The organism is Polymorphobacter fuscus, from assembly GCF_011927825.1.
In the GTDB taxonomy this organism is placed as follows: domain Bacteria; phylum Pseudomonadota; class Alphaproteobacteria; order Sphingomonadales; family Sphingomonadaceae; genus Sandarakinorhabdus; species Sandarakinorhabdus fusca.
Genome location: NZ_JAATJI010000001.1, coordinates 2,454,964 through 2,570,306, shown reverse-complemented (window position 1 = coordinate 2,570,306; position 115,343 = coordinate 2,454,964). Strand labels below are relative to the sequence as shown.

Genomic DNA, 115,343 nt, shown 5'->3' with positions numbered 1-115,343 from the left:
CGGCGCGACTTGAAGCCGGCGGCATGGCGCGCGTCGCCGCGACTGCCGTCGCTGCCCAGCTGGGCATCGACGCATCGGTGATCGCCGATCACGCCGCCACCGGCATGATCGGCATCGATGCCGACGGGCTGATGTCGGCGCGCGACGCCGCCATTCTCGGCAGCATCAAGGAACTGGCCGATATCGGCTTTACCGAGCAACTGGGGTTTACCGGCCTGCAGATGCGTTTCTACCTCGACTTCATCGAGTGGGTCACCGCGCAGGAGATGCGCCTGTTTCTGGAACACACGGCTGGCCAGGTCGGCGAGGCGCAGGCGCTCGACATGGCCGAACGCGGTGTTTCCGTCATCAACGACCTGTTGTCGCAATTGCGCACGCGCGCCCTGCTGAGGAAACTCGGCGAGCGGCGCCGTGTCGCCAATGACAATGGTTAAGGGCTAGCCGGGGAGGGCTAGTGCCCCCCGTTGCGGGTCAGCAACGGGGGGCAGACGCTCCTGGGCATCAGAAGCCGACGGAGACCGTCACCGCCGGCCCGCTGATGGGTGCCGCATTGCCGGCAACCCGCCAGCGATAATCGGCGCGCACCGCAACGCCGGCCGGCAGGCGCCCCGTGACCCCGGCGCCGACATCGACCCGGCTGACCGTTACAAAGCCTGTCTGGATGCTGCCCCACACACCCGGCCCGGCGCTCAATCCCACACCGGCCACGCGGCCGACCGGCACCGCGGCACGCGCCTCGCCGCCGGCATAGACATCGCCATTGCCCCGTGCGCCGGCCTCGCCATAGCCATCGACCCTGACCGGCCCCAGCTGCCGTTCCCCACCCACCGCGACGCGGAAATTCCAGTCGCCGCTGGTCTGCCGACCGACGGCGATCAACCGTTCGGCGGCAATGCTCACCCCCGGCAACGGTTGCCAGCGCACCCCCAGCGCCGCCTGCGTCGTCTTGCCGTCGATCAGGTCACGGTCGTCGTGCGCGGCATACACCCGCGCCAGGACTGCCAGCGGCCGCCGCGCCAGCGGGTCGATGCGCCACGCCAAGCTGCCCCCCGACTGGCCGCCGCCCAGCACGGGACTGGCCGCAGCCCCGCCCGGCGTCCCGGCATCGCGAAACAGCACGAACGCGTCGCCCGACCAGCGTCGGCGCAGCTGCTGCCGCGCGCGTGTCCAGTCCGCAGCCTGGGGCGCCCCGCCCCCGGCGTCGGCGGCAGCGATTGCGGCACCGAACAAGGCGTCGGCACCGCGGCGATCGCCGGCGGCGAGCCGGGCATAGGCGCGTGTGGCCAGGTCGAACCCCGGCACCGCCGCGGCCGCCACGGGCGGCAACGGCGCGGCAGGACCGGCGGGCACAGCAAGGCCGCTGGTTGATGCCTGGGGTTGCGGCGCGCCGGCGGCTGCAACGGGCGGCTGCAAGGCGACAGTGCGGGTCGGCCGGAAGGGATCGTGCCCCGGCCTGTGCTGCCGGATGGCCCCGCGATCGGTGACGGTGTTTGCCGCATCGGCCAAAATCCCTTCCGGCAGCGTCGGCGGTGCACCCGTGGCCGCGGACCCTGCCGGCTGTGGGTGCAAGGCCGCCATGGTCGCATCGAAACGTTGCACCAACCCTGGCACGCGCCCCGCGAACCAAAAGACGGTGACGGCCCCCACCACGGCCAGCGCCCGCAGCGGCCGACCCCTGCCGGTCACGCGGCGGACTCTGCCTCCGGATGCGGAAAGCGATGGACGGTCTTGTCCCATTGCGGGGCATCGCCGCTGCGCAGCGCCGCGGCATAGCGCCGGCAGGCCGACCAGGCGGCCGCGGCATTGATGACGTTGCTGACGACGGCGCGCGGCACCGATCGCGCCGCTTCGCGCCAGCCATGGCCATAGGCCGTGCAGGCCGCCCGCATCGCCAACCGCCAGGCCAGCAGGACGATGTTGACCAGCGTCAATGTCATCGCCAGCGGCCCCAGCAGCGGCGGCAGGGCGGCCAGCGCCGGCACCGACGCCACGAGGACCGAATCGAGCAGGATCAGCAGCGTCACGGCATAGGCGACCATCGCCAGCAACGCCGCGACCACCGCCTTGCGGTCGCGCAGCAGCATGTAGCGATCGGCAGCGCCGCGCGGCCAGCCGAGCCGGTCCCACCCCGACAGCGCGATGCCCAGCAGCCAACGGGTTTTCTGCCGGCGTGCCGTTTCGAACGTGGCGGGGAAATGCGCCTCGGTGGCGACCAGGCCGCCGTTCGCCTCACGCACGCGCACCAGCGCGGTGCCGCCGCCAAGCGCCTTGATGCGCAACCCCAGTTCATAATCCTCGGTCAGGCAGGTGGCATCGAACGGGTCGCCGCCGCCCACCTCGGCGATGCGGCCGAGCATGGTGCGTTCGATGGCGCAAGCAACGCCGGCGGACGGCACCGCCGCCCCCAGCGCCTGGCGCACGGCAATGTCCTTCAAATGATTGGCGGCAAATTCATCGAGGTAATGACCCGCCACCCAGGGCGATGTCTTGTCCGGCAGCGGCACCACCGGCAGTTGCACCATCGCCAGGCCAGGAATCAACGCGTTCTGGACGCGCAGTTCCTGGGGGTGAAGAACATCCTCGGCATCGTGCAGCACCACCGCCTTGAAAATGCGCCCGCGCGCGCGCTCGTCCGCCAGCACGGCGCGCCACAGATGGTTGAGGCAGTCCGATTTCGTCGTTGGCCCCGGCCGGCTGCACAGCACCGGCGCGATCCGCGCATCGGGAATCGCCGCCACCGCGGCACGCCCGGCGGGATCATTGGGGTAAAGGCCGACGAAGACCCGGTAATCGGGGTAATCGAGGGTGGCGAGCAGCCGCGCCAGCATGGCCCCGATGACATTCGATTCGTCCCAGGCAGGGATGATGATCGCCATCGGCGCCGGCGCGACCTGGTGGAGCATCTCTGCCGTGGCGCGCGGCGTCGGCGGCTGCATCCGGCGCCACAGCCAGCGGCCAAAATAGACCAGGTCGACGAACAGATCGTCCGCCGCCGAAACGGCGATGATCAGCGCGATGACCAGCACCAGTTCGCCGAGCAGCAGATGCCCCGCCACCAGCGCCGCCAGACCCCATTCACCCCCCGCATCGGCCATGGTTCAGGGCGACGTCCCGCGGTTGGACGCCCCGGCACCCGCGCCTAGCAGACGGGGAGGGCCGCTTGCTCTTGCAGCACGGTGCCGGGGCATCCTCGACCCCGGCCGGCGGCGGCGCGGGGTCATGCGCACCGCCGCCCTGCCGGGCTCGATTTCGAAGCGATTAACACGCAAGACAATAACAAAGGGTAACTGCCGCGCGGTCGCCGGCGCGCCGTGACGCCAGGGTGCCGCCGGGTTGACCGGCTCCGGCCCGGTCGCCGATAGAGAGCCATGACCGACGCCGCGACCAACCCCGCCGAGGGCCAGTATCTCGATCTGATGCGGCGCGTCTGGACCAGCGGCGCCGAACGCGACGACCGGACCGGCACCGGCACCAGGGCGCTGTTCGGCGAAACCATGCGCTTCGACCTGTCCGACGGCAGCATCCCGATCCTGACCACCAAGCGCGTGTTCTGGAAGCCGGCGGCGCGCGAGCTGCTGTGGTTCCTGTCGGGGGACCGCAACATCCGCCGCCTGGTCGAACAGGGTGTCCATATCTGGACGGACTGGCCGCTCGCCAAGTTCAACGCGACCAGCGGCGAAACGCTCGATCGCGATGCCTTCGAAGCGCGCATCGTCGACGATGCCGATTTCGCCGCGCGCTGGGGCGACCTGGGGCCGGTCTATGGCGCCCAATGGCGTCACTGGCCGCGCTATACGGCGACAAACGACGGCCTTTACCAGCGCGATCCAAGTGGAATCGACCAGATTGCAGAGCTTGTCCATGGATTGAGGCACAATCCTTCGAGCAGACGACACATTTTTACCGGCTGGAACGTTGCCGAACTCATCGATATGGCATTGCCTCCATGCCATATGACTTATCAATATTTTATCAGCGACAACAGGCTGTCAAGCATTCTTTACCAGCGCTCGTGCGATCTTGGCCTGGGCTTTGCCTTCAACATTTTCGAAGCGTCGTTGCTGTTGCGGATGCTGGCCCAGCAATGCGATCTCCTGCCCGGCGAAATTATCTGGATGGGCGCCGACTGCCACCTGTATCGCAACCACGCGCACCTCGTCGAAACCCAGCTGGCGCGCACGCCGCGCCCGTTCCCGCGGCTCGACTTCGCCCGGCGACCGGCCGACATCTTCGGCTATGCCATCGAGGATTTCCTCGTCACCGGCTATGATCCGCATCCCGCCATCGCAGCGCCGGTGGCGGTCTGATGGAGCTTGTCCTCGTCGTTGCCCGGGCGCGCAACGGTGTCATCGGCAATGCCGGCGGCATGCCCTGGCATATCCCCGCGGATCTCAAGCATTTCCGCCGACTGACCATCGGCAAGCCCGTCATCATGGGGCGCAAGACCTTCGATTCGATCGGCAAGCGCCTGCCGGGTCGCCACAATATCGTGCTGACGCGTGACCCCGGCTGGTGCGCCGAAGGCGTCACCACCGTCGCCAATCTGGCCGAGGCCGTCGCCGCCGCCGGGCTCGATCCGCGTGCCCGCGCCGACGCCATCATGGTCATCGGCGGCGCGCAAATCTATGCCGAGGCGCTGCCCAGCGCGACGCGGATCGCGCTGACCGAGATCGACGCCGCGCCGGCCGGTGACACCATCCTGCCCCCGTTCGACCCGGCGCGGTGGCGTGAAACCGCGCGCGAAGTCCACCCGGCCGCCGGGGATACGCCGGGCTTTGCCTTTGTGACGCTGACGCGCGCATAACCACGCCGGGGGGACCGACATGCCGATGAATCCGACGCTGAAACGCTGGGTGGTGCCCATCGCCATCATTGCGATCATGGTGCCGCCGGCGTTCTTCATCTTCGCGCCGAAACTGGTCGAGCAGTCGATGAACAAGATCGAGGGCAGCGGCATCTGGCCGGTGTCCGAACACGCCGCGGCACTGCACCGCCAGCTTGCCATCGTCGATCTGCATTCGGACACGCTGATGTGGAAGCGCCCGCTCGACGAGGCCAGCGACCGCGGCCATGTCGACCTGCCGCGGCTGGAGGCCGGCAATGTCGCGCTGCAGGTCTTTTCCAGCGTCACCAAGACCCCCAAGGGCCAGAATTACGAAGCCAACAGCGACAAGACCGACAATATCACGTTGCTTACCATCGCCCAGGCGCAGCCGCCGCGGACATGGACCTCGCTGCTCGAACGCTCGCTTTTCCACGCCGAAAAGCTGCGCGATGCCGAAGCTGCCGCGGGCGGCCGCTTGCGCATCATCCGGTCCCAGGCCGATCTCGACCGGCTGTTCCGGGACCGGGCCGCCGGCCGGCGGGTGACCGGCGCGCTGCTTTCGGTGGAAGGCGCGCAGGACCTAGAAGGCCGATTGTCGAATATCGACACGCTGTACGACGCCGGCTTCCGCATGATCGGGCTGGCGCATTTCTTCGACAACGAACTTGCCGGATCGATGCACGGCGAAGCCAAGTCCGGCCTGACGCCGCTCGGCCGGCAGGCGGTGGCGGCGATGGAGCGCAAGGGCATCATCGTCGACCTGGCGCACAGCAGCCACAAGACCTTCGCCGATGTCATGGCGATCGCCACCCGCCCGGTCGTCGTCAGCCATGGCGGGGTCAAGGCGACCTGCGACACCAACCGCAACCTGACCGACGACGAACTGCGGCTGCTGGCGCGGAACGGCGGCATGATCGGCATCGGTTACTGGGACGCCGCGGTCTGCGCCGCGACGCCGGCGGCGACCGCCAAGGCGATCCGCCATGTCCGCGACCTGGTCGGCATCCAGCACGTCGGGCTGGGTTCGGACTTCGACGGCGCCACCACCACCGGCTTCGACACGGCGCACATCGCCGCCGTCACCAGCGCGCTGGTCGATGCGGGGTTGAGCGACAACGAGATCGCCATGGTGATGGGCGGCAATGCCGCGCGCCTGCTCGGCCGCGGGATGGTGCCGAACGCCGCGCTGGCGTCGCCCGCACCGCAAGGCTAAGGCGCCATCATGGAGCGGATTACAAACGGGGCGATCCTGCCCGAGCGGTTTCGCGGCGGCATCGCGGCGCTGGGCAATTTCGATGGCTTTCACGCCGGCCACCAGGCCGTCGTCGGCGAGGCGCTGGCCCTTGCGCAGGCACGCGGCGTGCCGGCGCTGGTCGCCAGCTTCTCGCCGCACCCGGCGCGGCTGTTCCAGCCCGATCTGCCGCCCTTTGCACTGACGGCGGTGACGCAGCGGATGGACCTGCTCGCCGCCTTCGGCATCGACGCCACGGTGATGATCCCCTTCACCCGCGAGCTGGCGGCCCTGCCCGCCGACACCTTTGTCGAACAATGGCTGGTACGCCGGCTGGGCGTGACCGGCGTCGTCACCGGCAGCGATTTCACCTTCGGCCAGGGCCGCAGCGGCGATGTGGCGCAGCTGGCGACGCTCGGCGATCGGCTCGGCTTTACCGCCAGTGTCGTGTCGCCTGTCACCGACGCCGGCGGGGTCATCTCCTCGACCCGCATCCGCGCCGCCTTGCGTGCCGCCGACCCGGCGGGTGCTGCCGCGCTGCTGACCCGCCCCTATACGCTGCGCGGCACCGTCGAGCATGGCGCCAAGCTGGGCCGCACCCTGGGGTTCCCGACCGCCAACCAGCGGCTGGGCGATTATCAGCGGCCGGCCTATGGCGTCTATGCCGTCATGGTGCGCCTGCCCGGCGGGCAGCGGGTGAAGGGCGTTGCAAATCTGGGCATCCGCCCGATGATCGACCCGCCCGAGGAACTGCTCGAAACCTGGCTGATGGACTGGAGCGGCGATCTCTACGGCAAGGTCATCGAAGTCGAACTCGTCGCCTATCTGCGCCCCGAGATGAAACTCGACGGGCTCGACGCGCTCAAGGCACAGATCGCCGCCGATGCGGAGGCGGCGCGGGCGCTGCTCTGATGCCGCCCGCCGGCGGGGAGGAAAGGCTTCATTCTCCCGTCAATCACGTCTAGACACCGGCTGCCATGACCTTCCCCGATTACCGCGACACCGTCTTCCTGCCGAAGACCGATTTCCCGATGAAAGCCGGCCTGCCCGAAAAGGAGCCGCGCATCCTGGCGCGCTGGCAGGCGGAGGATATCTACGGTCAGCTGCGCGCCGCGCGAAAGGGCCGGCCGACGTTCATGCTTCATGACGGCCCGCCCTATGCCAATGGCGACATCCATATCGGCCATGCGATGCAGAAGACGCTGAAGGACCTCGTCGTCCGCACGCAGAGTCTGCTCGGCAAGGACGCGCCGTTCGTGCCTGGCTGGGATTGCCACGGCCTGCCGATCGAATGGAAGGTCGAGGAGGAATATCGCAAGCACAAGCGCAACAAGGACGAAGTGCCGGTGCGCGAGTTCCGCGCCGAATGCCGCGCCTATGCCCAGAAATGGGTCGATGTGCAGCGCGAACAGTTCAAGCGGCTGGGCATCGCCGGCCAATGGGACAAGCCCTATCTGACGATGGACTTCGCGTCGGAAGCGGTGATCGTGTCGGAACTGCTGAAGTTTGCGACCAGCGGGCAACTGTATCGCGGCGCCAAGCCGGTGATGTGGTCGCCGGTGGAAAAGACCGCGCTGGCGGAGGCCGAGGTCGAATATCATGACGTGGTGTCGACACAGATCGACGTGGCGTTCGAGATTGTGGAGTCGCCGATCGCCGAGTTGGTCGGCGCCCATGCGGTGATCTGGACGACGACGCCTTGGACGATCCCTGTCAATCAGGCGATCGCATACGGTCCCGACGTTGAGTATGTGCTTGTCGAACGAGGGACTGGCTTTTTGGGTTTTGAAGGGGACGAAGCCTTCCCTTATACGGACAAGTTCGATCCGAGCACCGCGAGTGGCTTAACGCCAGAGTTTTGGGATCATTTGAACGCCGCGCAGAAAAAGATCGCTGTTGCTCTCAAAGCAACTGGACTTGATCGGCTTCCCGCAAAAATCTTGGTAGCTCGCGAACTCTTGGAGCAAGTGAACAAGCGCTTGGCCGCTCAAGTCGCTCACATCGATTGGAAGGCCTACGGTCTGCAGGATGTGGTGATAGATTTCACCGATCCTAGAGACCGTGTTTTCAAAGGCTCCGACCTCGCCGGCACCATCGTTCGCCATCCCCTCCACCATCTCGGCGGCTTCTTCGCCACCCCGCGCCCCTTGCTGCCCGGCGATTTCGTCACCACCGACGCCGGCACCGGGCTCGTCCACATGGCACCCGACCATGGCGAGGATGATTTCCTCCTGTGCAAGGCGCACGAGATCGCGCCCGTCTTCGCCGTCACCGCCGACGGCACCTATCGCACCGACCGGCCCGACTGGCTGTGGCTGCAGGGTATGGGCAATGTCATCAGCGACAAGCTCAACAACCCCGAAGGCGCCATCTGCACCGCGCTGCGCGACGCCGGTGCGCTGCTGGCGGCGGCCAAGTACGAGCACAGCTATCCGCACAGCTGGCGGTCGAAGAAGAAGGTCATCTTCCGCTGCACCCCGCAATGGTTCATCCCGATGGACGAGCCCCACGGGAACGTCGACACGCTGCGCGACACCGCCACGGCGGCCATCGCCGCGACTCGCTTCGTTCCTGAAAAGGGCCGCAACCGCCTCGCCTCGATGGTCGCCGGGCGACCCGACTGGGTGATTTCACGCCAGCGTGCCTGGGGCGTGCCGATCACCCTGTTCGTCGACCGTGCCACGGGCCAGTATCTGCAGGACGCCGCCGTCAATGCCCGCATCGTCGCTGCCGTGCGCGAACATGGAGTCGATGCCTGGAACGCGGAGGATGCGCAGGCGTTGCTCGGCAACGACTACAGCCTCGCCGATTACGAGCAGGTCACCGACATTCTCGACGTCTGGTTCGATAGCGGCTGCACCCATGCCTTCGTCCTCGAAAGCGGCGAATGGCCCGAGCTGCGCTGGCCGGCCGACCTTTATCTCGAAGGCAGCGACCAGCATCGCGGCTGGTTCCAGTCGTCGCTGCTCGAAAGCTGCGGTACCCGCGGTCGTGCGCCATACAACGCCGTCCTCACCCATGGCATGACGCTCGACGCCAAGGGCTTCAAGCAATCGAAGTCGCTCGGCAACACCACCGACCCGGCCGTGCTGCTGCGCGACTATGGCGCCGACATCATCCGCCTGTGGACGGCGACCAGCGACACGACCGAGGATCACCGCATCGGCGATGAAATCCTGAAAGGCGTCGCCGACCAGTATCGCAAGATCCGCAACACCTTCCGCTATCTTCTCGGTGCGCTCGACGGCTTCGACGCGGCCGAACGGGTCGCACCCGCCGACATGCCCGAGCTGGAACGCTGGGTGCTGCACCGCCTCGCCGAGATCGATGCCGAGCTGCGCCGCGCGGTCGATGACTATGATTTCAGCGCCTATGTCACGGCACTGTCGACCTTCATCAACAACGACCTGTCGGCGTTCGTCTTCGATATTCGCAAGGATTCGCTCTATTGCGACGCCGCCGGCGACCCGAAGCGCCGCGCCTATCGCAGCCTGCTCGACACGCTGTTCCACGCGCTGACCCGCTGGTTCGCCCCGGTGCTGGTGTTCACCGCCGAGGAGATCTGGGGCACGCGCTTCCCCGCCGGCGGCTCGGTGCATCTGCTCGAATGGCCGGCGATCGACGCCGGCTGGCGCGACACGGCGCTGGCGGAACGCTGGGAGCGGCTGCGCGCACTGCGATCGCTCGCCACCATGGCGATCGAGCCGGCGCGGCGCGACAAGCTGATCGGGTCGAGCCTGGAAGCGCGCCTCGTCATCGGCGCCGGACATGCCGATGCGGCGTTGATCGCCAGCGTCGATTTCGCCGAACTGGCAATCGTCTCCGAAGTCGAGCTGCTCATCGACGCCGAGATCGAAACCGGAATCCGGGTGTCGACCGAAAAGAGCCATGATGCCCGGTGCGAGCGCTGCTGGCGCTATCTGCCCGATGTCGCCGAAGAGTCCGGCCTTTGTGGTCGCTGCGCCGGGGTGGTCGGTGCTTAACCCGCCGCCCGCCAGGGGCGCGCGCACCAGAAGCCTCGGTTTCGGCCTCGCGGCAATCGTCTTCCTTCTCGACCAGCTGAGCAAGGCCTGGATCCTCACCGGCATCCGCCTGCCCGAACGCGGCTATGTCGATGTCCTGCCCTTCTTCCGGCTGACCTATGTCGAGAATATCGGCGTTTCGATGGGGCTGTTCCGCGCCAACAGCGATATCGGCCGCTGGGCGCTGGTCGCCGTCACCGGCATCATCGCCGCCGCCGTCGCGGTCTGGATCACGCGGGAAAAGCAGCGCGCCGATGTGGTGGCGCTCGGCCTTGTCCTGGGCGGCGCGCTCGGCAACATCGTCGATCGCATCCGCTTCGGCTATGTCGTCGATTTCCTGCATTTTTTCTGGGGTGAGCGTAGTTTCTGGGTGTTCAACGTCGCAGATGCCGCCATCACCGCAGGTGTGCTATTGCTGCTCTATCGCGCACTCGTGGCGCCAAAAGGATGAACGACATGCGTAACCTTGTTCTGGTCACCGCCGCCGGCCTGGCGCTCGCCGCCTGCGGCAAGACGGGCCTTGCCTCGCACAATGCCCCCGACGAGCTGGCGATCAGCCGCAACGCGCCGCTGGTCGTGCCGCAGGACTTTGCACTGGCCCCGCCCAAGCCCGGCAGCGCCCGCCCGGTGGGCCAGGACGCGCAGAGCGCCGCGATGGAGGCGCTGTTCGGGCCCGGCGTCAAGCCGCCGCCGAAATCGCCCGCCGAACAGCAGCTGCTCGACCGCGCCGGCGCCGGCAACACCGACCCGGCGATCCGTTCCAATGCCGCCGACCCCAAGACGACGACCGTCAACAAGGGCGCGTTCGTGCGCGAAATCCTCGACGCGGCGCCCGGCAACCGCAACCCGGCGCTGGCGGAAGTCGTCTCCAAGGGCTGACCGCACGTCCATGAGCCTAGCCGACGCGCCTTACCCCCGTTAGATAGAGGCGATGTTTCTCCTCGACCGCCTTTTCAAGAAGATGATCCGTGACGGCGAACTGACCGTCATCGATGCCGCCGGCACCCGCCACGTGTATGGCGTCCCCAACCCCGGCAAGCCAGCGGTAACAGTGCGTTTCACCGACACGGGGGTCGCCAACCGCATCGCGCTCAACCCGGCGCTGGGCGCCGGCGAAGGCTATATGGACGGGCGGCTGGTCATCGAGCAGGGCGATATCCGCCAGCTCGTCGACCTCGTCACCTGGAACCTGCGCTGGCAGCGGGACAACCCGGTGCGCTTTGCGCTGTGGCGCCAGGCGAGCATCGCGGCGAAGATCGACCAGATCAACTTTGCCCGCCGGTCGAAACGCAACGTCGCCCATCATTACGACCTCGATGACCGGCTCTACGACCTGTTTCTCGACCCGCACCGCCAGTACAGCTGCGCCTATTTCGACACCCCCGACATGGGGCTCGACGAAGCGCAGGAAGCCAAGCTGGCGCATATCGCCGCCAAGCTCGACCTGAAGCCCGGCCAGCGCGTTCTCGACATCGGCTGCGGCTGGGGCGGCCTGGCGCGCTATCTCCACAAGGTGTCGGGGGCCGAGGTGCTGGGCGTGACGCTGTCGGAGGAACAGCTGAAATATGCCCGCGCCGAGGCGCAGCGGCAGGGCATGGGCGACAAGGTCAGGTTCGAATTGATCGACTATCGGTCGTTGACCGGCCAGTTCGACCGGATCGTGTCGGTCGGCATGTTCGAACATGTCGGCCTGCCGCATTTCAACCAGTTCTTCCAGACCGTCGAGGCGCTGCTGAAAACCGACGGCGTCGCACTGATCCACACCATCGCCCGCGCCGATGGCCCCGGCGCCACCGACCCCTGGACGGCGAAATACATCTTCCCCGGCGGCTATTCGCCGGCGCTGTCGCAGATCGTCCCGGCCGTCGAAAAGGCCTGGCTGTGGATTACCGACATCGAGGTGCTGCGGCTGCATTATGGCCATACCATCCGGCACTGGTATGACCGGTGCGAGGCCAGGAAGGCGGAGATCGTCGCGATCTATGACGAGCGCTTCTACCGGATGTGGATGTTCTACCTCGCCGCCGCCATGTCGGCGTTCTTCAACGATGGCCATATGAACGTCCAGATCCAGCTGACCAAGCGCCGCGATACGCTGCCGCTGCGCCGCGATTACATCGCCGCCGCCGAAGCCGCGATGCCGCGCTGATGCGCGTGCCGGATGCCGCGCTGGCCGAATTGCGCGACACCGGCTTTGCACGCGTGCCCAGCTTCGTTCCCGGCGACGTGCTGGCGGCAGCGCAGGACGCGCTGTGGACGGTCTTCCCGCGCCCTGCCGATTATTTCGCCGACCCGGCGGCGCACCGCGGCTTCGGCAAGAGCCAGTTTGCCGGCATCCGGCTGTTTCCCTACGCCGACCCGGCGCTCGACGCGCTGCCGGTGCTGCCCGACCTGATCGACGCCGCCGAACGCTTTCTGGGCGGCGCCGACATCGACCTCTACAAGGTCGAACTTTGGGCGAAATATGCCGGCGCCACCGATTATGACCAGCCGCATCATCGCGATTACGGCAACCATACACTGGTCGTCCCCCGCCCCGACCAGCCGCAGTTGACGACGATCATGCTGCTGTCCGATGTCGATGCCGGCTGTGCCCCGACCTGCGCCGTGCCCCTGCAGCACAGCGCCCATCTGCCGATGGTGCCGCAGATCCTCGCCCCCGGTGACCTGGTCGCGCATGAAGTCGCGTTGACCGGCAGCGCCGGCACGCTCATCCTCTACCGCACCGATGTCTTTCACCGCGGCAGCAACTTCACCGACGCCGAGGCCGCGCGCTTCATCCTGATGGCCGATTTCAAGCGGCGCGGCCGGCCCTGGACGGGCAAGATGGCGTGGCCCGACCAGGCCATCCGCCCCGGCTGGGCGACGGCCTTGGCGGCGATGACCGTCCGCCAGCGCGACCTGTTCGGTTTTCCGCCGCCGGGCAGCGATTACTGGACGGCGGAGACCCTCGCCGGCACTGCCGCGCGCTACCCGGACATGGACATGACCCCCTATGCCGAAGCGATCATAGCGGCCTGACAACAAGGCCTTGCTCCCCACAATGGGGCCGCTAAGGTCGCCGTCATGATCTTTCGCACCACGCTCGCCGCGCTTCTTCTCGCCACGGCCCTTGCTGCCCCCGCCATCGCCCAGGACGCCGACAAGCCGGCCCGGCCGGAGCGTAGCGAAAAGCCCGATGACCCCATTCCCGCCCCCAACCGGTCGGTGACGAAACACAGCGGCACGTTTGGCGGCAAGGCGATCAGCTACACCGCCACCGCCGGCGAAACCTATCTGCGCGACAAGGACGGCAAGCCGACCGCGGCGATCTTTTCCACCGCCTATATCAAGGACGGCCCGCGCGATCCAAAGCGCCCCATCACCTTCCTCTACAACGGCGGGCCGGGCTCCGGCTCGGTCTGGCTGCACATGGGCGCCTTCGGTCCCAAGCGCGTCCGCATACCCGATGCCAAGGACGATGGCGCGCCGCCCTATCCGATCACCGACAATCCCGACAGCCTGCTCGATGTCACCGACATCGTCTTTATCGATCCCGTCGGCACCGGCTTTTCGCACGCGCTCGGCAAGACCGACCCCAAGACCTTCTGGGGCGTGACCCAGGATGCCAGGTCGATCAGCGACTTCATCCGGCTGTGGCTGAACGACAATGGCCGCTGGAATTCGCCCAAGTTCATCGGCGGCGAAAGCTATGGCACCACGCGGTCGGCGGCGCTGATCAACGAGCTGGAAGGCCGCTACAACGACGTCGCGGTCAACGGCGTCATCCTCATCTCGACCATTCTGGACTTCGGCGCCGAGGCCGAAACCGAGGGCAACGAGATGCAATATGTCGTCACCCTGCCGTCGATGGCGGCCGTTGCCGCCTATCACAAGCACCTGCCCCAGCAGCCGGCAGCGCTCGAACCCTTTCTCGACGAGGCGCGCAATTTCGCGCGCGGGCCGTACATCACCGCATTGCTGAAGGGCAACCAGCTGCCGGCCGAGGAACGCGCCGCAGTGCGCCGCCAGCTGGCGGGTTTCACCGGGCTGTCGGAGGATTTTCTCGACAAGGCCAATCTGCGCGTCAGCTCCAACCGCTTCTACAAGGAGCTGCTGCGCGACCGCGGCACCAGCGTCGGCCGTCTCGATGCCCGCTACCTCGGTATCGATTACGACCGCGCCGGCGAAGGCCCCGACAACGACCCGAGCTTCTACGGCATCGACGGGTCATACACCGCCGCGATCAACAGCTGGGCGCGCGACGGCCTGGGCTACAAGACCGACCGCCAATATGTGACCATCGGCAGCGTCGGCCCGTGGGACTGGAAGCTGGGCGACGGCCGTGACGGCACCACCTATGTCAACGTCGCGCCCTATCTGTCGAAGGCACTGCGCGAAAACAGCGGCATGAAGATCTTCGTCGGCCAGGGCTATTACGACTTCGCGACGCCCTTCTTCGGCGCCGAACAATCGCTGACTCGCCCGGGCTTTCCCCAAGGCCGCGTCGAATTCCATTATTACGACGCCGGTCACATGATGTACGTCCGCGACGCCGACCTCGCCAAATTGTCGAAGGATGTGCGCGGCTTCATCGAGCGGCAGAAATAGCGGGCGCCGCCGGCATTCCCCTATCGCCATGCGCCCGCTATAGCCGCGCGCAAGCAACCGAAAGCCATCGCCCGTGACCAAGCCCGCTGCCCCCGTCAACCGTGTCGTCCTTGCCTATTCGGGCGGCCTCGACACGTCGGTGATCCTCAAATGGCTGCAGCAGACCTATGGCTGCGAAGTCGTCACCTTCACCGCCGACCTTGGTCAGGGCGAGGAGCTGGAGCCGGCGCGCGCCAAGGCGGTGATGATGGGCGTCAAGCCCGAGCATATCTTCATCGAGGACCTGCGCGAGGAGTTCGTGCGCGACTATGTCTTCCCGATGATGCGAGCCAATGCGCTGTACGAGGGGCTGTACCTGCTCGGTACCTCGATCGCGCGGCCGCTGATCGCCAAGAAGCAGATCGAGATTGCCCGCAAGGTGGGCGCCGATGCCGTCAGCCATGGCGCCACCGGCAAGGGCAATGACCAGGTCCGCTTCGAACTCGGCTATTATGCGCTGGCGCCGGACATCCGCATCATCGCGCCGTGGCGCGAATGGGACCTCAACAGCCGCGAAGCGCTGATCGCCTTTGCCGAAAGCCACCAGATCCCGGTGTCGAAGGACAAGCGCGGCGAAAGCCCGTTTTCGACCGATGCCAACCTGCTGCACACCTCGTCGGAGGGCAAGGTGCTCGAGGATCCGTGGAACGAAGTGCCGGACTATGTCTATTCGCGCACCGATTCCCCCGAAACCGCGCCCGACACGCCGCAATATATCACCATCGACTTCGAAGCCGGGGACCCGGTGGCGGTCGATGGCGAAGCGCTGTCGCCGGCCAGCCTGCTGGCGCGGCTCAACGACCTCGGCAAGACGCATGGCATCGGCCGGCTCGACCTGGTCGAGAACCGTTTCGTCGGCATGAAGTCGCGCGGCATGTACGAGACGCCGGGCGGCACCATTCTCCATCTCGCCCATCGCGGTATCGAGCAGATCACCCTCGACCGCGGCGCCGCGCATCTGAAGGACGAGCTGGCGCCGAAATATGCCCAGCTGCTCTACAACGGCTTCTGGTTCAGCCCCGAACGCGAGATGCTGCAGGCCGCCATCGACCATAGCCAGGCCAAGGTGTCGGGAACCGTCCGCCTGAAGCTCTACAAGGGCAATGTCGGCGTCGTCGGCCGCAAGTCGCCCAACAGCCTTTATTCGGCAGGCATCGTCACCTTCGAGGACGACGCCGGCGCCTATGACCAGCGCGACGCCGCCGGCTTCATCAAGCTCAACGCCCTGCGGCTGCGTCTGCTCGGCCGCCGCGACGGGCTGTAGCAGCGGCGGCGCCGCGCCGCCGCTTCAGAAGTCGACATTGACCGACAGGTAGAGGCGCCGCGGCTCCTGGTTGTTGGCATATTGCTGGGCGTAGACGGTGCGGGTGCCGTCGCGGTACGGCAGATATTCGACGAAGTTGGTGTTGAAGACGTTGTAGATCACGGCGTTGAGCGTGATCGCATCGTTGACCCGGTAATTGCCGCCGATGTGGAGCAGCTGATAGGCGGCGAAGTCGCCCAGCGCGTCCTGCGCCGCACCCGTACCGCGGAAACGGCCGGACTGGACCTGGCCACGCGCCCAGAGCGACAGGTCGCGGCTGGTCTTCCAGCGCAGCTGGGCATTGGCCATGTGGCGCGGCGTGCCGATCAGCGGCAGCCCCTGTTCGGGGCCGGACAGCTGCTCGCTGTCCGTGAACGTATGGTTGGCGGTCAGCGTCAGCGCCGGGGACAGGACGAAGCGCAGCGCCGTTTCGACGCCGCGGGTGCGCGCCTTGTCGATGTTGATCGTCTGTCCGAACAGGTCGACATTGGGGAAATTGCCGACATCGAGGCAGCCAGCGCGGTCGGGGGCGAGGCGGAACGCGCAATTGGGGATGCCAGGGCCGGCGGCGATCTTGTCGTCGAATTCGTTGTTGAACAGCGTGACATTGCCCGACAGGCCGGCTTTGGTATCGAAATAAACGCCGACCTCCGCCGATGTGGTGGTTTCGGGGCGCAGCCCGGGCGTGCCAATCAGCGGGATTGTCCCTTGGCCGCCGAAGCCGGTGATGCCGGGCGTGATCTGGTCGAGCCGCGGCGTCTTGAAGCCCCGCGACACGCCGCCCTTGATGGTGACGGCGTCGGAAACGTTCCAGACGGCATAGCCGCGCGGGCTGACCTTGCCGCCGAAGGTGGTGTGCCGGTCATAGCGGGCGCCGCCGGTCAGGGTGAAGCCTGGCAGCAGCTTCCAGCTCGCTTCGCCGAACACCGCCCATTGGTCGAAGGCATAGTCGATCGGCGCGACGCCATCGGCCATGCGCGCCCACCAATATTGGCCGCCGGCGGTGAAGATGACCGGGCCGGTTTCGGCCACCAACCGCGTATCGGCGATGGTGTTGGTTGCCCGCAAGGCGCGCGGATCGCCGGGGGTGGCGCCGGGCGTGCCGGGCGGAATGGTGCGGCCGAAGGTTTCGGTGGTGTTGCGCGTCAGCGTCGATTCGATGGTGCCGAAGCCCGTGCGCCAGTTGTGCGCCCCGGTAATCTGGTTGCGGACGAAGCGCAGTTCATCGGCATAGCCGCCCTGGACCGTGCCGGTGCCGAGCTGCGATTCGCTGTTGTCATAGCGTTGGTGCGACCGGTCATATTCGACCCACAGGTCGTGGTTCGACGCCGGCGTCAGCGACAGCCGGCCGCCCAGGCTGTAGATATCGGCAGCGACCGGGCTGGGCCCGCGCGTGCTGACCTCGATCGGCGTTCCTGACGAATCGAGGAACGTCAGGTTCGACGCATCGCGGCGCAGATAGCTGCCGCGCACCGACAGCCCGACCAGGTCGCGGACCAGTGGCCCCTGGACGAAGCCATTGGTCGAATAGGTGTTGCCGAAATCGCCATCGCCCTGCAGCGTCGTGTCGACGGTGGCGGTGCCGACCCAATTGTCGCCGACCTTGCGGGTGATGATGTTGATGACACCGCCCATCGCGTCCGAACCATAGAGCGTCGACATCGGGCCGCGCACCACCTCGATCCGCTCGATCGCTGCCAGCGGCGGCAGGAAGCTGGTGGAGGTTTCGCCAAAGCCGTTGGGCGTGACATTGCCGGGGGCGTTCTGGCGCCGGCCATCGAGCAGGACGAGCGTATAGTCGCTCGGCATACCCCGGATCGACACATTGAGCCCGCCGGTCTTGCCGGCGGTGCCGCCGACATCGACGCCTTCGACGTCGGACAGGGCATCGCCCAGATTGTTGAAGCGTTCGGTTTCCAGTTCGGCGCGGCCGATGACGCTGATGCTGGCGGGAGCGTTGACGATCTTCTGTTCGAAGCCCGAGGCGGTGACCACGATGTCGGCGGCCGGGCTGGTCCTGCCGGCACGATCCTGTGCGGCTTGCTGTGCGGCCAGGGGCGTGTGCATCGCCGTCAAGGCCGCGACCGTCAGCGTCAGTTTCGTCGTGTCCGAAAGCATCTCAATTCCGATTTGATAACCGTTCGCAACTGCGTTTTGCGATTGAGACGCATTATGTCAACCAGGTAATGTTCCGTAGCGGACGTTTGTCATCGCGTCGCTGTTTGACCAACGCCGGGCACAAAGGGGCCGCACCCCTGACTTCGGCGTCAGGCCGTGTCTTTCACTTGCGCGGTGGTTGCTGCAGGCACGCCGGCGCTGGCCGGCATCACGCCCCTACCAGGGCAGCGTCTTGCCGGTATAGTCGAGATAATGGTGTCCCGCCGCCGGCCGGCTCTCCAGCACATCGGCGAGCCCGGCGACGCTGGTCGCCACATCGATATCGGCGCCGTCGCCGCCCATGTCGGTCTTCACCCAGCCGGGGTGAAGGCTGAGCACGGCGTGTTCCTTGCCCTCCACCGCCGCAAAGCCGCGGGTCAGCGAATTGAGCGCGGCCTTGGACGCGCTGTAGAGTTCGGCATGGGCGTGGGTGCGCAGTTCCACCGACCCCAGGATCGACGTCATGAACGCCACCGTGCCGCCGGGCGCGACGTGGCCGAGCAGCGTGCGCGCCGTCCGCACCGGGGAGACGGCGTTGGTCATCATCAGCCCGGCCAGCCCAGCCGCGTCGACCGTGTCGGCGGTCGCCTTCGGCCCGGTGACACCGGCGTTGATGAACAGCAGGTCGAACGGCCCCGGCTGGCGTGCTGCCAGCGCCGCGACCGATGCCGGATCGTCGATATCGACCGTCTCCACGGTGATGCCGCCCGCCGACGCCGCGTCGGCGAGCGCTGCGCTCTCGGTGCGCTGCGTCGCCGTGACCTGCCAGCCGCGCTTTGCCAGTTCGGCCGCCAGCCCAAGTCCCAGTCCGCGCGAGGCGCCGATGATGATCGCTGTCTTGCCTGCCATGGTCCCGCTCCTGCTCAACCGATCGAGAAACTCTGCTTGATGCCGTCGACGACGAACTGCGCCGCCAGCGCCGCCAGCACCACGCCGAGCAGCCGCGTCAGCGCGCCTTCGAACTTGACGCCCATCAGCCGCATCAGCGGCCCCGCCAGCAGCAGCGCCGCCAGCGTGATCAGCATCACCGCCAGCAGCGCCGCCATCACCACCAAGGTTTCCTCGGTGCTGCGGCTGCGCGCCGCCAGCAGCATGATCGCCGCCAGCGACCCCGGCCCTGCCAGCATCGGGATCGCCATCGGGAACACCGAGATATCCTCCGATTCGATCGGCTTGGCGGCGGCAGCGGCGGCCGAGATGACTTCCTCGGCGCGGTTCTCGCGGCGCTCGGTGCGCTTTTCGAAGACCATGTCGATGGCGATCAGGAACACCATGATGCCACCAGCGATCTTGAACGCCGGCAGGCTGATGCCCAGCGCGCCCAGGAACGCCTGGCCGCCGAGCGCGAAGGCGACCATGACGCCGGTGGCGATGGCAACCGAGCGATAGGCCATCGACCGCCGGTGGGCGACGTCGGCGCCGTTGGTCAGGCTGGAAAAGATCGGCACGCAGCCGGGCGGATCGAGGACGACGAACAGCGTCACGAACGCCGAAACGAACAGGGCGAACAGCGATTCCATCAGGCGGCACTTGCCCGGGCGCGGGCCGCCTTCAACGTGTTGGCGAGCAGCCCGGCAATCGTCATCGGCCCGACGCCGCCCGGCACCGGGGTGATCCAGCCGGCGCGTGTCCGGGCGCTGTCGAAGTCGACATCGCCGACGAGCCGCGCCTTGCCGTCGGCACCGGTCACCCGGTTGGTGCCGACATCGATGACGCACGCCCCCGGCCGGATCCATTCACCCTTGACCAGCCCCGGAACCCCGACCGCCGCCACGACGATCTCCGCTCCCCCGACATGGGCCGCGAGGTCGCGTGTCCGGCTGTGCGCGATCGTCACGGTTGCGCTTTGTCCCAGCAGCAGCGCCGCCATCGGCTTGCCGACGATGTTCGACCGGCCGATGACCAGCGCTTCCTTGCCCGCGATATCGCCCAGCGCCTCGGTGATCAGCAGCAGGCACCCCGCCGGCGTACACGGCACCAGTGCGTCGAGCCCCGCCGAGAGCCGCCCGACATTGACCGGGTGAAAGCCGTCGACATCCTTGGCCGGGTCGATCGCCGCCAGCACCCGGTCGGTATCGATATGGCGCGGCAGCGGCAGCTGCACCAATATGCCATCGACCGCCGGATCGGCGTTGAGCGCCGCGACCAGCGCCAGCAGCGCCGCCTCGCTGGTGTCCGACGGCAGCACATGTTCGCCCGACACCATGCCGGCCTCGCGTGTCGCGGCGCCCTTCATCCGCACATAGACGGCGCTCGCCGGGTCCTGGCCGACCAGAACCACCGTCAGCCCCGGCGCCCGGCCATGGGCGGCGACGAAGTCGGCGACGCCGGCGGCGACGTCGGTGCGCAGGGCCAGGCCGCGGGCCTTGCCGTCGATGATGATCGCGCTCACGCCGTCGTCTCCAGAAGTTTTGCCTGCGCCCGCCGTGCCAGTTGCACCGGGTCTCCGTCGACTAGGACGCGCTTCAACCGCAGCGTCAGGCCAGCCGTCACCTCGACATGCGATCGCGGCACGCCGAGCCATTTCGCCACCAGTTTTTCGACCGCGTCGTTGGCGTCGCCATCGACCGGCGCCGCTGCCACGCGCAGTTTCAGATGCGGCCGCGTATCGGCGTCATGCCCCAGCCCCTCGATGGCGTCGCGGCCGCCGCGCGGCGTGACGCGGACGGCGATCGACAAGCCGCCGGCCACCGGCGTCCAGGCGTGCGGCAGGCTCAACCCGCTGTCACCGCGTCATGTCGAGGAGGATCGCCGGCAGGCCGCGCTGCACGAGCATGATCAGCAGGATCAGCACCATCGGCGCCAGGTCGATGCCGCCCATGTCGGGCAGGATGCGGCGGATCGGCCGCAGCATCGGGTTGAAGAAGCGATCGAGCCCGGTGACGACGCCGCGCACAAAGCCATTGTGCATGTTGACGACGTTGAAAGCGATCAGCCACGACAGGATCGCCCAGATCACCAGCGCCCAGATCAACCACTGCAGCACCATGGTGATGATGTCGACGACGACGAACAGCGTATTCATGCCTTGTGCCTTTAGGGGGAATGGTGCCGGCCTGTGCCGACGCTCTACATGCGCTGTCGCCGAGGCGCAAACGCTGGCAACGCGCCCAGGTCGATCCCGGCTGTCCGGCGGCTCGGGAGCGTCATGGGATCGTAAAGCCCGTGTCACAAATCCGCGTTAACCATTCCCGCGAACGTAAGGTTCATTTCGGGGGGGGGAACACAACATGCGCAGTCTGTTCATCGCGTCGGTTGCAGCCGCGGCGCTTGCCGCGCCGGCCGGCGCCGCCGTCTCGCTCGCCGGCGTTATCGCCGTTCCGGGGAACGCCACCGACCTCGCCGGCGGCAGCACCGCGAACGACAACCGGCTGAGCTTCGGCTCCGACATGGTCTATCATGCCGGCACCGACACCTTCTATGGCATCAGCGACCGCGGTCCCGGCGGCGGTACCATCGATTTCGCACCGCGGATCGAAGCCTTCAAGGTCAATGTCGACAAGACGACCGGCGCCATCAGCAACTTCGACCTCAAGGCCACCAAGGTCTTCCGCCAGGCCAATGGCAACCCCTATAGCGGCCTGTTCCCCGATCGCCTGCCCGGCGGCAGCAAGGGCGCGCTCGGCAATGCGCTCGATTCCGAAGGCATCGCCCGCCTGTCGAACGGCCAGTTCATCGTCGCCGACGAATATGGCCCGTCGGTCTATCTGACCAGCCGCGACGGCCGGTTCATCCGCGCCTTCGAAACCCCGGCGAACCTCATCCCGCGCCAGCCCAACGGCGATGTGAACTTCGTCGATGGCCGCCCGGTGACGACGGCGGGCCGGCAGGACAATCGCGGTTTCGAAGGCATCACCGTTTCGGGGGATGGCAAAACGGCCTGGGCGATCATGCAGGACCCGTTGCTCGATGATGCCACCGCCGCCGGCGAAGGCCGCCGCAGCCGCAACCTGCGCATCGTCGCATTCGACGTCGCGACCGGCAAGGCGACGGCGCAATATGCCTATCAGCTGGAAACGCTGGCCGCGATCAACGACCGCATTCCCGGCACCGGCGACGATTTCGGCGCCAATTCGCAGGGCCGCAACATCGGCGCTTCGTCGATCACCTGGATCGGCGGCACCAAGTTTCTCGTCATCGAGCGCGACAACCGCGGCGAAGGCCCGGACAATCTGCTCGCCGGCGCGCTGGCCCCGGTCGGCAGCAAGCGCATCTACATGATCGACCTCGCCGGCGCGACCGATGTGTCGAGCGTCAAGTTCGACACCAGCAATTCCAGCCTGCCGGACGGCGTCGTGCCGGTTTCCAAGCTGCTGTTCCTCGATATCGCCAGCGCGCTGACCCTCGCCGGCCAGCCGATCCCCGAAAAGTTCGAAGGCCTTGCCATCGGCCCGCGCATCGACGGCGGTTTCGCGCTGATGCTGGCGACCGACAACGACTTTTCGGTGACGCAGAACGGCAGCAATGTGCAGTTCGACGTCTGTGCCGGCGTCGGCGCGCCGACCCAGGTGGCACTCGGCGCCGCCTGCCCCGATGGCCAGGCGCTGGTGCCGTCGCGGCTGTACAGCTTTGCCGTGACGGGGGCCGATGCCGCCAGCTTCAGCGCTTCGCTGTTCGCGGTGCCGGAACCGTCGAGCTGGGCGATGCTGATCGCCGGCTTCGGCCTGACCGGCGCCGCCATGCGCCGCCGCCGCGCCGCCATCGCCTGACGCAATCGCTGCCGGATCAGCGGCCCGGGCTGGCGGCTGATCCGGCGAGCAGCCCGCCATCGATGTGGAACTCGCTGCCGGTGACATAGGCCGATTCGTCGCTGGCCAAGTATACCGCCATGGCCGCGACTTCGTCCGCCGTGCCGAAGCGCTGCAAGGGGGTGTCGGCGACCAGCGCCGCCATCCGGTCGGCGCGGTCGGGACCATCGCCGAGCATCGCCTCCCACATCGGGGTCAGGATCGCGGCCGGGTGGATGGAATTGCAGCGCACCGCCAGGCCGGTCTGGGCGCACCACAGCGCCACCGATTTGCTGTGGTTGCGCACCGCCGCCTTGGACGCGGCATAGGCCGCGGCGCCGGGGATGCCGACGAGGCCCGACCGCGACGAGATGTTGATGATCGAACCGCTGCCCTGTGGGCGCATCGCCGCGATCGCGGCCCGGCAACCGAGGAAAGTGCCGTCGAGATTGACCGCGTGCACGGCGCGCCAATCGGCAAGGCTGGCATGTTCGGGGTCGTGCGGGCCGGTGCCGCCTTCGAAACCGGTGACGCCGGCGTTGTTGACGAGGATGTCGAGCCGGTCCAGCGCCGCCATCGCCGCTGCCCAGTCCGCTTCCGCGCGGACATCGAGGCGGTGAAAGCGCCCGCCGATCTCGGCGGCGATCGCCGCGCCGGCGGGATCGATATCGGTCACCCAGACCGAGGCGCCTTCCGCCGCAAAGCGCCGCGCGATGGCGGCGCCGATCCCGCGCGCGGCGCCGGTGACGAGAGCGGTCTTGTTGGCGAGCCTGGTCATGCCGTCGGCCATAACCGGGTTTGCCGGCAGGGCAAGGGGCGCTAAAGCCCCAAGCGAACAGGGAGACGGACATGCAGACAATCGGAGTCATCGGCGCCGGCCTGATGGGCAATGGCATTGCCCATGTCGCAGCACTCGCCGGCTATGACGTCATCCTGTCCGATGTCGAACTGGCGCGGGCCGAGGCGGCCAAGGTCACGATCGGCAAGAATCTCGCCCGCGGCGTCGCCAAGGGTGTTGTTACCGAGGCCGATGCCGATGCGGCGCTGGCGCGGATCGGCCTGACCGCCGACAATGCCGATTTCGGCACCGCCGACCTCGTCATCGAAGCCGCGACCGAGAATGAGGCGGTCAAATGCAAGATCTTCGCCGGGCTGGCGCTCAAGCCTTCGGCGCTGCTCGCCACCAACACCTCGTCGATCTCGATCACCCGCCTGGCGGCGGCGAGCGACCGGCCCGACCGCTTCACCGGGCTGCATTTCTTCAACCCGGTGCCGTTGATGACGCTGGTCGAGATCATCCCCGGGCTGCAGACCTCGGATGCCACCCGTGCCGCGATGGCGGATTTCGCGGCGCGCATCGGCAAGACCGCGGTCGTCGCCGCCGACAGCCCGGCGTTCATCGTCAACCGCATCCTGTGCCCGATGCTCAACGAGGCGATCTTCGCGCTGGGCGACGGCGTCGGGTCGGTCACCGATATCGACACCGGGCTGAAACTGGGCGCCAACCACCCGATGGGGCCGCTGACGCTGGCCGATTTCGTCGGGCTCGACACGTTGCTGAGCATCATGAAGGTGATGCAGGAGGCGACGGGCGACCCCAAATATCGGCCGGCGCCGCTGCTGGTCAAATATGTCGAGGCCGGCTGGTATGGGAAGAAGTCCGGCCGCGGCGTTTACGACTATTCGGGGCCGGAGCCGGTGCCGACGCGGTGATCGACCGAGTGATGCGAAACCGGGCCGAAAGTCTCGAAAGTCACACCGAAACGGGGTGTTTCCAACAGGTTTTGGCGCTGCGGTGATCGATTTCCTCGATGATGGCCGGCGGCCGCCAGTTGGCAGGGTTCGACGCTGTTCTGGCAGCGGCCTTGATCGGGAGGCGGGTCCCTACTGGCGATTTCAAAGAGCGTGGCGGCGCCACACATAACCGATATGGTTGCTGTAGGACAGGGCCCATGGAGCTGACATTCACCAAGGGGGCCGGCAAGGTCGACCGGCTCGTCATCGTCACGGCGGCGGGCGCGCAGCCGGTGATCGACTGCCCCAAACAGGGCATCATCCCGCACGACATGGTGCATTTCGCGGTCGAATCGGAGGTGGCGGCCTGCGGCTTTCTCGGCGGCATCGCGGCGGGGGGCGACAGCGGCTATGGCGCCGGGATCGACGACCCGCACCACCGCGCCGTCGAGCGGCTGGTCGAAACCGTCCAGGCCGAAGCCTGGGGCGGTGCGCCGGTCGACGATGCCGACTTCCGGGCGCTGTACCATGTCACCTGCGACGCGCGCGGCGATGCACCGCTCGATGTGCACGCGGCGACGCTGGCGGCGATCCGGGCCCGGCTGACCGATCTGACGGCGCGCTGGGCGGCGGTGCCGGTCGGCGGCAGCCTGGTATTGCGGATGGTGTTGCGGATGGCGTGACGTCGCGGCTTTCGCAGCCGCCGCGCCCCCCCTATAGACGCAGGATGAGCGCTCCCGACAGCCACGCCCCGCACCCCGACATGCTCGCCAAGACGGAGACGCTGATCGAGGCGCTGCCCTATCTGCAGCGCTATGCCGGCAAGATCTTCGTCGTCAAATATGGCGGCCATGCCATGGGCGATGCGGCGCTGGCGCAGGACTTTGCCGAGGATATCGTGCTGTTGAAGGCGGTCGGCATCCTGCCCGTCGTCGTCCATGGCGGCGGGCCGCAGATTGGCGCGATGCTGAAGCGGCTGGGGATCGAAAGCCGTTTCGTCGATGGCCTGCGCATTACCGATGCCGCCACGGCGGAAGTCGCCGAAATGGTCCTGGCCGGGTCGATCAACAAGGAACTCGTCGCCTGGATCGAACGCGCCGGTGGCCGCGCCGCCGGCATTTCGGGCAAGGACGCCGGGCTGGTGCGGGCCAGGAAGGTGGAGCGCACCACCCGCGACCCCGGCAGCGCCATCGAGCAGGTCGTCGACCTGGGCTTTGTCGGCGAGCCCGAAAGCGTCGATCGCACCATCATCGACACGCTGCTGAACGCCGGCATCGTGCCGGTCATCGCGCCGGTCGCGGTCGGCGCCGATGGCCATACCTACAACATCAACGCCGATACCATGGCCGGCGCCATCGCCGGCGCGCTGGGCGCGGCGCGGCTGTTCCTGCTGACCGATGTCAGCGGCGTGCTGTCGAAGGACAAGGCGTTGCTGAGCGACCTGACGCCGACCGATATCGCGGCGCTGACCGCCGATGGCACCATCAGCGGCGGCATGATTCCCAAGCTGGAAACCTGCGTCGCCGCGATCGCGGCCGGGGTCGATGCCGCCGTCATCCTCGATGGCCGCATCGGCCATGTCATGCTGCTGGAGATTTTCACGCGTCGCGGCGTCGGCACGCTCGTCCGCGCCGGTTGACCGGCTCGATTCCGTTTCGGCGGCGTGCTACGAAGGCCGGGACACGCAGAAGGATGCACAGTATGCGCAATACAGCATTGATCATCATGACCGGTGCCCTGATGCTCGCCGGCTGCAACAAGACCGAGCGCGACGCCGAAGCCGCCAAGGCACGCGTCGATGCCGCCGCCGAAACCGCCGCTGACCGCACGGAAGCCGCCGGCGAGCGGATCGCCGACCGCACCGAGGCTGCCGGCGAACGGATCGCCGACGGGGCCGAAGTCGCCGGCGACAAGATCGACGCCGCTGCCGAGCGCACGGGTGACCGGATCGACGCCGCCGCCGACCGCACCGGCACCGCCGCCGAGCGCGCCGCCGAGCGCACCCGGGCGGCGGCGGAACGTGCCGGCGAACGGATCGATGCCGCGGCGTCGACCGCCGGGGCAAAGGCCAGCGCCGCCGCCACCACGCTGGGCGCCAAGGCGCGCGTCGCCGGGGAACGCATCGACGCCAAGGCCGAGGCCGCGGGGGAACGAATCGATCAGAAGGCGACCGACCTGCGCAACCGGGTCGAAGACCGCCGTTAGAAGCGTCTTGCCCCGGCATTCGGCCCGCCACGCCGCGGCAATGGCGCTGCGATGATTTGATTGCCAAATCCGGCGATTTGCGACCATGGTGACCCCATGTGGACGCAAATCCGGCCCTGCTTCCGATGACAGTCATGCCCGAGGCAGGCCATCGGCCGGACGACGGGCAGGCGGCGGCGGCCTGGCTGGCGACCGATACCGACTGCGGCGCGCGGATTGCCGGTCGCGACTGGTCGGCAACGGTGCTGGGTCCGGTGCAGGGCTGGCCCGTCAGCCTGCGCACGGTGCTCGCCGTCGTGCTGCGATCGCCCGTGGCGATGGCGCTGCTGTGGGGCGAGGACGGCATCATGCTGTACAATGATGCCTATGGCGTCATCGCCGGCACGCGGCATCCCGGCGTGCTCGGCGTGCCGGTGCGCCAGGCCTGGCCCGAGCTTTCCGACTTCAACGATCATGTCATGGGCGTCGTGCTGCAGGGCAAGACCTTGTCCTACAAGGGCCAGGTGCTGTCGCTGGTCCGCAACGACGCGCCGGAAGCCGTGGTCTTCGACCTCGATTATTCGCCGGTCCTGGGTGACGATGGCATGCCGGCGGGGGTCATCGCCATCGTGGTCGAAACCACCGATGCGGTCGACGCCCGGCAGCGCCAGCATGCCGCCGAGGCGGCCCTGGTTGCCGAGCGCGACCGTGCCCGCGGCGTGCTGGAGAACATGGCGGAAGGCTTTGTGCTGTTCGATCATGATTTCCGCATCATCGACATCAACACCGAAGGCGTGCGCATCGCGGGGCGCAGCCGCGCCGAGTTGGTGGGGCAGAAGCAGGCCGATGCCTGGCCGGGCCCGGACGATGCGCAGGTGGTCGCGATGTGCGCGCGGGCGATGGCGGAGCGGGTGCCGGTGGCGCTCGAATACCAGCATTTTGCGCCATCGGGCACGACGATCTGGCTCGATCTGCGCGCCTACCCCACCGCCGACGGGCTGGCGCTGTTCTTCAAGGATGTGACGTTGCGGCGCCGCGCGCTCGACGCCGCCGCCGAAGCCGCGGAGCGCATCGAACTGGCGCTCGATGCCGGGGCGATCCTGGGCACCTGGGTGTGGGATGTGCCGGGCGATCGCATGGTTGCCGATGATCGCTTTGCCATGACCTTCGGCCTCGATCCCGCCGAATGCCGCAACGGGCTGCCGCTCGACCTGGTCACCACAACGATCCACCCTGACGACCAGGCGCGTGTCGCCCGGGACATCAGCGCCGCCGTGCTGCAGGGCGGGCGCTATCGGTCGCAATATCGCATCCGGCGCCCCGATGGCGGTTATTGCTGGATCGAGGCCAATGGCCGCGTCGAAACCGGGCCGGACGGCCGCGCGACGCGCTTTCCCGGCGTCCTGATCGACATCGATGCGCGCCGCGCCGCCGAGGCCGAGCGCGACCGTGCCACCGCGGTGCTGGGCACCTTTGCCGAGGCCGTGCCGGGCGTCGTCTTCGCCAAGGACCGCGACGGGCGTTTCATCGTCGGCAACCGCGGCACCACCGCGCTGCTGGGCAAGGCGCCGGCCGATTATCTCGGCCGCACCGACAGGGAGGTGCTCGAGGACAAGGCCCAGGCGGCGGCGATCATGGAAACCGACGAGCGAATCATGCGCAGCGGCGTTTCCGAGCAGCTGGAAGAAAACGTGCGCTTTCCCGACGGCACCGAGGCGATCTGGCTGTCGACCAAGGCGCCGCTGCGCAACGATGCCGGCGACGTCATCGGGCTGGTCGGGTCATCGGTCGACATCACCGACCGCATCGCTGCCAAGCATGCGCTGGAGGACGCGCTGAAGACCAGCGACGTCCTGCTCCACGAGGTCAACCACCGCGTCAAGAACAGCCTGCAGATCGTCACCAGCCTGTTGATGCTGCAGGCCGGCCAGGCCAAGGACCCCGACCTGCGCCAGAGCCTGATGGAAGCCCGCGGCCGCATCGCGGTGATCGCCGGGATGCACCAGCGGCTCTATTCGACCAGCCAGCACGACCGGGTGAACTTTGGCGAATATGTCGTCGACCTGGCGGCCGAGACGCTGACATCGCTGGGCGGCACCGGGCGCATCACCTTCGAGACCGACATCGCCCAGGACGTCGTCGTTGTCCTCAACCATGCGGTGTCGCTGGCGCTGGTGGTGACCGAACTGGTCACCAATGCCATCAAATATGCGTTTCCGGACGGCCTGGCGGGCCGAATTTGCCTGACATTGGAACGCAACGGGGATCATGTCGTTCTAACGGTCGCGGATGACGGCATCGGGCTTCCCGATGGCTTCAACCCGGCGGCACGCGGCAGCCTGGGCATGAAGATCGTCACGGCGTTGATCCGCCAAGTGCGCGGGGTGCTGACGATCGGCGCCGGCGCGGACGGGCGGGGTGCGGTGTTCAGCATCGCCATCCCGGCATCGGAGATTGTTTAGGAGCAGGATGGTGACGATTGGCAGGACGGAAGCACAGGCCCGACGATGATGCGCGTATTGATTGTCGAGGACGAAGCGCTGGTCGCGATGGAAATCGAAGGCATGCTGGAAATCGCCGGCCATGACGCGACCGGCATGGCGGACGACCTCGAATCGGCAGTGGCGGCGGCTGAAGCCGACCGTCCCGACCTCGCGTTGGTCGATATCAACCTGGCGCGCGGGTGCAGCGGGCTCGACGTCGCTGCGGCGCTGAAGGCGCGCGGCGTGCCGGTGATGTTCGCGACCGGCAATTGCGCCAGCGACAGCGGCCGCGGGCTGGCGATGGGCTGCCTGCACAAGCCGATCACGGACAGCACGCTTGCCGCCGCGATCGCCGCGGCGGCGGCGGTGCTCGGCGGCGGCCGTCCGCAGCGGCTGCCAGCCTCGCTGCACTTCTACGATTGATCGCCGGGGCACAGGCCCGGACGCATCGCCGGATAGAAAAAAGGCCGCCCCTTTCGGGACGGCCTTTTTCGTGTCGGCTGACCGGGGGTCAGTCGCGCGGGCCGGTCAGGAAGTCCGGCAGGCTGCCGCCTTCCGACGGGGCATCCTCGCGCGGCGCACGCTCGGGGCGGGGACCGCGATCGCCTTCGGCGCGCGGGCCGCGGTCGTCACGGCGCGGGCCACGGTCGCCGCCGTCACGGCGCGGACCGCGATCACCGCCATCGCGGCGCGGGCCACGGTCGGAACGCGGGGCGCGGTCGTCGCCACCTTCACGCGGCGGGCGCGTGTCGGCGATTTCGGCACCGGTTTCCTGGTCGACGAGGCGCATCGACAGGCGCACCTTGCCGCGTTCGTCGACGGCGAGGACCTTGACCTTGACCTGCTGGCCTTCGGTCAGTGCGTCCTTGACGTTGGCGACCCGCTCGTTCTTGATTTCGGAGATGTGGACGAGACCGTCCTTGCCCCCCATGAAGTTCACGAACGCGCCGAAATCGACCATCGACACGACCTTGCCGGTGTAGATCTTGCCGACTTCGGCTTCCATGGTGATGCCTTCGATCCACTTGCGGGCGGCGGCGATCTTTTCCGGGTCCGACGAGGCGATCTTGACGGTGCCGTCATCATCGATATCGACCTTGGCGCCGGTCGTCGCGACGATTTCGCGAATGACCTTGCCGCCGGTGCCGATGACGTCACGAATCTTGTCCTTGGGCACCTGCATCGTTTCGATGCGCGGCGCGTGCGACGACATTTCCTCGCGGGTGTGATCGAGGCCCTTGGCCATTTCGCCCAGGATGTGCTCGCGCCCGGCCTTGGCCTGGTGCAGCGCGACCTTCATGATCTCCTCGGTGATGCCGGCGACCTTGATGTCCATCTGGAGGGCGGTGATGCCTTCCGACGTGCCGGCCACCTTGAAGTCCATGTCACCCAGGTGATCTTCGTCACCAAGGATATCGCTGATGACGGCGAAGTCCTTGCCTTCGAGGATCAGGCCCATGGCGATGCCGGCGACGGGGCGCGTCAGCGGCACGCCGGCGTCCATCAGCGCGAGGCTGGCGCCGCAGACGGTCGCCATCGACGACGAGCCGTTCGACTCGGTGATGTCCGACAGGACGCGGATCGTGTAGGGGAAGGCTTCCTTCGTCGGCAGCACGCCGTTGACGGCGCGCCAGGCGAGCTTGCCATGGCCGATGTCGCGGCGGCTGGGGGCGCCGAAGCGACCGACTTCACCGACCGAATAGGGCGGGAAGTTGTAGTGCAGCATGAAGCGTTCGTAGCGCAGGCCATCGAGACCATCGATCATCTGTTCGGCGTCGGCGGTGCCGAGCGTCGTGGTGACGATCGCCTGGGTTTCGCCGCGGGTGAACAGCGCCGAACCATGGGTGCGCGGCAGGAAGCCGACGATGGCTTCGATGGGGCGGACGGTCGTGGTGTTGCGGCCGTCGATGCGGATGCCGTCCTTGAGGATGGCGTTGCGGACGATGGCGCCTTCGACCTTCTTGACCAGCTTCGACGCCTTCAGCGCTTCGGCGGGCGCGGTGCCGGCGAACATTTCCTTGACGGTGGCCTTGGCCTTGCCCAGCGCCGACTGGCGGTCGGCTTTCGCGATGATCTTGTAGGCATCGGCGATCGAATCACCGACGGCGTCCTTGATCTTGGCAAGGGTGCTGGTGCTGTCTTCGATGTGAAGGTCCCAGGGTTCCTTGGCAGCGGCTTCGGCGAGGCGGATGATCGCATCGATCACCGGCTTCGAATGGTTGTGCGCGTGCATGACGGCGCCGAGCATGATCTCTTCCGAAAGCTCCTTGGCTTCGGATTCGACCATCAGGATGGCGTCGCTGGTGCCGGCATAGACCAGTTCGAGCTGGCCTTCCTTGACCTGTGCCTTGGTCGGGTTGAGGATATATTCCCCGTCCTGATAGGCGACGCGGGCGGCGGCGACGGGGCCCATGAACGGCACGCCCGAGAGCGTCAGCGCGGCCGACGCCGCGATCAGCGCGACGATGTCGGCTTCGTTCTCGCTGTCGTAGGACAGGACCTGGGCGATGACGAGGACTTCATTGTAGAAGCCTTCGGGGAACAGCGGGCGCAGCGGGCGATCGATGAGGCGGCTGGTCAGCGTCTCATGCTCGGTGGCGCCGCGTTCGCGCTTGAAGAAGCCGCCGGGGATGCGGCCGGCCGCCGAATATTTTTCCTGGTAATGGACGGTCAGCGGGAAGAAATCCTGGCCTTCCTTGACGCTCTTGGCGGCCGTGACGGCGCAGAGCACAACGGTTTCGCCGTAGGTGGCGAGCACGGCGCCATCGGCCTGGCGGGCGATGTGACCGGTTTCGAGGGTCAGCTTGCGGCCGCCCCATTCGATTTCCTGTTTGTGGATGTTGAACATGTTTCGTCTTTCGTCTCGCGACCCGGCCCTATTGCCGTTCCGCGCCCTGCAGGTCCGCTGAATGCGGGCCGGGGCAGCGACCATCGCTGGCCCCGGATAGACGAACGGCCCCGCAGAAGGGGCCGTCCGGAATTATTTGCCCAGACTACTTACGCAATCCGAGCTTCGTGATGAGATCGGTGTAGCGCGCCTGGTCGATCTTCTTGAGATAGTCGAGCAGCGAGCGGCGCTTGTTGACGAGGACGAGCAGGCCGCGACGGCTGTGATTGTCCTTGGCGTGGGTCTTGAAATGCTCGGTCAGGTTGGAAATGCGCTCCGAAAGGATGGCGACCTGGACTTCGGGCGAACCCGTGTCGTTGGCGGCGCGGGCATTGCCCTTGATGACGTCGGCCTTGCGTTCTGCGGTAATCGACATCGGATACTCCTATGCTGCGAAGCCAAAATGGCTACATGTTGAACCCGCGCAGCACCCGGACCTGATCGTGGTCGATCTCGACAAGCGCCACGGGAACAGAGCCGAGGCAGGCGAGATAGGTGCCGGGTTTGGCGGGGTGCCCCGTCAGCTTGCGCCCCTGTCGGAGTGCCGCCGCCTGATCGGGATCGATAACGAGAGCCGGGATGTCGTCCAGCCCCGCCATCAGTGGCAGGATGACCTGTTCTAGGCTGGCCCCCTGCACCGATTGTTCGAATTTGTCCAGCGATATCGCCTGCGCGATGGCGAACGGGCCGGCCTTCGTGCGGCGCAACATGGTGACATGGCCGACGGTGCCGAGCGCCAGCGCCAGGTCGCGCGCCAGGCTGCGGATATAGGTGCCCTTGCTGACACTGGCGCAAAAGGTCGCGCTGTCGGCGGTGGTGGCAAGCAGCGCCAGGCTGTGGATGGTGACATGGCGCGTCGCCAGTGCGACCGCCTCGCCGGCGCGCGCCAGCGCATAGGCGCGCTTGCCATCGACCTTGAGCGCCGAATAGGTCGGCGGCACCTGGTCGATCGGCCCGGTGAAACGCGGCAGCACGGCGGCAATGGCGGAGGCGTCGGGGCGCACGTCGCTGGTGGCGGTCACCGCGCCTTCGGCATCCTCGGTCGCCGTCGCGACCCCCCATTGCACGGTGAAGTCATAGCCCTTGGTGGCATCGAGCATCCGCCCGGCGAGCTTGGTCGCCTCCCCGATGGCGATCGGCAGCACGCCGGTGGCCAGCGGGTCGAGCGTGCCGCCATGGCCGATCCGGTCCGGCCGGATGCCGGCGCCGCGCAGGATGCGCTTGGCGGCGGCGACGCCCTGCGCCGATGAAAGGCCGAGCGGCTTGTCGAGGATGAGCCAGCCGTTGAGATGGGGGGTGGTGATGGTCAATCCTCGGGTGTCGCCGCAAGCATGTCGGCGATTGCAGCCTTGAGGGCGGGAAATTCGTCGATCACGATGAACCAGATCAATGCCGGATCGACCTGCTCATAGGCGTGCCGCAGCCAATTGCCGATATCGGCAACCCGGCGCCACGGCACCTCGGGGTGGCGAACCGTCAGTGCCGGATCGATATGGCGGCTGGCTTCGGAGATGACTTCGATGCCGCGTTCGACGGCGCTGCGCCGCAGCCAGTCGCTGCGAAAGTCCGCGAGCGACAGGCCGGCAATTGCCGCTTCGATGGCGGCGACTTGCGTTGTGATATCGAGCAACCGCAGACGCACGGCGCGCTTTACCATTTGAAGGTGCGGGCCATCAGAAGACCCGCAGCGCTTCGGCTTCGATCCGCGGGCGCAGATAGGGGTGCAACGACCCCCGTGTCATGACATCGGCCTTGCAGCCGAGCAGGGCCTCGACCGTATCGCGGACCGCCATGACGCCGAACAGGCTGAGCCGCGGATCGGCGGGATCGAAGAAGAGATCGACGTCGCTGGCAGGGCCGGCTTCGTCGCGCGCCGTCGAGCCGAACAGATACAGGGCACCCACCCCGGCAGCGCGGAGCCTGTCGGCATGGGCCAAAAGTCTGGCGGTAGTTTCGCTGCGGCGCATGCGGCCGTTTACCACCAAGACGCGGCGAAAGTCACCTCAGGCGCCCAGCAACAGCGCCGATTCCTCACCCGGCAACAGCGAATAGACCGCCGTGTCGCGGACATGGCCGGTCCAGGTGATCTTGTTCCGGCGCAGCACGCCGTCCTGTTTCGCGCCCAGCTTGCGCACGGCCGCCTGCGAGCGTTCGTTGCGGACATCGATATCGAACACGATGCGGACGATGCCGCAGGCGCGGGCGTGGCCGATCATCAGGCGTTTCAGCCGCAGGTTGAGGCCGCTGCCGCGCACCGCCGGGTGGAGGAAGGTGCCGCCGATGGCGACCGTGCGGTTGGCGGCGTCATGGCCGTACCAGCTGGTGCAGCCGACCAGGGCGTCGCCGTCGAATACCGCATAGACCTGCCGCGCGCCCTGCAGCATCGTGTCGAATTCGGGGTCGAAATGGTCGCCGATCAGCGAATAGGGGTACATCACCCAGATATCGGCATCGGCCGCCGCGACCTGGCGCAGCGCCTCGCGATGCGCCGCGGTCAGCCGTTCGAGCCGCAGGTCGCCGGCGTGCAGCGGCACGTACAGCTCAGTCGTCATCGCCTTCCTCGTCGCGGATGTCCGACAGGCGGCGCGGCTTGGCGTCGGGTTCCAGATCGCGGGCGATCGACGGGCGGCGCAAGATGGCATCGATGCGGGCGCCGGCGTCGAAGCTTTCGTCGGCGCGAAAGCGCAGGTCCGGCGTGTATTTGGTCGCCATCTTGCGCGCGACCTCGCCGCGCAGGAAGCGGGCGTGGCTGGCAAGCGCCTTGACGACGGCCTGGTCGTCGCCGCCGCCCAGCGCCTTGATGAACACCGTCGCATGGCGCAGGTCGGCGGTGACGCGGACCTCGCTGACCGACACGATCGTGCGCTGCAACAGCTCGTCGCGCAATTCGCCGCGGCCGATGATTTCGGCGATGGCGTGGCGGACCTGTTCACCGATCCGTTGCAGGCGGATCGAGCGGCCCTTTTCGTCAGGGGTGGCTTTCATCGGCCCGATGTAGGTCGTGCGTGCGCAAGTTGCAAAGGATCACCCCGACAGCTTGGCGAGCACATCGAACACGCCCTTGACCAGCGACGGGCCATTGTGGACCGGCGGCGGTGCCGGATTGGCCGCTGCCCAGTCGAGCGCATCGACGAGCAGCAGCCGGCCATGGCCGGCCATCACCGCTTCGGTGGCGATCAGCGCCTGGCCAAGGCTGCCGCCGAGCCGCACCGGGCGGACATTGTCCATCGTCGGCCAGCGGCAGTTCTCCGCCGGCGAGGTGACCAGATATTCGCGGCAGGCGAGCGGCCGGACGGGGTGGATCGAACAGCTTTCGTCCTCGAGGAACGGGCACGCGACGCCGGCGCGGAAATAGGCCATGCCAAACGCCAGCCGATCCTCCATCGTCGCCGCGTCGAAGGTGGCGGCGCGATCCCCGATGCCGGCCGCGGCGAGCGCCTGCCGGGCCGCGGCGAAGCGCGCCTGCACCTGGGTGCGCCGCGCATCGGGCATCGCCGCGACATGGGCGGCGACGTCGCGCGCTTCGGATGGCGCGATCGGCACCGCCTGGCGGCAGCAGGCGCCGCAGCCGGCGCGGCACGAGACCGACAGGCCGGCGGCGGCCGCCTGCCCCACGGCGCGATCGACCATCGCGCCGAGAAACCCCTGGAAGATCGGCAGCAGGGGTTCCAGCGTCGTCGGTTCGACCGGCACGGTGACGCGGATCGGGATGTGGTCGTCGCCCAGCTTTATGGTGACATTGCCGGTCGCCGCCGGCGCGCCGGGGACCAGGGTTGCCGACAGGTCCAGCGGTTCGGCAGATGGTTCAGGCGGCATCGGCGCGCCGCCCGGGCAGCTCCGCGATCGTCGTCAGCGCCAGGTCGATGCCGGGATGTTCGGGCACCGGCGCCGGATGGGCGGCGGCCCAGGCCAGCGCATCGACCATCAGCACCGTGCCATGGCCTTCGACTGCCTTGCCGCGCGCCGTCACCGCCGCCGAGGCACGGCCGGCGAGCGGCACGGTGCGGATGCTGGCGTCGCTGGGGTCGGCACAGGCCTGTGGCGGCGAGGTGACGAGATATTCGCGGCACGACAGCGGGCGATCGGGGTGGATGGCGCAGCTTTCGGCCTCAAGGAACGGACAGGCGAGACCCAGCCGGAAATAGCGCCGGCCGTAATCGTCGCGTTCGGTGCGGTCGAGCGCGGCGATGTCGGCGGCGACGGTCGTCAGCCCCGCCGCCGCCAGCGCCGCCCGGGCAGCGGCGAAACGCGCTTCCAGTTGCGTCCGGCGCGGGTCCGGCATGGCGGCGACGAGGGCGGCGATGGCGCGCGCCTCCGCAGCGGCGAGCGGCACCGCCTGGCGGCAGCAGGCACCGCAACCGGCGCGGCACGACAGGCTGCGCCCCGCCGCCGCCTCCCGGGCGATGCCGCGTGTCGTCAGTTCGTCGGTGATGGCGCGAAAGATCGGCAGCAGCGATTCGAACGGCGCCGGGGTGAGCGAGGCGGTGAGCAGCGCCGGCACGCTTTCATCGCCGATTTCGAGGGTGATGGTGCCGGTGATCGGAGCCATGCCATCGCTGTCGGCGGCGCGCAGGGCGAGGACATCGTCTTCCATCGGCACAGCCTAAGGGGCGCGCCTGCCGATGGCTAGGGCCGAAACGATCCCGCCCCTTCCCTGCCGCGGGTTTCGCCTTATGGTGCCGGCGACCACAAGGGGAGACATACGTGCTTTTGACGATAGCGGCGCTGATGGCGCTGGGACAGGCTGCGGGCGAGACCGCGGGGGGCCAGGCGGGGACGCAGCCGAAGATGTGCCAGACCGAGGCGCCCGACCCGGCGATGCCGGCGATCCTGCCGCTGAAGGACCGGGCGGCATTGCAGGACAAGTGGCTGAAGGAACGGCTCGACACGGTGGTGCCGCAGATCATGCGTGCCAACGGCATCGACATGTGGGTGCTGGTGGCGCGCGAATATCTGGAAGACCCGGTGGTGGCGACGATGCTCGACGGGCAGAGTTTCCACGCCCGGCGGCGCACGATCCTGGTGTTCTACGACCCCGGCGCAGGCAAGCCGGTCGAACGGCTGACGGTCAGCCGCTATGGGCTGGGCGGGCTGTTCGCGGCGGCGTGGAAGCCCGAGGAACAGCCCGACCAATGGGCGGCGCTGGGCGAGATCATCAAGGCGCGCAACCCGCAGAAGATCGCGCTCAACGTCTCGCCGATGTCGGCCTTTGCCGACGGGCTGACGGCGAGCCAGCGCGACGGCGTGCTGGGCGCGCTGACGCCGGCGTTGAAGGCGCGGGTGGTGCCGGCGGACCGGCTGGCAATCGGCTGGCTGGAAACGCGGATCCCGGCCGAAATGGCGGTCTATCCCGATATCGTGCGCACCGCCCATGCGATCATCGCCGAAGGCTTTTCGCCCAAGGTTATCACGCCGGGCAAGACCACCACCGACGACGTCATGTGGTGGTATCGCGAACGCATCGCCGGGCTGAAGCTGGCGACCTGGTTCCAGCCGACGGTCAACATCACCCGCCAGGGCGTCAAGGACACGATCGGCGGCGATACGGTGATCCTGCCCGGTGACCTGTTGTGGGTCGATTTCGGCATCAAATATCTGGGGCTGAACACCGATACCCAGCATATGGGCTATGTGCTCAAGCCCGGCGAGACCGACGCGCCGGCGGGGCTGAAGGCCGGGCTGGCCGCGGCCAATGGCGTGCAGGATGCACTGACATCGTCGTTCAAGGTCGGCGCCAGCGGCAACGAGGTGCTGGCGGCGGCGCGCGCCAAGGCGATCGCGGCGGGGCTGACGCCGATCATCTATTCGCACCCCATCGGTTACCATGGCCATGCCGCGGGAACGCCGATCGGCATGTGGGACAACCAGGCGGCGCGGCCCGAAGGCGAAGCGCCGATGGACGCGCCCACGGCCTGGTCGATCGAGCTGGCGGCACGCCACAAGGTGCCCGAATGGGGCGGTCAGGACGTCGGCTTCCGACTGGAGGAAGACGCCTATTTCGATGGCAGGACCGTGCAGTATATCGATGGCCGGCAGACCCGCTTTCACCTGATCCCGCGGGTGGCGGGGACGGGGGCGAAGGGCTGCGAATAACGATCCCGCGCATCCCGGACGATGTCGGGGGGCGGAGTCCCTCGACTTCGCTCGGGATGAGCGGATTTTCAGCGCAATGCCCCTGCGATCGGGCCTCGCCCGGCCGGCGTCAGCCGACCAAGGGTTGCACCACCGGGGCGACCTGGTGCCAGCCTTCGACGATCATCTTGATGGCGACATAGACGATGACGGCCAGGCCGACATAGGCGATCCAGCGGTAGCGTTCGATATATTTGGCGATGAAATTGGCGGCGATGCCCATCATCGCCACCGATACGACCAGCCCGATGATCATCACTTCGGGGTGTTCGCGGGCGGCGCCGGCGACGGCGAGGACATTGTCGAGGCTCATCGACACATCGGCGATGGCGACCGACCAGGCGGCGGCGGCGAAGCTTTTCGCCGGCGGCGGGCCGGTGACGCTTTCGAAATCATCGGCGCCTTCGACGTCGATGATGGCTTTCGACGGGCGCAGGTCGCGGTACATGCGCCACGACACCCAGAGCAGCAGCAGCCCGCCGGCGAGGACGAGGCCGACGATCTGCATCAGCTGCGTCACCAGCAGCGCGAAGACGATGCGCAGCACCAGCGCCGCGGCGATGCCGATGGCGATGACCTTCTTGCGCTCGTGCGGCGGCAGGCCGGCGGCGAGCGAGCCGACGACGATGGCGTTGTCCCCGGCCAGCACGACATCGATCATCACCACCTGCAACAGGATGGCGAGCGCGCCGGGCGCGAAGATATTGGCGAAGTCCATGACCGGCAGTTAAGGCGGCGGCAGCGGTTGCGCCACCCCTAATCGGCCGCCCGCGTCAATCGGCGAGGGTGTGGACGAGATCGTCGAGATAGTCGCGGCCCTGCATCAGCGACTTGATGCGGATGCGTTCGTTGAGGCCGTGCATGCCATTGCCATCGGGATCGATGAACAGCCCCGGCGCGCCATAGGTCGGGATGCCGATCGGCGACAGGAAGATCGCATCCGTTGCCCCGGTCGACATGGTCAGTCCGAAGGGGACGCCAGGGAAATGCTTTGCCGCCAGCGCCTTCATCGGCCCGAGCACCGCCTCGTTGAGCGGCGGCGACACCGCGACGGGGCGGATCGGCGGCGTCAGCGTGATCGCGACCTTGGGGTTGGCGATGGCGGCGGCGAGGTCGGCGCGGGTGGTTTCGGGGTTGGTGCCGGGGAACATCCGGCAGTTGACGTTGGCCGTGGCGCGCTGCGCCAGCGCATTGTTGGCATGGCCGGCATCGACCAGCGTCGTCACGCAGGTGGTGCGCAGCGTCGAATGAAAGCTCGGGTCCTGGCTGACGATGGCGTTGGCGGCGGCATCCTGCGGGTTGGCGAGCAGCGCGGTGATGGCGGTGCCGACCGGCGCCGGGCTGGCCTTGGTCATCAGGGTGAAGAAGGCGCGGGTGGTATCGTTGAACTGCACCGGGAATTCATGGGTGTTGACCGCGACGATGGCGCGCGACAGGTCGGTGATGGCGTTGTCGGGGCGCGGCACGGACGAATGGCCGCCGGGGTTGGTGGTCTGCAGCTGGAAATTCTGGACGGTCTTTTCGCCGACCTGGACGCCGATGCCCATCGGCCTGCCACTGGCATCGTAGCGGCCGCCGCCGCCTTCGTTGATGGCGAATTCGGCCGCGATCAGATCGGGACGGTTCTTGGCCAGCCAGTCGGCGCCGTTGAAGGCGTTGGTGGTTTCCTCCCCGCAGGTCAGCGCCAGCTTGAGCGTGCGCCGGGGCGCCTTGCCCGATTGCTTGTAGCGGATCAGCGTATCGGTCCAGATCGCTGCCTGCGACTTGTCGTCGAAGGTTCCTCGGCCGTAATAATAGCCGTCCTCCTCCACCATGACGAAGGGGTCGCGGGTCCAGTCGGCGCGCTTGGCCTCCACCACATCGAGGTGGCCGAGCAGCAGGATGGGTTTGGCCGCGGTATCGGTGCCCGGCAGTATGGCGACAAGGCCGCCGTCCTTGGGGTGTTCGGGCGTGCTGAACAGGGTGATGTCGGCATCCTTGAAGCCGGCCGCCTTCAGCCGCGTCGCGAGCTGCGCCGCCGCCTTGGTGCAGCTGCCTTCCGACAGGGTGGTGTTGGTTTCCACGAGCTGCTTGTACAGGTCGCGGAACGCCAGCTGGTCGGGGCGTAGCGCCTGGGCCTGCGCGGGGGCGGCGATGACGGGGGCAGCGATGACAGCGGCGAGCAGCAGGGTCTTCAAGGTCATTTGCCGTCCTTGCTGTTGGCATAGGCCTGGATGAGATCGAACAGATAATCACGCTCGGCGAGGACGCCGGCGACCGAGATGCGTTCGTTGAGGCCATGGACGCCATTGCCATCGGGCATGCCGAAGCGCCCGGCCATGCCATAGGTGGCGATGCCGGCGGCGTTGAGATAACGGCCATCGGTGGCGCCGGTGCTCATCGTCGGGATCAGCGGCACGCCGGGGAAGTGCTTTTTCGCCAGCAGGGCGGCGGGGCCATAAACCTGCGCCGACAGAGGCGGCGGCGGCGCGGCCTTTTCCGGGTTTTCGGATTCGTGCGGCGTCACGGTGATCGCCGGGTTGCCGAGGCGTTCGACGATCTGGCCGCGGACCTTTTCGACGCTGTCGCCGGGGAACATCCGGCAGTTGACGTTGGCGGTGGCGCGCTGCGGCAGCGCGTTGCGGGCATGGCCGGCATCGAGCATCGTCGCGACACAGGTGGTGCGCAGCGTCGAATGCCAGCCGGGATCGCGGCTGACGATGGCGTTGGCGGCTTCGTCCTGCGGGTTGGCGAGCAGCGCGCGGATCGCGGTGGCAGTCTCGCCGCCGCTGATCTTGGCCATTTCGGTGAAATAGGCGCGCGTGGTGTCGGACAATTGCACCGGGAAGTCCGACTTGCCGAGCGCCGCCAGGCCGTTGGCGAGGTCGTAGATGGCGTTGTCGGGACGCGGCCGGCTGCTGTGGCCGCCGGGGTTGCGGGTTTCGAGGATGAAATCCTGGTAGACTTTCTCGCCGGCCTGGAAGCCCAGGCTGACCGGTTTGCCCTGCGCGTCGGCCTTGCCGCTGCCGCCTTCGTTGAGGGCGAAATCGGCCTCGATCCAGTCGCGGTGGTTCTCGACGAGCCATTTGGCGCTGTTGAACGGCCCGCCTTCCTCGCCGCAGGTCAGCGCCAGTTTCAGCGTGCGGCGCAGCGGCTTGCCGGCTTTCAGCCGGATCATCGCATCGGTGAAGATCGCGCCGTGCGCCTTGTCGTCCGAAACGCCGCGGCCATAGAACCAGCCGCCTTCCTCGATGAAGGCGAAGGGGTCGCGTTCCCAGTCGGCACGCTTGGCCTCCACCACGTCGAGGTGCGACAGCAGCAGGATGGCGCCGGCCTTCGGGTCGCTGCCGGCGAGGGTGGCGACAAGGCCGCCGTCCTGCGGGCGCGCGTCGGGGCCGGTTTCAGGTCCCTTGAAGACGCGGATATCGGCATCGGCATAGCCGGCGGCCTTCAGCCGCGCCGCCATGCGTTCGGCGGCGCGGGTGCAGCTGCCCGTCGAGACGGTGGTGTTGGTTTCGACCAGCTCCTTGTAGAGCGAGCGGAAGCCGGCTTCGCCGGGATGGTCGGCGGCAGCAGCAGCGGGGGCAGACGTTGCTGCGAGCAGCGCCGCGATCAACAGTGACTTCATTTCACCCCCGCATAGGCTTTGACGAGATCGTGGAGATAGTCGCGCCCGGTCATCAGCCATTTGACCGAGATGCGTTCGTTGAGGCCATGGGCGTTGGTCGACCCGTCGCTGAACATGCCGGGGACGCCATAGGTGGGAACGCCGGCGGCGATGAGGAAACGCCCGTCGGTGGCACCGGTGGTCATGGCGGGGATGATCGGCACGCCGGGGAAGTGCGTCTTCGCCAGCGCCGCCGCCTTGTCATAGACTTCGCCGGCCAGCGGCGGCGGCGCGTTGACCGGGTTGACCGGCGGCACCGCGGTGACGGTCGCGGCCGCGTCGCCGACGGCGGCCTTCAGCTGCGTGCCGACATCGGCGGGCGTATCGCTGGGGAACATCCGGCAGTTGACGTTGGCAAAGGCGCGCTGCGGCAGTGCGTTGATGGCATGGCCGCCTTCGACCTGGGTGGCGACGCAGGTGGTGCGCAGCAGCGCGCGGTAGCGCGGGTCCTTCGAGACGATGGCGTTGGCGGCGGCGTCGGTCGGGTCGGCGACCAGCTTCAGCATCGCGGCGCCCATCGGCCCCGGCGTCATCTTGCCGACTTCGGTGAAGGTGGCGCGGGTGACATCGTTGAAGCGGATCGGGAATTCATAGGCGCCGATGCGATTCAGCGCGGTCGACAGCGCATAGATGGCATTGTCGGGGCGCGGCACCGACGAATGGCCGCCCGGGTTGGTCGCTTCGACGCGGAAATTCTGGGTGACCTTTTCGCCGGCCTGGAAGCTCAGGGCCAATGGCGTGCCGTCGGGCTTGAGCGCGCCGCCGCCGCCTTCGTTGAGCGCGAAGCTGGCCTTGATCCAGTCGGGGTGCTTGTCGATCAACCAGCGGACATTGTTGATGCGCGCGCCCGATTCCTCGCCGCACGACAGCAGCAGCTTGACGGTGCGCTGCGGCCGCGCGCCGGCCTGTTTGAGGCGGACGAGGCTGTCCACCCAGATCGCGGCCTGTGCCTTGTCGTCGGCGCTGCCGCGGGCATAGAAATAGCCGCCGTCCTCCACCAGCGTGAACGGGTCGCGGGTCCAGTCCTCGCGTTTGGCATCGACGACGTCGAGATGGGCGAGGAGCATGACCGCACCCTGCGCAGGGTCGCTGCCGGGCAGCGTGGCGATGAGGCCGCCATCGAGCGGCAGGCCTTCGGGGGAAAAGACGTTGAGGTCGGCATCGGCAAAGCCCGCCGCCTTCAGCCGTGCCGCCATGCGCCTGGCCGCAAGGGTGCAATCACCCGTGGCATGGCTGGTGTCGGTTTCGACGAGTTCCTTGTAGATCGCGCGAAACGCCGCTTCGCCGGGATGGTCGGCGGCGTGCGCCGCCACCGGCAGCACCAGGGCCGACGCCAATATGGCCGCCGTCAATCGAACGCGCATGCAATCATCCCCCCCGCAGTCACACCGCGCATGTGGCGGCAAATGACCGGGGGAGGCAAGGCCGGAATGCGGCCAGATGGACATATTGTCGGGCCGGGGCGCCGGCGGGATGACGCAGCGGCGCCGGCGGCGCCGGCGGTGGCCCGGCGCGATGTCAGACCTTGCAGCCCTTGGCGCGCGCGGTGCCCTTCAGATAGGCGCGGCGCACCGATCCGGCATAGATTGCGGCCTGGGCATATTTCTGCCGGGCTTCGGCGCCGGTCAGGCGGCGGATGACGCCGGAGAAGGGGATGATGCCGCCGGCGGCCGATTCGCCGAGGCTGAGCGCTACTTCGGCAGGCGTCTTGTCGTCCTTCTGGGTCTGCGGCGAATCGACATCGGGGCCGAGCACCGCCGTCATCCGGTTGATCGCGGTCTTGAACTGGGCGCAGCTGCGGATGCCCTTGAGCGAATAGGGCTCCTGCATGATCGCCTCGATCTCGGGCGCCACCTTGGCCTTGATGATGTTGAGGTCCTTCAGCGGCCTGGTGCCGATATTTTCCATCGTGTCGCCGACCTTGTCGAGATCGCTCTTTTCGTCGGTATTGGTCTGGGCGCCGGCCTTGACGGTGTTCTGCGCGCCGGCCGAAGTGGCGATCGCCAGCACGGCGGCGACGCCGATGAAACGCAATGTCGTCTTCATTCGCAAAACTTTCCTGGCTGCGGGCCGCTACGGCGTGCCGCAAACTAGCGTGCGGCGCCGCAACGCGCCAGCGGCGGCATTGCGCCACCTGCCTGGTGCCCCCTGCGCTGCGCCCCACTTGCTCCGCACGCCGACGCGGCCTATATGGCAGCCATCTCTACATGGGTAACCGCATGGAGGTCGGCCGGGGCAGCCCCGACCGCCGCCAGACGCATTTGTGAAACGGACCGGATTTCTTGCAGCAGCCTGCCGACCTTGCCACGACGCTCAACGCCATCATCGCTCCGGTGGTGGCCGAGCTCGGCTATGACCTGGTCCGCATCCAGCTGACCGGCAAGCCCGGCGACATGACGCTGCAGGTGATGGCGGAAGACCGCGACACCGGCCAGCTGACGCTGGGCCAGTGCGCCGAGATCAGCCGGGCGCTCGACCTGCCGCTGGAGGAAGCCGACCCCATCGACAGCGAATATGCGCTCGAAGTTTCGTCGCCCGGGATCGACCGGCCGCTGACGCGCACCGCCGACTGGGACCGCTGGGCCGGGCATGAAGTGCGGGTCAAGATCGACCCGCCGGTCGATGGCCGGGCGCGCGCGCATGGGGTGATCGGCGCACGAAATGATGATAGGGTGACGCTGACCATCAAGAGTGTCGGCGATATCGTGCTGCCACTGGCGGCGATCACCGCGGCCAAGCTGGTGCTGACGCCGGCGCTGTTGAAGGCGACGCGGCCACTGGACGCCAGCGACGCCGACGAGACGATCGAATTGCCCGACATCGACAGCGATGTCGAAGGCGATTCCGCCAACGACAATGATTCCACCGAGGACTGAGACCATGGCCACTGCCGTCACCGCCAACCGGGCCGAACTGATCGCCATCGCCGATGCCGTGGCGCGCGAGAAGTCGATCGACCGGACCATCGTCATCGAGGCGATGGAAGACGCCATCCAGCGCGCCGCCCGCGCGCGCTATGGTGCCGAGAACGACATTCGCGCCAAGATCGACCCCAAGGGCGGTGAAACCCGGCTGTGGCGCGTCCTCGAAGTCGTCGAGGAGCCCGAGGATTTCTTCAAGCAGGTGTCGCTGAAGGACGCGGTGAAGAAGGACAAGTCGGCCAAGCTCGGCGATTTCATCGTCGATCCGCTGCCGCCGGTCGAATTCGGCCGCATCGCCGCGCAGGCCGCCAAGCAGGTCATCGTCCAGAAGGTCCGCGATGCCGAGCGCGACCGCCAGTTTGACGAGTTCAAGGACCGCGCCGGCGAGATCATCACCGGCCTCGTCAAGCGCGCCGAGTTCGGCCATGTTGTTGTCGATCTGGGCAAGGCCGAGGGCGTCATCCGCCGCGACCAGCAGATCCCGCGCGAAGTGCTCAAGCCCGGTGACCGGGTGCGCGCACTGATCGCCAGCGTCCGCCGCGAGCCGCGCGGGCCGCAGATTTTCCTGTCGCGCTCCGCCGGCGACTTCATGAAAAAGCTGTTTGCGCAGGAAGTGCCGGAAATCTATGACGGCATCATCGAGATCAAGGCCGTTGCCCGCGACCCCGGCAGCCGCGCCAAGATCGGCGTCATCAGCCGCGATTCGAGCATCGACCCGGTCGGCGCCTGCGTCGGCATGAAGGGCAGCCGCGTCCAGGCGGTGGTGCAGGAACTGCAGGGCGAAAAGATCGACATCATCCCCTGGTCGCCCGATGTCGCAACGTTCGTCGTCAACGCGCTGCAGCCCGCCGAAGTCGCCAAGGTGGTGATGGACGAGGAAGACAATCGCATCGATGTGGTGGTGCCCGACGACCAGCTTTCGCTGGCCATCGGCCGCCGCGGCCAGAATGTCCGGCTCGCCTCGCAGCTGACCGGCCGCCAGATCGACATCATGACCGAGGCGGACGAATCGGAGCGCCGCCAGAAGGAATTCACCGAGAAGTCGGCGATGTTCGAAAGCGAGCTCGATGTCGACGAGACGCTGGCGCAGTTGCTGGTCGCCGAAGGCTTTTCGGAGCTGGAGGAGGTCGCCTATGTCGACCTGTCCGAAATCGCCGGCATCGAAGGCTTTGACGAGGACCTGGGCGGCGAATTGCAGAAGCGCGCCATCGAGGCACTGGAACGCCGCGAGGCCGCTGCCCGCGAGGAACGCGTTGCACTGGGCGTCGAGGACGATGTCGCCGCGATCGAGGGGCTGACCGAAGCCATGCTGGTGGCGCTCGGCAAGAAGGGCATCAAGACGCTCGACGACCTGGGCGACCTTGCCACCGACGAACTGGTGTCGAAGGGCAGCGGCGTGCTGAAGGACTTCGGCCTGTCCGACGACGACGGCAACCGCATCATCATGGCGGCGCGCGCGCATTGGTTCGTTGACGAAGAAGCCCCTGCCGCGGAGGACGCACCCGCGGATGGAACACGATGAACATCTGACGTCCGACATCACAGTCGCGGATGCCGCGCCCGACACGGGCGCCGATGGCACCGCTCTGCCCGAGCGCCGCTGCATCCTGACGGGCGCCCACGGGGCCCGTGCGGCGCTGATCCGGCTTGCCGTCGGCCCCGACAGCCAGGTGGCGGCCGATCTCGGTGCCAAGCTGCCGGGGCGCGGCGCCTGGATCGTCGCCGATCGCGCGTTGCTCGAAGCGGCGCTGGCGAAGGGCAAGCTGAAAGGCGCGCTGGCGCGGGCGTTCAAATCGAACAGCCTGAAACTGCCCGACACCCTGCCCGACCAGATCGCCGCCGGGCTGGAACGCCGCGCGCTCGACCGGCTGGGGTTGGAAAACAAGTCCGGCAACCTCATCTGGGGACATGAGCGCGTCGGCGAGGCGATTTTGAAGGGCAAGGTGCGGCTGCTGCTGCACGCGGCGGACGCCAAGCCCGACGGCATGAGCAAGCTGGAAGCGCGGCGGCGCGGCGCCTCTCCCGACACGGTTTCGATCGTGCTGCCGGTGGGGCGCGAGCAATTGTCGATGGCCCTTGGCCGCGAAAATGTAGTACATGCGGCGATCGGTGACAGTGCCAGCGCGGCGCGGGTGATCGAGACGCTGGAACGCTGGGCGGCCTTCAACGGTTCGCCGATGGTCTCCGGCGGCGGGACCGACAGAAACGACGACGAGAGTGACGCGGTTAACTCGGCAGTTGCCGATGTTGCCGGTGAAAGGCATTAGGCGCGACAGAATGAGCGACGACAACAAACCCAAACTCGGCATGCGTGCCCCCCTCGGCCTCAACAAGGCGGTCGAAGTCGGCAAGGTCAAGCAGAGCTTCAGCCATGGCCGCACCAAGCAGGTCGTCGTGGAAGTGAAGCGTGCGCGCGTGCTGCACCGCCCGGGCGATCCGGCACCGGTCGAAACGCCGCCGGCCCCGCCGGTTGCGGCGCCTGTTGCCGCGCCGGCACCGACCCCTGCACCGGCTCCTGCGCCAACCCCCGCGCCGGTTGCCAAGGCGCCCGAGCCCGCACCGGTCGCTGCTGCGCCGGCCCCGACGCCTGCGCCCACGCCGGCCCCGGCTGCTGCCGCGCCGGCCCCTGTCGCTGCGACCCCGGCCGAGCCGGCCCGCGTCGTGCCGCCGCCGGTGATGTTCCGCCCGGTGGAGCGCGCCCCGGCGCCGAAGCCGCCGGAGCCCAAGGTCGAAGCCCCGGCGCCCGCGCCGGCGGCGGTTGCAACGCCCACGCCGGCCCCTGCCCCTTCCCCCGCGCGTCCGGCGCCGGCCGCGGCGCGCCCGGGCGCTGCCCGTCCCGCCCAGCGCGCGCCCGAGCCGCGCCGCCCGGTGCAGGCCGATCTGATGACACGGCAGGAGCGCCAGGCGCTGCTGCTGCGCCAGGCCGAGGAAGACCGGCTGCGCGCCGCCGAGGAAGCGCGCATCCGCGAGGAAGCCGCCAAGGCCGAAGCCGCCGAGGCCGAGCGCCAGCGCCTGGAAGAAAAGCGCCTGGCGCAGGAAGAACTCGCCACCCGGCCCGATCCGGTTGCGACCGAAACACCGATGACGCTCGTCGAACTCGACGAGGAGGAAGAGCGGCTGCGGGTTCGGGCACTGCCCGGCCGCAAGCCCGACCTTGCCGCCAAGCCGGCGCGGCTGCGGCTGGGCGACGACCGTCGCCAGTCGGGCAAGCTGACCGTCACCCGCGCGCTCGATTCGGATGACAGCACCCGCACGCGGAGCCTCGCGGCGCTGCGCCGGGCGCGCGAGAAGGAGCGTGGCCGCCTCGGCTCGCAGGCCAAGCAGGTCCGCGACGTGACGGTGCCCGACCGCATCACCGTGTCCGAACTCGCCAACCGCATGGCCGAGCGCACGTCGAACGTTGTCCGCCTGCTCGCCCGCATGGGCGTGCCATCGGCCGCCGTCGACGAGATCGACCAGGACACGGCCGAGCTGGTGCTGACCGAATTCGGCCACAACATCGTCCGCGTGTCGGAATCCGATGTCGAAATCGGCATGGTCGGCGCAGCGGATGTCGACGATCATCTGGTCGAGCGCCCGCCGGTTGTCACCATCATGGGCCATGTCGACCATGGCAAGACGTCGCTGCTCGATGCCTTGCGCGGCACCAATGTCGTGCGCGGCGAAGCGGGTGGCATTACCCAGCATATCGGCGCCTATCAGATCACCACCAAGTCGAAGAACAAGATCACCTTCCTCGACACGCCGGGCCATGAAGCCTTCACGGCGATGCGGTCGCGCGGTGCGTCGATCACCGACATCGTCGTGCTGGTCGTGGCGTGGGATGACGGCATCATGCCGCAGACCATCGAGGCGATCCAGCACACCAAGGCCGCCGGCGTGCCGATGATCGTCGCCATCAACAAGATGGACAAGGCCGGCGCCAATGCCGAAAAGATCCGCCAGGCGCTGCTGCAATATGACGTGCAGGTCGAATCGATGGGCGGCGAAGTCCAGGATGTCGAAGTGTCGGCGACGGCCAAGACCGGCCTCGACGAGCTGATCGAGAAGATCCTGCTGCAGGCCGAAATCCTGGAGCTGAAGGCCAATCCTGACCGCTCCGCCGAGGGCACCGTCATCGAAGCCCGGCTCGACAAGGGCAAGGGCGCGTTGGCGACCGTGCTGGTGCGGCGCGGCACGCTCAAGACCGGCGACATCTTCGTGATGGGGTCGGAATGGGGCAAGGTGCGTGCGCTGGTCGACGACCAGGGCAAGACGGTGAAGACGGCGCTGCCGTCGACACCCGTCGAAGTCCTCGGCCTGACCGGCGTGCCGCTGGCCGGCGATCCGGTGACCGTGGTTGAAAACGAGGCACGTGCCCGCGAAGTCGCCGAATATCGTGCCGGCGTCATCAACGCCAAGCGCATCGAGCAGGAGCCGGCGAACCTCGAAACGATGTTCTCCGTCCTGCGTGCTGCGAAGGCGCAGACTTACCCGCTGGTCATCAAGGCGGACACCCAGGGGTCGGCGGAAGCCATTGCCGGGGCGGTCAACAAGATTTCGACCGATCTCATCAAGGCCAAGGTGCTGTTGTCGTCGGTCGGCGGCATCACCGAATCCGATGTGACGCTGGCCAAGGCCAGCGGTGCACCGATCATCGGCTTCAACGTCCGTGCCAATGCCAAGGCGCGCGAAATCGCCCAGCGCGACGGCGTGGCGCTGAAATATTACGACGTCATCTACGATTTGATCGACGAAGTGAAAGCGGCGATGGCCGGGCAGCTGGGCCCCGAACTGCTCGAAAATGTCGTCGGGCGGGCGCTGGTTCTCGATGTCTTCCAGGCCGGCAAGACCGGCAAGGCGGCAGGTATCCGCGTCACCGAAGGCTTCATCAAGAAGGCGCTGCGGGCGCGTGTCATGCGCGACGATGTCATCATCTACAATGGCTCGATCGCGACGCTGCGGCGCTTCAAGGAGGATGTCGCCGAGGTCAAGTCGGGCTTCGAATGCGGTATCACCCTCGCCGATTCGTCGGACGTGCGCGCCGGTGACGTGATCGAGACGTTCGAAGTCGAAAGCCGCGAACGGACGCTTTAGCAGGGTTGTTCGTCACTCCCGCGAAGGCGGGGGTCCATTTCCGGGAATTGGAGATGGGCCCCCGCCTTCGCGGGGGTGAAGGTTCAGTTTTGCAGTTCGATCAGGGCCGCCCGCGCCGCCCAGGCCTGTGCCCACAGGTCGGGATTGCCGAGATCATCGGGCCCGATCGCTTCGGGCCAATGCGCCGTTATGACTGCCTCCAGCCGATCGGCGCGGGCGTCGTCGAGCAGGAAGCGCGGATCGACCGTCGCCGGGTCGGCGACGACGCGCAGCCGCAGGCAGGCGGGACCGCCGCCGTTGCGCATCGATTCGCGCACGTGAACATAGTGGACGGCGCGGATCGGCGTGTCGCCGGTGACGAGACGGTCGAGCCAGGCCTTGACCGGGGTGCAGTCGTGCGCCTCCTGCGGCAGGATCAGCGCCATGCTGCCGTCCGGAACGGTCACCAGCTGTGAATTGAACAGATAGGAGCGGATGGCCTCGGCCAGGCTGACGGCGCTGGCCGGCACGGTGATGATCGTCGCGCCGGGCAGCCGGGCGCGGATATCGGCATGAAGGCGGTCGGGGTCGGCGAAGGCCTGTTCATGGGCGAACAGCACATGTTCATTGGCGACGGCGACGACATCATTGTGGAAAGCGCCGGCATCGATGGCGGCGGGCGATTGCGCGGCGAAGATGGTGCGCTCGGGCGCCAGGCCGTGGCGGCGCGCAACGGCCTCGCTGGCGCGGCGGTTCTGGCGGGCGGGGAATGTGCCGCCCTCCTCGCCATAGACGAAGATCTCGACGCCAGTCACGGCGTGCGCGGGGGCGAGGCGCATGTGGTTGGCGGCACCTTCGTCGCCGAAGGTCGCGGGGACGGCGGCATGGACGGCGAAGGCCGGGTGGGCGAAGGCCCGGCGCAGCTGCGCCTCCGTGGCGGCGGCCTCCAGGCTGCGGTGGGTCATCCGCGACAGGTTGGCGGTGGTGATGTGGGTGCGGCCATCGGCGGTGTCGGCGGCGGGCGAGACGGTGCCGGCATTGGCAGTCCACATCGCCGACGCCGAACAGGCCTGGGCGAACAGCCGCGGATCGGCGCGATGGGCAGCGGCGCAGACCTGCGCATCGCTGCCGGCAAAGCCGAGTTGGCGCAGCCAGCCGGCATCGGGGCGATCGAGCGGGAGCAGGAACCCCTGGGTCAAGCCGAGCGACATGGCGAAGCGCATCTTGGCGAGGCCCTGCAGCGCGGCGTCGCGCGGGCGCGAGACGGCACCGGCATTCGATGCGCTGGCGAGGTTGCCGAAACTGAGCGCGGCGTAATTGTGGGTGGGGCCGATGAGGCCGTCGAAGTTGATTTCGACGATCATGCGCCGAGGCCGGTGGTGATCGTCGCGTCGGGCGAGTCGGCTTCCAGGCTGGCGACCGGCCAGGCGGCATAGTCGGCGGCATAATAGGCGCTGGGGCGGTGGTTGCCCGACAGGCCGATGCCGCCGAAGGGGGCGTTGGAAGCAGCGCCATTGGTCGGGCGGTTCCAGTTGACGACGCCGGCGCGCGACGCCGTCCACAAACGGTCGTACAGCGCCGCGTCGCCGCCGATGAGGCCCGCCGACAGGCCGAAGCGCGTCGCATTGGCAGCGGCGATGGCGGCGTCCCAGTCCGCGACGCGGGTGAGCTGCAGGACGGGGCCGAACAGCTCCGCATCGGGCAGGCCGGAAACGCCGGTGACGTCGTAGAGCGCCGGCAGCAGGAAGGGCAGGCCGGGGTCGCGGCGGGTCAGCGGGCGCAGGGTACGGGCGCCGCGCGCGACCAGCGTGTCGGCGCCGGCGACGAGGCCGTCGGCGGCGCGATTGGCGATGACCGGGCCCATGAACGGCTGCGGATCGTCGAACGGCGCACCGACGATGATGCGGTCGAGCAGCGCGGTGACGCGGTCGAGCAGCGGGGCGTGCGCGCCATCACGCACGATCAGCCGGCGGGCGCAGGTGCAGCGTTGCCCGGCGCTGAGATAGGCCGACTGGACGATGAGCGCGGCGGCAGCATCGAGCGCAGCGTCGGCGAGATCCCAGATGATCAGCGGATTGTTGCCGCCCATTTCCAGCGCCAGGATGCGCCCCGGCGTGTCGGCGAACTGGCGCGCCAGCGCGGCACCGACATGCGCCGAGCCGGTGAACAACAGGCCGTCGATATCGGCCGCGGCCAGGTCGCGCCCGGTGTCGCCGCCGCCCTGGACGATATTGAGCACGCCGGCGGGCAGGCCGGCCGCCGCCCAGCAATCGGCCATGAAATCGGCGACCGCGGGCGTCAGTTCCGATGGCTTGAAAACGACCGTGTTGCCGGCCAGCAGCGCCGGGACGATATGGCCGTTGGGCAAATGCGCCGGGAAATTATATGGGCCCAGCACGGCGAGGACGCCGTGCGGCTTGTGGCGCAGCACCTGCCGCACGCCGCCGACCTCGCCGCTGCGCATGCCGGCGCGTTCGGCCTGGGCGGTGATGGAAATATCGACCTTGGCGGCGACCGAGGCGACCTCGGTGCGGGTTTCCCACAGCGGCTTGCCGGTTTCGCTGGCGATCAGCCGGGCAAAGGCGTCGGCGCGGGCGGTGACGATGGCCTGGAAGGCGCGGGCGACGGCGACGCGGTCCGCAAGGCGGCTGGTCGCCCAGCCGGGAAGCGCCTGGCGGGCGGCGGCGACGGCTGCGGCGACATCGCCGGCGGCGCCCTGCCACAGCACGGCGCCGGTGCAGGGATCGGTCGATTCAAATCGCGACATGGCGGACCGCGTCTCCGATGCCGAGGCCAAGGCTGAGGGCTTCGCGCGCCGGCAATGCGACATTGCCTTCGCCTTCGATGGCGCGGTGGCCGATCCAGGCGCGGAATTCGCCCAGCCGGCCGGCGGCGAGCAGCGCCGGGGTGAAGGCATTGCCCTGCGGCGTCGGGCCGGTGGTGCACAGGCGCGTGACACCGGCGCTGCGCGACTCGCGCACCGTGCGCAGCTGGTCGGTGCGCGCCGTCACCGTCGGGCCGCCGTCGAAAATGTCGACATAATTGTCGTAATGAAATCCTTCGGCCTGCAGCATGGCGAGCGCACCGCGGCCGCTGGCATGCGGCTGGCCGATCACCGCGCGCGCCGCATCGGGCAGCAACGCCGTATAGACCGGGTGCTTGGGCATCAGATCGGCGATGAACTGGCTGCCATGGACGGCGTTGAAGGCATCGGCTTCGGGAAAGCTCATGCCGAAGAACTTGGCGCCCAGCGCGTCCCAGAACGGCGAATGGCCGTCGTCATCGAGCACGCCGCGCAGCTCCGCCAGCATGGTGTCGGCGAAGCGCGCCCGATGCTGCGCGACGAACAGGTAGCGCGACCGTGCCAGCAGCTTGCCGAGCCCGCCGGTGCGCAGGTCCGGGTGGAGGAACAGGCCGCCGACTTCGCTGGCGCCATCGTGATCGGTGACGAGGTTGAGGAACGGCAGCGCGAAGGTGCGGCCGAGATGCGCCGAGGTCTGGCTGAGCACGCCGATCTTGTAGCTGTAGAAGGGCCAGCGGGCACCGATCCGGCTGAACACCATGCCGCAGCCGCCGATGCGGCCGGTCAGTGTCTGTTCGAGAAGGAGGATATACAGCTCGTCATCGGGCGCGTCTTCGGCGCGCGCGAAACTGGCGTCGGACAGTGCCAGCCGCGCCGCCAGCGCGTCCGCATCCGCCGGCAGGTTGGTGAAGCCGCCGCCGGTCAGCCGCGCCAGATCGAGCAGCGCCGGCAGGTCGGCGCCGGTGGCGGGGCGGACGCGCCAGCTCATCGCACCCACCCCGACCGGGCGACGCGCATCAGCACCAGCGCCGCCAGCTGGGCGCGTTCGACCAGCGAGTCGGCGCAGAGGAATTCGTCGGCCGAATGGATGGCGCCGCCGCGCGGGCCGAGCGTGTCGACGACCGCGAGGCCGGTGGCGGCGAGGTTGTTGCCGTCGCAGACGCCGCCGGTATCGCGCCAGCCGATGCTGAGCCCGATGGCGGCGCCGCAGTCGCGCACCAGGTCGAACAGCCGCTGCTGGTTGGCATCGAGCGGTTTCGGCGGCCGGGCGGAATGGCCGTGGACGTGGATGGCGACGTCATGCGCGGCGGCGACCGCGGCGGCCAGTGTGTCGACGGAGGCGCGGGCGCGCGCGGCGGCATCGGGCGTGGAAGCGCGCATGTTCCAGCGCAGCACGGCCTTGTCGGGGACGATGTTGTTGGGGCCGCCGCCATCGATGCGCGCCGGGTTGACGGTCAGGTCATCGGCGGTCAGCGCCTTCAGCCGCAGCGCCAGGTCGGCGGCGGCGAGGATAGCGTTGCGGCCGTTTTCAGGCTCGCGCCCGGCATGGGCGGCGCGGCCGGCGACGATGGCGGAAAAATTGCCCGACCCCTTGCGGGCGCCGGCGAGCGTGCCATCGGGCAGCGCCGGTTCGAAGGTCAGCCCGAGATGGCAGCGGCGCGCGGCGGCGACGAGCAGCGGCGTCGAGCCCGGCGACGACACTTCCTCGTCGCTGTTGAGGACGATTTCCCAACCGAGACCGGCGGCGACGTCCGATGCCTCGAACGCCGCCAGCGCGGCGAGCATGACGGCGATGCCGCCCTTCATGTCGGCGACGCCGGGGCCGCCCAGGGTATCGGTATCGCGCCAGCGGCACGCCTGGAACGGGTGATCGGCGCCGAACACCGTGTCCATATGCCCGGTCAGCAACACCCGCACCGGCGCATCGGGGCGTTTGACGACATGGAGGTTGCGGCCATGGGCGATGGCCAGGGTGTCGCCCGCGGCATCGACGGCATCCGCCGGCGCCGGATCGACCAGCCGCGCCGTGCCGCCAAGGGGTGCGACCGCGGCGAGCAGCGCCGTCGCCATCGCCTCGAGCCCGGCCAGATTGCGGCTGCCGCTGTTGATCGCCGCCCAAGCTTCGATCTGCGCGAGCATCGGGCCGCGCGCGCCGGCCAGCGTGCCGAGCGCGGCGCGTTCCGCCGCGGAAAGCGGCTGGGGGTGCAAGGCGACGGCGGACGACATCCGGCCAGCATAGCCCAGCATGCGCGCTGCGGCCACCGATTTTCTGTGATCGAAGAAACATCAACGTCACAATGTGATAACAGAAACGTCATTTCCCGACGCTGCAATGCGTCATCGTGCTTGACCATCGGCACAAGTCCTGCACCTATGCCCGCCATCGATAGGCAGCCGCTGGCCCGGGGCTGGCGCGCGCCAATTGGAGGGGAAAATTCTTGGCGAACTGGCGTATCAAATCGCTCGATTCTATTCTGGCGACGGCGGAAAAAAAGGCTCTCACACGTTCTCTTGGTGCGTTTCAGCTGACGATGCTGGGCATCGGCGGCATCATCGGGACCGGCATTTTCGTGCTGACCGCCGAGGCGGCGCAGGTCGCCGGCCCGGCCATGCTGATCAGCTTCGTGCTCGCGGCCGTCGTCTGCGGCCTTGCCGCGCTCTGCTATGCCGAACTTGCCTCGATGGTCCCGGTTTCGGGATCGGCCTATACCTATAGCTATGCGACCTTCGGCGAGATCCTCGCCTGGGTCGTCGGCTGGGCACTGGTGCTGGAATATGCGGTCGCCGCGAGCGCGGTCGCGGTCGGCTGGTCGGGCTATGCCGTCGGCGTGCTGCAGAATTTTGCCGGGATCGAGCTGCCCCAGGCGCTGGTCAACGGGCCATATGCAGGCGGCCTCATCAACCTTCCGGCGGTGCTGATCGCCGTGGCGGTGACGGCGTTGCTGGTCGTCGGCACCAAGGAAAGCGCCACGGTCAATGCGGTGCTGGTGGTCGTCAAGGTGCTCGCGCTGACGGCGTTCGTCGTGCTTGCGGTGCCGGCGGCGCAGTCCGACAATTTCGTGCCATTCATGCCGCTGGGCGCCGGCAGCGCCGTCGCGGCGGCGTCGATCATCTTCTTCGCCTTTGTCGGCTTCGACGCGGTGTCGACGGCGGCGGAGGAAACCAAGGACCCGCAGCGCAACATCCCGATCGGCCTGATCGCCAGCCTGGTGATCTGCACCGCCTTCTATCTGCTGGTCGGCGTCGGTGTCATCGGCAGCTATGGCGCGCAGCCGATGATCGATGCCGTGACCGGCACTGCCCCCTTCCCCGGATCGCCCGAAATGGCGGCGCTGTGCGCGGCGGCGGAAGGCGCCAAGCCGGTTGTCTGTTCGAACGAGGCACTGGCGCATGTGCTGCGCGAAATCGGCTATCCGGGCATCGGCAACGTCCTCGGGCTTGCCGCCGGTTTTGCCCTGCCTTCGGTCGTGCTGATGATGATGTTCGCCCAGACCCGGGTGTTCTTCGTCATGTCGCGCGACGGCCTGCTGCCCAAGGGCCTTTCGAAGATCCACCCGAAGTTCAAGACGCCGCATATCGTCACCATGGTCACCGGTGCTGCCGTGACCGTCGCTGCGGCGTTCTTCCCGGTCGGCCAGCTGGCGTCGGTTTCCAACGGCGGGACGCTGTGCGCCTTCTTCTTCGTCGCGCTCGCCATCATGGCGCTGCGCCGGTCGAACCCGGATCGCAAGCGCAGCTTCCGCACCCCCGCGGTATGGCTGGTCGCGCCGCTGGCGGCCGCCGGCTGCCTGCTGCTGTTCGGCTTCCTGTCATGGGTGGCGCAGGCGGTGTTCTTCGGCTGGGCGGCGATCGGGCTGGTGTTCTATTTCCTCTATGGCCGCAGCCGTTCGAACGTCGCGATGGGGCTGGACGAGGTCAACGAGCTCGATCCCAACATCCCGCCGCAGGGCGTGCCGCCGCTGCCGGGCATCCACACGCCGGGCGGCAAGGACGCCTGAGGACTGAAGGGCCTTTGGAACGGGTGCAGGGGCCAGCCCCTGCCCGCCGGAGGCCCTTTCAGACCACCGCTTTCGGAAACCCGCTCCACGCTGCGTCATAATCGGGCTGTGCCAGGGCCATGGCGCCATCGGTGACACGATAGGGCCAGCAGCTTTCGAGCATGAAGGCCATGGTGCCGTCGATCTTGTGCGGTGCCAGCACGGCGTCGGTGGCGGCGCGCCAGCTGGCCGCATCGGGGCCATGGGCGTTCATCATGTTGTGGAGCGACAGGCCGCCGGGGGCGAAGCCACCGGCCTTGGCATCATAGGCGCCGGTGATCAGCCCCATGGCTTCCGACATGATGTTGCGGTGGAACCAGGGCGGGCGGAACGTGTCCTCCGCGACCATCCAGCGCGGCGGGAAGATGACGAAATCGGCATTGGCGCGGCCGGGCATGTCGCTGGGGCTGGTCAGCACGGTGAAGATCGACGGATCGGGATGATCGTGGCTGACAGTGCCGATGGTGTTGAAGCGGCGCAGGTCGTATTTCACCGGCGCCAGATTGCCGTGCCAGGCGACGACATCGAAGGGCGAATGCGCCAGCGTCGTCGTCCACAGCCGGCCGCCGAATTTCTGGACGAGCTCGAAGGGTTCGTCACGATCTTCGAACCAGGCAGCGGGGCTTGCGAAATCGCGCGGGTTGGCGAGGCCGTTCGACCCGATGGGGCCGAGATCGGGGAGGCGGAACGGCGCGCCGTGGTTTTCGGCGAGATAGCCGCTGGCGCTGCCATCGGGCAGTATGACGCGAAAGCGCAGCCCGCGCGGAATCAGCGCGATTTCGAGCGGTTCGACCGCCATTTGGCCCATTTCGGTGTCGATCCGGAGCCGGCCCTGCCGGGGGATGACCAGGATTTCGCCGTCGGCGCTGAAATACGCCTGGTTGCCCATGTCCCGGGTGGCGGCATAGGTCGCCAGGCTGACGCCGGTCAGCGCCGCCGGGTCGCCGTTGGACAGCATCGGCACGATCGAGGCGAGGAAGGTCGTCGGCGTTTCGGGCAGCGGGCGCGGATCCCAGCGCAGGCGGTTGGGACCGGGCGGACGCGCGCTGTGGCCGACGGGTTCGGGAAGCGGGGTAAAGGCGCCGTGCAGCGCCGACGGGCGCAGGCGGTAGAGCCAGGCGCGGCGGTTTTCGGCGCGCGCCATGGTGAAGGCGGTGCCGGACAGCTGCTCGGCATAAAGGCCGAATGGCGGCCGCTGCGGCGAATTGCGGCCGATCGGCAGCGCGCCGGGGACGGCTTCGGTGCTGAAATGGTTGCCGAATCCGGTCAGCATGAGGCGGCGCTCGCCCGTGCTGGCAGGCCCGCGCTCATGCCCTGGCCGGGATCACGCCGCGGCGGAGCTGATCGAGTTCGAGCGATTCGAACAGGGCCTTGAAATTGCCCTCGCCGAAGCCGTCGTTGCCCTTGCGCTGGATGATTTCGAAAAAGATCGGGCCGACCATGTTCTCGGTGAAGATCTGCAGCAGGATGCCGCCTCCGGTTTCGGGTGCGCCGTCGATGAGGATGCGGCGCTTGCGCATTTCGGCGACGTCATGGCCATGGCCGGGAAGGCGCTGGTCGATCAGGTCGAAATAGGTTTCGATCGTGTCCTGGAAGCGCACGCCGCGGGCGCGCAGGGCGTCGACGGTGGCGAAGATGTCGTCGGTGGCGAGCGCGATATGCTGGATGCCTTCGCCCTTGTAGGCGCGCAGGAATTCCTCGATCTGGCTGTGTTCGTCCTGGCTTTCGTTGAGCGGGATGCGGATCTTGTCATCCGGCGCCGTCATCGCCTTGGAGAACAGGCCGGTCGACTGGCCTTCGATGTCGAAATAGCGGATTTCGCGGAAGTTGAAGATGCGCTCGTAGAATTCGGCCCAATGCGCCATCCGCCCGCGATTGACGTTGTGGGTGAGGTGATCGAGCGTGTGGAGGCCGACGCTGTTGTCATCCGGCGTCGCGCCGGGGACGGGGCGAAAATCGATGTCGTAGATTTCATGTTCCCCGGCCTTGTCGACAAGGTAGAGGTTCGACCCGCCGATGCCTTCGATGGCGGGAATGTTGAGTTCCATCGGCCCGACCGGGCCATGGACCGGCGTCGCGCCGCGCTTGACGGCTTCGGCAAACGCGGCGCTGGCGTCTTCGACACGGAAGGCCATGGCGTTGGCCGACGGCCCGTGGCTGTTGCGGAATTCGGCGGCCTGGCCCTGTGTTTCCATGTTGAGGAGGAAATTGATCGCGCCCTGCGCATAGCGGCGGACATTCTTCGACCGGTGGGTGCCGACATGGGTGAAACCCATGGCGACGAACAGCGCGGCGAGTGCGTCCGGATCGGGGCTGGTGAACTCCACGAATTCGAAGCCATCAAGGCCAAGATCATTCGGCATCGGCGCGGTCGCCATGGTCAATCACTCCCCGGAAAGAGCCGATAACGTAACAGATGTTACGGTCCGTCGCAAGCCGACCGCAGCTTGGCGAGGGCGGCGCGCAAGACCGCCGCCTCGTCGGCGGACAGCGCCGCGAGCAGCCGCGCTTCCACCTCGAGCGCCTGGGGGGCGACGATGGCGTGGATCCGCCGGCCCTCCGCCGTCGGGCTGAGGCGCAGCGTCCGCCGGTCGGCCGTGTCCCTGGCGCGGTCGAGCAGGCGCCGACTGGTCAGCCCGGCGACGGCGCGGCTGATCGTCATCTTGTCCATGCCCGTCGCGGCCAGCAGTTCGGCCTGGGCCGGGTTGCCGGCGGCGGTGACGGCGGCGAGCACCCGCCATTCGGCCGCCGTCAGCCCGAAGCGCGCTTCATACCCGGTGCCGGTGGCGACGGCGCGCGACACGGCATTGGAGGCGACCGAAAGCTGGTAGGGCAGGAAGTCGGCAAGGTGAAAGCGCGGCATGGCCCGGCGTCAGAGCCTGACGATGGGGGCGGTCAGCAACCGTTCGTGCAGGGCGATATTGTCGGGGTTGGTCGGCGACAGGCGCGCGATCAGTTCCCGGCACCTGGCCTGGTAGGCGGGAAGTTCCTTGTCGTGGCGGTCGAAGGCTTCCAGCAGCACCTTGCCGCCGATATCGGGGGCGAAGTCCGGGTAGTAATAGCCATAGTCCTTCAGGAATTCGGAATTGTGGATGAGCGGATAGCCGCCGTGAAGGACATCGTAATAGACATAGTTGAGGCCGTTTTCCCAATGGTGGGTGACGACCGCGTCGCAATGATGGGCGAGGAAATCGGCGCTGACGAAGCGCGGCTCGACCGTCATGATCCCGGCCTTGACCGACTGCAATGACGACGCGAAGCTGTTGAAATGGCTGTTGTCGATATGCGGCAGCGCGTTCGACACATAGATGGCCTGAAAGGCATCGCGCCGCTCGCGCCACGCCGCTTCGGCGACCAGCATGCCGACATGGCTGGTCTTCATCACGGTGATATTGGGGTCCATCATGCCGACCCGCCATTTGTCGCGGCCGGGGCGATAGCCGAACAGCCCTTCCTTCACCACCGGCCGTGTTTCGAGGAAGGTCGGCGCCCAGATCTGCGGCACTTCCGACACCGGAACGCGATACAGCGTCTGGATCCACGGCCGATAGGTGTGGAGATGCTGCGGCGTCATCCACACCGCATCGAACAGGCCGATGTCGAAATAGCGTTCGGCATCGGGGCGCCGCGGATTGGCGATCATCGCTTCCATCGAGATGACGGCGCCATTGCCGCCGCGATAGGAGATCAGCTTGGTGCCATTTTCGCGCAGGATCGTCATTGTCGGCGCGTCGATCGCCGCGCCGATGGCGATGACATAATCGAGCGTGTCGATCATCGTCGGGGTGCGAACGATGTCGGTGAGCGGCAGGTCAAGGCCTTCGAGCATCTCGGTCGGCTCGCCATCGCCATGGTTGAGCAGCACGACGCGCGCGCAATTGGGCGCCGCCTTGAATATTTCGTAGAGGAAAATGACATTCTGGCGCAGGCCGTTTTCCCACAGCCCGAGCTTGCCATCGGCGCCGACGAAGATGGTGATGCCGATCGTATAGCCGCGCGTGCGGCGGATGCGCGGCTTCACCCGATCAATTCCTTTTTCACCGACACGCAGCCGCCGGCCCCGGCGGGCATCATGTAGAGTTGCAGGCCCGGATTGGCCTCGCTGACCCGCACATTGCGCAGGAACGGGCGTTCGTTCTTGAAGTCGGCGAAGATCCGCGTCTTCACCGCGGCACAGGGTTCGGGCCAGTAGATGACCTGCTGGTACAGCCCGGAGCAGGAGCCCGCCGGGGCGACGATGAGCGTCGTCAACCGGGTTTGCGGCTTGTCGCCATTGGCGCCTTCGGATGTCACCACCGTGGGCCAGCGGTTGGCATCGGGGCCGAGCGGCTGGACGACGAACTGGACATCGCCGCGATCGAACAGGAACGCCGCCGCCTGCGAGACGATGGGCGCGCAGGTGTTGAGATTGATCTGCTTCAGGGCAGCGTTGAGGCGCGCCAGCGGCCCGGGCGGGGTGCGAAACGCGCCGCCGACGCCGCCGGATTGCGCCAAAGCCCCGCCGCTCGCGGCCAGCATCGTGCCGCTCACCGCCAGCGCCACCGCTGCGGTACCGCCGACGAGGCGCCGCCAGAACCAGCGCTTGAGCGGACCTCCCATCATCACCGGCCGGTCATCCCATCACCTTTTCGATCAGTTCGCTGTGGCGCGCCTGGACCGCCGGATTGTCGACCCGGTAGCGCCACAGATAATCGACGGCGTCACTGCGCGCCTGTTTGGCGCGGCCGGCGTGGCGCGACAGGGCATCAACGACGACGCGGCCGCCGTCCTGGCTGTCGAAGGGCGCGTAGAAATAGCCGGCGCCTTCGATCTCGGTCGAATTGTGGATGAACGGATGGCCCGAATAGAGCACGTCCCAGTAGAGATAGTTGAGGTTGTTTTCCCACTGGTGCTCGATCACCGCATCGACATGGGTGCCCAGCACGCTGCTGGTCATGTGGCGGCCCTCGGCAAACACCCGGCCGGCCTTGGCGAGCGTGGTGGCGCCGACAAAATCATCGAAATGCGGATAGCCGATGAGATGCTGCGTGTTGAACAGCAGCACGCGATCGATGAGATGGGGTGCGGCGCGATAGGCTTCCTCGCACGCCAGCAAGGGGACGTGGAAGGTCTTCACCACATTGATATTGGGTTCGAACGTCGCGACGCGATAGCCTTTCGACCGGTCCTGGTCCTGCCAGAAATAGCGCACCTTGGCGGCGCGCACCGCGGCTTCGAGGCAGACGGGTTCCCAGATGTGCGGCACCAGTTCGGTTGCCGGCGTGCGGGTGATAACGCACCAGGCGCGGTTCATGTGCCAGTGTTGCGGCGTGATCCACACCGCATCATAGCCGGAGGCGGAGATGGTTTCGCCATGCGCCACCTTTGAAGCGACGCATTCGAAGTTCATCACAAGGGCATTGCCGGCCATGTAGGAGACGACCCGGCCGCCGCGATCGCGAAAGGCGCGCATGCAATTGTCCTCGGCACGCGAGCCGAGTTCGATGATGATGTCGAGTTCGGCGCCGGCGACCTGCTGGGTCACCGAGACGATGCCGCACCATTCGGCAAGCGGGTGCGGCGTGGAGTTGTCGCTGCAATCGACGAGGACGACCTGGGCGACCTCGGGCAGACGCTGCAACAGCATGACGAGATAGATGATGTTCTGGTTGAGCCCCGAGGACCAGATGATCTGGTCGACCGCCTCGGTTCCGCGCGACACCGTGATGCCAATCTTCAGCCTGGGCACTGAGGGTCCTCACCAATGAGCGCAGATCGACCGGCACACGCCCCGGCCCGGCTGCTAAGCAATCGGCCCGCCCCTGACAAGGGGCGGGCCGATGCCCGGTCATGCGTGGCGCACGATCAGCGCCACTTGTAGCCGACGCCGGCCGAGGCACCGACATTGCCACCATGGGTGGTCACGCCGACCCCGAGACCGAAGACGATGTCTTCGGTCGGGCGCATCTGATATTTGAAGTTGAAGGCCGTATCGCCGCGGAAGAGACCGGCGCTGCCGACCACGCCCATTTCACCGACTTCGAGCGGCAGCTGCACCGATGCGGCACCCAGGGCCATGGCGACACCGCCGTTGGCGCGCTTGATGTCGTCCTGCGCCGTGTTGAACATCGTGCCCAACTGGCTGAGGTTGACCGCGTCGGTCGGGTTGACGCCGGGCGCGACATTGGTGAGGCGGCGTTCGTTGCCGGGGTTGCCGAACGAGACCGTGTTTGGCGCGCTGGCGACCGAGCCGGCACCGATGGCGACGCCGCCGGTGGCACCGGACTGGACGACCGCGCCGTTGCCAAGGGCGACGCCGTTGATCCCGGTGGCATTCGACTGGTAGCCGACGGCGACGCCGCCTGCACCCGGCGCTGCCGACTGGACACCATAAGCGGTTGCATTGACGCCGGCCGATGCGCCGATCCCCAACGAGATGTTGTTGGTGGTGTAGGGACCGGAGAAGCCGATCTGGGCGAAGCGGGTATCGACCGACGACGACAGGGCCGACAGCTGCGCGCCGTTGACCGCATCGGTGCTGGTTGCCGAGACGGTCCCGGCGGCGACATTGACGACACGGCGCTGCTGACCGGCGGCAGTGCCGCCGACTGCAAAGACGTTCGCGATGCCGCCATCCGACGAGTTGGCGCCGACGGCAACCGAGTTGTTGCCGGTCGCCTTGGCGAGCGAACCGATCGCCGTGCCGTTGACGCCCGAGGCCGTGGTGTTGAAGCCGACCGCAATCGCGCCATCGACCGCAGCGATGGCCGTGTCGCCGATGGCGACTGCCGACGCACCCGTTGCCAGTGAGGCGTTGCCGAGAGCGACCGCACCCTGGCCGATGGCCTGGTTGTTGTTGCCGACGGCCACGGCACCCGTGCCGGTGGCGATGTTGGGATCACCGATCGCGACGGCACCGTTGCCGGTGGCGACGTTGCGCGACCCGATCGAAACAGCCTTGCCGCCGGTGGCTACGGCGTTGGTCCCGATGGCCACCGATTCAAGGCCGCTGGCGGACGAGCCCGCGCCGATGCCGATGGCGTTGGCACCCGAGGCACTGGAACCGAAGCCGCCGGCGATGGCGTTGGTGCCGCTCGCCGAGGGCGCCGCCAGGCCCGAGTTGTTGTTCTGGCGGAAGGGACCGTCGGTGCCGGCCTGCAGATTGCCGATGTTGGTCGCATTGGCCACCGTCGAGGACGAGACATTGGCAAGGCTGGTCTGGGTGTTGACCAGCGACGTCGACACGGTGCTGACCGTGGCGCTGGTCTGCGACAGCGAACTCGACAGCTGGCTGACCGAGGTCTGCGTGTTGGACACGCTGGTGTTGGTCACCGACAGCGAAGCGGACAGGTTGCTGACCGACGTCGAGATCGACGCCAGCGACTGCGAGATGCTGAACACCGAGCTCGAGACCGAGAGCAGCGAGCCCGACACGCCGCTGAGCGACGACGACAGGTTGCTGACCGAGGTCGAGACGTTGCTCAATGACGTCGAGACATTGCTGAGCGACGTCGAAACGTTGCTGAGCGACGTCGAGTTGTTCGCAACCGAGGTCTGCGTGTTGCTGAGCGACGTCGAGACGGTGTTGAGCGAGCTCGAGACCAGCAAACCGGTCGAGGTCGTCGTCGAAAGCGCCGACGCGAGGCCGCTGACCGACACCGAGGCGTTGCTGAGCGAGGTCGAAACGTTGCTGAGCGACGTCGAGACGTTGCTGAGCGAGGTCGAGACATTGACCAGCGACGTCGAGTTGGCGAGCACCGATGTCGAGTTGTTGGCGATCGAAAGCTGGGCGGCGACCAGCGACGCCGACACGTTGATGAGCGAGCCGGAGACGAGCAGACCGGTCGACGCCGTCGTCTGCAGGCTGGTGGTCACGCTGGTCAGCGACGTGTTCGTGTTGCTGAGCGCGCTGTTGAGTTCGGTTATCGAACTGGCTGTGCTGACCTGGACGCTCGAAACAAGGTTCGAAACAAGGTTCGTTCGGTTGGACACGGCCGTGGTCGTGCTGCTTGTTGCCGAAAGCGATGACGCGATCTGGCTGGTCGAGGTGGTCGTGTTGCTCAACGCCGTCGAAACCTGGGCGATCGACGTCGAATTATTGGCGAGCGATGTCGAGATCGACTGGGATGCCTGCGGATAGTCGATCTGGAACCCCTGGGCATGGGCGGCCCCGGCGCCAATGGCGGAACCGATCGCGGTTTCCTTGGTCAGCGGCAGCGGCGCGCCCAGCGCCTGCAGCACAATCGCCGATGAACCCAGCATTAACGATGCCCTGAGGCCGCGTTCGATCCTGTCGCGCAATATCATTTGATAGTCCCCCGATGGCGAAAACGCCCGTTTGCCCCGCGGCTCGAATACACCATTCGGATAGCAGGGCAAGACCGTTTCCACCCCGGAAGGAAGGGAATTTGGCGATTTAGACTGTCATCCAGATTGTCATGGCAAAGTAACGACCATTTGCTATTTTCCGGCCGTCATTCGTGACGGCTCAGGCGAATCGTGCCTTTATCGCGACCATCGCGAGGGCCGCTTTCGCCGCCTCCCCGCCCTTGTCCTTCTCACCGGCGCGGGCGCGCGCCCAGGCCTGTGATTCGTTTTCGACGGTCAGGATGCCGTTGCCGATCGCCAGGCCGTCGAGAGTCAGCGCCATCAGGGCACGGGCGCTTTCGCCGGCGACAACCTCGAAATGGTAGGTCTCCCCGCGAATGACGCAACCGAGCGCCACATAGCCATCATAATCGCCGGCCGAATCGGCAAAGGCGATCGCGGCCGGAATCTCGAGCGCGCCGGGGACGGTCAGCACGTCCCAGCTGGCGCCGCCGGCCTCGAGCGCGGCGGTGGCACCGGCAAGCGCCGTATCGGCAATGGCATCATAGAAGCGCGCTTCGACGATCAGGATCTTGGTCATGGAGGTGCCTTTGCAAGAAGGATGCGACTTGGCGCGGATCAGTCCGCCGGCGCCATGGGATGCGGGGGAATCGCCCGTTCGGCGACGACATGCAGCCCATAGCCCTGGATGCCGACGATGTTGCGATGCGAATTGGTCAGCAGCACCATGTCCGACACGCCGAGATCGCTGAGGATCTGCGCGCCGATGCCATAGTCGCGCAGCTGGAACGGCTGGCCTTCGCCCTTGGCGCGCATCTGCGTGGAAACCGCCGTCGGCGTGCTGTCGCGGATGATGACGATGATGCCGGCACCTTCGGCGCCGATCACGTCCATGGCGCGGCCCAGCTGCCCGGCGCGGTCATTGGCCTCCATGAACAGGTCGGTGAACATCGACTGGGTATGGACCCGGACAAGGGTCGGCTTGCCCGGTTCGACGCGGCCCTTCTGCAGGACGATATGCTCGCCATATTCGGCGGTGTTGGCATAGGTCTTGGCAACCCAGCGGCCGCCGTGCCAGCTGTCGATCTCGGTTTCGGCGATCAGCTTGACCAGCCGGTCATGGGCATGCCGATAGGCGATAAGGTCCTGGATGGTGCCGATCTTGAGGCCGTGCTTGCGGGCAAAGACGATCATGTCCGGCAGGCGCGCCATTTCGCCGTCGTCGTTCATGATCTCGCAGATGACGCCCGACGGGTTGAGCCCGGCAAGGCGCGCGACATCGACCGCGGCCTCGGTATGGCCGGCGCGCACCAGCACGCCGCCGTCGCGTGCGACCAGCGGGAAGACATGGCCGGGCGAGACGAGATGTTCGGGCCCCTTCGACGAATCGACCGCCACGGCGACGGTGCGGGCGCGGTCGCTGGCGGAGATGCCGGTGCTGATGCCGTCGCGCGCCTCGATCGACACGGTGAAGGCCGTGCCGTGGCGGGTGCCATTGTGCTGCGCCATCAGCGGCAGACCGAGCTGGCGGACCCGTTCCGACGCCAAAGTCAGGCAGATCAGGCCACGGCCGTATTTGGCCATGAAGTTGATCGCATCGGGGGTCGCCATCTGCGCCGGGATGACAAGGTCGCCCTCGTTCTCCCGGTCCTCGTCGTCGACCAGGATGAACATACGGCCATTCTTGGCCTCGTTGATGATTTCCTCGACACTGGCCAGCGCCGGGCCGGTGCTGCGCTCGTCGAGATAGGCTTCAAGCTTTTTCAGCGTGTCGGCGGTCGGGTTCCAGTCCGCCTCGTCGAGGTTGCGCAACGAATTGGCGTGGAGGCCGGCCGCACGGGCCAGGCCCGACTTGGTTTCGCTGCCATCGGCGACCAGGGCGCGGAGGCGGTCGGTCAGGGTGGCGGGCAAAAGCGTGTTCATGCGCGTTCTCACATTATGATGTGAAACGCAATCTGCCGATCACATCATAATGTCAAGCGACCTGCTTCATCCGCGCCAGATAGCGCGCCAGCACATCGATCTCGATATTGATCTCGTCGCCCGCCTTGGCCGTATCGAAGGTCGTCCATTGCGCGGTGTGGGGGATGATGTTGATGGTGAACACCGCGCCATCGGCCGTATCGGTGACGGTGTTGACGGTCAGCGACACGCCATCGAGGCTGACCGAGCCCTTGGGGGCGATGAACGGCGCGATGTCCCGGGGCACGGCGATGGCGATGCGGGTCGAATCGCCGACGGGATCGACCGATTCGATGCGGCCGACGGCATCGACATGGCCGGTGACGATATGGCCGCCGAGTTCGTCACCGACCTTGAGCGCCCGTTCGAGGTTGAGGCGGCGGCCGGGCGTCCATTGCCCGGCGGCGGTGCGGCTGGTGGTTTCCCCCGAGACATCGACGCTGAACTGGCCGGGTGCCTTTTTGACGACTGTCAGGCAAACGCCCGAACAGGCGACCGATGCACCGATGGCCAGGTCGGTTGTATCGTTGCCGGTCTCGATGGTGACGCGCAAATCGCCGCGCTGGTCGACCTCGGTAATGCGCCCGATACTGGTGATAATGCCGGTGAACATGGGAATCGCCTATCTTGTGCGGAAATATGTCTCAAGCCGGTCGGCGCCCAGGTCAATAGTCGGCGCCGGGGTCCAGCGGCCATGGGCGCTGGCGAGGTCAGGCAGGCCGATGGCGTTGAGCGCCGGGCGGCCACCGAGCAGGATCGGCGCGCGGTACAGCAACAGCCGATCGACGAAATCGGCAGCGACGAGGCTGGCGGCGAGCCCGGCGCCGCCTTCGGCAAGCACGAAGTCGGCATCGGCCACCGCTGCCAGCGCGGCGGGATTGGCGAGGTGGCGCATGCCGGGGCGGCCGGTATCGGTCGCGCTCATCACCGCCATCAACGGCGATCGGTCCTCCAGCCCGGCCAGCCGCACGTCGAGGCGCGGGTTGTCGGCCCCCAAAGTGCCGCGGCCGACCAGGATCATGTCGGCGCGGGCGCGTTCGAGATGGGCATGGGCGCGCGCCCTGGGGCCGGTGATCCACTGGCTTTCGCCCGACGCCAGCGCCACCGACCCATCGAGCGAGACGGCGAGCTTCAAGGTGATGAACGGGCGGGCGCGCCGCAACCGGCTGAGGAAGCCGGCCATCGGTCCCTCCGCCTCCGCGGCGCGAACGCCGGCGGTCACCGCGATGCCGGCAGCGGCCAAGCTGGCGAGGCCGGCGCCATCGGTGCGGGGATCGGGATCACCGACCGCAGCGACGACGCGCGCAACGCCAGCGGCGATCAGCAGGTCGGCGCACGCCGGCCCCCGCGCGCTGACATGGGCGCAGGGTTCCAGCGTCACATAGGCCGTCGCCCCCCGCGCCGCAGCGCCCGCCATGGCCAGCGCCATGGCTTCGGCATGGGGGCGACCGCCGGCCTGGGTCCAGCCGCGCCCGACGACACGCCCATCGCGAACGATGACGCAGCCGACACTGGGGTTGGGGGCGGTGCGCCCGACACCGCGCTGCGCCAGCGCGATCGCCGCGCCCATCCAGCGCTGGTCGGCGGCGGTTGCCGGCGCGGCGGTCACTGGACCGGCGGTTCGACCACGGCCGGCACCGGCGCAGCGGCGACATAGGGCACATCCTTGTCGGGGCCGCCACCGGTAATGTATTTGTCATATTGTTCCTGCGCCGCCACCCGCCCGTCGCCGCTCAATGTGGCGATATAGGCGCGCGACGCCGCCATCTTGGCTTCCTGCGCGGCCCGTGTCGCGCGCTGGTCGGCCTCGGCGTCGGCACGGGTGCGGTCGGCGCGCCAGTTCTGCACGAAAATCAGCTTGGGATCGGGCTTCGAATAGCCCGACCGCGATTCGACGAGGAACGCCGTCATCACGATCGCCGTCAGCGCCACCGAGGCGCCGCCGACAAGGATGCGCCGGCGCCGGACATCGGCCTTGGGAGGATTGAGAAACGACATGCAGGCTTCCTGGCTGGGCTGCTGCCGATATAGCGTTTCGGCAGCGCCGGTGCCAGACCGGCAACATGCCGCGACCCGGCGGCTCAGCCCCGCAGCCGCCGCAACGCCTCGTCCTGCCCGATCAGCGGCAGCAGCGCCGCCATTTCGGGGCCGTGGTCGCGCCCGGTCAGCGCCTGGCGCAGCGGCTGGAACAGGCCCCTGCCCTTGCGGCCGCTTTCGGCCTTGAGGATGGTCACCCACCGTGCCCAGATGTCGCCATCCCAGTCGAGCCCGGAAAGCCGGTCCGCAGCGGCACGGCAAAAGTCGCGGTCATCGGCGTCAAGCGCTGTCGCCACCGGGCCGTCGATGACCATTTGCCAGTCCGCCGCTTCGCCGATGGTGGCGACGTTGCCGCGCACCGCCAGCCAGGCGGTTTCGGTCATCGCCGCCGGCAGCCGGTCACGCGCCGCGCCAAAGGGCAGAAGATGCAGGGTCCGGGCATTGAGCGCCGCCAGTTCCGCCGGGTCGAACCGCGCCGGGGCGCGTCCGAAACTGGCAAGGTCGAACCCCGGCAACAGGTCGGTGATCGCCGCCACCGGTTCGACCGGCAGCGACGTGCCGATACGTGCCAGCAGCGCCGCGATCGCCACCGGCTCGATCCCCGCCGCGGCCCAGGCCGCAACGCCTTCGGAACCCAGCCGCTTCGACAGCGCCGCGTCGGCGCCGGTCAGCAGGGCGAGGTGCGCCAGCCGCGGCACTGGCGCGCCCAGCGCTTCGAACATCTGGATCTGGATGGCACTGTTGGTGACATGGTCCTCGCCGCGGACGATATCGGTGATGCCGAGGTCGATATCGTCGACCACCGAGGGCAGCATGTACAGCCAGCTGCCATCGGCGCGCCGGACGACCGGGTCGGACAGCGAGGCGGTATCGAAGTGACAGTCGCCGCGCACGGCATCGTGCCAGCGCAGCGGCGCATCGACGTCGAGCTTGAAGCGCCACACCGGCGCGAGGCCGCGCGCCGCATAATCCTGGTGATCGGCGTCGGTCAGCGCCAGCGCGGCGCGGTCATAGACCGGCGGCGCGCCGCGCTGCTGCTGCACCCGCCGCTTCAGATCGAGCTCTGCCGGAGTCTCATAGGCACGATAGGCCCGGCCCATCGCCGCCAGCCGCGCCAGCGCTGCATCATAAAGCGCGAACCGATCGGACTGTCGCACCTCGGCGTCGGGAACCAGCCCCAGCCAGGCGAGGTCGTCACGGATCGATGCTGCCGATTCGGCGCTCGATCGGGCAAGGTCGGTATCATCGAGGCGCAGCAGGAAACGGCCACCGGCCTTGCGCGCCAGCAGCCAGTTGACCAGCGCGGTGCGGATGTTGCCGGCGTGGAGGCGGCCGGTGGGGGACGGGGCGAAGCGCGTGACGATCATCGCCCTGCCCTTAGGCGTTCAGGGAGGCGGCGACTAGGGCGCCGGGCGGGGGCAAACGACATCCATCATCAGCGGTGTCCGCGTCCAGCGCAGTTCGGCACAGGCGCCGAGATGGTCACTGCCGATCGCCAGCTTGGCCCATTGCCGCTGGGCATCGGTGCGGCCGGCGACGACGACTTCGCCGGCGAGGAGATCGGCATCGGGAATGCTGGTCTTGCCGCTCCAGTCGAACACCCGCGCCGCGACCTTGCCGAAGCGGACGCCGGCGACATCGACCGGCCGGGCAAAGACGACATCGCGCACCGGCCGGCTGACGCCGTGCGAAACCAGCCGCTGGCGCGCCGGCCCGCGCAGCTGCCCGCCGAAATCCTGCGCGAGCAAGCTGGCGGCGGCGGCGGTGGCGAGCGTTTCCGGCGCCGCCGGTGCGAACACGACATCGATATCGCCATGCGATGTCGGCAGCGCGGCGAGCAGCCCGCGGTTCTGGTCCCAGCGCAGCGGCATCGGGGTGGTGACATCGCCCGGCGCGGCGGTGCGGTGCACCAGCCGGACGTCGTCATGCGGCAGCAGCAGGGGGTTGATCAGGCCATCCGCCCCCGCCACCGGGTCACGGTCCGACCAGGCCAGGGTGCGGAGCAGTTCGCGGCCTTCGTAGACGAGGATTTCCTCGGCGGTGACTTCGCGCACCGCCACCTTGCCGACGTCGGTGCGCGAGCGGCCGCGCGAGACCGGCCGCCCCGCCACGCGCCGCGCCGGATTGGCAAGGTCGAGCCTTTGCGCCGCGCTGCCGTTGAGTTCGATATGCTCGGCGGTGGCGGGGTCGATACGCAGCGTCAGCGGCTGGCCGTCGATGGTCATCGTGACGAGCGGCGCCGCCATGTCGAGGACCAGCGGCGGCAAGGCCGGCAGCGGCGGCGCGGGCGGCTTCGGCAGGCCGAACAGCCCCAGCAGGATGGCAAGCGGAACTGCGATCAGAAGGACAGCCGGGCGCGCAGGCTGAACACCGACAAGGTGTCGCGGCGCGGATCGAGCGACGGGTTGAGGATGAACTGGAAATCCGGCGTCACGGCGAAATTGGGGGTCAGCGCCAGCCGGTAGAAGACTTCGCCGACCGTCTGCGACGGCAGGCTGGTCGGCAGCGGCACCGGCAGCGGCACGGTGATGTCGGGAATGTCGGGGTTGCTCCAGCCGGCCGCGAGGCCGAACAGATCGGCAGTGCGCGCCGACGGACGATAGCCGAAGCCGCCCGAGACATTGACCTTGGCAAAGCCGCCGGTGCCGACGCCGCCGCGCAGGAACCACATGTAATTGGTGCCGATCATGCGGTTGGCGCTGAAGGCGACGCCATAGGCCTTGTCGCGCGGGCGCAGCAGCGGGCTGAGCCCGGGGCGCAGCGCCAGCGGATCGCGATACCAGGCGGTGACATGGATGTTGTTGGCGTCCATCGGCCCGCGAGCATGGATGGGGATCGGCCGGCGCGCGAACTGGGTCTGGCCGAGCTCGACGAAGTAGAAATGCTCGTTCTTCGAAAAGAAATCGCCGATCGTGGAGCCGGTATCGTCGCTGTTGGCGGTGAACATCCCGGCCTTGACGTACAGGCTGCCGGCGCCCGGATAGGCGGCGCCGACGAAGCCGAAGCCGCGCAGCGGCACCGCGATCGTCGGGCTGGTCGAAAAGGCAAGGTTGAGGAACTGGCGGTTGTCGTCGAAGAACGGATAGGCATCGACGAAATTGGGCGCGAAGATCTTGCCGACCGTATATTGGAAGCGTCCGCCGGCGACCGTCTGGCGGATATAGGCCTGGGTGATGCCGAGGTTGAAATCGCCCCAGGTCGCCGCCGTCGGCAACCCGGCGCCGGCAAGGATGCCGGCCTGCAATGGCGCGAAATCGGTGCCGAGCGGGCGGCGATCCTCGATGGCGATATCGAAGGTCAGGGCGTTGGGCTTGCCGGCGTTGATCAGGGCCTTCGACGCATTGAAGGTGAACTTGTGGCCGACGGCGTTTTCTTCCCCGAACCGGCTGTTCGAAAAGCCTTGCCACAACACGCCATAGGAGCCGCCGAAGCTGATGCCGGTGGCTTCCTGGATGCGCGCCTTCCAGGCGAACCAGGGGGACAGCGCCGGCGTGTCGTTGAGCACCGAGGTGCGCGGCGTCGCATCCTCCTCCAGGTCGCCTTCCACTCCGAGCGTGCCCTTGAGCAGTTCGGGATAGGGGCTGACGATCAGATCATCGGCCGGCGGCGGCGTCTGCGCCAGCGCCGGCAGGGCGACCAGGGGGGCGATCAGGCCGACAAGCAGCGCGGCACGCAGCATCACGCCCAATTGACCGTATCGGCGCCGCGCACCGCGACCAGCGGCGTCCGCCACTTGCCCGGCGTCTTCGACAATTTGACCTGGGGCCCCAGCCGGCGCAACTCGCCATAGGGCGTGGCCGCGACCAGCAGTTCGGGCGCGATCAGGCGATTGTCGGGCCCCGAAAGATCGAAATTGACGTCCGGGAAGCGGCCGAGGCTGGCATACCACATGGCGGCGCGGGTCAGGCTGACGCGGACATGATAGCTGCCGCCTTCCTTCGCCCGCCGCCGCAGCGCCGCGATCGTGCCGCAGGCGCCGAGATAGCCGGCGATATAGTCGTTCATCACCAGCGTCGGCGGGAAGCGCGGCACGCCGGTGCCACCGCCTTCACCGATGGTGAAACCCGAGCACGACAGGCCCTCCATGTCGAAGCCGCCGCGCTTTGCCCAGGGACCGTCCCAGCTGTTGGCATTGCACGACAGGTAGATCATGCCCTTGTGGCCGCTCGCCAGTTCCTCGGGCCCGAAGCCGAGGCGGTCGAGCGTGCCGACACGAAAATTCTCGACAAAGACATCGGCCTGCGGGACAAGGCCCTTCAGCCGCTTGTTCTGTGCCGGGTCGCGCAGGTCGACAAAGGTCGAGCGCATGCCGACATTGACATCGATAACCAGCGCTTCGTGTTCGAACGCCTGGTCGCGAGCGATATGAAGCACCTCGGCGCCATATTCGGCGAGGGTGCGGGCCGAGCAGGTGCCGGCGATGACATGGGTGTTGCTGATGACCTTCAAGCCGGACAGCGGCTGCGTCGGATCGGCGGTCCAGGGCACCGGCGGGCCATCGGCGATCTTGATGATCTCCACGAGCGGAACGGCGGCGAGCGCCTTGCCTTCGGGGTGGGCGAGCCATTCTTCCGTCGTCCGGTGGACGACGCCGACCCCGCCATTGGCGGCAAGCGCTTCCTCCAGCTCGAAGCCATTGATGCCCTTGATCGCCTTGACGATATTGTCGCGCCCGGGAGGCGATTTGATGGTGCGCAGCGCCCGCTCGTTCAGATGCGGATAGGCACCGGTGATGTTGAAGAAGCGCCCGTCCTTCGTCTCGAACGGCACGAAGGTCATGGGGTTGCCGAAGCCGACCGGCGCCTGAAGCAGCAGGCCGTTGTTGGTCGGCTTGATGAAGTCGCGCGGGATCGCATCGGCGGCCGGGATGGTCCCCTCGCGCTGCGCCATCAGCAGGATCGCGGCGATTAACGGGTTGACGTTGTAGACCGACTCGCGAAGGTCCACCGTCAGATCCTGGGCCTGGCCGGTGCGTTCCCGCCAGATCGCCGCGGCGCCGACTGCAGAGCCCATGGCCGGCAGCGCCATGGCGGCGCCGACCCGGAAATGGCTGCGGATGATCGGGTCCTGGCCGGTGAAGGTGACCTTGCCACCCGCATCGGCCGGCGTGGCGCCGAAGTCCTTCAGGAAATTGGCAAAGCTGGCGTTGATGTCGAAAGACCGGGCCGCCGCGCCGGCAGCGCCAGCCACGCCCGACACCATGGTCGCCGCAGCGGCGACTCCGCCCGCCTTGATCACATCGCGACGATTGAAGTTCATGGCGCATCCCCCCAAAAAACCCGGCACGAACGCCGCGGTCTTTCGCTGTCGCCCTATCGCCGACAGCTTTGCCGTGTCAATGAAATCGCCATGAAATGTCGAGCGGTTCGTCGCAAGAAAGCGCCGACTTCGGCCAAGCGACCAGTCCTTCCGGCGTTATCGAGCAACGCGCTTGTCTTTGATTTGGCAATCGTTTCAGGGAGCCGTTCGATTATTACCGAATTAGCGTTGCCGCTGGTTGCCGAATTGTTTTGCGGGGGCACCTTGGTGCCATCGACGCCAGATGCGGGATGCGCAAAAACGGTTAGCGCGGGAACAACAGGGTCACGGTGAACCGGGCCGCAAAGCCGCGCGGCGACACCGGATTGCTGACGACATAATAGCGAAGGCCGCCGCCGATCTGGACGAGCTGACCGCCGACACGAGTCATCTGCGACCCGTTGACGATGACCGGCATTGTCCAGCGCTTGCCTTCCCAATCACGGATCACGTCCGCTGCGACGGCGACGGTGAAGGCCGTCGGCGTGGTGTAGGTGACAAAGGGGTTGACCAGCATCTGGCTGACGTTCGATCGGCTGCTGTTGCCGGCAAAGGACCAGATCTGGTTGGCCAGCACCGCCACCGTCCATGGCCCGCTCTGCTTCAGCAGCAAGGCCGATGGCCCGGCGCCCCATTTGCGCGTCGAGAGCAGGTCATCGGTGCCGGTCGGCAACAGCACGACGGGGCCGACGCCCCAGACGATGCCGCTCGGCCGCGCCGGGCTGAGGAAGAAACTCTGGACCGTGTCGCTGATCCCGAACTGGCTGCCTGCGCCGGGAAAGACATCCTTTTGCCAGACCACCGGCACAATGGTGCGCGAGATCAAGTTCCAGTCGTTGTTCAGGCTGATCGGGATGACCGGCTGGACGTTGAGGCTGATCCGGGACCCGTCGTTGGCCGGGCCGACTTCGCCATCGAAATTGAACTGCAGCGGCACGCTGATCAACGCCGCGACCGGGTTCGACAATTGCATCGCCACATCGGGAACGCCGGCATAATAATGATCGGTGCCGTCGTCCTTCACATAAAGCGAAGCATCGAATGGCGGTTTGCCGGCATCGGAAACGGCACCGGCCTGTTCATTGGCCACGCCGGCCGCCGTCACCAGCATCGACGCAGCGGCAGGCGCTTGGTCGGCCGCGCGTGCCGATGCCGTCTGGGCGGACGCCATCAATGCCATCGCCGACCATGCCAGTGCGCGGGTCCGGCACGTTCCGGCGGCGGCCACGCCGGCCTTGCAGACGTCTCGGCGATTGCGGCGCATGCGATTGTTCCCCCCGAAGATACGGCACGGGCTTCCCCGGTTCTGCCCGTAACGATCGGCTCCCCTAGTCGTCTCGCCATGGTTGCGTCAACGCCGCCATGACGGCAGATAACCGGTCATTCGGGCGCAGATTTCGCCAAATGACGTTCAAATAGCGGCACATATGGGACTGTGACCGTCGATTCCGGAGAATTGGAAAATGCTGCGGTGGGACTCTGCAAGCCGCCTCGTTCCGCTTGCCGCGCTGGGCCAGACACTTGGCTATGTCATGACCGTGATGGCAGCGCGGCGCCTGTCGATTGCCGGCTTCGAAGCCTATGTCGTTGCGTCTGCCGTGTTCGTTCTGCTTGCCGTGGCGGCGCCGCTGGGCGCGGAGAAATATACACTCCGCCATTGGCCGATCCTGATGCGCGCCCGGGATTGGGGCGGCGCGCATGGCTTCCTGCGCTTCGGTGTCCGGCGAACGGCGGTGGCAGCGACGATCGCGGCGGCACTGGTGGTGCTGGCCGCGATCGCCGGCGATGACGACATGGCGCGGGCCGTGCTGGTCACCGGCCTGGCGCTGCCGGCGGGGGCGCTGGCGCATTACGGGGTGGACCTGCTGACCGCCGCCGGCCGGCCGTTCCGCGCGCTGGCGATCTTTCGCGTCGCGGTACCGGCGCTGGCGCTGGCGCTATTCGCGGCGGCGCCGGCGCTGGGCGTCGCACCATCGGCGGTGCTCGCCATTGGCGCCTGGGGTGTCGGCTGGCTGGCGGCGCTGGTGCTGATGCTGGTATCGCTGCGGCCGGCCATCGACCCGCGCATCCGGGCGGCGGCGCCGGTTGCGGACACCGCCCGCTGGCGCCGCGAAACGCGGCCGTTCCTGTTCCATCGCCTGGCGCAGGCGCTGCTGGCGCAATCCAGCCTGCTGGCACTGGAGCGGATCGGCGCCGATGGCGCCGCGCTGGGTGCCTTTGCCGCTGCCATGGCCACCACTGGCCTCGCGGCCGTGCTCGCCACCGCCACCAACCGCGCCTATGGCCGCGAACTCGGCGTGCTGATGGCGGCCGGCGACGCGGCGGGGATTGCCGCGCTCCACCGCCGGCGCCGGGCGTGGCTGCTGCCGCTGCTGGCCGGGTTCCTGATCGTCTGCCTGGGCTTTCCGGGCGTGCTGCTCGGGCTGTTCCGGCCGGACTTTGCCGCTGCCGGCGCGACTCCGCTGCGGCTGCTCGCGCTGGCCACGGCTGTCAGCGTGACCTTCGCGCTGGCGCCGACGCAGCTGAAGTTCCAGCGCCGCAACCGCGCGGTCTATGCCGTGATGGGCGCGGCGGCGGCGGTGCAGATCCTGCTGCTGCTGATGCTGGTGCCGCCGCTGGGCGCGACCGGCGCGGCGCTGGCGCATGCCGCCGCCATGGCCGGAAGCTATCTGGCCTTTGCGGCACTGGCGCGGCGACGCGGCTAGGCGGTGCGGAAGGCGTTGGTGATCGGGTAGCGCCGGTCGCGGCCGAAGTTGCGCGAGCCGATCTTCACCCCCGGCGGCGCCTGTCGGCGCTTGTATTCGGCAAGCGACAGCAACCGTTCGATCCGCGCCACCACCGCCGGATCCAGCCCTTCGGCGACAAGGTCGGCGGCGGCGCGTTCATTCTCCACAAGGCCGATGAGAATGCGATCGAGCAGGTCATAGGGCGGCAGGCTGTCCTGGTCGGTCTGGTTGTCGCGCAATTCCGCCGACGGCGGCTTGTCGATGACACGCCGCGGCATGACCGGGCCGGCGGGCCCCATCGCCAGCCGCGGGCGGTGACCGTTGCGCCATTCGCAGAGCTTGAACACCGTCGTCTTGTAGACGTCCTTCAGCACCGAATAGCCGCCCGCCATGTCGCCATAGATCGTCGCATAGCCGACGCTCATCTCGCTCTTGTTGCCGGTGGTCAGCAGCATCGGGCCGAATTTGTTCGACAGCGCCATCAGCGACAGGCCGCGGATCCGCGACTGGATATTCTCCTCCGCCGTATCGGCCGGCCTGCCGGCGAACAGGGGCGCCAGCATCGCGTCGAACGCCGTCATGGCCGGGCCGATGCCCAAGGTGTCGAGCCGGCAGCCGAGCAGCCGCGCGCATTCGGCGGCGTCTTCCAGGCTGTCGCGGCTGGTATAGGGCGACGGCATCATCACGCACCACACCCGGTCCGCCCCCAGCGCATCGACGGCGACCGCCGCCGACAGCGCCGAATCGATGCCACCCGACAGCCCCAGCACGACGCCGGGAAAGCCGTTGCGGTTCACATAGTCCCGGAGCGCGACGAGCATGGCGTGGTAAATGTCGGCAGGATCCGCGTCGAGCGTCGCCAGGGCCCCGGCGGCGCAGGTCCAGTGGTGGCCGAGCGTGCTGCGCGTCCAATGGCTGATGACGACGGCTTCCTCCCAATCGGGCATCTGCAGCGGCAGGGTCCGGTCGGCGTTGACGATGAAGCTGGCGCCGTCGAAGACCAGCTCGTCCTGGCCGCCAACCCGGTTCAGATAGACCAGCGGCAGGTCGGTTTCGGTGACCCGCGCCACCGCGAGGCTGAGCCTGCGGTCGCCCTTGCCGGTTTCGAACGGCGAGCCATTGGGGACGATGAGGATTTCGGCGCCGGTTTCGGCAAGGCATTCGGTGACATCGGGGGTCCACATGTCCTCGCAGATCGGCACGCCGAGGCGCAGCCCGCGAAACGCCAGCGGCCCCGGCAGGGGCCCGGCCGCAAACACCCGCTTTTCATCGAAGGTGCCGTAATTGGGCAGGTCATGCTTGCGGGTGATGCCGGCGATTTTTCCGCCGTCGAGCAGGAACATGGCATTGTGCAGCCGGCCGTCCTCGACCAGCGGCGCCCCGACCAGCAGCGCCGGCCCGCCATCGGCGGTGGCGGCGGCAAGCTGTTCGACATGGGCCATCGCCGCTGTCACCAGCGCCGGCTTGAGCACCAGGTCTTCGGGCGGGTATCCGATGACCGACAATTCGGGCGTTACCACCAGGTCAGCCGCCGGGGCCTTCGCTCGCGCCGCAAGGATGGCATCGGTGTTGGCCGCAAGGCCGCCGACCGAGGCGTTCAACTGGGCAAGGGCAAGCGCAAGCGTGGTGGTCATGATGCCGGTTTAGGGTCGCGGCGGCGGCGCGGCAACCGCCCGCTGCGGGCCGCGCCAAACCATCGGCGCTTGCGCGCGCCTTCCCATCACCGCTACCGTCGGCACCATGGGGACGACGTCATTGCTCTGGATCGGCATCGGCTATCTGCTCGGCAGCATCCCGTTCGGGCTGTTGCTGACACGTGCCGTCGGCGTCGATATCCGCACCGTCGGGTCGGGCAATATCGGCACCACCAACGTCCTGCGCACCGGCAACAAGGGTCTGGCCGCGGCGACGCTGCTGCTCGATGCCGGAAAGGGCGCGGTCGCCGTGCTGCTGGCGCGCCAGTTCGGCGGGGTCGAAGCGAGCATGCTCGCCGGCGTCGCCGCGTTCCTTGGCCATTGCTATCCGGTCTGGCTGGGCTTCAAGGGCGGCAAGGGTGTCGCCACGCTGCTCGGCGTGACGCTGGCCGCGGTGCCGGTTGCCGGGGTCATCGCGCTGATCGTCTGGGCGGCGGGGGCCGCGCTGACGCGCTATTCGTCCGTCGGCGGGCTGCTCGCGGCGGTGGCGGCGCCGGTTGCGGCGGCGCTGCTCGGCTTTGCCCATTCGGCGATCGCGCTGGCGCTGATGGCGGCGGTGCTGGTCTGGAAACACCGCGACAATATCGCCCGCCTGCGCGCCGGCACCGAAAGCCGGATCGGCGCGAAGTGACGCCGGCCTGCGGCGATGCGCTGCCGATCGCCGATGCCATCGCGCGCCTGCGCCTGATCCGGACCGACAGTATCGGCCCGGTCACCTATCGCCAGCTGCTGACGCGGTTCGGCGATGCGGCGACCGCGCTGCGCGCCCTGCCCGACCTCGCCCGCCGCGGCGGACGCGCGCTGGTGGTGGCGTCCGCCGCAGCGGCAGAGGCGGAGCTGGCGGCGCTCGACCGGATCGGAGCGCGGATGCTGTTCATCGGCACGCCGGCCTATCCCAGCCTGCTCGCCGACCTGGAAACGGCGCCACCGGTGCTGGCAGCGCGCGGCGACACCGGGCTGCTCGATCGCCCGGCGGTGGCCATCGTCGGCGCGCGCAACGCCAGCGCCGCCGGGGTGCGCTTCGCCCGGCAACTGGCCACCGACCTGGCGGCGGAGGACATGGTCGTCGTCTCCGGCCTTGCCCGCGGCATCGACGCGGCGGCACATCAGGGCGCCATGCAGGGCGGCACCGTCGCCGTCGTCGCCGGCGGTGTCGACATCGTCTATCCGCCGGAAAATGCGGCGCTGATGGCGGAAATCGCCGAACAGGGCCTGATATTGGCGGAACAGATGCCGGGCGTCGAACCCCAGGCGCGGCATTTCCCGCGCCGCAACCGCATCATCGCCGGCCTCGCGGCCGGGACGCTGGTCGTGGAGGGGGCGCCGCGGTCGGGATCGCTGATCACTGCCCGCGTCGCCGCCGAGGCCGGCCGCGAAGTGATGGCGGTGCCGGGATCGCCGCTCGATCCCCGTGCCCAGGGCTGCAACCTGCTGATCCGCGAAGGGGCGACCCTGGTGCAGTCGGCGGCCGATGTCATCGAGGCGCTGTCGGCGTTCGGCCAGGGCGCCGGGTCGCAGCTCGGCCTGCGCTTCAAGATTGCCGAACCGGGCGCGTGGCGCGGGGAAATGGCGGCCGATGCCGGCGACGCCGAACGCGCCGAAGTCGCGCGGCTGCTGTCGCCGACGCCCGTCGCCATCGACGAGATCGTCCGCCTGTCGCAGCTGCCGGCCGCTGTCGTCGCGACCGTTCTGCTCGACATGGAACTGGCGGGCGCGCTGGTGCGTCATGCCGGTGGTCGGGTCGCCGGAGCGTAATGGCGGACCAGGCCCGGCCGGACTGTGTCCGGCAGGCCATGGAACGCTCCGAAATGGCCGAAACTTCGGTCGAGGAGCCATGGAGACGGTTGCGCGACCGCCAAGTTCGGCTAAGTATTTTTCAGCTAACAAGAGGCTCCGCTGTTGGATGACCTCATATGCGTGGACAAGGGGAGCACAATGGCAGAAGCAGCGAAGCCGGCAGGCAAGAAAATGGACGCATTGCAGAAGCCGCTGACGCCATCGCCCGAACTTGCTGTGATCGTCGGTGCAGAAAAATTGCCGCGCGGTCAGGTCGTCAGCAAGGTCTGGGATTATATCCGCAAGCACAATCTGCAAAAGCCGACCGACAAGCGTGTCATCATCGCCGATGAAGCCTTGAAGAAGGTCTTTGGCCGTGATGAGTGCACCATGTTCGAGATGAACAAATATCTGGCCCAGCACCTCAAGTAGCAGCAGACGGCCGGTTGCCGGATCGCGACCCGCCGGCCTTTTCGTTGCGGACATGACAGGGACCCGGCGTTGCAGACGCCGGGTCTTTGTGCATTTTCAGCGATTGCGCGGCGCAATATCTGCGCAGCATCGCTGTGTTGCCGGCAGCGATTGCGGTGCGGCCGTCGCCTGAATCGTTGCTGGGGCGGATCGCACGGATCGGCCTCGCGCCGCGGGCGGCACTGCGATAAGGCCCCTGCATGACAACCGTCGCAATCGACCCGGCGCGAGAGGCGCCTTGCAACGCAGCGCCTAGAGCGCCCTGCAACCCGGCGCCGGTGGCGCCATTTCATGCCATGGCGATTTCCCGCGCGGCGCATCGCCTGTCGGTCGAAGGACGCCCGGTGTTCCACATGGAATTCGGCCAGCCATCCACCGGCGCACCGCCGCGGGCGATCGCCGCCGCCCATGCCAGGCTGGACAGCGAGGCGGGCGGCTATTGGGAAAGCCCCGCCCTGCGCGAACGTATCGCGGCGCTGTATCGCGACCGCCATGGCCTCGCCATCGATGCCGACCGCATCCTGCTGACCTGCGGGGCCAGCCCGGCGCTGGCGCTGGCGATTGCCGGGCTGTTCTGCCCCGGGGACCGCATTGCCTTCGTTCGGCCCGGCTATGTGGCGTATCGCAACGCAGTGGCGGCGCTGGGCCGCGTCCCGGTGGAAATCGGCGCCGATGCCACGACGCGATACCAGATCGATGCCCGCCACATCGAGGCGCTGGACGAAGCGCCGGCGGGGCTGATCGTCGCCAGCCCGGCCAATCCGACGGGATCGATGATCGACGCGGCCGGGCTTGCGGCGCTGGCCGCCACGGCGGCGCGCCGCGGGGTGCGGATCATCGCCGACGAGATTTACCACGGCCTCGACTATGGCGCGCCGGCGCATTCGATGCTGGAGTTCGACCCCGACGCGATCGTCATCAACAGCTTTTCGAAATATTGGTCGATGCCGGGCTGGCGGCTCGGCTGGATCGTCGCCCCGCCCGGCACCGCCGACCATCTGCGCGCCTATGTCGGCAGCCTCTATCTGACGCCGCCCACGCTGTCCCAGCACGCGGCGCTGGTGGCGATGGACGAGACCGACGTGCTGGAAGGCTATCGCGAGACCTACCGCCGCAACCGGGCGCATTTGCTCGACACGCTGCCGCAACTGGGGCTGGGCCGGATCGCGCCGCCCGACGGGGCCTTTTATATCTGGGCCGATGTCGGCGACTATACGCGCGACAGCATGGCCTTCTGCCAGAAGTTGCTCGCCGAAACCGGGGTCGCGATCGCCCCGGGCATCGACTTCGACCCGGTCGAGGGGCATCATTTCGTCCGCTTCTCGTTCGCGGTCAGCGAGGACCGGGCGCAAGCGGCGATGGTACGGTTCGGGGACTGGCTGGGGCGGCAGGCGCGGCCTTATGCGAAAAACACCCGGCGCAGCACGCCGTCGTAGATCGCCGCCAGCGCCGCGATGTCGGCGAGCGACGCGCTTTCGTCGGCCTTGTGCATCGTTGCGCCAGGCAGTCCGAATTCGACCACCGGGCAGAGGCGGCGGATGAAGCGCGCGTCCGACGTGCCGCCGCTGGTCGACAGTTCGGGGACCAGGCCGGTGACGTCGGTGACGGCGGCGGCGACGAGGGACGAAAAATCGCCGGGCTCGGTCAGAAAGGCTTCGCCCGAGATCTTGATCTCCAGATCGGCCGCCGGGGCGTGTTCGGCGACGGTGCGGCGGATCCACGCTTCCAGCGCGGCGCCGCTGTGGTGGTCGTTGAAGCGGATGTTGATGCGGGCGCCGGCGGTTGCCGGCGTCATGTTGGTCGCCGGGTTGCCGGCACCGCCGTTGACGGCAAGGTCGGTGACTTCGAGGTTCGACGGCTGGAACCAGGCATTGCCGTCATCGAGCCGACGCGCCTTCAGCGCCGCCAGGATCGCCACCAGCCGGGTGACCGGATTGTCGGCCCGATCGGGATAGGCGACATGCCCCTGGGCGCCGTTGACGGTGATCCAGGCGTTGATCGACCCGCGCCGGCCGACCTTGATCATGTCCCCGAGCCGGCGCGCCGATGTCGGTTCGCCGACGAGGCAAAGATCGGGGACGAGGGCGTTGGCTTCCAGCCATTCGAGCATCGGCGCGGTGCCGAAGCTGGCCGGGCCTTCCTCGTCGCCGGTGATGACCAGCGACAGGCGACCGGGCGCGCCGCGCGCGACATGGGCGGCGGCTGCCGCGACAAAGGCGGCGATGGCGCTCTTCATGTCGTTGGCGCCGCGGCCGATCAGGCGGCCATCGGCGATGGTCGCGGCGAAGGGGTCGACGCTCCACGCTGCCGGATTGCCGACCGGCACGACATCGGTGTGCCCGGCAAAGGCGAAGTGCGGGCTGCCGCTGCCGATGGTGGCGAACAGATTGTCGATGGGGCCGTCGGGTGGGCCGCCGAAGGTCAGCCGCTCGACGCGAAAGCCGAGCGCCGTCAGCGCCGACGCCAGCACCGCCTGCGCCCCGGCGTCGGCCGGGGTGACGCTGGGGCAGCGGATGAGATCCTGCGCCAGCGCGACGGGATCGATGGATCCGGTCACTTGGCGGCGGGCGCCGGTGCTTTGGCGGCCTTGGGCGCGAACGTGGTGCCGAAATAGTCCCCGGCATACCAGCGCGGCCGGTCGGGTGCGTCGGCGATTTCCTTGCTGATCAGATAGCCGACGCGGGCGTATTTGGCCGCAGCGTCCCAGTCGATCGGCTGCTTCATGTCGTCGCTCGGCTGGTGATAGTCGGTCGACAGGAAATGTTCCCACGCCGCCTTGCCGCCATTGGCGAAGCCGGTGGCGAGCAGCAACGCCGGGACGCCGCGCTTCACGAACGTATAGTGATCCGAACGGACGAAGATGGTTTCCGCCGGCATCGGGTCGGGGGACAGGGTCACGCCGGCCTTGGCGACGGCCTTGGCAATCGAGGCGCCCATCGTCGAATGGTCGCCGCCGAAGGCGATGACGTCGGTGAACGGATAGAGCAGCAGCGGCTGGTCGAGATCGACGACGCTGGCGATGCTGTCGATCGGCACCGGCGGGTCGTTGGCGAAGCTTTCGGCGCCCAGCAGGCCTTTTTCCTCGGCGGTGTTGGCGACGAACAGCAAGGACCGCTTCGGCGCCTTTTCGTCGCTGGCGAAGGCGCGCGCCGCCTCCAGCATCACGGCCACTCCGGCGGCATTGTCGAGCGCGCCATTGTAGATGTTGTCGCCCGACTTTTCGGGCCGGATGCCGAGATGGTCGAGATGCGCCATCAGCACGACATTCTCGTTCTTGAGGACCGGGTCGCTGCCTTCGATGCGGCCGACGATTTCGCTGCTGGTGACTGTGCGGCGCGCCGAGGTGGCGGTGATGCGGGCGCTGGTCTTCAGCGCAAAGCCCTTGGGATGGCCGCGATCGGCATCGGCGGCGGCAAGGACGGCGGCGAGCGGCGTCGGCGAACCGGCGAACAGGGTTTCGGCGCCCTTGCTGCTGACCGCGGCCGACGCACGGATTCCGGGCGCCGCGACGAACGGCGTGCCATCGGTCTGCACCCAGGTCATGCGCGGCACGCTGGCGGTCGCCTGCAGCTTGTCCCAGGGGCGGAGCTTGGCCGATTGCAGCGTCGGGATGGTAATGACGCCGATGGCGCCGCGCGCCGCCGCCATGCGCGCCTTTTCGGTGCCCAGATGCGCCAGCACCTCGTCGGGCGGCCCCTTGGGGATGCCGCTGAGCACGACGACGATCTTGCCGCGCACATTCAGCCCGGCATAGTCATCGAACCCCTGTTTCGGCGCGTCGAGGCCGAAGCCGGCAAAGACCAGCGGCGCCGACACATCGGTCTGCGTTTCCAGCTGGCTGGGGCTGACGATTGCTTCGCTGCCATGGTCCCAGACGGTCTTGTCGGCGCCGGCACCGGTAACCGTGAGGCTCGCCGGGCCATCGAGGCGGGTTTCGGACAGGGTGACGGGTTGGTACCAGCTGCCGTCGCGGGCGCCCGGCTTCAGGCCGGCGGCGGCGAATTGCGAGGCGACATAGCGCGCGGCGATGTCATAGCCGCGGGTGCCGGTGCCGCGGCCTTCGAGCAGGTCATCGGCAAGAAAGGCGACATGCGCCTTGACCCGGTCGGGCGAGAAGCTCGGCTCGGCGGCGACGGCGGGGACGGCCGCAAGAATGACGGCGGCGGACAGCAGCAGCTTCATCGAACTCTCCGATTTCACGCGGGGACGCCACCCGCCACCGGGTAGCGGTCGAATGGGAAGGTTTCTGCCTTTGCCTCGGCGATCCATTCCGCCATCCAGGGATGGGCGAGCATGGCGTCGACATAGGCGCGGGCGGCCGGGCTGACCGGCAGATGATAGGTGTCGATGCGCGTGACGACGGGCGCATACATGATGTCGGCCGCGCTCAATGGCCCGAAGAGCCAGGGCAGGTCGGTATCGGCGCCATGCTCGGCGCGCGCCTGCGACCAGAGCGCATCGACGCGGGCGACTTCCGCCATGATCTCGGCCGTGGGAGCGAACGACGGAAAGCGTTCCTTCAGGTTCATCGGGCAACCCGCGCGCAGCGCCGGAAAACCCGAGTGCATTTCCGCCGCCATGGCATAGGCGAGGCCGCGCGCGGGCAGTTCACGCGGCCAGTAGCGATCGTGGCCGCCCTTATCCGACAGCCACAGGATGATGGCGAAACTGTCCCACACCGGCGTCTTGCCGTCCCACAGCACCGGCACCTTGCCCGACGGCATGTCGATCTTGGCCGCGCCCGACTTCCATTCGGGCGTGTCCATCGGCACGAGCATGGTGGTGAACGGCAGGCCGGACTGTTTCGCCGCCAGCCAGCCGCGCAGCGACCAGCTCGAATAGGCGCGATTGGCGATGACGAGCTTCATGGACGGCCCCCGGTTGGTTGCGCCCGGGTCATAGCCCGGTTGCGCGCCGGCCGAAAGGGCGGCGTGGACCGCATGCGACCGGGGCGAAAGTCTCGAAAGTCACACCGAATGCGGGCGGACGGATGATGCCGGAGGAAGCGGTTGTCAGGATTTTGCCGCCAGCACGACCGCGGCGCGCAGTTCGGGGATGCCGGCACCGGTTTCGGCGCTGGTCGCCAGGATTTCGGGATAGGCGGCGACATGGGTGCGCGCGATGGCTTCGACCTTGGCCATCGTCGTTGCGAGTTCGCTCGGCTTGATCTTGTCGGCCTTGGTGAGGACGACCTGGTAGCTGACCGCCGCCTTGTCGAGCATCGTCATGATCTCCCGGTCGACCGGCTTCAGCCCGTGGCGGGCATCGATGAGCACCAGCACCCGCTTCAGCACGACGCGGCCGCGCAGATAATCGAAGATCAGCCGCTTCCAGCGCGCCACCAGGTCCTTTGGGGCTTCGGCATAGCCATAGCCGGGCATGTCGACGAGGCGGAAGACGCGCGGTTCACCGACATCGAAGATGTTGAGTTCCTGCGTCCGCCCCGGCGTGTTGGAGGCGCGCGCCAGCCCCTGCCGGCCGGTCAGCGCGTTGAGCAGCGACGATTTCCCGACATTGCTGCGCCCGGCAAAGGCGATTTCCGACACGTCGGGGGCGGGCAGGAATTCCAGTTCGGGCGCCGACAGGCGGAATTCCACCGGCCCGGCGAACAGCCGGCGCGCGGTTTCAAGATCCCAGGCGATGCGCTTGGCTTCGGCCTTGTCGGCGGCGGGATCGGTCAGGTCCTCGTTCATTTCGGGCGTGCCGGACGCGGCTTGGCGGGTGTTCCCTTGGTCGGCGTCACCTTGGCCGGCGTCGCCGCCACTGTCACGGTTTCCGCCGCGGGCGTGGCGGGCATCGGATATTTGCGCAGCATATACCATTGCTGCCCGATCGAGACGAGGTTGTTGACGATCCAGTAGAGCTGCAACCCGGCCGGGAACGGCGCCATGACGAACATCAGCACCCAGGGCATCAGCGCGAACACCTGGCGCTGGACCGGATCGGCCTGCGGCGGCGCCAGCTTCTGCTGCAGCCACATCGTCAGGCCGAGCAGGATCGGGAAGACGCCGAGCGCGATCATCGCCGGCGGCGTCCAGGGGATGAGGCCGAACAGGTTGAGCGGGGTCAGCGGGTCGGGTGCCGACAGATCCTTGATCCACAGCACGAACGGCTGGTGGCGCATCTCGATCGACACCATCAGCGACTTGTAGAGCGCGTAGAACACCGGGATCTGGATGAGCAAAGGCAGGCAGCCGGCGACCGGATTGACCTTTTCGGCCTTGTACAGCGCCATGATCTCCTGCTGCTGCTTGACCTTGTCGTCCTTGTAGCGGTCCTGCAGCGCCTTCATCTTGGGGCCCATGATCCGCATCTTGGCCATGGATTCATATTGCTTGTTGGCGATGGGAAACAGCGCGGCGCGAACGATCAGCGTCAGCCCGATGATGGCGACGCCGAAGTTGCCGGTGACATGGAACAGCCATTCGAGCAGGTGGAAGATCGGCTGTGCCAGCATGATGAACCAGCCCCAGCTGACCGCCAGGTCGAAATGCGGGATGCCGAGGCGCGTCATATAGCTGTCGAGGAGGCTGATTTCCTTGGCGCCGGCGAAGAAATGCCCGGTGACGTCCTGCGTGGCGCCGGGGGCGACGACCGTCACCGGGCCGAGGAAATCGGTCTGGAACAGGTCGCCCGGCGCCGCCGCGAAGCGCGCATCGACCTTCATCTTCTGATCGGGGATGACCGCTGCCAGCCAGTATTTTTCGGTGATGCCGAGCCAGCCGCCGGTGGTGGTGTAGCGTTTGGGGCCATCGTCCCGCAGCTTTTCATATTCGACCTCGCTGTCGCGCAGCGTGCCGTCCGTGACGCCAACGGGGCCGATGTGCATGTTGAAGCTGGTCTGTTCGGCGCCTTCGCCAAGCCGCGAGACAAGGCCCCAGGTCTGCAGGCTGAGCGGTGCCGGGCCGGGGTTGGTCACCCGCTGGCGCACCGTGAACATGAAATCCTTGTCGATCGCGATGATCTGTTCGAACACCGCACCGGCCGGGTTGATCCAGCGCAGCGTCACCGGCGCGGCGGTGGTCAGCGTGGCGCGATCGGCCGTCCACAGCGCATCGACCGGCGGCGCGCCGGCACCGACCCAGCCGAACTGGCCGAAATAGGCGTCCTTCGTGCCGCTGGGGCTGAAGATGCGGACCGGCGGCGAATCCTTGAGGATGGTCAACCGATAGGGCGGCAGCACCAGATCGTCGAAGCGCGCACCCTTGAGGTTGATCGACCCCGACACGCGCGGCGTGGCGATGGTCACGCGCGGCGTGGCGGCCAGAATGGTGGCGCGATCGCCACTGGCGGCGGCGGCGCCGACCCCGGGGACGGCGCCGCCCGGCGCTGCCACGACGCCCGGCGTCGCGGCTGGCGCCGCCGGCGCGGAACTGTCCGCCACCACCGCCGGCGGTGCGACAGCGGCCGGAAAATAGCGGTCCGCCGCGATCTGCCAGCCCATCAGCACCAGCGCCGACAGCAGGAAGGCGAGAATGATGTTGCGCGTGTCTTTGCTCACAAACTCGGTTCTCTTCGGCAAATGGCGAGTCCGGCAGGCAGGGCCGGACAGCAGTGGCAGCGCCCTATAGCGTGTCAGGGGACCGGGTCATAGCCCGATGGTCCCCAGGGGTGGCAGCGGCCGAGGCGGCGTGCCCCGAGCCAAAGGCCCTTCAACGGCCCGTGCCGCCGCAACGCCTCGATCGTATAGGCCGAGCATGACGGCGAAAAGCGGCAGGTCGGCGGCAGTAGCTTCGAAAACGTCAGCTGCCAGATGCGAATCGGGACGATGAGCACGCGGCTGACGATGTTCACCGGGTCGCCTTGGCGAGCGCGCGTTCGAGATCGGCGTGGAGGCTGGCGAAATCGCGGGTCCGGGCGTCTTCGCGGCCGATCAGCACATGATCGGCACCGGCCAGGCCCTGCGTCGGCAGCAGCGCCCGCGCCAGGCTGCGAAAACGCCGCTTCATGCGGTTGCGGACGACGGCGCCGCCGATCTTCTTGGTCACCGTATAGCCGGCGCGAATCTTGGGGTCGCCGTCGTTGCGCGGGCGAACGAGCAGGATGAAGCCGGGCATCACCACCCGCCGCGCCTTGTTGGCGGCGAGGAAATCGCGCCGCAGCCTGATCGTCTCAGGCGTCATCGCGGCATGCGCCAGCGTTAGGCGGACAGCTTCTTGCGGCCCTGGGCGCGGCGGTTGCGGATGACATTGCGGCCACCGACGGTCGCCATGCGGGCGCGAAAGCCGTGGCGGCGGGCGCGAACGAGCTTCGAGGGCTGATAGGTACGCTTCATGTCAAAATCCCGCAGGCGATGGGTGCACGGCGCGAGGCCGCAAAATCAAGTCGTCGCCCATAGGGGCAGCGCGGGTTTGAGTCAATGCCGCCAGTCGGCTCTCGACTTCGGCGCCGCTGCTCGGCAAGACGCCGGCATGACCATTTCGCCCCTCGCCCGCCCCTTCCCCGCCCTGGCGCCGATCACCGGCGTCCGCATCGGCACCGCCACCGCCGGCTACAAGAACTGGAGCCGCGCCGATGTGACTTTGGTCGAACTGGCGGCCGGCACCAGCGTCGCCGGCGTGCTGACCCGGTCGCGCTGCCCGTCGCCCGAGGTCGAGCTGTGCCGCGAGCGGCTGGCCGGCGGCCAGGCGCGGGCGCTGGTGGTCAACGCCGGCAACAGCAACGCCTTCACCGGGCTGACCGGGCGGCAGGCGGCGGCGGCGCAGACGGCGGCGGCGGCGACGCTGGTCGGCTGCGCGCCCGAGGCGGTGTTCGCCGCCTCCACCGGCGTCATCGGCGTTCCATTGCCGCAGGACAAGGCGGTGGCAGGGGTGACGGCGGCGCATGCGGCGCTCGGAACCGGCGATTTTCACGCAGCGACGCTGGCGATCGGCACCACCGACACCTTTGCCAAGGCAGCGACGACCGCGGCGCTGGTGGGCGACACGCGGGTGACATTGACCGGCATCATCAAGGGGTCGGGGATGATCGCCCCCGACATGGCGACGATGCTGGGCTTCATCTTCACCGACGCGGCTGTAGCGCCGGCCTTCCTGCAGGCAGCGCTCGACCGCGCCAATGCGACGAGCTTTTCGTGCATCACCGTCGATGGCGACACGTCGACATCGGACACGGTGCTGGCCTTTGCCACCGGCGCCGCCGGCCATGCCCCGTTGACCGGGTGGGATTCGCCCGGCGCCGACGCCTTTGCAGCAGCGCTTGCAGACCTGTGCCGCCAGCTGGCGCAGCTGGTGGTGCGCGACGGCGAGGGCGCGACCAAGTTCATCACCATCAGCGTGACCGGGGCGGAATCCGATGCCGCGGCGCATCGCATCGGCATGAGCATCGCCAACTCGCCGCTGGTCAAGACGGCGATCGCCGGCGGCGACGCCAATTGGGGGCGGGTGGTGATGGCGGTCGGCAAGGCCGGCGAGGCCGCCGACCGCGACCGGCTGTCGATCCGGTTCGGGACGACCGAGGTGGCCGCCGGCGGCGCCGTGGTGCCGGGCTATGACGAGGCGCCGGTGGCGGCGCATCTGGCCGGCGAAGACGTCGAGATCGCTGTCGATCTCGGCCTCGGGTCAGGCCGCGCCCGCGTCTGGACGTGCGACCTGACCCATGGCTACATCAGCATCAACGCCGATTACCGCAGTTAGAACCGCTTGCGAACGCCGAACTGGAAGACGCGGCCGAGCGGATTGCCGATGAACGGATCATAGCTGATCTCCAGCCGCGCACTTGGCGGATCGCGATCGAGGATATTCACCACCGACGCCTGCAGCGTCATGTCCCACGGCGTTTCATAGGTGATGTGGAAATCATGGGTGACCCATTCGCCGATCTGCTGGCCGAAGGTGATCGGGATGGGCGCCCCCGGCGTGGGTGACTCGATGCCGGCCTGCACGCTGATCTGGGCGCGATTGTCGGTGGCGCCCGAGATATAGCCCAGTTCGTAGCGCAGGTTGAGCTTGTCGACATTGTAGTTGATGTTGCCGCGTCCGCGCCAGGCGGAGATGGTGCCGGGGAAACGGTCGTAGTTGGTGAAGCCGACCGCGGAATAGGCCGGGCTGACCAGCACACCACCGACGCTGAACGCCTCCTGGTCCCATTTCAGCGTGTGGCTGGCGTTGGCGCCGATTTCGAGCGTGCCGCCCATCACATCGTCGAAGGTGTAGCTGACTTCGAAATCGATGCCCTGGACGTGGATCTTGGCACCATTGACGATATCGGAGCGGACGCGCGCGATGTCGTTGCCGATGGTGACGCCCTGGATACAGGCGTTGCCGCTGGCAAAGGTGATCAGGTCGCGCAGCGGGCTGCCGCAATTGACCGTCTGGGTGCCGTTGCCGGTGCCGGCGACCGCGGTGGCGATGACATTGGCGGGAACGGTGACGATCTGGTCCTTGAAATCATAGTTCCAGAAATCGACGCTGGCGCGCAGCCCGCCGGTCGCGACGATGGCGCCGACATTATAGGTGAAGGCGGTTTCCGGGCCGACGGAGGGGTTGCCGAGGAAATCGACCGACTTGAAATTGTTGCCGGCAGCGATGATTCCCGACAGGCCGGTGACGCCGCCGGTGCGCCGGTCATTCGGCGTCGGGCCGCGGAAGGTGGTGCCGATCGAACCGCGCAGGGTCAACCAGTCAAGCGGCTTCCACCGCACCGACCCCTTGGGGTTGAGCGTCGATCCGGTCAGGCCGCCATAGTCTTCGAAGCGCAGCGCGCCGCGCAGGTCGAAGCGTTCGGTGATCGGCACCGCGACTTCGCCGAAGACCGCCCAGACCTGGCCCTTGACGGTGTTGGGCAGGGCCTGGCCGAGGAAGATATAGGGGCCGGTGCGGAACTGGCAGTTGGTGACGCCGGGGACCGGGCACGGGGTGATGCGCTGGTCGTTGAGCAACGACGCGGTCGAGCTTTCATATTTTTCGGACCGGAACTGCGACCCGATGGCAAAGCCGATCGGCCCGCCGGACAGGCCGACATCGAAACTGCCATCGAACACCGCGTCGGCGACGAACAGGTTCTGCCGGCGCGTCGATGCCGGCGAATCGAACAGCCAGGCGACGAGATCATTGCTGTTGGCATTGGCGGAAACAAAGCCCGGGTTGGTCTGGCCCGACGACGGATTGGTGCCATAGCCGTTCGAAAAGGGATTGAACGCCTGGCAGGTCGACCCCGGGCTGCCGAAGGCGATGCCGTTGCAGTTGGGGCCGCCAAGGCCGTTGAGCGCGCGTTGCAGGCGATCGATCTGGATATCGGTCGTCATCGTGTTGGTGGTTTCATCGGAATAGGTGATGGCGCCGTTGAAGCCGAAGTTTTCGGTGATGCGATAGTCGACCGAACCCGAGACCCTGTAGATATCGTAGTTGCGAAAGCCCTTCTGCCCGCCCAGCCCGCCGGTGGTCGGGTTGCCACCGTTGCCGAGCGGGCGCCACAGGGTCAGGCCGATGTTGTTCGTCGCAGCGATCGCCCCCGGCGACAGGCCGGCCTGGGTCAGCGCGGTCAGCGCGCCGGGGTTGTTGGCGAACGGCGTCGGGCCGGCGCTGGTGACGGAAAAGACGTTGACGCTGCCGGGGCCATTGGGCCCCGATGTGGGCGGATAGGAGGGGCTGAAGCGGATGCCGGGCACATCGGTCTTGGCATAGAGCGCCTCGACATGCAGGGTCACCTTGTCGGTCAGCTCGGTATTGGCTTCCCCATACAGCTGATAGCGCGTCTGTTTTTCGACCAGATTGTCGAACGGGATATAGGTGAAATAACAGGCCGGGGTCGTGCCGGAAAACCCGGCATAGCCGCCGACGGCGTTGCAATTGGCGTCGCGCTGGACGCCGGCGGTGGGGGCCGCCCCGTTGCGCGGCAGGAACGACCCCGGCTGCCCGAGCACCGACCAGCCCGACGGGTTGGTGGTATAGGCGGGGCGAGTCCAGTCGCGCTTGGTCGTGCTGAGTTCCGACCGGTGCTGGTAGCCGGCGGAGAGCAGGACTCGCGACCGGTCATCCTGCCAGCCCCAGGCCAGATCGGCCGTGTAATCGCCCGCCGAGCCGTTGATGAGCTTGTACTGGACGCCGCCATCGAAGCCGTTGAGATCGGTGCGGATGATGAAGTTGACGACGCCGGCGATGGCGTCGGAACCATAGGTGGCAGCGGCCCCGTCCTTGAGGATTTCGATGCGGCCGACGGCAGCGATCGGCAGCAAATTGGTATCGACGCCGAAGGAGCCGACATCGGGGGTGGTGGTGGTGCGACGGCCGTTGAGCAGCACCAGCGTGCGCTGCGGCCCGAGCCCGCGCAGATTGACCGAACCGGTGCCGACGACGCCCTGTGCCAATGTGCTGAACTGGTTGCTGTCCCCCAGGACCGGCCCCATGCTGGCGAGGTTCTTGGTCAGGTCGAGCAGGCTCGGCGAACCGCGATTGATCAGGTCCGCCGCGGTCAGGACATCGACCGGCAAGGCTGCGTCCTTCGTCGTGTTGCGGATCAGCGACCCGGTAACGACGATGGTGGCGGCTTCGTCCGGCGCATCGGCCGTAGCCGCCACGGGACGCTGCTGCGCCAGCGCCGGGCCGGCGATCAATGCCGAAGTCACGGCCCCCATAAGTCCGACGAAAGATACGGAGTCAAAGTACGCATTGCGCATCTTCATATCAGATCTCCCCCAAGGATGACGCCTGCCGAGGTTTTCCAAGTGCAGGGGTAACCGAGTCTATGGCGATAGTGCGCCGTGCCAATCAACATTATTATTATCTATCGCCTATTGAGATTTTGCGATACGATGCTGCATCTTCGCATTTGCAGCATGCTTGCCGCAGCAAAGTTGTGCTTCCTTGATATATTGTGTGGATCGGCGGTCTTGCGTCGGCGCCGTCGTGCGACCACCATGGCGCGGGACCCTCACGCCGAGCCCGAAGGATGTGCAATTGACGCCGGTTCTCCACGAATATCCGACATCGCCGTTTTCCGAGCTGGCGCGCCTCGCCTTCGGGCTGAAGGCGATGGCGTGGCAATCGGTCACCATTCCCGTCACCCTGCCCAAGCCCGACCTTGTCGAACTGACCGGCGGCTATGCCCGCACCCCGGTGCTGCAGGTCGGCGCCGACCTGTTTTGCGACACGGCGGCGATCCTGACGGCGATCGACCGGTTGCAACCGGCGCCGAGCCTGTATCCGCCACCGCTGGGCGCGCTTCACAAGGTCATGGCGAACTGGGCCGGCGGGCCGCAGTTCATGGCGCATGTCGGCGCCGCATTGGGGGCAATGCCCGAAGGCGCGCTGCCGCCGGCGTTCATCGCCGATCGCAAGGGCCGCTTCGGGCTCGACATGGCGGCGCTGGCGCGGGCGACGCCGCATCTGACGACCCAGGCATTGACGGCGGCGCACTGGCTCGACCAGAGCCTTGCCGACGGCCGCGCGTTTGTCGGCGGCGATGCGCCGGGCCACGCCGACCTGGCGTTCTACAGCAACATCTGGTTCGTGCGCGGCAACCCGTTCGCCAAGACGACCACCGAAGCCATATTGTCGCTGCCCCGGCTGGCAGCCTGGTATGACCGCGTCGCTGCGCTCGGCCATGGCAAAGTGGCGGCGATCAGCGCCGACGACGCCATCGCGATCGCGGCGGCGGCGTCGCCGGCACCGGTGACGGGGCGGATCGATGCGCCGTTCTCCGCCGGGCAAATGGTGTCGGTCAAGACCGACGGATCCGGCGATGCGCCCGTCACCGGGCGGCTGGCGCAATGCGACGCGACCGGGATCGTGGTGCTGCGCGAGGGCGAACGCTGCGGCCCCGTCGCGGTGCATTTCCCGCAACTGGGGCAGATGGTGATGGCGGTTTGAGGTCTCTACGACGTTCTGACGTCATTCCCGCAGAGGCAGGAGCTCATCTCCAGCAGGCGGAAGATGAGCTCCCGCCTGCTGGAATGACACATCGTGGCGACCCCAGGCTCAGGCGAGTTCGCCCTCGAGCCAGCTCTTGAGCTGCGACTTGGGGGCGGCGCCGACCTTGGTGGCGACGGGGGCGCCGTTCTTGAACAGGATCATCGTCGGGATGCCGCGCACGCCGTAGCGCGTCGGGGCGTCGGGATTGTCGTCGATGTTGATCTTGACGATGTCGACGCCGGCAAGCTCGTTGTTGATCTCTTCGAGCGCCGGCCCGATCTGGCGGCAGGGGCCGCACCATTCCGCCCAGAAATCGACAAGGACGGGCTTTTCACTGCTGATGACGTCGGCGTGGAACGAGGCGTCGGTGATGTGTTTTGCGGCCATGCGGGCCTCCTTTGCGGCTATTGCGGAAAGATAGGCACGTCGTCGGCCGGGTTCAACACGGCTTCGTCTTTCAGCGGGTAAAGCGCCAGCAGGGCATCGGGCAGCGCGATCAGCCGCGGACCTTCGGTGAACAGCAGCGCGGCGGTGACCCGGCGGCCGGGGAATACGACGCGCAGCGCCGCGACATAGGCAGCCATCTGGCGCAGATAATAGGGCGGCACGGCCTGGGCATCCGCCGGCACGCGGGCGCCGGTCTTGAAATCGACAACCAGCACGTCGGAACCGGTGACCACCAGCCGATCGACGGTGCCGGCGATGACGCGATACCCCACCAATGCGGCCAGCGGCGCTTCGGCCAGCGCATCGGGAGCGAAGACGGCGGCAAAAGCCGGATCGTCGAGGATGGCGAGGACGGTGGCGGTGGTGGCGGCGGCGTCGAGATCGGGATGGGCAGCGGCGCACCACGCCTCCCCCACCCGCCGCCGGTCGGCGTGGGGCAGTGCCGGCAACCGTTCGAACAGCGCGTGCAGCGCCTGGCCGCGGCGCGCGGCGGCGCGGGCGGCGGCCCCCATCGGCGGCAATGCAACGTCATCGGCGGCGATGGCGGAGGGCGACAACGGCCGTGCCGGGCGGGCTTCGGGCGGCGGTGCGGTGACCGCCCATTGCGGCAGGCTGGTGGCGTCATCGGGGACGATCACGGGTCCGGCGTCGCGCAGACAGGGGGCCGCGGTGCCGCTGCGCCATTCGATCGCGTCGCCATCCCAGCCGTCGGCGGCGACTACCTCGGCATCGAGCGCCTGCAGTGCCTCGCCCACCGCGGCGTACCAGCTGCCTTCGGGCGCATCGGTCTTGCCGGTGCCGAGCGTGCCGCCGATGAACAGCAGGTCCTCGGCGCGGGTCAGCGCGACATAGAGCAGGCGGCAATGTTCGCGGGCATTCTGTTCGTCTTCCGCCTCGATCGCGTCGGCAAGGCGACCGCTCAGCCCCTTGCGGGTGGCGAGGAACACCGGCAACGGCGCGCCATTGTCGAAGCTCATCAGCAGCGGGGCATCGCGTTCGCGTTGCCGGGCCTTGGTGGCGTCGGCCAGGATGACGACGGGCGCCTGCAGGCCCTTGGCGCCATGGACGGTCATCAGCCGCACCGCATCCAATGGCGCATCGGGGTCGCGCTTGATGGCGATATCCTCGGCATCGACCCAGGCGAGGAAGCCCTGCAGCGTCGGGGCATTTGCCACCTCGAACGCCAGCGCCTGGTCGAGCACGGCGTCGATGGCGTCGCGCGCCTCCGCTCCCAGCCGTGCCAGCAGACGCTTGCGGCCCTGCAGCGGCCCCGACAGCACGCGTTCGAAAAATTCGTGCGGTGCCGTAAAATCGGCAAAGCCGAGCAGCTTCGACAGCCAGTCGCGCGCCGCCACCACGCGCGGATCATCATCGCCGCGCACCGCGTCCCACAGCGTCCCCGGCCGATCGGCGGCGAGGCGGTGGAGCATGTCATGGTCAAGGCCCAGGAATGGCGAGACCAGCAGCGCCGCCAGCGTCAGGTCGTCACCCGGTTGCAGCGCGAAACGGGCCAGCGCCAGCAGGTCGGCGACGGCGAGCGGATCGGACAGTTTCAGCCGGTCGACGCCGGCCACCGGCACCTGGTTGGCGTGGAGCGCCTTGACCAGCGCCGGCGAAAAGGCGCCGCGGCTGCGGACGAGAACGAGAATGTCCTGCGGGCGCACGGCGCGGCCATGGGCGGGCAGGACCAGCGGGTCGCGCGGATCGAGCCAGCCGGCGATGGTATCGGCGATGCGATAGGCGAGCAGGGTTTCGGCGCGCGGCGGGGTGGTGGTGTCGGCGCCATCGCTGTCGTCATTGCCGGATGTGCCGCTGTCGTCGCGCACCGGCGGCCACAGCGTCACGGCCCCCTGCCCCGGCTTGCGGTGCGGGACATGGACCGGGACGCCATCGGCATCGAAGGTGGTCGCCCCGAGCACGGTGATGGTCGCATCGACGACCTCGAGAATGGCGCCGACCGAGCGGAAGTTGGTATCGAGGGCGATCTGGTCGATGGGGTCGCCGGCGTCGCCGGCCAGCTGCCCGAGTTCGTCGCGCTTGTCGCGATAGACGCGCGGGTCGGACCCCTGAAAGCCGAAGATCGACTGCTTGTAGTCGCCGACGACGAACAGCGTGCGGCGCAGGTCGCGAGCGCCGCTGCCGGCAAAGAATTCCTCGATCAGCGCGCCGATGATGTCCCATTGGCTGGCGTTGGTGTCCTGTGCTTCGTCGACCAGCACATGGTCGATGCGGCTGTCGAGCTTGAAGCGCACCCATTCGGCGGCGCCGGGGGCGCGCAACAATCGCTGCGCGGCCGCGATCATGTCGTCATAATCGACGACCCCCAATCGCGCCTTGGCGGTGCGCCAGTCGGCGGCGAGACGCTTGCCGATGCGCAGATGGCGCGCGGCGTGGACGACGGCGGCGTGGAGGCGCTGTTCGGCGAGAATGGCGAGAACGGCTTCGCCCAGCCGGGCGAACAGCGGCCGCAGCGCCGGATCGGCCTTGTCCACCGCCGCCGGCACGGCGCTGACAGCGCGCAGCTCGTCCTTGGCGGTGCAGAAGAAGCCGCGCAGTTGGTCGAAAGCCGCGGCGCGGTCGCTCGCCGCGAGCCATTCGTGCGCGCGTGCCGCCGCCGCAACGGCGGTCTTGCCGCCCGATCCGGCGAAGGCCGCCGCCAGCCGGGCGACGCCCACGGCATCGAAGCGCGCCATGGCGCTGGCCAGCGCCGAGGCGGCATCGCCATCGGTGGCAAGGCCGAAGCCGCGCCGCAGCATCGGCTCGATACCGGCGTCGGGCAGGCCTGCCAGCGCCTCGCCCAGGGCGTTGCCATGGCCGGCAAGGCGCGCTGCGACCTTGGCAAGGCGCATTTCGCCCTGGTCGATGCTGATCGCGGCGAGGTCGTCCAGAAAGCCTTCGTCCCCCAGTGCCGTCGCCGATTCGATCGCTTCGGCAAGCAGCCGGCGTTGCAGCGCGGTGCTGCTGCGATCGTCGAGCGTCGTGAATCCGGGCGACACCCCGGCTTCGATCGGGAAGCTGGCGATGAGCGATTGGGCAAAGGCGTGGATGGTCTGGATGGCGAGGCCCTGCGGGGCGTCGAGCACCTGCGCGAACAGGCGGCGGGCGCGCGTCCGGGTTTCGGCATCGGTTGCCGCCCCCAGCGCCGCAAGGTCACTGTCGAGCGCAGCGGCGTCGCAGCGCGCCCACCACGCCAGCCGGTCGAAGACCCGCGTCTGCATTTCCGCCGCCGCCAGCTTGGTGAAGGTCAGGCACAGCAGCGCCGCGGGCGGGGTGCCGCCGAGCAGCAGGCGCAGCACCCGCGCCGACAGCACCTGGGTCTTGCCGGTGCCCGCCGACGCCGCCACCCAGGCGTGGACATGCGGATTGGCGGCGGCGGCCTGCGCCGGCATCAACGCTTCAAGGCCGCGCGACCGGGTCATGTCGAACGCCCCCTGGGGCGATCGAGCCATTCGGCGACGCGCGACAGATGGTTGTAGTCGCCCCAGGCAAGATTGGGGTTGAGATCGGCGCGAAAGGGCGCGGTGCCCAGCAGATAGGCATCGGTGACACCGACGATGACCGCCAGCGCCGCGTCGATATGGTCGGCAAGGTCGATCGGCGGCTTGCCCTTCAGCGCGTCGACGATTTCGCCCGGTGGCTTGCCGCCCCCCATTTCCCAATAGGCGATGGCGTGCGGCAGGCCGCGCGGCACGCCGCCGGCGCGGGTGCGCAGCTGCCCGGTCATGGCCATCGCCATCAGCAGGGTCAGCTGGTTGGCGGCATGTTCGCGGACCCGGCGCGGCGATGGCGCCTTGCCGGTCTTGTAGTCGATGATCGCCAGCCGGCCTTCGCCATCGCGATCGACGCGGTCGGCGCGGCCCTGGACGATGATGCCATTGGCCAGCGTCAGCGCCCCGCCGGCTTCGGCCGCCAGCGGATGCCAGCCGTCCGCCTCCCGCGCGTGGACCTGTTCGCCGGCCCAGCGCAGCGCCCGGCGGGCGCGCGGCGCCCAGAGCGCGCGCAGCAGCGGGAATTGGCGGCCTTCCGCCAGCAGCATGGCTTCGGTGAGCTGGTCGAGCCGATCGAGGCTGCCGCCGCCGCTGCCGATCCAGTCTTCCATCACCTCGTGGATGCGGGTGCCGCGCGTCGCTGCCGTCGGGTCCTGGTCGAGCGGATCGAGCGGGCGCAGCCCGAGCATGGCGCGGGCGTAGAAGGCGAAGGGATCGGCGATCAGCGTGTCGACATCGGTGACGTACAGGGTCTGCGGGCGGCGCGCGGCGGGTGGCGCCGGGCGCGGCGGCGGCACCGGTTCGGGCTGGCCCTGGCCATCGAGCCGGCGAGCAAGCGCCAGCAGTTCCGAGTCCGGCGCCAGTCCGCCGGTGAACGCCTGCAGCCGCAGCCAGAAGCGCGAGGGCACCAGCGGTGCGCTGGCATCGCGCCGCGACCGGGTCAGCAGCACCTGCGGGGCGCCGAGCCCGGAGACGAAGTCATGCGCCGCCAGGCCGATGTCACGCGCCAGCCCGGCAAGGCCGAGGCGGGTGCGAATGGCGGGGGCCAGCCACGGATCGGGCGCCGGGCGGCCGGGCCAGGTGCCTTCGTTGAGGCCGCCGAGAATCATCAGGTCGGTGCGCTGCAGCTGGGCCTCCAGCGGGCCCAGAATGGCGATGCGCGGATGGCCGCCCCAGGCCGGGCGGACGGCGCCGTCGAGCAGCGCTGCGACCAGCGCCGGCGCCTCGCTGGTATCGAACGCGCCGAAACTGGCGCCGTGCAGTTCCAGGCGATCGACGAGATCGGCGAGCGCCCGACCGGCGATGCCGCTCCACAATTTTTCGCCGGCAAGGGCACCGCCGGCGTCGCGCAACGCCGCGGCAAGGTCGGGCAGCGTCAGGCCGGGGCGGGCATCGGCGACGCCGGCCAGCGGTTCCAGCGCCACCGCGGCGGTGCGCCACCAGGCAATGAGCGCGACATCGGCGGCTTCGGCGGCGGCAATCGCGGTGGCTTCGGCATTTTCGCGCCGCAGCCGGCGGCGGCGGTCGGCGACAAAGGCATCGACGGCCTCCCCCACCATCTCCAGCCCCGGTGGCGGCCGCACGCCGCGCAGGGTGCGATCGAGCCGCCGCACCTGCGCCAGCCAGGCGCCGCGGTCGTCGCCGGCGGCGACGAGCGGGTGTTTGAGGACGGCCAGCAACGCTACCGGCGCAAAGCCCTGCGCCATGGCCTCCACCAGCGCCAGCGCCAGCGTGCCCGGCGGGGTGAGGCGCAGCGGCGTGCCGGCCGAATCGTCGATGTCGAGCCCCCAGCGTCGGCAATGCGCCGCGACCCGCCGTGCCAGTTGGCGATCGGGCGTCACCAGTGCGGCGCGCTGCCCGGGCGTTTCCAGCGCGCGGCGCAGCGCCAGCGCGATGACCTGGGCTTCTTCGGCGGGGGTTGCGGCTTCCACAGTGGTGACGCCGGCAAACGCACCCCCTGCATCGGTGATGCCGCTGTGCCAGCCGTCGGCGGCGTCGGCGGGTGCCATCGCGGCCTGGACGCGCGGGGTACGCCCGGCGGGGCCGTCGAAATCGGTCGTGACGCCCCAGTCGGCGACGTCGTCGCGATCGCGGCGCAGCCGCGCCAGCAGCGCCTTCAGCGCATATTGCGGATGTTCCTCGGCATCGCGGCCCAGGAGATCGAGGTCGGCGGCGCGGCAGGCAATGGCAGCCCAGCGGGCGCAGCCGGCGTCCGACATGTCGGTATCCAGCCCCGGCAGCACGACGAGGCCTTGCGGCAGCGCGAGCACGCCGGCGAGCAGGCGGACGATCGGCGGCGAACTGCCGGTGATGCCGGCGGCGACGACAAGGCCGGGAGGCGGCACGCTGCGCCAGCGGGCGAGCATCGCATCGATCAGCGCGCCGGTGCGCGTGCCGCCATCGCTGCCGCCGGCGGCGTCGCGCGCGGCCGGCCAATGGGTGATGACAAGGTCGAGGAAGGCCAGGGTCGCCTGCCAATGGCTGGCGAGGTCGGTATCGGCGAGCACGGTCTTTAGATGATCGGGCGCGATTTCGGCAGCGAGCAGCGCGTCGAGCGTCGCCCCCAGCGCATCGCCGAGGCGCAAGGCCTCCACCGCGCTGCGCCCGGCGTCGCGCCCGGCCGGCAACTGGCGCACCAGCCGGGCGAGTTCCAGCCGGCGCTGCAGCAGCGGCACCGCCGGAGGCAGCACCGAATCGCCGCTGGCAAAGCGGTCGAAACTGTCATCGCCGATGTCGCCCACCGGCGTCAGCCGCGGCAGCAGCAGCCCGCCGCCCGAATGGCGGACAAAGGCATCGGTCAGCGTGCGGACAGCGCGGCGGTTGGGCAGCAGGACCTGGGTGTTGGCGAGCGCCAGCGCGTCGCCCCCGGCACGCGCGACAAGGCCGAGCGCCAGCGCGTCGACAAAGGCGACGTGCGGCGCGATGGTGAACAGGCGGTGCCCGGCCGACACCCCCGATCCACCAGCGAGAGCGTCAGGCGGTGGCAAGCAGGGTTTCGGTTTCGCCGACACTCGCCGGCGTGCCGACATGGAACCACAGGCCCTGGTGAACGGCGCCATAGATCCGGCCGGTGGCGAACGCCTTGTTCCAGGCGCGCCACATCGAAAAGGGCTCGACGGGTTCGCCATCGAACAGCTGCTTGGAAATCAGCTGGATGCCCGAATAGACGAAGGGCGCGATGCGGAACTCGCCGCGCGGAGTCACCACGCCATTGGGATCGAGGTGAAAATCGCCGCGGCCTTCATAGCCCGACGCGCGCGCCAGCGGCACCAGCAACAGCAGCGCGTCCATCATGTCGGGGTTCCAGCGCTGCGCCAGCAGGCGCAGCGTGTCGGTGGAACCATCGATCCACATATTGTCGGCGTTGATGACGAAAAAGGGATCGGCATCGATCAGCGGCAGGGCCTTGGTGATGCCGCCGCCGGTTTCCAGCAGCTGGCCGCGTTCATCCGACACACGGATGGCGAGCGGGCCGGGATTTTCCTGGCGCCGGGCGGCCACGGCGGCATCGATCTGGTCGGCGAAATAATGGGCGTTGACGATGGCCGTGGCGATGCCGGCCTTTTCGACGCGATCGAGAGCGCGGTCGAGCAGGGTGCGGCCGGCGACTTCCACCAGCGGCTTGGGGCGGGTGGCGGTGAGCGGGCGCATGCGCTTGCCAAGGCCCGCCGCCAGCACCATCGCCGATTGCGGCATGTCGACGGCGATGTGCGGGCGGATGGCGAGCGGGGCGCGGCTGCGCGGCGTCATGCGGCCACCCTGACGCCGAAGCGGGCAGCCGCCGGCACGCTGGCGGCGAACCAGGCGGCGACACCGGCAAGCGCCGGACGTTCGAGGTTGCGGGTGACGAGTTCCCACAGCCGCGGGTGATAGGCGGCATAGGCGGCCTTGCCGTCACGCACGTAAAGCCGGGTGAAAACGCCGAGGATCTTGATATTCCGCTGGGCGCCGAGAATGTCATAGGCCGTGCGGAATGCGGGCGCATCGATACCCGCCGCGCTTTGACCCCGCGCCGCGATATAGCGGTCGAGCATCGCTGCCTCGACATCCGGCGAGACGATGCGACGGACGTCCTGGAGAAGCGAGACGAGATCATAGGCCGGATGGCCGGCGAGCGCGTCCTGGAAATCGAGCAGGCCGAGCCCGCGCAGTCCTGGGCGGTCGATGATCATCAGATTGTCGGCGTGATAATCGCGCAGCGTCAGCACCCGCGGGCCAGCGAGGACGGCGGGCCACAGGGGCGCCCAGGCGGCGTCATAGCCCGGCGCTTCCGCCACGCCGACAGCGGGCAGATACCAGTCCGGGAACAGCCGCGCCTCGCGCAGCAGCTCGGACTCGGCATAGGGCGGCACATCGCCGGCGGGGTGGTCGTGGAGCGCGGCGAGGATATCGACGGCCGCGGCATAGACCGCGTGTTCCAGCGAAGGATCGCGTGCCAGCGCCGGGCCGACGCGGTCGTCGCCAAAGTCCTCGAGCAGGATCAGCCCCGCATCGAGATCGACAGCCAGCGGCTGCGGCGCCGAAAACCCCAGCGAATCGAGCTGTTTGCCGATGGCAAGGAAGGGACGCGAATCCTCCTTGTCCGGCGGCGCGTCCATCAGCACCGCGGTGCTGTCAACGCCGTGAATGCGAAAATAGCGGCGAAACGAGGCGTCGCCGGCCAGCGGCGCAATGCGGGCGCCGCCCCAGCCGTGGCGCGCGAGAAAGGCCGGCGCGGCGGCTGGCGGAATCATGGTTTGAAAAGCTGCGGCCACCGGCCTTCCCAAGCCTTGGGAACGATCGAAGTCAAGTGCCTTGGCGCGTCGCCGCTACCCGAAATCGTCAGGCGAAGCGCCTCGCGCGGCAGGCGGTCACCAAGCCGTTCCGGCCATTCGATGACCAGCGCCGCATCGGTTTCGAACAGGCCGAGCGCCTCGGCATCGTCCGGGCTGTCGAGCCGGTAAAGGTCGACGTGCCAGACGGGCACGCGGACGTCGGGGGGATCATAGCTCTGGACGAGAGTATAGGTCGGCGACGGGACTTCGCCGGGCCAGCCGAGCGCGGCGATCAGCGCCCGGGCAAATGTCGTCTTGCCGGCGCCGAGATCGCCGGACAGGGCGATGATGTCGCCCGGGCGCAGCACTGCCGCCAGCGTAGCGGCAAGGCCGGCCAGGGCGGCTTCGTCGGCGATGCGCATCAGAAGCGCCGGCTGGCGGGGTGGAGGTCGGCGTCGGTGGCGGCAAAGTCCTTGCCGGTACACAGGATGGGAAGTCCGGTGGCGCGGGCGACGCCATAGACCATCAGGTCGAGCATGTTGAGCGGGCCCGCGCGGCCGTTGCCCGAACCGAAGACTTCGTTGGCAACGACGGCAGCCGCGGCATCTTCCGGGCCGAAAGGGAGAATCTGGAGGCCGAATGCCTCGACCAGTGCCTGAACCCTTGCATCGGGGCGGTTGCCGATGGTTGCCATGACGCGGTTCAATTCGACAAATGCCGGCGCCGGCAAGCCGGCCGGTTCATCCACCAGTGCTGCCTGCATCATGGCGTCGCCATCTTCGGCCTTGATGATCGCCACCAGTGCCGAAGTGTCGACGATGAGCCTGACCGTCAACGCGGATTGCCGCCTTCGTCATATTCGCGCGCGTCGAATTCCGCCATCGTCGGGATATCGGTGCGCTCGCGCAGCTGGTCGAGGATGGCATTGATACGCGCCACCCGATCGGCTCGCTCATCGGGCAGGGTCGGCAACGGCATTGCCTCCAGCGCCTCCTCGATCACCTGGGCCTGGCTGCGGCCGTCGCGGGTCAGGGCTGCCAACCGCGACGCGGCGCGGTCGGAGCGAATGGTGATCGGCTGCTGGGCGCGGCGGGGCTGCATGGCGGCAGTCTACTCGACCGTGCTTGCACGCGCAAGTTGCGTGCAAGCACGGTCGCTGTATCAGTAGCGGTAATGATCCGGCTTGAAGGGGCCGCTGGTCGAAACGCCGATGTAGCCGGCCTGCTTGTCGGTCAACTTGGTCAGCTTCACGCCGAGCTTTTCGAGGTGAAGCATCGCGACCTTTTCGTCGAGGTGCTTGGGCAGGACATAGACTTCGTTCTTGTATTCGTCCGCCTTGGTCCACAGCTCGATCTGCGCCAGCACCTGGTTGGTGAAGCTGGCCGACATGACGAACGACGGGTGGCCGGTGGCGCAACCGAGGTTGACCAGGCGGCCCTTGGCAAGGACGATGATCTGGTTGCCTTCGGGGAATTCGACGATGTCGGTGCCCGGCTTCACTTCGGTCCATTTATAGTTCGACAGGGCGGCGATCTGGATCTCGCTGTCGAAGTGGCCGATGTTGCAGACGATGGCGTTGGGCTTCATAGCCTTCATGTGCTCGGCGGTGATGACATCGGCGTTGCCGGTGGCGGTGCAGAAGATGTCGGCGCGGGTCACCGCTTCTTCCATGGTGACGACTTCAAAGCCTTCCATCGCCGCCTGCAGCGCGCAGATCGGATCGATTTCGGTGACCATGACGCGGGCGCCGCCGTTGCGCAGCGACTGCGCCGAACCCTTGCCGACATCGCCGAAGCCGGCGACGCAGGCGACCTTGCCGGCGAGCATGACATCGGTGGCGCGGCGGATGGCGTCGACGAGCGATTCCTTGCAGCCATACAGATTGTCGAATTTCGACTTGGTGACGCTGTCGTTGACGTTGATCGCCGGGAACGGCAGCTCGCCCTTCTTGGCGATTTCATAGAGGCGGTGGACACCGGTGGTGGTTTCTTCCGACACGCCCTTCAAATTCTTGACAGTTTCGGTCAGATAGCCGGGGCGCGCCTTGATGAAGGCCTTGAGCGCGCGCTGGAATTCGACTTCTTCCTCGTTCTCCGGCTCGCCGAGCGTGGCGCCGGCTTCGAGCTTGGCGCCCCACAGCGCGAACATGGTGGCGTCGCCGCCATCGTCGAGGATGATATTGGCGGTCTGGTCACCCCAATCGAAGATGCGGCCGACATAATCCCAATAATCGGCAAGGCTTTCGCCCTTGATGGCGAACACCGGCACGCCGGCGGCGGCGATGGCGGCGGCGGCATGATCCTGGGTCGAAAAGATGTTGCACGTCGCCCAGCGGACATCGGCACCCAGCGCGGTCAGTGTTTCGATCAGCACCGCGGTCTGGATGGTCATGTGCAGCGACCCGGTGATGCGCGCGCCCTTCAAGGGCTGCGACGCGCCGAATTCGTCGCGCAGCGCCATCAGGCCCGGCATTTCGGTTTCGGCGATCTGGATTTCGCGGCGACCAAAGCCGGCAAGGCCGATATCGGCGATGACATAATCGGTAAGGTCGGACTTCACTTGGGTTGCCACGGCACAATTCCTGCTGTTCGGATCCGGTGTTCGGACGTTGCCCCGCGACATAGGCGCGACCCGCCTTCAGGGCAAGTATAAAGATATCTTTATATGATGTGGGCGCTGCAGCGCGGCTGCCAGCGATCTATACACCATGGCCGAAACGAGCTTAGGCTTTCACCTTATCCGCGGCGATTCGGGGGAGTGAGCCATGGAAACAACGGTGAGCGAAGTCAGCATCTGGTCGGCGACGGTCTTGCCGTTCATCACCGCGATCGGGCTCAAGATCGTCGGCGCCATCGTGCTCTACATGGTCGGGCGCTGGCTGATCAGCTTTGCGGTCAATGTCATGTCGCGCGTGCTGACGGCGCGCAATTTCGATCCGACGCTGCAACGCTATCTCGCCAACATATTGGGTGTTGTCCTCAACATCGTTCTCGTTGTCGCCATCCTGGGCTATTTCGGGATGCAGACGACGAGCTTTGCGGCGCTGCTCGCCGGTGTCGGTCTCGCCGTCGGCGCCGCCTGGTCGGGGCTGCTCGGCAATTTCGCGGCCGGGGCGTTCCTGATCATCTTCCGCCCCTACAAGGTCGGTGACTATGTCATTGCCGCCGGAATCGAAGGCACGGTGACCGAAATCGGCCTGTTCAACACCGTCATCACCAGCCCCGACAATGTCCAGACGATCGTTGGCAACGGCAAGGTTTCAAGCGACACGATCAAGAATTTTTCGACGCACAGCTACCGCCGTGTCGACCGCACCGCGCAGCTGGCATTCGGGGTCGATCCACTGGACGCCATCGCCCGGCTGAAACCGGCGCTGGCCGGCATCGCCAATGTCATGGCCGACCCGGCCCCTGATGTGGAGATCATCGACTTCAACGAGCGCGGCACGGTGCTGGCAGTGCGCCCCTATTGCCACACGCGGGATTATTGGCAGGTCACCTTCGACACCAACCGGCTGATCGCGGCGACCTTCGGCGCCGCCGGCTTCCCACCCCCCTTCACGGTCGAGCGCGACCAGCTGGTCATCCTGGACCACGACCTGGATGCCATCGCCGAAGCGGTGAACAAGACACGACCAGCGGCGCCCCCGCCAGCGTCGACCTGACGGGCACGGATTGTTGGCAGGCCGGGCCACCTGTGCCAGAACCTGTGGGCCGACCCGCCAGGGACCAAGCCGTTCAGGAGTTTCATGTCATTCCGTGCCATCGCCGCCGCCGCGTTGATCCTGTCGATGCCTGACGCCAGCCCTGCCGCTCCGCTGGCCTATCCCGTGACCGCCACGGTTCCGCAGACCGATGTGCTGCACGGCGTCACCGTTGCCGACCCCTATCGCTGGCTGGAAGGCGATGTGCGGACGCAAAAGCCGGTGGCCGACTGGGTGGCGGCGGAAAATCGCGTCACCCAGGCGTATCTGGCGACATTGCCCGGCCGCGATGCCCTGAAGGCGCGGTTGACCCAGTTGTTCGACTATGAACGGATCACCCTGCCCGAGGCACGCGGCGACCGGTTGTTCTTTCGCCGCAATTCGGGGCTGCAGAACCAGGCGGTGCTGATGCTCGACGATGGGACGGGGGCATCGCGCGTGCTGATCGACCCCAATATGTGGTCGAAGGACGGGGCGACGGCGCTGGCCGAATGGTCGGCGTCACCCGATGGCAAGCGCATCGCCTATGCCGTGCAGGACGGCGGCACCGACTGGCGGACGATCAAGCTGCTCGACGTCGATTCGGGCAAGGTGATGTCCGACGATCTCGACTGGGTGAAGTTTTCGGGGATCGCCTGGAACGCCGACAGCAGCGGCTTTTACTATTCGCGCCATCCGGCGACGCCCAGGGGCAAGGATTTCGTCTCCGCCGTCTACGATCACAGCGTCTACTTCCACAAGGTCGGCACGCCGCAGGATGCCGACACGCTGGTTTATGCGTCGCCCGAAAACCGCGGTTATTACAATATTGCCGAAACCAGCGCCGATGGCCATTGGCTGGTGATCCGGTCGAGCACCGGCTCCGACGACACTTATGAAGTCCGCGTCAAGGACGTCACCGACCCCGATTTCGCGCTGTTCACGCTGATCGCCAAGCGGACCGACGACTGGCGCTTCGTCGGCAATATCGGCACCTCGCTGTATTTTGTCACCAACGCCGGCGCGCCGAAATATCGTGTCGTCGCCTTCGACAATATCACCCATGTGCCGCGCGATATCGTGCCCGAGGGCAAGGACACGATCACCGGCGCGCATCTGGTCGGCGACCATCTGGTGGTCACGGCGCTGCACGACGCCAGCACGGCGGTGCGCCGCTATTCGCTCGATGGTGTGCCGCAGGGTGTCGTCGCGCTGCCCGGCCTCGGCACTGCGACCGGCTTCGAATCGGGCCCCGGCACCGGGCAGCGGACATCGAACACCGCCTATTATGCCTTTACCAGCTATAATGCCCCGACGACGATCTATCGCTACAATGCCGACACCAACGCCAGCAGCGTCTTTGCGGCACCCAAGGTCGCCTTCGACCCAGCCGATTTTGTCGTGGAACAGCGCTTCTTCACGTCGAAGGATGGCACCCGGGTGCCGATGTTCATCGCCCACAAGAAATCGCTCGACCTGTCGAAGGGCGCGCCGACGCTGATGTACGGCTATGGTGGCTTCAACATCAATGTGTTGCCGGCCTTCCAGGTCGATGCGCTGAGCTGGATGGAGATGGGCGGCGTCTATGCCGAGGTGACGCTGCGCGGCGGCGGCGAATATGGCGCGGCGTGGCATGACGATGGCAAACTGCTGAAAAAGCAGAATGTCTTCGATGATTTCATCGCCGGCGGCGAATATCTGATCGCGTCGGGCATCACGCCCAAGGGCGGCCTTGCCATCCAGGGCGGGTCGAACGGCGGGCTGCTCGTCGGCGCGGTCGTCAACCAGCGGCCGGACCTGTTCGCCGCCGCCCTGCCCGCCGTCGGCGTGATGGACATGCTGCGCTTCCCGCTGTTCACGGAAGGGCGGACCTGGACCGATGATTATGGCGACCCCGCCGACGCGGTGCAGTTCCGCAATCTTTACGGCTATTCGCCCTATCACAACATCAAGTCGGGCAAGGACTACCCGGCGATTCTGGTGACGACGGCGGATACCGACGACCGGGTGGTGCCGGGCCACAGCTTCAAATATGCAGCGGCGCTGCAGGCCGCCAAAATCGGTGACAAGCCGCACCTGATCCGCATCGAAACCCGCGCCGGGCACGGATCGGGCAAGCCGACATCGAAGCAGATCGACGAGATCGCTGACCTGTGGAGCTTCATCGGCTATTGGACAGGGTTGACGCGGAAATAGGCTTACACAGGGCCAGCACAACTCCGCTCGGGATGAGCGGCCTGGTGAAACCTCAACGCGCCAGCATGTCATGCACCGCTTCCGCGACGCGCGCATCGCCGGCCGCGATCACCCGGCCGTCGCTGCCCTGGCGCAGCGGTGCCCCCGACCAGTCGGTCATCACCCCGCCGGCGCCGGTCACCACCGGCACCAATGCCGCCCAATCATGGATCTTCAGCCAGGATTCGACGACGAGGTCGAGGTGGCCCGCGGCGACAAGGCCGTAGTTGTGGCAATCGCCGCCGAACAGCGTGTCGGCGACCTGGCCGCGAAGAGCCGCGAAGCGTGGCAGGTCGGCCGGGTCGAACAGGAACGGGCTGGTCGATCCCAGCCGCGCCGCAGCCAGCGTATCGCAGGCGCGGGCGTGGACACGCGCGCCGTTGAGCGTCGTCGGATGGTCGGTGCCGCCAATCCAGCGATCGCCGATGATGCACTGGTCGATGACGCCGAGCACCGGCACGCCGCCTTCCATCAGCGCGATCAGCGTGCCGAACAGCGGCCGGCCGGCGACGAAGGCCCGGGTGCCGTCGATGGGATCGAGCACCCAGACGCGGTCGGCATCGGGGCGATCGTCGCCATATTCCTCGCCGATGACGCCATCATGCGCGCGGTGCTCGGCGAGAAGCGCGCGGATCGCGGCTTCCGCCTCGCGGTCGGCGATGGTGACGGGGGAGAAATCCTCCTTGGTCTCGACGAGGAAGGGCCGGCGGAACCACGGCCGGATCGCAGCGCCAGCCGCGTCGGCGAGTTCATGGGCGAGGGCGATATCGTCGTCGGTCATGGCTGATCGATAGCCGCTGGCGGTCCTGTCGCCAACCGCGCTAAAGATGCAACATGGCAAGCGGGACGATCCGGGTGGGTGTCGGCGGCTGGGATTTCGATCCCTGGCGCGGGACCTTCTATCCCGATGGGCTCGCCAAGACGAAGCAGCTGGAATATGCGGCCGGGCGGTTGACCGCGGTCGAGGTCAATTCGACCTTCTACAGCAGCCAGAAACCGGCGACCTTCGCCAAATGGGCCGCGGCGGCGCCTGACGGCTTTCGCTTCGCATTGAAGGCATCGCGCTATTGCGTGACGCGCAAGAAGCTCGCCGATGCCGGCGAATCGGTCCAGCGCTTCGCCGAACAGGGCCTGACCGAGCTGGGCGACAAGCTGGGGCCCATCCTGTGGCAGTTCGCGGCGACGCGGGTGTTCGATGCGGACGATATTGCCGCCTTTCTTGCGCTGCTGCCCGCCCGCCAGGACGGCGTGCCGCTGCGCCATGCCATCGAACCGCGCCACGACAGTTTTCGCGACCCGGCGTTCATCGCCCTGGCCAGGGCCGCCAACGCTGCCATCGTCTTTGCCGATTCCGATGACTACCCTTGCATCGATGCTGCCACCGGCGATTTCGCCTATGCCCGGCTGCAGCGCAGCACCGAGGATTGCGCGACCGGCTATGATGCCGCGGGGATCGACGGCTGGGCCAAGGCGGCGCGCGGCTGGGCCGAGGATGGCCGCGACGCCTATGTGTTCTTCATCGCGGGCGCCAAGGTGCGCAATCCGGCGGCGGCGACGGAATTGATCGCGCGGCTGAAATAAAACACCCTTTCGGACGAGGCGGGTCCTGTGCCACGATGGCGGGGCACATCAGGGGGATGACATGACGGTTCTGAAAACGCTGGCGCTTGCGGCGCTGCTCGGCACATCGGCGATGGCGCAGGTCACCCCGCAGCAGGCGGCGCTGGAAAAGACGCTCGATGCCGGCATTTCGTCGGCCGACCAGATGGCCTGGTTGAAGCAGATGTCGTCGGCGCCCAACCATGTCGGGTCGGCGCACAACAAGGAAAATGCCGAGTTCCTGCTCGCCAAGTTCAAGGAGTTCGGCTGGGACGCGAAGATCGAGCAGTTCGACGTGCTCTACCCGACGCCGATCAGCACCACGCTCGAGATCACCGGTCCCAACCCCGTCAAGCTGGGCGGCCAGGAGCCGACGATCCCCGAGGATTCGACCAGCGGCAATCTGAAGGACGCGCTGCCGCCCTATGTCGCCTTTCAGGGCGATGGCGATGTCACGGCACCGGTCGTCTATGTCAACTACGGCCTGCCCGCCGATTACGAGGCGCTGGCGCGGCGCGGCATCGATGTGAAGGGCAAGATCGCGCTGGCGCGCTATGGCGGCGGCTGGCGCGGGTTGAAGCCCAAGCTGGCGCAGGAACATGGCGCCGTCGGCACGCTGATCTATTCGGACCCGGCCAATGATGGCTATGCGACGGCCGAAACCTACCCCAATGGCGGCGCCCGCCCCGACACCGGCGTCCAGCGCGGCTCGGTCGCCGACATGACGGTCTATCCGGGCGACCCGACGACGCCGGGCTATGGCTCCGTCCCCGGCGCCAAGCATATCGCCCGCGCCGATGCGCCGACGATCCTGAAAATTCCCGTCCTGCCGATCTCCTATGGCGATGCCAGCAAGATCTTCGCCGCGATGGGCGGGCCGCTGGCGCCCGACAATTTCAAGGGCGCGCTGCCCTTTGCCTATCGCCTTGGCGGCGACGACACGTCGAAGGTCCATCTGGCGGTCAAGTCCGACTGGTCGTTGAAGCCGCTGTACGATGTCGTCGCGACGATCAAGGGCAAGGACCGGCCCGACGAATGGGTGGTGCGCGGCAACCATCATGATGGCTGGGTGTTCGGTGCCTCCGACCCGCTGTCGGGCGACGTCGCCATGTTGTCCGAAGCCAAGGCGCTGGGCCAGTTGAAGAAGGCCGGGTGGCAGCCATCGCGCACCATCGTCTACACCAGCTGGGACGGCGAGGAGCCGATGCTGCTCGGATCGACCGAATGGGCCGAAACCCATGCCGCGGAACTGCAGAAGAAGGCCGTCATCTACATCAACACCGATGGCAACAGCCGCGGTTTCCTGGGCGCCGATGGCAGCCACCAGTGGCAGCATGTCGTGTCGCAGGTCGCAGCCGATGTGAAGGACCCGCAGACGGGGGCCACCGTGCTCGATCGCGCCCGCGCCAAGGTGCGTGCCGATGCATTCGACGGCGCGCGCGTCAACGAGGCGGAGGTCAAGGCCGCCGAAGCCGGGGGCGACCTGCCAATGGGCGCGCTGGGATCGGGCAGCGATTATTCGTCCTTCCTCCAGCATCTGGGCGTGCCGTCGCTCAACATCGGCTATGGCGGCGAGGGCGAAGGCGCCGGCTCCTACCATTCGATCTATGACAGCTATGACCATTTCACCCGCTTCGAGGATCCGGGCCTGGCCTATGGCAAGGCGCTGTCCGAAACCGTCGGCCGGCTGGTCCTGCGCATCGCCGATGCCGACACGCCGCCGGTGCGCTTTACCGATCTGGCGACGACGGTGCGCGGCTATCTGACCGAAGTGAAGACACTGGTCGACACCCGGCGCAAGCAGGACGAAAAGCGCGCCGCGCTGCTGAGCAGCGGCGCCTTCAGGCTGGCCAGCGACCCCAAGGCGCCGGTCACCGCGCCGCCGGCCGAAGCGCCGACCCCGGTCATCGAGATGGCGGCACTGGAAAACGCCGTCGGCCGGCTGGAAGCGAGTGCCAAGGCCTTCGACGCCGCCTATGCCGCCCGCGGGGCCGGGCTGGCGCCGGCGGCGCGCGGCAAGCTGAACGCCGCGCTGATCGGCATCGACCAGGCACTGCTGATCCCCGAAGGCCTGCCGGGCCGCAACTGGTACAAGCACGCCCTCTATGCCCCCGGCCGTTTCACCGGCTATGGCGCCAAGACGCTGCCGGGCGTGCGCGAAGCGGTGGAGGAGCGGCGGTTTGCCGACGCCAATCTCTATGCCACGCGCACCGCGGCGGCGATCGACCGTTTGTCGGCGCGCCTCGATGCGGCGCGGGCCATTATCGGATAGGCCGGGCTTTCTTCCCCGGTGGTGCATCCGCCGGGGCCGCGCAGGCGTTCGTTTCCTGAACACAGGAGAAGATCATGCGTGACGCCATTTTGATGGGTCTGGTCGGTGGCCAGCGAGCGATGACACCGCTGGCGATGGTTTCGGTCGCGGCAGCGCGCGGCGAGTTGTCGGCCGACAATAGTGCCTTGCCCATCCTGTCCCGGCCGATCGTGGCCGCCGGCGCACTGGCGCTGGCGGTGCTCGAAATGGCGGGCGACAAGCAGAAGACCGCGCCGGACCGGATCGTGGCAATCGGGCTGACGGCGCGGTTCATCACCAACGCCGTCGCCGGCGCGGCGCTGTCAACGCGCCGCGACCGTTGGCTCGGGGCCGCGGTCGGCGGGTTGACGGCGGTGGTTGCATCCTATCCGGGCTGGCGGGCGCGGATGGCGGCGATCCCGGTTTATGGCCAGAGCGCGACGGGCTTTGTCGAAGATGCCGCTGTCGTGGCGAGTGCCGCGGCCATCGTGCGCGGCCAGCAACAGGGCGCGCAGGCCTAAAGCGGCTTTCGACCAACTTGGATCACCGTCATCGCCCTGCGGGCGACCGCTGGCGCGATGACCCAAGTTGATCGAAAATCGCTCTAACGCATCGGCCCGAACGCGCTGACCGGGCGTCCGGCGGCACAGAGCGCAAGGTTGCGCGCGAGGCCGGGGCGAAAGCCGGCGTGGAAATCGGTGAGCTTGCCAAGCGCGGCGACGCGGTCGTAGCGCGCGGCGGCCGACTGCCAGCTGGCGCATGCCAGGGTGCGGTCGCCGGCCTGTTTGGCGGCAATGCCCAGGATCATCTCCGAAAATGCCAGGTCGACGCCGAGCGGGGCGCCGCCCTTGGCCACGATCTGGGCGATGCGGGCCTTTTCCCGGTCCACGACCTGCTGCTGCGCGGCGACGCTTTCGCGAAACCGTCCCAGATTGCCGAGATGCTGGGCCCAGGCTTCTCCGATGCTGTGATCGAGCGACACAACGCTGTCGTCGCGGTCCTCGCGGACGCGCAACCGGTCGACAGCGCCCTTCGCCGCCGCGATCAGCCGCGCCGCGGCGGGCGCATCGCCGGCCTGCGACGCGGCGGCAAAGCCATCGAGCCCCGACCAGGCCATCATGTAGAGCAGCGCCGGGTCACCGGGGCGCTGCGCCTCCGCAGCCGCAAAGCCCGCGTGACTTCGCGCCAGGATCGGTGTGCCGCGGTCACCCGTTTCGTCATAGGCATGCGACACGCCTTCGTAATAATCCGCCCATGCCTGCTCGACCGCGCCATCGACACCGTTGCGCAGCAGCGCCGGCCATTGCAGCCGGTCCGCCCGCAATTGCCGGGCGCCGGCCGCCATGGCCTTGGCGTCGGCCTGCTGGTTGGCGATTTCGAGCACGGTGTGCCGGGCGGCGCGGCGGGCCTTGTGCCAATCCGCGTCGCGCGTCGCGACGGGAACCGTGTCCAGTGTCGCCAGGGCCGCGGTGGTGAGCGTTGTCGCTGCCTTGGGGTCCTTGTCCTCCAGCACCGCCAGCAGGGCGCGATCGGCAAGGATTTCGGCCCGCAGCCGGCTGACCAGCGCGCCCGCGGGCAGCGGCGCCAGCAGCGCTTCGGCGGCGGCAAGGTTGGCGGCGGCAGCACGATCGTCGCCCAGCGTCGGCTGGGCGGGCACGCCCTGGACGCGCGCCAATGCGATGCGACCACGCGCCGTTTCCAGGCGGAGGTCGGGCGCCGGGTCGCCGCTGGCGGCAAGGCCGTCGAGATAGCGCTGCGCCTGTTCGGCGAGGTTGGCGCGGGCGGTGGTGTTGCCGGGAATGCGCGCCAGCCGGGCGTTGAGATCGAAGATCAGATAACCGGCAAGGCTGCGCAGTTCGGCAAAGCGCCGCGCCTCGGCCACGCGCGCCGCTTCGGCGCGAGCATAGGACCAGCTGGTCACGCCGAGCGCCGCGACGAGCAGCAGCAGCGC

At 67.8% G+C, this 115,343-nt stretch carries 103 protein-coding genes (2 of these 103 only partly in view); 38 read left to right on the top strand and 65 right to left on the bottom strand.

Annotated elements, in window-relative coordinates:
• On the top strand, positions 1-434 hold the 3' portion of the coding sequence (locus GGQ62_RS12285; protein WP_152578592.1) for a MerR family transcriptional regulator. It extends 268 nt beyond the left edge of the window; the window shows 434 of its 702 coding nt (coding positions 269-702); the start codon falls outside the window, past its left edge; its stop codon occupies positions 432-434.
• 67 nt (positions 435-501) lie between these two features.
• On the opposite strand, the gene GGQ62_RS12280 is transcribed toward GGQ62_RS12285, so the two are convergent.
• Complete coding sequence (locus GGQ62_RS12280) at positions 502-1,317, bottom strand: hypothetical protein (protein WP_152578591.1); 816 nt, start codon at positions 1,315-1,317, stop codon at positions 502-504.
• A 365-nt stretch (positions 1,318-1,682) separates the two neighbouring features.
• A complete protein-coding gene (locus GGQ62_RS12275) occupies positions 1,683-3,095 on the bottom strand; it encodes a glycosyl transferase family protein (protein WP_152578590.1) in 1,413 nt (470 codons plus the stop codon).
• 273 nt (positions 3,096-3,368) lie between these two features.
• Between GGQ62_RS12275 and thyA the strand changes: the two genes are divergently transcribed.
• From thyA to GGQ62_RS12220, 11 genes are all read left to right on the top strand, one after another.
• A complete protein-coding gene (thyA, locus tag GGQ62_RS12270) occupies positions 3,369-4,307 on the top strand; it encodes a thymidylate synthase (protein ID WP_243446251.1) in 939 nt (312 codons plus the stop codon).
• Positions 4,307-4,804 (top strand): dihydrofolate reductase, encoded by a 498-nt coding sequence (locus GGQ62_RS12265; RefSeq protein ID WP_152578589.1) that lies wholly within the window; start codon positions 4,307-4,309, stop codon positions 4,802-4,804. The genes thyA and GGQ62_RS12265 overlap by 1 nt, the downstream gene beginning before the upstream one ends.
• A gap of 19 nt (positions 4,805-4,823) precedes the next feature.
• The gene (locus GGQ62_RS12260) at positions 4,824-6,038 is read left to right on the top strand and encodes a dipeptidase (RefSeq protein ID WP_243446250.1); all 1,215 of its coding nucleotides are present in this window, start codon (positions 4,824-4,826) and stop codon (positions 6,036-6,038) included.
• A 9-nt stretch (positions 6,039-6,047) separates the two neighbouring features.
• Positions 6,048-6,968 (top strand): bifunctional riboflavin kinase/FAD synthetase, encoded by a 921-nt coding sequence (locus tag GGQ62_RS12255; protein WP_152578588.1) that lies wholly within the window; start codon positions 6,048-6,050, stop codon positions 6,966-6,968.
• A gap of 65 nt (positions 6,969-7,033) precedes the next feature.
• The gene (locus GGQ62_RS12250) at positions 7,034-10,039 is read left to right on the top strand and encodes an isoleucine--tRNA ligase (RefSeq protein ID WP_152578587.1); all 3,006 of its coding nucleotides are present in this window, start codon (positions 7,034-7,036) and stop codon (positions 10,037-10,039) included.
• Entirely contained in the window at positions 9,984-10,529 is a 546-nt protein-coding gene (gene lspA / locus GGQ62_RS12245; protein ID WP_152578586.1) for a signal peptidase II, read from the top strand. The genes GGQ62_RS12250 and lspA overlap by 56 nt, the downstream gene beginning before the upstream one ends.
• A 5-nt stretch (positions 10,530-10,534) precedes the next feature.
• Complete coding sequence (locus GGQ62_RS12240; RefSeq protein ID WP_152578585.1) at positions 10,535-10,957, top strand: DUF3035 domain-containing protein; 423 nt, start codon at positions 10,535-10,537, stop codon at positions 10,955-10,957.
• Positions 10,958-11,009: 52 nt separating this feature from the next.
• Positions 11,010-12,227, top strand: a complete 1,218-nt coding sequence (locus GGQ62_RS12235) for an SAM-dependent methyltransferase (RefSeq protein WP_152578584.1) — start codon at positions 11,010-11,012, stop codon at positions 12,225-12,227.
• Positions 12,227-13,099, top strand: a complete 873-nt coding sequence (locus GGQ62_RS12230) for a phytanoyl-CoA dioxygenase family protein (protein ID WP_152578583.1) — start codon at positions 12,227-12,229, stop codon at positions 13,097-13,099. The genes GGQ62_RS12235 and GGQ62_RS12230 overlap by 1 nt, the downstream gene beginning before the upstream one ends.
• Positions 13,100-13,144: 45 nt before the next feature.
• Positions 13,145-14,668 (top strand): S10 family peptidase, encoded by a 1,524-nt coding sequence (locus tag GGQ62_RS12225; protein ID WP_152578582.1) that lies wholly within the window; start codon positions 13,145-13,147, stop codon positions 14,666-14,668.
• A gap of 73 nt (positions 14,669-14,741) precedes the next feature.
• Positions 14,742-15,971 (top strand): argininosuccinate synthase, encoded by a 1,230-nt coding sequence (locus GGQ62_RS12220; RefSeq protein ID WP_152578581.1) that lies wholly within the window; start codon positions 14,742-14,744, stop codon positions 15,969-15,971.
• 24 nt (positions 15,972-15,995) lie between these two features.
• Here GGQ62_RS12220 and GGQ62_RS12215 read toward each other — a convergent pair whose 3' ends face one another.
• The 6 genes from GGQ62_RS12215 to GGQ62_RS12190 all read right to left on the bottom strand — a co-directional run bounded on the left by GGQ62_RS12215 (position 15,996) and on the right by GGQ62_RS12190 (position 21,192).
• Positions 15,996-18,128, bottom strand: a complete 2,133-nt coding sequence (locus GGQ62_RS12215; protein WP_152578580.1) for a TonB-dependent receptor domain-containing protein — start codon at positions 18,126-18,128, stop codon at positions 15,996-15,998.
• Between the two features lie 216 nt (positions 18,129-18,344).
• Positions 18,345-19,016, bottom strand: a complete 672-nt coding sequence (locus GGQ62_RS12210; RefSeq protein ID WP_152578579.1) for an SDR family oxidoreductase — start codon at positions 19,014-19,016, stop codon at positions 18,345-18,347.
• Positions 19,017-19,030: 14 nt separating this feature from the next.
• Positions 19,031-19,678, bottom strand: a complete 648-nt coding sequence (locus GGQ62_RS12205) for a MarC family protein (RefSeq protein ID WP_152578724.1) — start codon at positions 19,676-19,678, stop codon at positions 19,031-19,033.
• Between the two features lie 8 nt (positions 19,679-19,686).
• Positions 19,687-20,559: a bifunctional methylenetetrahydrofolate dehydrogenase/methenyltetrahydrofolate cyclohydrolase FolD gene (gene folD, locus GGQ62_RS12200; RefSeq protein ID WP_152578578.1), complete on the bottom strand. Its 873-nt coding sequence runs from the start codon at positions 20,557-20,559 to the stop codon at positions 19,687-19,689.
• Complete coding sequence (locus GGQ62_RS12195) at positions 20,556-20,885, bottom strand: DUF167 family protein (RefSeq protein ID WP_243446249.1); 330 nt, start codon at positions 20,883-20,885, stop codon at positions 20,556-20,558. The genes folD and GGQ62_RS12195 overlap by 4 nt, the downstream gene beginning before the upstream one ends.
• 7 nt (positions 20,886-20,892) lie before the next feature.
• A complete protein-coding gene (locus GGQ62_RS12190; protein WP_152578577.1) occupies positions 20,893-21,192 on the bottom strand; it encodes a YggT family protein in 300 nt (99 codons plus the stop codon).
• A 205-nt stretch (positions 21,193-21,397) separates the two neighbouring features.
• On the opposite strand from GGQ62_RS12190, the gene GGQ62_RS12185 reads away from it, so the two are divergent.
• Positions 21,398-22,876, top strand: coding sequence for an esterase-like activity of phytase family protein (locus tag GGQ62_RS12185; protein ID WP_152578576.1), 1,479 nt, complete (start codon positions 21,398-21,400; stop codon positions 22,874-22,876).
• A gap of 16 nt (positions 22,877-22,892) precedes the next feature.
• Here the strand turns inward: GGQ62_RS12185 and GGQ62_RS12180 are convergent, their stop codons facing one another.
• A complete protein-coding gene (locus GGQ62_RS12180; protein WP_152578575.1) occupies positions 22,893-23,672 on the bottom strand; it encodes an SDR family oxidoreductase in 780 nt (259 codons plus the stop codon).
• A gap of 71 nt (positions 23,673-23,743) precedes the next feature.
• On the opposite strand from GGQ62_RS12180, the gene GGQ62_RS12175 reads away from it, so the two are divergent.
• The 6 genes from GGQ62_RS12175 to GGQ62_RS12150 all read left to right on the top strand — a co-directional run bounded on the left by GGQ62_RS12175 (position 23,744) and on the right by GGQ62_RS12150 (position 29,718).
• Positions 23,744-24,607: a 3-hydroxybutyryl-CoA dehydrogenase gene (locus tag GGQ62_RS12175; protein ID WP_152578574.1), complete on the top strand. Its 864-nt coding sequence runs from the start codon at positions 23,744-23,746 to the stop codon at positions 24,605-24,607.
• A gap of 239 nt (positions 24,608-24,846) precedes the next feature.
• A complete protein-coding gene (locus tag GGQ62_RS12170) occupies positions 24,847-25,311 on the top strand; it encodes a hypothetical protein (RefSeq protein WP_152578573.1) in 465 nt (154 codons plus the stop codon).
• Between the two features lie 44 nt (positions 25,312-25,355).
• On the top strand, positions 25,356-26,267 hold the full coding sequence (argB, locus tag GGQ62_RS12165; protein ID WP_152578572.1) for an acetylglutamate kinase: 912 nt from the start codon (positions 25,356-25,358) through the stop codon (positions 26,265-26,267).
• A gap of 62 nt (positions 26,268-26,329) precedes the next feature.
• On the top strand, positions 26,330-26,833 hold the full coding sequence (locus tag GGQ62_RS16630) for a hypothetical protein (RefSeq protein WP_167649613.1): 504 nt from the start codon (positions 26,330-26,332) through the stop codon (positions 26,831-26,833).
• 125 nt (positions 26,834-26,958) lie between these two features.
• Positions 26,959-29,274, top strand: a complete 2,316-nt coding sequence (locus tag GGQ62_RS12155) for a PAS domain-containing sensor histidine kinase (protein WP_152578570.1) — start codon at positions 26,959-26,961, stop codon at positions 29,272-29,274.
• Positions 29,275-29,319: 45 nt separating this feature from the next.
• Positions 29,320-29,718, top strand: a complete 399-nt coding sequence (locus tag GGQ62_RS12150) for a response regulator (protein WP_152578569.1) — start codon at positions 29,320-29,322, stop codon at positions 29,716-29,718.
• 88 nt (positions 29,719-29,806) lie between these two features.
• Here the strand turns inward: GGQ62_RS12150 and pnp are convergent, their stop codons facing one another.
• The 9 genes from pnp to GGQ62_RS12105 form a co-directional block, all read right to left on the bottom strand.
• On the bottom strand, positions 29,807-32,143 hold the full coding sequence (gene pnp, locus GGQ62_RS12145; protein WP_152578568.1) for a polyribonucleotide nucleotidyltransferase: 2,337 nt from the start codon (positions 32,141-32,143) through the stop codon (positions 29,807-29,809).
• A 145-nt stretch (positions 32,144-32,288) separates the two neighbouring features.
• Positions 32,289-32,558, bottom strand: a complete 270-nt coding sequence (gene rpsO / locus GGQ62_RS12140) for a 30S ribosomal protein S15 (protein WP_152578567.1) — start codon at positions 32,556-32,558, stop codon at positions 32,289-32,291.
• A gap of 31 nt (positions 32,559-32,589) precedes the next feature.
• Complete coding sequence (gene truB / locus GGQ62_RS12135) at positions 32,590-33,492, bottom strand: tRNA pseudouridine(55) synthase TruB (protein WP_152578566.1); 903 nt, start codon at positions 33,490-33,492, stop codon at positions 32,590-32,592.
• Positions 33,489-33,839, bottom strand: a complete 351-nt coding sequence (locus tag GGQ62_RS12130) for a HepT-like ribonuclease domain-containing protein (protein WP_152578565.1) — start codon at positions 33,837-33,839, stop codon at positions 33,489-33,491. Before GGQ62_RS12130 ends, truB begins: the two co-directional genes overlap by 4 nt.
• Before the next feature lie 16 nt (positions 33,840-33,855).
• The gene (locus GGQ62_RS12125; RefSeq protein WP_152578564.1) at positions 33,856-34,149 is read right to left on the bottom strand and encodes a nucleotidyltransferase family protein; all 294 of its coding nucleotides are present in this window, start codon (positions 34,147-34,149) and stop codon (positions 33,856-33,858) included.
• Positions 34,150-34,185: 36 nt separating this feature from the next.
• Complete coding sequence (locus GGQ62_RS12120; RefSeq protein WP_152578563.1) at positions 34,186-34,734, bottom strand: GNAT family N-acetyltransferase; 549 nt, start codon at positions 34,732-34,734, stop codon at positions 34,186-34,188.
• A complete protein-coding gene (gene rbfA / locus GGQ62_RS12115; protein WP_152578562.1) occupies positions 34,724-35,167 on the bottom strand; it encodes a 30S ribosome-binding factor RbfA in 444 nt (147 codons plus the stop codon). Before rbfA ends, GGQ62_RS12120 begins: the two co-directional genes overlap by 11 nt.
• Before the next feature lie 39 nt (positions 35,168-35,206).
• The gene (locus tag GGQ62_RS12110) at positions 35,207-35,998 is read right to left on the bottom strand and encodes a YkgJ family cysteine cluster protein (protein WP_152578561.1); all 792 of its coding nucleotides are present in this window, start codon (positions 35,996-35,998) and stop codon (positions 35,207-35,209) included.
• Positions 35,988-36,776 carry a YkgJ family cysteine cluster protein gene (locus tag GGQ62_RS12105; RefSeq protein ID WP_152578560.1) on the bottom strand — a complete coding sequence of 263 codons (789 nt, stop codon included), beginning with the start codon at positions 36,774-36,776 and terminating at the stop codon, positions 35,988-35,990. The genes GGQ62_RS12110 and GGQ62_RS12105 overlap by 11 nt, the downstream gene beginning before the upstream one ends.
• A gap of 110 nt (positions 36,777-36,886) precedes the next feature.
• On the opposite strand from GGQ62_RS12105, the gene GGQ62_RS12100 reads away from it, so the two are divergent.
• On the top strand, positions 36,887-38,275 hold the full coding sequence (locus GGQ62_RS12100) for a M24 family metallopeptidase (protein ID WP_341534275.1): 1,389 nt from the start codon (positions 36,887-36,889) through the stop codon (positions 38,273-38,275).
• 109 nt (positions 38,276-38,384) lie between these two features.
• Here the strand turns inward: GGQ62_RS12100 and GGQ62_RS12095 are convergent, their stop codons facing one another.
• The 5 genes from GGQ62_RS12095 to GGQ62_RS12075 form a co-directional block, all read right to left on the bottom strand.
• On the bottom strand, positions 38,385-39,032 hold the full coding sequence (locus GGQ62_RS12095) for a YjbE family putative metal transport protein (protein ID WP_152578559.1): 648 nt from the start codon (positions 39,030-39,032) through the stop codon (positions 38,385-38,387).
• A 55-nt stretch (positions 39,033-39,087) separates the two neighbouring features.
• Positions 39,088-40,497 carry a M20/M25/M40 family metallo-hydrolase gene (locus GGQ62_RS12090; RefSeq protein WP_167649611.1) on the bottom strand — a complete coding sequence of 470 codons (1,410 nt, stop codon included), beginning with the start codon at positions 40,495-40,497 and terminating at the stop codon, positions 39,088-39,090.
• Positions 40,494-41,921: a M20/M25/M40 family metallo-hydrolase gene (locus GGQ62_RS12085; protein ID WP_167649610.1), complete on the bottom strand. Its 1,428-nt coding sequence runs from the start codon at positions 41,919-41,921 to the stop codon at positions 40,494-40,496. The genes GGQ62_RS12090 and GGQ62_RS12085 overlap by 4 nt, the downstream gene beginning before the upstream one ends.
• Positions 41,918-43,324, bottom strand: a complete 1,407-nt coding sequence (locus GGQ62_RS12080; RefSeq protein WP_152578557.1) for a M20/M25/M40 family metallo-hydrolase — start codon at positions 43,322-43,324, stop codon at positions 41,918-41,920. Before GGQ62_RS12080 ends, GGQ62_RS12085 begins: the two co-directional genes overlap by 4 nt.
• Before the next feature lie 154 nt (positions 43,325-43,478).
• Positions 43,479-44,006 (bottom strand): hypothetical protein, encoded by a 528-nt coding sequence (locus GGQ62_RS12075; protein ID WP_152578556.1) that lies wholly within the window; start codon positions 44,004-44,006, stop codon positions 43,479-43,481.
• Between the two features lie 236 nt (positions 44,007-44,242).
• Between GGQ62_RS12075 and GGQ62_RS12070 the strand changes: the two genes are divergently transcribed.
• From GGQ62_RS12070 to infB, 4 genes are read left to right on the top strand one after another with little or no spacing between them, the layout of a single operon-like run.
• Complete coding sequence (locus tag GGQ62_RS12070) at positions 44,243-44,836, top strand: LSm family protein (protein WP_152578555.1); 594 nt, start codon at positions 44,243-44,245, stop codon at positions 44,834-44,836.
• Positions 44,837-44,840: 4 nt separating this feature from the next.
• The gene (gene nusA / locus GGQ62_RS12065) at positions 44,841-46,403 is read left to right on the top strand and encodes a transcription termination factor NusA (RefSeq protein ID WP_152578554.1); all 1,563 of its coding nucleotides are present in this window, start codon (positions 44,841-44,843) and stop codon (positions 46,401-46,403) included.
• Positions 46,390-47,148, top strand: coding sequence for a DUF448 domain-containing protein (locus GGQ62_RS12060; RefSeq protein ID WP_152578553.1), 759 nt, complete (start codon positions 46,390-46,392; stop codon positions 47,146-47,148). Before nusA ends, GGQ62_RS12060 begins: the two co-directional genes overlap by 14 nt.
• Before the next feature lie 10 nt (positions 47,149-47,158).
• Positions 47,159-49,957, top strand: a complete 2,799-nt coding sequence (gene infB, locus GGQ62_RS12055) for a translation initiation factor IF-2 (RefSeq protein ID WP_207791813.1) — start codon at positions 47,159-47,161, stop codon at positions 49,955-49,957.
• A gap of 83 nt (positions 49,958-50,040) precedes the next feature.
• On the opposite strand, the gene GGQ62_RS12050 is transcribed toward infB, so the two are convergent.
• Genes GGQ62_RS12050 through GGQ62_RS12035 form a run of 4 tightly spaced genes read right to left on the bottom strand, consistent with a single transcriptional unit; the run spans position 50,041 to position 54,965 of the window.
• Complete coding sequence (locus tag GGQ62_RS12050) at positions 50,041-51,300, bottom strand: N-succinylarginine dihydrolase (RefSeq protein WP_152577109.1); 1,260 nt, start codon at positions 51,298-51,300, stop codon at positions 50,041-50,043.
• Positions 51,297-52,703, bottom strand: coding sequence for a succinylglutamate-semialdehyde dehydrogenase (astD, locus tag GGQ62_RS12045; RefSeq protein ID WP_152577110.1), 1,407 nt, complete (start codon positions 52,701-52,703; stop codon positions 51,297-51,299). Before astD ends, GGQ62_RS12050 begins: the two co-directional genes overlap by 4 nt.
• Entirely contained in the window at positions 52,690-53,727 is a 1,038-nt protein-coding gene (locus GGQ62_RS12040; protein ID WP_167649608.1) for an arginine N-succinyltransferase, read from the bottom strand. The genes astD and GGQ62_RS12040 overlap by 14 nt, the downstream gene beginning before the upstream one ends.
• Positions 53,724-54,965 (bottom strand): hydrolase, encoded by a 1,242-nt coding sequence (locus GGQ62_RS12035; protein WP_152577690.1) that lies wholly within the window; start codon positions 54,963-54,965, stop codon positions 53,724-53,726. The genes GGQ62_RS12040 and GGQ62_RS12035 overlap by 4 nt, the downstream gene beginning before the upstream one ends.
• Positions 54,966-55,177: 212 nt before the next feature.
• On the opposite strand from GGQ62_RS12035, the gene GGQ62_RS12030 reads away from it, so the two are divergent.
• A complete protein-coding gene (locus GGQ62_RS12030) occupies positions 55,178-56,737 on the top strand; it encodes an amino acid permease (protein ID WP_152577112.1) in 1,560 nt (519 codons plus the stop codon).
• 58 nt (positions 56,738-56,795) lie between these two features.
• Here the strand turns inward: GGQ62_RS12030 and hmgA are convergent, their stop codons facing one another.
• The 7 genes from hmgA to GGQ62_RS11995 all read right to left on the bottom strand — a co-directional run bounded on the left by hmgA (position 56,796) and on the right by GGQ62_RS11995 (position 64,000).
• Entirely contained in the window at positions 56,796-58,049 is a 1,254-nt protein-coding gene (gene hmgA, locus GGQ62_RS12025) for a homogentisate 1,2-dioxygenase (RefSeq protein ID WP_152577113.1), read from the bottom strand.
• A gap of 34 nt (positions 58,050-58,083) precedes the next feature.
• The gene (gene hppD, locus GGQ62_RS12020; RefSeq protein ID WP_243446065.1) at positions 58,084-59,139 is read right to left on the bottom strand and encodes a 4-hydroxyphenylpyruvate dioxygenase; all 1,056 of its coding nucleotides are present in this window, start codon (positions 59,137-59,139) and stop codon (positions 58,084-58,086) included.
• 56 nt (positions 59,140-59,195) lie between these two features.
• Entirely contained in the window at positions 59,196-59,639 is a 444-nt protein-coding gene (locus tag GGQ62_RS12015; RefSeq protein ID WP_152577115.1) for a MarR family winged helix-turn-helix transcriptional regulator, read from the bottom strand.
• A gap of 9 nt (positions 59,640-59,648) precedes the next feature.
• Positions 59,649-60,797, bottom strand: a complete 1,149-nt coding sequence (locus tag GGQ62_RS12010; RefSeq protein ID WP_167649606.1) for a DUF2827 family protein — start codon at positions 60,795-60,797, stop codon at positions 59,649-59,651.
• Positions 60,794-61,378, bottom strand: a complete 585-nt coding sequence (locus GGQ62_RS12005) for a hypothetical protein (RefSeq protein ID WP_167649605.1) — start codon at positions 61,376-61,378, stop codon at positions 60,794-60,796. Before GGQ62_RS12005 ends, GGQ62_RS12010 begins: the two co-directional genes overlap by 4 nt.
• A 10-nt stretch (positions 61,379-61,388) precedes the next feature.
• Positions 61,389-62,477 (bottom strand): DUF2827 family protein, encoded by a 1,089-nt coding sequence (locus GGQ62_RS12000; RefSeq protein WP_167649604.1) that lies wholly within the window; start codon positions 62,475-62,477, stop codon positions 61,389-61,391.
• A gap of 143 nt (positions 62,478-62,620) precedes the next feature.
• Positions 62,621-64,000 (bottom strand): YadA family autotransporter adhesin, encoded by a 1,380-nt coding sequence (locus tag GGQ62_RS11995; RefSeq protein WP_167649602.1) that lies wholly within the window; start codon positions 63,998-64,000, stop codon positions 62,621-62,623.
• Here GGQ62_RS11995 and GGQ62_RS11990 point away from each other — a divergent pair.
• Positions 63,981-64,895: a hypothetical protein gene (locus GGQ62_RS11990; RefSeq protein WP_167649601.1), complete on the top strand. Its 915-nt coding sequence runs from the start codon at positions 63,981-63,983 to the stop codon at positions 64,893-64,895. The genes GGQ62_RS11995 and GGQ62_RS11990 overlap by 20 nt on opposite strands.
• A 348-nt stretch (positions 64,896-65,243) precedes the next feature.
• Here GGQ62_RS11990 and ribH read toward each other — a convergent pair whose 3' ends face one another.
• From ribH to GGQ62_RS11940, 10 genes are all read right to left on the bottom strand, one after another.
• Entirely contained in the window at positions 65,244-65,663 is a 420-nt protein-coding gene (gene ribH, locus GGQ62_RS11985) for a 6,7-dimethyl-8-ribityllumazine synthase (RefSeq protein WP_152577119.1), read from the bottom strand.
• A 38-nt stretch (positions 65,664-65,701) separates the two neighbouring features.
• Positions 65,702-66,994 (bottom strand): 3,4-dihydroxy-2-butanone-4-phosphate synthase, encoded by a 1,293-nt coding sequence (gene ribB, locus GGQ62_RS11980; RefSeq protein ID WP_152577691.1) that lies wholly within the window; start codon positions 66,992-66,994, stop codon positions 65,702-65,704.
• Positions 66,995-67,058: 64 nt separating this feature from the next.
• Entirely contained in the window at positions 67,059-67,658 is a 600-nt protein-coding gene (locus GGQ62_RS11975) for a riboflavin synthase (RefSeq protein ID WP_152577120.1), read from the bottom strand.
• Positions 67,659-67,667: 9 nt separating this feature from the next.
• Positions 67,668-68,615, bottom strand: a complete 948-nt coding sequence (ribD, locus tag GGQ62_RS11970) for a bifunctional diaminohydroxyphosphoribosylaminopyrimidine deaminase/5-amino-6-(5-phosphoribosylamino)uracil reductase RibD (RefSeq protein WP_152577692.1) — start codon at positions 68,613-68,615, stop codon at positions 67,668-67,670.
• Between the two features lie 35 nt (positions 68,616-68,650).
• Positions 68,651-69,043, bottom strand: coding sequence for a hypothetical protein (locus GGQ62_RS11965; protein WP_152577121.1), 393 nt, complete (start codon positions 69,041-69,043; stop codon positions 68,651-68,653).
• A gap of 83 nt (positions 69,044-69,126) precedes the next feature.
• Complete coding sequence (locus GGQ62_RS11960) at positions 69,127-70,449, bottom strand: glutamate--tRNA ligase (RefSeq protein ID WP_152577122.1); 1,323 nt, start codon at positions 70,447-70,449, stop codon at positions 69,127-69,129.
• A 33-nt stretch (positions 70,450-70,482) separates the two neighbouring features.
• Entirely contained in the window at positions 70,483-71,349 is an 867-nt protein-coding gene (locus tag GGQ62_RS11955; protein WP_152577123.1) for a hypothetical protein, read from the bottom strand.
• A 71-nt stretch (positions 71,350-71,420) separates the two neighbouring features.
• Entirely contained in the window at positions 71,421-72,761 is a 1,341-nt protein-coding gene (locus GGQ62_RS11950) for a carbohydrate porin (protein ID WP_243446105.1), read from the bottom strand.
• The gene (locus tag GGQ62_RS11945; protein ID WP_152577125.1) at positions 72,761-74,341 is read right to left on the bottom strand and encodes a CoA transferase; all 1,581 of its coding nucleotides are present in this window, start codon (positions 74,339-74,341) and stop codon (positions 72,761-72,763) included. The genes GGQ62_RS11950 and GGQ62_RS11945 overlap by 1 nt, the downstream gene beginning before the upstream one ends.
• A 304-nt stretch (positions 74,342-74,645) precedes the next feature.
• Entirely contained in the window at positions 74,646-75,644 is a 999-nt protein-coding gene (locus tag GGQ62_RS11940) for a hypothetical protein (protein ID WP_207790479.1), read from the bottom strand.
• A gap of 199 nt (positions 75,645-75,843) precedes the next feature.
• Between GGQ62_RS11940 and GGQ62_RS11935 the strand changes: the two genes are divergently transcribed.
• The gene (locus GGQ62_RS11935; RefSeq protein WP_152577126.1) at positions 75,844-77,085 is read left to right on the top strand and encodes a hypothetical protein; all 1,242 of its coding nucleotides are present in this window, start codon (positions 75,844-75,846) and stop codon (positions 77,083-77,085) included.
• Here the strand turns inward: GGQ62_RS11935 and GGQ62_RS11930 are convergent.
• Positions 77,082-78,740 (bottom strand): NAD+ synthase, encoded by a 1,659-nt coding sequence (locus GGQ62_RS11930; RefSeq protein WP_152577127.1) that lies wholly within the window; start codon positions 78,738-78,740, stop codon positions 77,082-77,084. The genes GGQ62_RS11935 and GGQ62_RS11930 overlap by 4 nt on opposite strands.
• A 106-nt stretch (positions 78,741-78,846) precedes the next feature.
• On the opposite strand from GGQ62_RS11930, the gene plsY reads away from it, so the two are divergent.
• The 4 genes from plsY (at position 78,847) to GGQ62_RS11910 (ending at position 82,483) form a co-directional block, all read left to right on the top strand.
• On the top strand, positions 78,847-79,431 hold the full coding sequence (plsY, locus tag GGQ62_RS11925) for a glycerol-3-phosphate 1-O-acyltransferase PlsY (RefSeq protein WP_152577128.1): 585 nt from the start codon (positions 78,847-78,849) through the stop codon (positions 79,429-79,431).
• Complete coding sequence (gene dprA / locus GGQ62_RS11920; RefSeq protein WP_243446622.1) at positions 79,428-80,555, top strand: DNA-processing protein DprA; 1,128 nt, start codon at positions 79,428-79,430, stop codon at positions 80,553-80,555. The genes plsY and dprA overlap by 4 nt, the downstream gene beginning before the upstream one ends.
• A gap of 180 nt (positions 80,556-80,735) precedes the next feature.
• A complete protein-coding gene (locus GGQ62_RS11915) occupies positions 80,736-81,008 on the top strand; it encodes an SWIB/MDM2 domain-containing protein (RefSeq protein WP_152577129.1) in 273 nt (90 codons plus the stop codon).
• Positions 81,009-81,343: 335 nt separating this feature from the next.
• Complete coding sequence (locus GGQ62_RS11910) at positions 81,344-82,483, top strand: pyridoxal phosphate-dependent aminotransferase (RefSeq protein ID WP_243446066.1); 1,140 nt, start codon at positions 81,344-81,346, stop codon at positions 82,481-82,483.
• On the opposite strand, the gene dapE is transcribed toward GGQ62_RS11910, so the two are convergent.
• The 8 genes from dapE to rpmH all read right to left on the bottom strand — a co-directional run bounded on the left by dapE (position 82,447) and on the right by rpmH (position 89,322).
• The gene (dapE, locus tag GGQ62_RS11905) at positions 82,447-83,604 is read right to left on the bottom strand and encodes a succinyl-diaminopimelate desuccinylase (protein WP_152577131.1); all 1,158 of its coding nucleotides are present in this window, start codon (positions 83,602-83,604) and stop codon (positions 82,447-82,449) included. The two genes, GGQ62_RS11910 and dapE, sit on opposite strands and share 37 nt — an antisense overlap.
• Positions 83,601-85,229, bottom strand: a complete 1,629-nt coding sequence (locus GGQ62_RS11900) for a M28 family metallopeptidase (RefSeq protein WP_152577132.1) — start codon at positions 85,227-85,229, stop codon at positions 83,601-83,603. The genes dapE and GGQ62_RS11900 overlap by 4 nt, the downstream gene beginning before the upstream one ends.
• Positions 85,230-85,243: 14 nt before the next feature.
• Entirely contained in the window at positions 85,244-85,915 is a 672-nt protein-coding gene (locus GGQ62_RS11895) for a glutathione S-transferase (RefSeq protein ID WP_152577133.1), read from the bottom strand.
• 144 nt (positions 85,916-86,059) lie between these two features.
• Positions 86,060-86,740 (bottom strand): ribosome biogenesis GTP-binding protein YihA/YsxC, encoded by a 681-nt coding sequence (gene yihA, locus GGQ62_RS11890; RefSeq protein WP_153401176.1) that lies wholly within the window; start codon positions 86,738-86,740, stop codon positions 86,060-86,062.
• The gene (yidC, locus tag GGQ62_RS11885; protein ID WP_152577134.1) at positions 86,737-88,548 is read right to left on the bottom strand and encodes a membrane protein insertase YidC; all 1,812 of its coding nucleotides are present in this window, start codon (positions 88,546-88,548) and stop codon (positions 86,737-86,739) included. The genes yihA and yidC overlap by 4 nt, the downstream gene beginning before the upstream one ends.
• A 74-nt stretch (positions 88,549-88,622) precedes the next feature.
• Positions 88,623-88,835: a membrane protein insertion efficiency factor YidD gene (gene yidD / locus GGQ62_RS11880; RefSeq protein WP_152577696.1), complete on the bottom strand. Its 213-nt coding sequence runs from the start codon at positions 88,833-88,835 to the stop codon at positions 88,623-88,625.
• A 2-nt stretch (positions 88,836-88,837) separates the two neighbouring features.
• Positions 88,838-89,170, bottom strand: a complete 333-nt coding sequence (gene rnpA, locus GGQ62_RS11875; RefSeq protein ID WP_153401180.1) for a ribonuclease P protein component — start codon at positions 89,168-89,170, stop codon at positions 88,838-88,840.
• A gap of 17 nt (positions 89,171-89,187) precedes the next feature.
• Positions 89,188-89,322 carry a 50S ribosomal protein L34 gene (gene rpmH, locus GGQ62_RS11870; protein ID WP_152577135.1) on the bottom strand — a complete coding sequence of 45 codons (135 nt, stop codon included), beginning with the start codon at positions 89,320-89,322 and terminating at the stop codon, positions 89,188-89,190.
• Positions 89,323-89,458: 136 nt separating this feature from the next.
• Here rpmH and argJ point away from each other — a divergent pair, with 136 nt between their 5' ends.
• On the top strand, positions 89,459-90,682 hold the full coding sequence (gene argJ / locus GGQ62_RS11865; protein WP_152577136.1) for a bifunctional glutamate N-acetyltransferase/amino-acid acetyltransferase ArgJ: 1,224 nt from the start codon (positions 89,459-89,461) through the stop codon (positions 90,680-90,682).
• On the opposite strand, the gene GGQ62_RS11860 is transcribed toward argJ, so the two are convergent.
• A complete protein-coding gene (locus GGQ62_RS11860; protein WP_167649599.1) occupies positions 90,679-93,612 on the bottom strand; it encodes a TonB-dependent receptor domain-containing protein in 2,934 nt (977 codons plus the stop codon). The genes argJ and GGQ62_RS11860 overlap by 4 nt on opposite strands.
• Positions 93,613-93,943: 331 nt before the next feature.
• On the opposite strand from GGQ62_RS11860, the gene GGQ62_RS11855 reads away from it, so the two are divergent.
• Complete coding sequence (locus tag GGQ62_RS11855; protein WP_152577138.1) at positions 93,944-94,855, top strand: glutathione S-transferase family protein; 912 nt, start codon at positions 93,944-93,946, stop codon at positions 94,853-94,855.
• A gap of 108 nt (positions 94,856-94,963) precedes the next feature.
• Here the strand turns inward: GGQ62_RS11855 and trxA are convergent, their stop codons facing one another.
• From trxA to ahcY, 9 genes are read right to left on the bottom strand one after another with little or no spacing between them, the layout of a single operon-like run.
• Positions 94,964-95,284, bottom strand: coding sequence for a thioredoxin (gene trxA / locus GGQ62_RS11850; RefSeq protein ID WP_152577139.1), 321 nt, complete (start codon positions 95,282-95,284; stop codon positions 94,964-94,966).
• 17 nt (positions 95,285-95,301) lie between these two features.
• Positions 95,302-98,763 (bottom strand): double-strand break repair helicase AddA, encoded by a 3,462-nt coding sequence (gene addA, locus GGQ62_RS11845; RefSeq protein WP_167649597.1) that lies wholly within the window; start codon positions 98,761-98,763, stop codon positions 95,302-95,304.
• Positions 98,760-101,783, bottom strand: a complete 3,024-nt coding sequence (addB, locus tag GGQ62_RS11840; RefSeq protein WP_243446623.1) for a double-strand break repair protein AddB — start codon at positions 101,781-101,783, stop codon at positions 98,760-98,762. The genes addA and addB overlap by 4 nt, the downstream gene beginning before the upstream one ends.
• Before the next feature lie 22 nt (positions 101,784-101,805).
• Entirely contained in the window at positions 101,806-102,582 is a 777-nt protein-coding gene (locus tag GGQ62_RS11835; RefSeq protein WP_152577142.1) for a nucleotidyltransferase family protein, read from the bottom strand.
• Positions 102,579-103,565 carry an aminoglycoside phosphotransferase family protein gene (locus tag GGQ62_RS11830; protein ID WP_152577143.1) on the bottom strand — a complete coding sequence of 329 codons (987 nt, stop codon included), beginning with the start codon at positions 103,563-103,565 and terminating at the stop codon, positions 102,579-102,581. Before GGQ62_RS11830 ends, GGQ62_RS11835 begins: the two co-directional genes overlap by 4 nt.
• Positions 103,562-104,008: a tRNA (adenosine(37)-N6)-threonylcarbamoyltransferase complex ATPase subunit type 1 TsaE gene (tsaE, locus tag GGQ62_RS11825; RefSeq protein ID WP_152577144.1), complete on the bottom strand. Its 447-nt coding sequence runs from the start codon at positions 104,006-104,008 to the stop codon at positions 103,562-103,564. Before tsaE ends, GGQ62_RS11830 begins: the two co-directional genes overlap by 4 nt.
• Complete coding sequence (locus GGQ62_RS11820; protein WP_152577145.1) at positions 104,008-104,421, bottom strand: type II toxin-antitoxin system VapC family toxin; 414 nt, start codon at positions 104,419-104,421, stop codon at positions 104,008-104,010. The genes tsaE and GGQ62_RS11820 overlap by 1 nt, the downstream gene beginning before the upstream one ends.
• A complete protein-coding gene (locus GGQ62_RS11815; protein WP_152577146.1) occupies positions 104,418-104,687 on the bottom strand; it encodes a hypothetical protein in 270 nt (89 codons plus the stop codon). The genes GGQ62_RS11820 and GGQ62_RS11815 overlap by 4 nt, the downstream gene beginning before the upstream one ends.
• Before the next feature lie 60 nt (positions 104,688-104,747).
• Entirely contained in the window at positions 104,748-106,208 is a 1,461-nt protein-coding gene (gene ahcY / locus GGQ62_RS11810) for an adenosylhomocysteinase (protein ID WP_153401184.1), read from the bottom strand.
• A 142-nt stretch (positions 106,209-106,350) separates the two neighbouring features.
• Between ahcY and GGQ62_RS11805 the strand changes: the two genes are divergently transcribed.
• Both GGQ62_RS11805 and GGQ62_RS11800 read left to right on the top strand, forming a co-directional pair.
• Positions 106,351-107,250, top strand: a complete 900-nt coding sequence (locus GGQ62_RS11805) for a mechanosensitive ion channel family protein (protein ID WP_152577148.1) — start codon at positions 106,351-106,353, stop codon at positions 107,248-107,250.
• An 84-nt stretch (positions 107,251-107,334) separates the two neighbouring features.
• Positions 107,335-109,464, top strand: a complete 2,130-nt coding sequence (locus GGQ62_RS11800; protein ID WP_152577149.1) for a prolyl oligopeptidase family serine peptidase — start codon at positions 107,335-107,337, stop codon at positions 109,462-109,464.
• A gap of 52 nt (positions 109,465-109,516) precedes the next feature.
• Here GGQ62_RS11800 and GGQ62_RS11795 read toward each other — a convergent pair whose 3' ends face one another.
• Positions 109,517-110,284 (bottom strand): inositol monophosphatase family protein, encoded by a 768-nt coding sequence (locus GGQ62_RS11795; protein WP_152577150.1) that lies wholly within the window; start codon positions 110,282-110,284, stop codon positions 109,517-109,519.
• Positions 110,285-110,337: 53 nt separating this feature from the next.
• Here GGQ62_RS11795 and GGQ62_RS11790 point away from each other — a divergent pair, with 53 nt between their 5' ends.
• From GGQ62_RS11790 to GGQ62_RS11780, 3 genes are all read left to right on the top strand, one after another.
• Positions 110,338-111,084 (top strand): DUF72 domain-containing protein, encoded by a 747-nt coding sequence (locus GGQ62_RS11790; protein WP_152577151.1) that lies wholly within the window; start codon positions 110,338-110,340, stop codon positions 111,082-111,084.
• 61 nt (positions 111,085-111,145) lie between these two features.
• A complete protein-coding gene (locus GGQ62_RS11785) occupies positions 111,146-113,374 on the top strand; it encodes a transferrin receptor-like dimerization domain-containing protein (protein ID WP_152577152.1) in 2,229 nt (742 codons plus the stop codon).
• Positions 113,375-113,448: 74 nt separating this feature from the next.
• Positions 113,449-113,913, top strand: a complete 465-nt coding sequence (locus GGQ62_RS11780) for a DUF4126 family protein (RefSeq protein ID WP_152577153.1) — start codon at positions 113,449-113,451, stop codon at positions 113,911-113,913.
• Between the two features lie 83 nt (positions 113,914-113,996).
• Here the strand turns inward: GGQ62_RS11780 and GGQ62_RS11775 are convergent, their stop codons facing one another.
• On the bottom strand, positions 113,997-115,343 hold the 3' portion of the coding sequence (locus GGQ62_RS11775) for a serine/threonine-protein kinase (RefSeq protein WP_152577154.1). 1,050 nt of this gene lie beyond the right edge of the window; only the last 1,347 of its 2,397 coding nucleotides appear in the window; its start codon lies off the right edge, out of view — the gene reads right to left on this strand; it ends in the stop codon at positions 113,997-113,999.

Excerpts from the sequence above, each read along its gene's own strand:
- ribH (WP_152577119.1), bottom strand. The coding sequence starts at position 65,663 with ATGACCAAGATCCTGATCGTCGAAGCGCGCTTCTATGATGCCATTGCC.
- GGQ62_RS12105 (WP_152578560.1), bottom strand. The coding sequence starts at position 36,776 with ATGGAAGACGATGTCCTCGCCCTGCGCGCCGCCGACAGCGATGGCATG.
- GGQ62_RS12080 (WP_152578557.1), bottom strand. The coding sequence starts at position 43,324 with ATGCGCGTTCGATTGACGGCGGCCATATTGGCGTCGGCCCTGGTGCTG.
- GGQ62_RS12060 (WP_152578553.1), top strand. The coding sequence starts at position 46,390 with ATGGAACACGATGAACATCTGACGTCCGACATCACAGTCGCGGATGCC.
- GGQ62_RS11790 (WP_152577151.1), top strand. The coding sequence starts at position 110,338 with ATGGCAAGCGGGACGATCCGGGTGGGTGTCGGCGGCTGGGATTTCGAT.
- GGQ62_RS11780 (WP_152577153.1), top strand. The coding sequence starts at position 113,449 with ATGCGTGACGCCATTTTGATGGGTCTGGTCGGTGGCCAGCGAGCGATG.
- GGQ62_RS12185 (WP_152578576.1), top strand. The coding sequence starts at position 21,398 with ATGCGCAGTCTGTTCATCGCGTCGGTTGCAGCCGCGGCGCTTGCCGCG.
- GGQ62_RS11930 (WP_152577127.1), bottom strand. The coding sequence starts at position 78,740 with ATGACCACCACGCTTGCGCTTGCCCTTGCCCAGTTGAACGCCTCGGTC.
- GGQ62_RS11915 (WP_152577129.1), top strand. The coding sequence starts at position 80,736 with ATGGCAGAAGCAGCGAAGCCGGCAGGCAAGAAAATGGACGCATTGCAG.
- GGQ62_RS12040 (WP_167649608.1), bottom strand. The coding sequence starts at position 53,727 with ATGAGCTGGCGCGTCCGCCCCGCCACCGGCGCCGACCTGCCGGCGCTG.
- addA (WP_167649597.1), bottom strand. The coding sequence starts at position 98,763 with ATGACCCGGTCGCGCGGCCTTGAAGCGTTGATGCCGGCGCAGGCCGCC.
- GGQ62_RS12190 (WP_152578577.1), bottom strand. The coding sequence starts at position 21,192 with ATGAATACGCTGTTCGTCGTCGTCGACATCATCACCATGGTGCTGCAG.
- GGQ62_RS11795 (WP_152577150.1), bottom strand. The coding sequence starts at position 110,284 with ATGACCGACGACGATATCGCCCTCGCCCATGAACTCGCCGACGCGGCT.
- GGQ62_RS11785 (WP_152577152.1), top strand. The coding sequence starts at position 111,146 with ATGACGGTTCTGAAAACGCTGGCGCTTGCGGCGCTGCTCGGCACATCG.
- thyA (WP_243446251.1), top strand. The coding sequence starts at position 3,369 with ATGACCGACGCCGCGACCAACCCCGCCGAGGGCCAGTATCTCGATCTG.
- GGQ62_RS11935 (WP_152577126.1), top strand. The coding sequence starts at position 75,844 with ATGCTGCGGTGGGACTCTGCAAGCCGCCTCGTTCCGCTTGCCGCGCTG.
- infB (WP_207791813.1), top strand. The coding sequence starts at position 47,159 with ATGAGCGACGACAACAAACCCAAACTCGGCATGCGTGCCCCCCTCGGC.
- GGQ62_RS12175 (WP_152578574.1), top strand. The coding sequence starts at position 23,744 with ATGCAGACAATCGGAGTCATCGGCGCCGGCCTGATGGGCAATGGCATT.
- GGQ62_RS12170 (WP_152578573.1), top strand. The coding sequence starts at position 24,847 with ATGGAGCTGACATTCACCAAGGGGGCCGGCAAGGTCGACCGGCTCGTC.
- hmgA (WP_152577113.1), bottom strand. The coding sequence starts at position 58,049 with ATGCTGACCGGATTCGGCAACCATTTCAGCACCGAAGCCGTCCCCGGC.
- GGQ62_RS11805 (WP_152577148.1), top strand. The coding sequence starts at position 106,351 with ATGGAAACAACGGTGAGCGAAGTCAGCATCTGGTCGGCGACGGTCTTG.
- astD (WP_152577110.1), bottom strand. The coding sequence starts at position 52,703 with ATGTCGCGATTTGAATCGACCGATCCCTGCACCGGCGCCGTGCTGTGG.
- argB (WP_152578572.1), top strand. The coding sequence starts at position 25,356 with ATGAGCGCTCCCGACAGCCACGCCCCGCACCCCGACATGCTCGCCAAG.
- rnpA (WP_153401180.1), bottom strand. The coding sequence starts at position 89,170 with ATGACGCCTGAGACGATCAGGCTGCGGCGCGATTTCCTCGCCGCCAAC.
- GGQ62_RS12035 (WP_152577690.1), bottom strand. The coding sequence starts at position 54,965 with ATGTCGTCCGCCGTCGCCTTGCACCCCCAGCCGCTTTCCGCGGCGGAA.
- GGQ62_RS11895 (WP_152577133.1), bottom strand. The coding sequence starts at position 85,915 with ATGAAGCTCGTCATCGCCAATCGCGCCTATTCGAGCTGGTCGCTGCGC.
- GGQ62_RS12275 (WP_152578590.1), bottom strand. The coding sequence starts at position 3,095 with ATGGCCGATGCGGGGGGTGAATGGGGTCTGGCGGCGCTGGTGGCGGGG.
- GGQ62_RS12265 (WP_152578589.1), top strand. The coding sequence starts at position 4,307 with ATGGAGCTTGTCCTCGTCGTTGCCCGGGCGCGCAACGGTGTCATCGGC.
- GGQ62_RS12210 (WP_152578579.1), bottom strand. The coding sequence starts at position 19,016 with ATGGCAGGCAAGACAGCGATCATCATCGGCGCCTCGCGCGGACTGGGA.
- GGQ62_RS11940 (WP_207790479.1), bottom strand. The coding sequence starts at position 75,644 with ATGCGCCGCAATCGCCGAGACGTCTGCAAGGCCGGCGTGGCCGCCGCC.
- ribD (WP_152577692.1), bottom strand. The coding sequence starts at position 68,615 with ATGGGCGCGGCGATCGCGCTGGCGCAGCGCGGTGTCGGGCGCACCGCC.
- GGQ62_RS12150 (WP_152578569.1), top strand. The coding sequence starts at position 29,320 with ATGATGCGCGTATTGATTGTCGAGGACGAAGCGCTGGTCGCGATGGAA.
- GGQ62_RS11800 (WP_152577149.1), top strand. The coding sequence starts at position 107,335 with ATGTCATTCCGTGCCATCGCCGCCGCCGCGTTGATCCTGTCGATGCCT.
- GGQ62_RS11835 (WP_152577142.1), bottom strand. The coding sequence starts at position 102,582 with ATGACGCCGCGCAGCCGCGCCCCGCTCGCCATCCGCCCGCACATCGCC.
- GGQ62_RS11945 (WP_152577125.1), bottom strand. The coding sequence starts at position 74,341 with ATGAACTTCAATCGTCGCGATGTGATCAAGGCGGGCGGAGTCGCCGCT.
- GGQ62_RS12155 (WP_152578570.1), top strand. The coding sequence starts at position 26,959 with ATGACAGTCATGCCCGAGGCAGGCCATCGGCCGGACGACGGGCAGGCG.
- GGQ62_RS12125 (WP_152578564.1), bottom strand. The coding sequence starts at position 34,149 with ATGCGCCGCAGCGAAACTACCGCCAGACTTTTGGCCCATGCCGACAGG.
- hppD (WP_243446065.1), bottom strand. The coding sequence starts at position 59,139 with ATGCCGAATGATCTTGGCCTTGATGGCTTCGAATTCGTGGAGTTCACC.
- GGQ62_RS12015 (WP_152577115.1), bottom strand. The coding sequence starts at position 59,639 with ATGCCGCGCTTTCACCTTGCCGACTTCCTGCCCTACCAGCTTTCGGTC.
- GGQ62_RS11965 (WP_152577121.1), bottom strand. The coding sequence starts at position 69,043 with ATGTCGTTTCTCAATCCTCCCAAGGCCGATGTCCGGCGCCGGCGCATC.
- rbfA (WP_152578562.1), bottom strand. The coding sequence starts at position 35,167 with ATGAAAGCCACCCCTGACGAAAAGGGCCGCTCGATCCGCCTGCAACGG.
- yihA (WP_153401176.1), bottom strand. The coding sequence starts at position 86,740 with ATGAACGAGGACCTGACCGATCCCGCCGCCGACAAGGCCGAAGCCAAG.
- GGQ62_RS12235 (WP_152578584.1), top strand. The coding sequence starts at position 11,010 with ATGTTTCTCCTCGACCGCCTTTTCAAGAAGATGATCCGTGACGGCGAA.
- lspA (WP_152578586.1), top strand. The coding sequence starts at position 9,984 with ATGTCGCCGAAGAGTCCGGCCTTTGTGGTCGCTGCGCCGGGGTGGTCG.
- pnp (WP_152578568.1), bottom strand. The coding sequence starts at position 32,143 with ATGTTCAACATCCACAAACAGGAAATCGAATGGGGCGGCCGCAAGCTG.
- GGQ62_RS12260 (WP_243446250.1), top strand. The coding sequence starts at position 4,824 with ATGCCGATGAATCCGACGCTGAAACGCTGGGTGGTGCCCATCGCCATC.
- GGQ62_RS12250 (WP_152578587.1), top strand. The coding sequence starts at position 7,034 with ATGACCTTCCCCGATTACCGCGACACCGTCTTCCTGCCGAAGACCGAT.
- GGQ62_RS12090 (WP_167649611.1), bottom strand. The coding sequence starts at position 40,497 with ATGACCTTGAAGACCCTGCTGCTCGCCGCTGTCATCGCTGCCCCCGTC.
- GGQ62_RS12005 (WP_167649605.1), bottom strand. The coding sequence starts at position 61,378 with ATGATGGGAGGTCCGCTCAAGCGCTGGTTCTGGCGGCGCCTCGTCGGC.
- GGQ62_RS12255 (WP_152578588.1), top strand. The coding sequence starts at position 6,048 with ATGGAGCGGATTACAAACGGGGCGATCCTGCCCGAGCGGTTTCGCGGC.
- GGQ62_RS12050 (WP_152577109.1), bottom strand. The coding sequence starts at position 51,300 with ATGATCGTCGAAATCAACTTCGACGGCCTCATCGGCCCCACCCACAAT.
- GGQ62_RS12240 (WP_152578585.1), top strand. The coding sequence starts at position 10,535 with ATGCGTAACCTTGTTCTGGTCACCGCCGCCGGCCTGGCGCTCGCCGCC.
- argJ (WP_152577136.1), top strand. The coding sequence starts at position 89,459 with ATGACCATTTCGCCCCTCGCCCGCCCCTTCCCCGCCCTGGCGCCGATC.
- GGQ62_RS12180 (WP_152578575.1), bottom strand. The coding sequence starts at position 23,672 with ATGACCAGGCTCGCCAACAAGACCGCTCTCGTCACCGGCGCCGCGCGC.
- GGQ62_RS12110 (WP_152578561.1), bottom strand. The coding sequence starts at position 35,998 with ATGCCGCCTGAACCATCTGCCGAACCGCTGGACCTGTCGGCAACCCTG.
- GGQ62_RS12130 (WP_152578565.1), bottom strand. The coding sequence starts at position 33,839 with ATGGTAAAGCGCGCCGTGCGTCTGCGGTTGCTCGATATCACAACGCAA.
- GGQ62_RS16630 (WP_167649613.1), top strand. The coding sequence starts at position 26,330 with ATGCGCAATACAGCATTGATCATCATGACCGGTGCCCTGATGCTCGCC.
- GGQ62_RS12225 (WP_152578582.1), top strand. The coding sequence starts at position 13,145 with ATGATCTTTCGCACCACGCTCGCCGCGCTTCTTCTCGCCACGGCCCTT.
- trxA (WP_152577139.1), bottom strand. The coding sequence starts at position 95,284 with ATGGCCGCAAAACACATCACCGACGCCTCGTTCCACGCCGACGTCATC.
- GGQ62_RS12085 (WP_167649610.1), bottom strand. The coding sequence starts at position 41,921 with ATGAAGTCACTGTTGATCGCGGCGCTGCTCGCAGCAACGTCTGCCCCC.
- nusA (WP_152578554.1), top strand. The coding sequence starts at position 44,841 with ATGGCCACTGCCGTCACCGCCAACCGGGCCGAACTGATCGCCATCGCC.
- GGQ62_RS12075 (WP_152578556.1), bottom strand. The coding sequence starts at position 44,006 with ATGAAGACGACATTGCGTTTCATCGGCGTCGCCGCCGTGCTGGCGATC.
- GGQ62_RS11815 (WP_152577146.1), bottom strand. The coding sequence starts at position 104,687 with ATGCAGCCCCGCCGCGCCCAGCAGCCGATCACCATTCGCTCCGACCGC.
- plsY (WP_152577128.1), top strand. The coding sequence starts at position 78,847 with ATGGGGACGACGTCATTGCTCTGGATCGGCATCGGCTATCTGCTCGGC.
- ahcY (WP_153401184.1), bottom strand. The coding sequence starts at position 106,208 with ATGTCGCGGGGCAACGTCCGAACACCGGATCCGAACAGCAGGAATTGT.
- GGQ62_RS12215 (WP_152578580.1), bottom strand. The coding sequence starts at position 18,128 with ATGCTTTCGGACACGACGAAACTGACGCTGACGGTCGCGGCCTTGACG.
- GGQ62_RS12230 (WP_152578583.1), top strand. The coding sequence starts at position 12,227 with ATGCGCGTGCCGGATGCCGCGCTGGCCGAATTGCGCGACACCGGCTTT.
- tsaE (WP_152577144.1), bottom strand. The coding sequence starts at position 104,008 with ATGCGCATCGCCGACGAAGCCGCCCTGGCCGGCCTTGCCGCTACGCTG.
- GGQ62_RS11830 (WP_152577143.1), bottom strand. The coding sequence starts at position 103,565 with ATGATTCCGCCAGCCGCCGCGCCGGCCTTTCTCGCGCGCCACGGCTGG.
- GGQ62_RS12095 (WP_152578559.1), bottom strand. The coding sequence starts at position 39,032 with ATGGACTTCGCCAATATCTTCGCGCCCGGCGCGCTCGCCATCCTGTTG.
- rpmH (WP_152577135.1), bottom strand. The coding sequence starts at position 89,322 with ATGAAGCGTACCTATCAGCCCTCGAAGCTCGTTCGCGCCCGCCGCCAC.
- GGQ62_RS12120 (WP_152578563.1), bottom strand. The coding sequence starts at position 34,734 with ATGACGACTGAGCTGTACGTGCCGCTGCACGCCGGCGACCTGCGGCTC.
- GGQ62_RS11900 (WP_152577132.1), bottom strand. The coding sequence starts at position 85,229 with ATGAAGCTGCTGCTGTCCGCCGCCGTCATTCTTGCGGCCGTCCCCGCC.
- GGQ62_RS11950 (WP_243446105.1), bottom strand. The coding sequence starts at position 72,761 with ATGCTGCGTGCCGCGCTGCTTGTCGGCCTGATCGCCCCCCTGGTCGCC.
- GGQ62_RS11975 (WP_152577120.1), bottom strand. The coding sequence starts at position 67,658 with ATGTTCACCGGCATTATCACCAGTATCGGGCGCATTACCGAGGTCGAC.
- GGQ62_RS11910 (WP_243446066.1), top strand. The coding sequence starts at position 81,344 with ATGGCGATTTCCCGCGCGGCGCATCGCCTGTCGGTCGAAGGACGCCCG.
- GGQ62_RS11960 (WP_152577122.1), bottom strand. The coding sequence starts at position 70,449 with ATGATCGTCACGCGCTTCGCCCCGTCCCCCACCGGCCGCCTCCACGCC.
- rpsO (WP_152578567.1), bottom strand. The coding sequence starts at position 32,558 with ATGTCGATTACCGCAGAACGCAAGGCCGACGTCATCAAGGGCAATGCC.